The sequence below is a fragment of the Acinetobacter sp. NS-4 genome (assembly GCF_037402435.1).
Lineage (GTDB): Bacteria > Pseudomonadota > Gammaproteobacteria > Pseudomonadales > Moraxellaceae > Acinetobacter.
Genome location: NZ_JBBEUE010000003.1, coordinates 173,014 through 261,381 on the forward strand (window position 1 = coordinate 173,014; position 88,368 = coordinate 261,381).

General features: G+C 40.9%; 82 protein-coding genes and 5 pseudogenes (1 of these 87 only partly in view). 27 read left to right on the forward strand and 60 right to left on the reverse strand.

Annotated features, from left to right (window positions below):
* Window positions 1-393, forward strand: the 3' end of a protein-coding gene (locus tag WAE57_RS03680) for a benzoate/H(+) symporter BenE family transporter (RefSeq protein WP_337708341.1). The gene continues 789 nt to the left of window position 1, outside the view; the window shows 393 of its 1,182 coding nt (coding positions 790-1,182); its start codon lies beyond the left edge, outside the window; it ends in the stop codon at window positions 391-393.
* Window positions 394-497: 104 nt separating this feature from the next.
* Here WAE57_RS03680 and WAE57_RS03685 read toward each other — a convergent pair.
* Both WAE57_RS03685 and WAE57_RS03690 read right to left on the reverse strand, forming a co-directional pair.
* A pseudogene (locus WAE57_RS03685) lies at window positions 498-826 on the reverse strand (multidrug efflux SMR transporter).
* Between the two features lie 85 nt (window positions 827-911).
* Window positions 912-1,913, reverse strand: a complete 1,002-nt coding sequence (locus WAE57_RS03690) for an alpha/beta hydrolase (RefSeq protein ID WP_337708343.1) — start codon at window positions 1,911-1,913, stop codon at window positions 912-914.
* Window positions 1,914-2,181: 268 nt separating this feature from the next.
* Between WAE57_RS03690 and WAE57_RS03695 the strand changes: the two genes are divergently transcribed.
* A complete protein-coding gene (locus tag WAE57_RS03695) occupies window positions 2,182-2,625 on the forward strand; it encodes a universal stress protein (protein WP_337708345.1) in 444 nt (147 codons plus the stop codon).
* Between the two features lie 135 nt (window positions 2,626-2,760).
* Window positions 2,761-3,204: a universal stress protein gene (locus WAE57_RS03700; RefSeq protein WP_086175008.1), complete on the forward strand. Its 444-nt coding sequence runs from the start codon at window positions 2,761-2,763 to the stop codon at window positions 3,202-3,204.
* Window positions 3,205-3,370: 166 nt separating this feature from the next.
* Here the strand turns inward: WAE57_RS03700 and WAE57_RS03705 are convergent, their stop codons facing one another.
* Entirely contained in the window at window positions 3,371-3,586 is a 216-nt protein-coding gene (locus WAE57_RS03705; RefSeq protein ID WP_337708348.1) for a hypothetical protein, read from the reverse strand.
* Between the two features lie 296 nt (window positions 3,587-3,882).
* Window positions 3,883-6,489, reverse strand: coding sequence for an aminopeptidase N (pepN, locus tag WAE57_RS03710; protein ID WP_337708350.1), 2,607 nt, complete (start codon window positions 6,487-6,489; stop codon window positions 3,883-3,885).
* A 421-nt stretch (window positions 6,490-6,910) separates the two neighbouring features.
* Between pepN and WAE57_RS03715 the strand changes: the two genes are divergently transcribed.
* From WAE57_RS03715 to thiM, 3 genes are all read left to right on the forward strand, one after another.
* Window positions 6,911-7,174: a hypothetical protein gene (locus WAE57_RS03715; protein ID WP_067726101.1), complete on the forward strand. Its 264-nt coding sequence runs from the start codon at window positions 6,911-6,913 to the stop codon at window positions 7,172-7,174.
* 232 nt (window positions 7,175-7,406) lie between these two features.
* Window positions 7,407-8,570: a hypothetical protein gene (locus WAE57_RS03720; RefSeq protein WP_337708357.1), complete on the forward strand. Its 1,164-nt coding sequence runs from the start codon at window positions 7,407-7,409 to the stop codon at window positions 8,568-8,570.
* A 75-nt stretch (window positions 8,571-8,645) separates the two neighbouring features.
* The gene (gene thiM, locus WAE57_RS03725; protein ID WP_337708359.1) at window positions 8,646-9,467 is read left to right on the forward strand and encodes a hydroxyethylthiazole kinase; all 822 of its coding nucleotides are present in this window, start codon (window positions 8,646-8,648) and stop codon (window positions 9,465-9,467) included.
* Window positions 9,468-9,593: 126 nt separating this feature from the next.
* Here thiM and WAE57_RS03730 read toward each other — a convergent pair whose 3' ends face one another.
* Together WAE57_RS03730 and WAE57_RS03735 are read right to left on the reverse strand one after the other, a co-directional pair.
* On the reverse strand, window positions 9,594-10,322 hold the full coding sequence (locus WAE57_RS03730; protein WP_337708361.1) for a hypothetical protein: 729 nt from the start codon (window positions 10,320-10,322) through the stop codon (window positions 9,594-9,596).
* Between the two features lie 224 nt (window positions 10,323-10,546).
* Complete coding sequence (locus WAE57_RS03735; protein WP_337708363.1) at window positions 10,547-12,073, reverse strand: transporter associated domain-containing protein; 1,527 nt, start codon at window positions 12,071-12,073, stop codon at window positions 10,547-10,549.
* 1,019 nt (window positions 12,074-13,092) lie between these two features.
* Between WAE57_RS03735 and WAE57_RS03740 the strand changes: the two genes are divergently transcribed.
* From WAE57_RS03740 to WAE57_RS03750, 3 genes are all read left to right on the forward strand, one after another.
* Complete coding sequence (locus WAE57_RS03740; protein WP_237787205.1) at window positions 13,093-13,560, forward strand: MarR family winged helix-turn-helix transcriptional regulator; 468 nt, start codon at window positions 13,093-13,095, stop codon at window positions 13,558-13,560.
* Window positions 13,561-13,710: 150 nt separating this feature from the next.
* Window positions 13,711-14,175 (forward strand): MarR family winged helix-turn-helix transcriptional regulator, encoded by a 465-nt coding sequence (locus WAE57_RS03745; RefSeq protein ID WP_086175001.1) that lies wholly within the window; start codon window positions 13,711-13,713, stop codon window positions 14,173-14,175.
* 147 nt (window positions 14,176-14,322) lie between these two features.
* Window positions 14,323-14,787 carry a MarR family winged helix-turn-helix transcriptional regulator gene (locus WAE57_RS03750; RefSeq protein WP_237787204.1) on the forward strand — a complete coding sequence of 155 codons (465 nt, stop codon included), beginning with the start codon at window positions 14,323-14,325 and terminating at the stop codon, window positions 14,785-14,787.
* Between the two features lie 10 nt (window positions 14,788-14,797).
* On the opposite strand, the gene WAE57_RS03755 is transcribed toward WAE57_RS03750, so the two are convergent.
* The 5 genes from WAE57_RS03755 to WAE57_RS03775 form a co-directional block, all read right to left on the reverse strand.
* A complete protein-coding gene (locus tag WAE57_RS03755; protein ID WP_337708368.1) occupies window positions 14,798-15,457 on the reverse strand; it encodes an SOS response-associated peptidase family protein in 660 nt (219 codons plus the stop codon).
* A 53-nt stretch (window positions 15,458-15,510) separates the two neighbouring features.
* Entirely contained in the window at window positions 15,511-16,965 is a 1,455-nt protein-coding gene (locus tag WAE57_RS03760; protein WP_337708370.1) for an aldehyde dehydrogenase family protein, read from the reverse strand.
* 330 nt (window positions 16,966-17,295) lie between these two features.
* Window positions 17,296-19,458, reverse strand: a complete 2,163-nt coding sequence (locus WAE57_RS03765; protein WP_337708372.1) for a malate synthase G — start codon at window positions 19,456-19,458, stop codon at window positions 17,296-17,298.
* A 361-nt stretch (window positions 19,459-19,819) separates the two neighbouring features.
* Window positions 19,820-20,968, reverse strand: coding sequence for a cell division protein ZapE (gene zapE, locus WAE57_RS03770; RefSeq protein WP_337708374.1), 1,149 nt, complete (start codon window positions 20,966-20,968; stop codon window positions 19,820-19,822).
* Window positions 20,969-21,063: 95 nt separating this feature from the next.
* The gene (locus WAE57_RS03775; protein ID WP_337708377.1) at window positions 21,064-22,071 is read right to left on the reverse strand and encodes an AraC family transcriptional regulator ligand-binding domain-containing protein; all 1,008 of its coding nucleotides are present in this window, start codon (window positions 22,069-22,071) and stop codon (window positions 21,064-21,066) included.
* A gap of 158 nt (window positions 22,072-22,229) precedes the next feature.
* On the opposite strand from WAE57_RS03775, the gene WAE57_RS03780 reads away from it, so the two are divergent.
* Both WAE57_RS03780 and WAE57_RS03785 read left to right on the forward strand, forming a co-directional pair.
* Window positions 22,230-23,741: an NAD(P)/FAD-dependent oxidoreductase gene (locus WAE57_RS03780; protein WP_337708379.1), complete on the forward strand. Its 1,512-nt coding sequence runs from the start codon at window positions 22,230-22,232 to the stop codon at window positions 23,739-23,741.
* Window positions 23,742-23,790: 49 nt separating this feature from the next.
* Complete coding sequence (locus tag WAE57_RS03785; protein WP_337708381.1) at window positions 23,791-24,699, forward strand: lysine exporter LysO family protein; 909 nt, start codon at window positions 23,791-23,793, stop codon at window positions 24,697-24,699.
* A gap of 116 nt (window positions 24,700-24,815) precedes the next feature.
* Here the strand turns inward: WAE57_RS03785 and pyrF are convergent, their stop codons facing one another.
* The 28 genes from pyrF to WAE57_RS03925 all read right to left on the reverse strand — a co-directional run bounded on the left by pyrF (window position 24,816) and on the right by WAE57_RS03925 (window position 46,918).
* Complete coding sequence (gene pyrF / locus WAE57_RS03790) at window positions 24,816-25,511, reverse strand: orotidine-5'-phosphate decarboxylase (protein WP_171263990.1); 696 nt, start codon at window positions 25,509-25,511, stop codon at window positions 24,816-24,818.
* 229 nt (window positions 25,512-25,740) lie between these two features.
* Complete coding sequence (locus WAE57_RS03795; protein ID WP_086199980.1) at window positions 25,741-26,106, reverse strand: lipopolysaccharide assembly protein LapA domain-containing protein; 366 nt, start codon at window positions 26,104-26,106, stop codon at window positions 25,741-25,743.
* Window positions 26,107-26,127: 21 nt separating this feature from the next.
* The gene (locus WAE57_RS03800) at window positions 26,128-26,430 is read right to left on the reverse strand and encodes an integration host factor subunit beta (RefSeq protein WP_086174991.1); all 303 of its coding nucleotides are present in this window, start codon (window positions 26,428-26,430) and stop codon (window positions 26,128-26,130) included.
* A 160-nt stretch (window positions 26,431-26,590) separates the two neighbouring features.
* A complete protein-coding gene (rpsA, locus tag WAE57_RS03805; RefSeq protein WP_086174990.1) occupies window positions 26,591-28,267 on the reverse strand; it encodes a 30S ribosomal protein S1 in 1,677 nt (558 codons plus the stop codon).
* Window positions 28,268-28,374: 107 nt separating this feature from the next.
* Window positions 28,375-29,058 carry a (d)CMP kinase gene (cmk, locus tag WAE57_RS03810; protein ID WP_337708391.1) on the reverse strand — a complete coding sequence of 228 codons (684 nt, stop codon included), beginning with the start codon at window positions 29,056-29,058 and terminating at the stop codon, window positions 28,375-28,377.
* A gap of 17 nt (window positions 29,059-29,075) precedes the next feature.
* Complete coding sequence (locus tag WAE57_RS03815; protein ID WP_237787194.1) at window positions 29,076-29,507, reverse strand: SRPBCC family protein; 432 nt, start codon at window positions 29,505-29,507, stop codon at window positions 29,076-29,078.
* A gap of 59 nt (window positions 29,508-29,566) precedes the next feature.
* A complete protein-coding gene (tadA, locus tag WAE57_RS03820; protein WP_237787193.1) occupies window positions 29,567-30,088 on the reverse strand; it encodes a tRNA adenosine(34) deaminase TadA in 522 nt (173 codons plus the stop codon).
* A 4-nt stretch (window positions 30,089-30,092) separates the two neighbouring features.
* Entirely contained in the window at window positions 30,093-31,217 is a 1,125-nt protein-coding gene (locus tag WAE57_RS03825; protein ID WP_237787192.1) for an enoyl-CoA hydratase/isomerase family protein, read from the reverse strand.
* On the reverse strand, window positions 31,214-31,927 hold the full coding sequence (ung, locus tag WAE57_RS03830) for a uracil-DNA glycosylase (RefSeq protein WP_237787191.1): 714 nt from the start codon (window positions 31,925-31,927) through the stop codon (window positions 31,214-31,216). The genes WAE57_RS03825 and ung overlap by 4 nt, the downstream gene beginning before the upstream one ends.
* Window positions 31,928-31,975: 48 nt before the next feature.
* The gene (locus WAE57_RS03835; RefSeq protein WP_237787190.1) at window positions 31,976-32,572 is read right to left on the reverse strand and encodes a 6-carboxytetrahydropterin synthase; all 597 of its coding nucleotides are present in this window, start codon (window positions 32,570-32,572) and stop codon (window positions 31,976-31,978) included.
* Window positions 32,573-32,747: 175 nt separating this feature from the next.
* A complete protein-coding gene (gspK, locus tag WAE57_RS03840) occupies window positions 32,748-33,695 on the reverse strand; it encodes a type II secretion system minor pseudopilin GspK (protein WP_337708396.1) in 948 nt (315 codons plus the stop codon).
* An 18-nt stretch (window positions 33,696-33,713) separates the two neighbouring features.
* The gene (gene gspJ / locus WAE57_RS03845; protein WP_337708398.1) at window positions 33,714-34,385 is read right to left on the reverse strand and encodes a type II secretion system minor pseudopilin GspJ; all 672 of its coding nucleotides are present in this window, start codon (window positions 34,383-34,385) and stop codon (window positions 33,714-33,716) included.
* Window positions 34,382-34,804: a type II secretion system minor pseudopilin GspI gene (gene gspI / locus WAE57_RS03850; protein ID WP_337708487.1), complete on the reverse strand. Its 423-nt coding sequence runs from the start codon at window positions 34,802-34,804 to the stop codon at window positions 34,382-34,384. Before gspI ends, gspJ begins: the two co-directional genes overlap by 4 nt.
* A gap of 7 nt (window positions 34,805-34,811) precedes the next feature.
* The gene (locus tag WAE57_RS03855) at window positions 34,812-35,372 is read right to left on the reverse strand and encodes a type II secretion system protein (protein ID WP_337708400.1); all 561 of its coding nucleotides are present in this window, start codon (window positions 35,370-35,372) and stop codon (window positions 34,812-34,814) included.
* A gap of 9 nt (window positions 35,373-35,381) precedes the next feature.
* Entirely contained in the window at window positions 35,382-35,996 is a 615-nt protein-coding gene (locus WAE57_RS03860; protein WP_086174979.1) for a TetR/AcrR family transcriptional regulator, read from the reverse strand.
* A 45-nt stretch (window positions 35,997-36,041) separates the two neighbouring features.
* Complete coding sequence (locus WAE57_RS03865; protein WP_337708402.1) at window positions 36,042-36,815, reverse strand: TatD family hydrolase; 774 nt, start codon at window positions 36,813-36,815, stop codon at window positions 36,042-36,044.
* Between the two features lie 26 nt (window positions 36,816-36,841).
* The gene (locus WAE57_RS03870; protein WP_086174977.1) at window positions 36,842-37,183 is read right to left on the reverse strand and encodes a PilZ domain-containing protein; all 342 of its coding nucleotides are present in this window, start codon (window positions 37,181-37,183) and stop codon (window positions 36,842-36,844) included.
* 20 nt (window positions 37,184-37,203) lie between these two features.
* Window positions 37,204-38,187 (reverse strand): DNA polymerase III subunit delta', encoded by a 984-nt coding sequence (locus tag WAE57_RS03875; RefSeq protein ID WP_337708405.1) that lies wholly within the window; start codon window positions 38,185-38,187, stop codon window positions 37,204-37,206.
* Between the two features lie 13 nt (window positions 38,188-38,200).
* Complete coding sequence (gene kdsB, locus WAE57_RS03880; protein ID WP_337708406.1) at window positions 38,201-38,962, reverse strand: 3-deoxy-manno-octulosonate cytidylyltransferase; 762 nt, start codon at window positions 38,960-38,962, stop codon at window positions 38,201-38,203.
* Window positions 38,963-38,974: 12 nt separating this feature from the next.
* A complete protein-coding gene (gene lpxK / locus WAE57_RS03885) occupies window positions 38,975-39,979 on the reverse strand; it encodes a tetraacyldisaccharide 4'-kinase (RefSeq protein WP_337708408.1) in 1,005 nt (334 codons plus the stop codon).
* A gap of 3 nt (window positions 39,980-39,982) precedes the next feature.
* Window positions 39,983-41,710, reverse strand: coding sequence for a lipid A export permease/ATP-binding protein MsbA (msbA, locus tag WAE57_RS03890; RefSeq protein WP_337708410.1), 1,728 nt, complete (start codon window positions 41,708-41,710; stop codon window positions 39,983-39,985).
* On the reverse strand, window positions 41,707-42,132 hold the full coding sequence (locus tag WAE57_RS03895) for a biopolymer transporter ExbD (RefSeq protein WP_337708412.1): 426 nt from the start codon (window positions 42,130-42,132) through the stop codon (window positions 41,707-41,709). Before WAE57_RS03895 ends, msbA begins: the two co-directional genes overlap by 4 nt.
* A gap of 8 nt (window positions 42,133-42,140) precedes the next feature.
* Window positions 42,141-42,779 carry a MotA/TolQ/ExbB proton channel family protein gene (locus WAE57_RS03900; RefSeq protein WP_237787181.1) on the reverse strand — a complete coding sequence of 213 codons (639 nt, stop codon included), beginning with the start codon at window positions 42,777-42,779 and terminating at the stop codon, window positions 42,141-42,143.
* Between the two features lie 27 nt (window positions 42,780-42,806).
* Window positions 42,807-43,694, reverse strand: a complete 888-nt coding sequence (locus WAE57_RS03905) for a ParB/RepB/Spo0J family partition protein (protein ID WP_237787180.1) — start codon at window positions 43,692-43,694, stop codon at window positions 42,807-42,809.
* Entirely contained in the window at window positions 43,691-44,473 is a 783-nt protein-coding gene (locus WAE57_RS03910) for a ParA family protein (protein ID WP_086174970.1), read from the reverse strand. The genes WAE57_RS03905 and WAE57_RS03910 overlap by 4 nt, the downstream gene beginning before the upstream one ends.
* A 24-nt stretch (window positions 44,474-44,497) precedes the next feature.
* The gene (gene rsmG, locus WAE57_RS03915) at window positions 44,498-45,130 is read right to left on the reverse strand and encodes a 16S rRNA (guanine(527)-N(7))-methyltransferase RsmG (RefSeq protein ID WP_337708415.1); all 633 of its coding nucleotides are present in this window, start codon (window positions 45,128-45,130) and stop codon (window positions 44,498-44,500) included.
* Window positions 45,131-45,214: 84 nt separating this feature from the next.
* Window positions 45,215-45,904: an N-acetylmuramate alpha-1-phosphate uridylyltransferase MurU gene (gene murU / locus WAE57_RS03920; protein WP_337708417.1), complete on the reverse strand. Its 690-nt coding sequence runs from the start codon at window positions 45,902-45,904 to the stop codon at window positions 45,215-45,217.
* Window positions 45,905-46,918: a phosphotransferase gene (locus WAE57_RS03925; protein WP_337708419.1), complete on the reverse strand. Its 1,014-nt coding sequence runs from the start codon at window positions 46,916-46,918 to the stop codon at window positions 45,905-45,907.
* Between the two features lie 119 nt (window positions 46,919-47,037).
* On the opposite strand from WAE57_RS03925, the gene lptD reads away from it, so the two are divergent.
* Both lptD and WAE57_RS03935 read left to right on the forward strand, forming a co-directional pair.
* Window positions 47,038-49,485: an LPS assembly protein LptD gene (gene lptD / locus WAE57_RS03930; protein ID WP_337708421.1), complete on the forward strand. Its 2,448-nt coding sequence runs from the start codon at window positions 47,038-47,040 to the stop codon at window positions 49,483-49,485.
* Window positions 49,485-50,789, forward strand: coding sequence for a peptidylprolyl isomerase (locus WAE57_RS03935; RefSeq protein ID WP_337708423.1), 1,305 nt, complete (start codon window positions 49,485-49,487; stop codon window positions 50,787-50,789). Before lptD ends, WAE57_RS03935 begins: the two co-directional genes overlap by 1 nt.
* A gap of 203 nt (window positions 50,790-50,992) precedes the next feature.
* Here WAE57_RS03935 and hfq read toward each other — a convergent pair whose 3' ends face one another.
* The 4 genes from hfq to tsaE form a co-directional block, all read right to left on the reverse strand.
* Window positions 50,993-51,511 carry an RNA chaperone Hfq gene (gene hfq, locus WAE57_RS03940; protein ID WP_337708425.1) on the reverse strand — a complete coding sequence of 173 codons (519 nt, stop codon included), beginning with the start codon at window positions 51,509-51,511 and terminating at the stop codon, window positions 50,993-50,995.
* A gap of 91 nt (window positions 51,512-51,602) precedes the next feature.
* On the reverse strand, window positions 51,603-52,547 hold the full coding sequence (gene miaA, locus WAE57_RS03945) for a tRNA (adenosine(37)-N6)-dimethylallyltransferase MiaA (RefSeq protein WP_337708426.1): 945 nt from the start codon (window positions 52,545-52,547) through the stop codon (window positions 51,603-51,605).
* 6 nt (window positions 52,548-52,553) lie between these two features.
* Entirely contained in the window at window positions 52,554-54,524 is a 1,971-nt protein-coding gene (gene mutL / locus WAE57_RS03950) for a DNA mismatch repair endonuclease MutL (RefSeq protein ID WP_337708428.1), read from the reverse strand.
* Window positions 54,517-54,993, reverse strand: coding sequence for a tRNA (adenosine(37)-N6)-threonylcarbamoyltransferase complex ATPase subunit type 1 TsaE (tsaE, locus tag WAE57_RS03955; protein ID WP_337708490.1), 477 nt, complete (start codon window positions 54,991-54,993; stop codon window positions 54,517-54,519). The genes mutL and tsaE overlap by 8 nt, the downstream gene beginning before the upstream one ends.
* A 151-nt stretch (window positions 54,994-55,144) precedes the next feature.
* On the opposite strand from tsaE, the gene WAE57_RS03960 reads away from it, so the two are divergent.
* The 3 genes from WAE57_RS03960 to WAE57_RS03970 all read left to right on the forward strand — a co-directional run bounded on the left by WAE57_RS03960 (window position 55,145) and on the right by WAE57_RS03970 (window position 57,037).
* Window positions 55,145-56,050, forward strand: a complete 906-nt coding sequence (locus tag WAE57_RS03960) for a pseudouridine synthase (protein ID WP_337708430.1) — start codon at window positions 55,145-55,147, stop codon at window positions 56,048-56,050.
* Window positions 56,051-56,165: 115 nt separating this feature from the next.
* The gene (locus tag WAE57_RS03965) at window positions 56,166-56,501 is read left to right on the forward strand and encodes a type II toxin-antitoxin system RelB/DinJ family antitoxin (protein ID WP_337708433.1); all 336 of its coding nucleotides are present in this window, start codon (window positions 56,166-56,168) and stop codon (window positions 56,499-56,501) included.
* Between the two features lie 92 nt (window positions 56,502-56,593).
* A complete protein-coding gene (locus WAE57_RS03970; protein WP_237787169.1) occupies window positions 56,594-57,037 on the forward strand; it encodes a GNAT family N-acetyltransferase in 444 nt (147 codons plus the stop codon).
* 3 nt (window positions 57,038-57,040) lie between these two features.
* On the opposite strand, the gene WAE57_RS03975 is transcribed toward WAE57_RS03970, so the two are convergent.
* Window positions 57,041-57,751 carry a 16S rRNA pseudouridine(516) synthase gene (locus WAE57_RS03975; protein WP_337708436.1) on the reverse strand — a complete coding sequence of 237 codons (711 nt, stop codon included), beginning with the start codon at window positions 57,749-57,751 and terminating at the stop codon, window positions 57,041-57,043.
* 136 nt (window positions 57,752-57,887) lie between these two features.
* Here WAE57_RS03975 and WAE57_RS03980 point away from each other — a divergent pair, with 136 nt between their 5' ends.
* The gene (locus WAE57_RS03980) at window positions 57,888-58,343 is read left to right on the forward strand and encodes a DUF441 domain-containing protein (protein WP_337708493.1); all 456 of its coding nucleotides are present in this window, start codon (window positions 57,888-57,890) and stop codon (window positions 58,341-58,343) included.
* A gap of 53 nt (window positions 58,344-58,396) precedes the next feature.
* Here WAE57_RS03980 and WAE57_RS03985 read toward each other — a convergent pair whose 3' ends face one another.
* The 10 genes and pseudogenes from WAE57_RS03985 to hrpA form a co-directional block, all read right to left on the reverse strand.
* A complete protein-coding gene (locus tag WAE57_RS03985; protein ID WP_337708438.1) occupies window positions 58,397-59,572 on the reverse strand; it encodes an MFS transporter in 1,176 nt (391 codons plus the stop codon).
* Between the two features lie 166 nt (window positions 59,573-59,738).
* Window positions 59,739-60,659, reverse strand: coding sequence for a LysR family transcriptional regulator (locus WAE57_RS03990; protein ID WP_237787166.1), 921 nt, complete (start codon window positions 60,657-60,659; stop codon window positions 59,739-59,741).
* Window positions 60,660-61,804: 1,145 nt separating this feature from the next.
* Window positions 61,805-62,167 (reverse strand): hypothetical protein, encoded by a 363-nt coding sequence (locus WAE57_RS03995; RefSeq protein ID WP_337708442.1) that lies wholly within the window; start codon window positions 62,165-62,167, stop codon window positions 61,805-61,807.
* Between the two features lie 399 nt (window positions 62,168-62,566).
* Window positions 62,567-62,713 carry a hypothetical protein gene (locus WAE57_RS04000; protein ID WP_337708444.1) on the reverse strand — a complete coding sequence of 49 codons (147 nt, stop codon included), beginning with the start codon at window positions 62,711-62,713 and terminating at the stop codon, window positions 62,567-62,569.
* A 110-nt stretch (window positions 62,714-62,823) separates the two neighbouring features.
* On the reverse strand, window positions 62,824-63,807 hold the full coding sequence (locus WAE57_RS04005) for an ion transporter (protein ID WP_337708446.1): 984 nt from the start codon (window positions 63,805-63,807) through the stop codon (window positions 62,824-62,826).
* Window positions 63,808-63,929: 122 nt separating this feature from the next.
* Window positions 63,930-65,645 (reverse strand): AAA family ATPase, encoded by a 1,716-nt coding sequence (locus tag WAE57_RS04010; RefSeq protein WP_337708448.1) that lies wholly within the window; start codon window positions 65,643-65,645, stop codon window positions 63,930-63,932.
* 88 nt (window positions 65,646-65,733) lie between these two features.
* Window positions 65,734-67,740, reverse strand: coding sequence for a hypothetical protein (locus WAE57_RS04015; RefSeq protein WP_337708450.1), 2,007 nt, complete (start codon window positions 67,738-67,740; stop codon window positions 65,734-65,736).
* A gap of 501 nt (window positions 67,741-68,241) precedes the next feature.
* Window positions 68,242-69,003: pseudogene (locus tag WAE57_RS04020) on the reverse strand (lysophospholipid acyltransferase family protein).
* 11 nt (window positions 69,004-69,014) lie between these two features.
* The gene (locus WAE57_RS04025) at window positions 69,015-70,124 is read right to left on the reverse strand and encodes a beta-ketoacyl-ACP synthase III (protein WP_237787161.1); all 1,110 of its coding nucleotides are present in this window, start codon (window positions 70,122-70,124) and stop codon (window positions 69,015-69,017) included.
* 28 nt (window positions 70,125-70,152) lie between these two features.
* The gene (gene hrpA, locus WAE57_RS04030) at window positions 70,153-74,082 is read right to left on the reverse strand and encodes an ATP-dependent RNA helicase HrpA (protein ID WP_337708494.1); all 3,930 of its coding nucleotides are present in this window, start codon (window positions 74,080-74,082) and stop codon (window positions 70,153-70,155) included.
* A 493-nt stretch (window positions 74,083-74,575) separates the two neighbouring features.
* Between hrpA and ahpC the strand changes: the two genes are divergently transcribed.
* Both ahpC and WAE57_RS04040 read left to right on the forward strand, forming a co-directional pair.
* A complete protein-coding gene (gene ahpC / locus WAE57_RS04035) occupies window positions 74,576-75,139 on the forward strand; it encodes an alkyl hydroperoxide reductase subunit C (protein ID WP_086175987.1) in 564 nt (187 codons plus the stop codon).
* Between the two features lie 400 nt (window positions 75,140-75,539).
* Window positions 75,540-75,746 (forward strand): KTSC domain-containing protein, encoded by a 207-nt coding sequence (locus tag WAE57_RS04040; RefSeq protein WP_337708496.1) that lies wholly within the window; start codon window positions 75,540-75,542, stop codon window positions 75,744-75,746.
* Window positions 75,747-75,794: 48 nt separating this feature from the next.
* Here the strand turns inward: WAE57_RS04040 and WAE57_RS04045 are convergent, their stop codons facing one another.
* Window positions 75,795-76,385, reverse strand: coding sequence for a class I SAM-dependent methyltransferase (locus WAE57_RS04045; RefSeq protein ID WP_337708454.1), 591 nt, complete (start codon window positions 76,383-76,385; stop codon window positions 75,795-75,797).
* 62 nt (window positions 76,386-76,447) lie between these two features.
* Window positions 76,448-76,669, reverse strand: coding sequence for a DUF1653 domain-containing protein (locus WAE57_RS04050; RefSeq protein WP_337708457.1), 222 nt, complete (start codon window positions 76,667-76,669; stop codon window positions 76,448-76,450).
* A 264-nt stretch (window positions 76,670-76,933) separates the two neighbouring features.
* On the opposite strand from WAE57_RS04050, the gene ahpF reads away from it, so the two are divergent.
* The 4 genes and pseudogenes from ahpF (at window position 76,934) to WAE57_RS04070 (ending at window position 81,211) form a co-directional block, all read left to right on the forward strand.
* Window positions 76,934-78,496, forward strand: a complete 1,563-nt coding sequence (gene ahpF / locus WAE57_RS04055) for an alkyl hydroperoxide reductase subunit F (RefSeq protein WP_337708459.1) — start codon at window positions 76,934-76,936, stop codon at window positions 78,494-78,496.
* A 196-nt stretch (window positions 78,497-78,692) separates the two neighbouring features.
* Complete coding sequence (locus WAE57_RS04060) at window positions 78,693-79,037, forward strand: hypothetical protein (protein WP_337708461.1); 345 nt, start codon at window positions 78,693-78,695, stop codon at window positions 79,035-79,037.
* 184 nt (window positions 79,038-79,221) lie between these two features.
* Window positions 79,222-79,862, forward strand: a pseudogene (locus WAE57_RS04065) (VIT family protein).
* 137 nt (window positions 79,863-79,999) lie between these two features.
* Window positions 80,000-81,211, forward strand: a pseudogene (locus WAE57_RS04070) (YeeE/YedE family protein).
* Between the two features lie 67 nt (window positions 81,212-81,278).
* Here the strand turns inward: WAE57_RS04070 and WAE57_RS04075 are convergent.
* Entirely contained in the window at window positions 81,279-81,797 is a 519-nt protein-coding gene (locus tag WAE57_RS04075) for a hypothetical protein (RefSeq protein ID WP_337708463.1), read from the reverse strand.
* 56 nt (window positions 81,798-81,853) lie between these two features.
* Window positions 81,854-82,945: a putative DNA modification/repair radical SAM protein gene (locus tag WAE57_RS04080; RefSeq protein ID WP_337708465.1), complete on the reverse strand. Its 1,092-nt coding sequence runs from the start codon at window positions 82,943-82,945 to the stop codon at window positions 81,854-81,856.
* A gap of 200 nt (window positions 82,946-83,145) precedes the next feature.
* Here WAE57_RS04080 and WAE57_RS04085 point away from each other — a divergent pair, with 200 nt between their 5' ends.
* A complete protein-coding gene (locus WAE57_RS04085; RefSeq protein WP_337708467.1) occupies window positions 83,146-84,195 on the forward strand; it encodes a nitronate monooxygenase in 1,050 nt (349 codons plus the stop codon).
* A 62-nt stretch (window positions 84,196-84,257) separates the two neighbouring features.
* Here WAE57_RS04085 and WAE57_RS04090 read toward each other — a convergent pair whose 3' ends face one another.
* Window positions 84,258-84,839, reverse strand: a complete 582-nt coding sequence (locus tag WAE57_RS04090; RefSeq protein ID WP_337708469.1) for a hypothetical protein — start codon at window positions 84,837-84,839, stop codon at window positions 84,258-84,260.
* A 283-nt stretch (window positions 84,840-85,122) separates the two neighbouring features.
* Window positions 85,123-86,148 (reverse strand): tRNA dihydrouridine synthase DusB, encoded by a 1,026-nt coding sequence (gene dusB, locus WAE57_RS04095; protein ID WP_337708471.1) that lies wholly within the window; start codon window positions 86,146-86,148, stop codon window positions 85,123-85,125.
* An 82-nt stretch (window positions 86,149-86,230) separates the two neighbouring features.
* On the opposite strand from dusB, the gene WAE57_RS04100 reads away from it, so the two are divergent.
* From WAE57_RS04100 to WAE57_RS04110, 3 genes and pseudogenes are all read left to right on the forward strand, one after another.
* Window positions 86,231-87,439, forward strand: coding sequence for a DUF1615 family protein (locus WAE57_RS04100; RefSeq protein WP_337708473.1), 1,209 nt, complete (start codon window positions 86,231-86,233; stop codon window positions 87,437-87,439).
* Window positions 87,406-88,053 carry an HAD-IB family phosphatase gene (locus WAE57_RS04105; RefSeq protein WP_337708475.1) on the forward strand — a complete coding sequence of 216 codons (648 nt, stop codon included), beginning with the start codon at window positions 87,406-87,408 and terminating at the stop codon, window positions 88,051-88,053. The genes WAE57_RS04100 and WAE57_RS04105 overlap by 34 nt, the downstream gene beginning before the upstream one ends.
* Window positions 88,054-88,156: 103 nt before the next feature.
* Window positions 88,157-88,368, forward strand: a pseudogene (locus tag WAE57_RS04110) (IS982 family transposase); the annotation flags it as partial.

An 88,368-nucleotide genomic window follows, 5' to 3' on the forward strand; every position in this document is an offset into this window, starting at 1 on the left:
TGTTTTAGCGTAAATATTGCCGCCATCAGTGCTGCAATCAGCCTGGATGATCAGGCACATCCTGACAGTAAAAAGCGTTATATTGCCGGAATGAGCTGTGGATTTTTTTATATCCTGATGGGTTTATTTGCGGCAACGCTGACCAGTCTTTTGATGTCATTCCCTAGCGTGTTTATTACCGCACTCGCGGGCATTGCCTTGTTAGGTACCATTGGACACAACATCGCGCTTGCTTTTCATCAGTCTGCTGAACGTGAAGCAGCATTATTGACCTTTTTATTCAGTGCTTCTGGGGTACAGTTTTTCGGCATTGGTTCAGCCTTCTGGGGCTTAGTCTTTGGTTTTGCCGTATCCAGCATACTGAAATTTAAAACAACGCAATCCAGTAAATAAGCCCTCCCTGTTATTGGTATCCAGCCTGAAAATATGAATACTCAGGCTTATGCTATGTTCTTTATATGCAGCATGATTATGATTTTTTAAATCTATCGATTTTATTAATGTCCGATGGATTTAGAAAAGACATTCATAAGAATCACTCCCCCAATGATCATGGCAACTCCCAAGATAGCCGGAAAATCTAGACTTTGACGCAACAGGAAAAAACCAATCAAAGCCGTTAATATAATACCTACACCACTCCAGATCGCATAGGCGATGCCCAATGGAATGGTCTTAAGCACTTGCGATAATAAAAAAATGAAATCACATAAAATACAAATACCAGCAGACTCGACGCTAATTTGCTAAAATCTTCTGACTTGACCAGAAAAGTTGAACCTATCGCTTCTGAAATAATGGCCAAACCCAATAAGGTATAAGCCAGCACAATAGGATTCCTACCTTTAATGCTATCTCACCTAGATTAAGCGCCGCTCCATCTTTGAGATATTCACCGCTCTAAAATTAAACTACAAATTTGCATCACTATATTTTTGTATAAACTGAATGGTTTGCTTGAATGTTTGCTGGCTGGCTTTTTTACTCATCATAAATTGATATTCATGCACCAAAAACTCTTTGCTCTCTGGATAAAATGCACTGGTCACCGCTATTTTTTCACGCATCAGCGCATCAACAAACGGTATGGACTGGGTCTTGGTTAAAAAGTCTTTATTGCCTCCACTAATAAATACCGGCGGATAATTCGCAGTTAAATATTGAATGGGAGAAATCCCTGTTAAAAACTCGGCATCATCTTTTTTATTTCCTGTATAAGCCTGAACCAGATTAAATACGCCCCATTCAATGAGTTTCATTTCATCCGGAGCAGTATGAATAAAGGCATTCAGGTCATAAATACCACAATGCAGGATCAAACCTTTAATCTGTTCACGTTGGATTAATGGCGTAAAAGCAGACCGCTGGGCAAAATCAGGATTACTGAGTAAAGCGGCATAATGACTAACTAGATTGGCCCCTGCAGAGTCGCCCGCCAGATACATATGCTGGGGATTAATATGATAAGCATCAGCATGATCGCTAATGAATTTGAGCGCCTGATTAATTTGCAGCAGCTGCTCAGGATAAATCGTTTGCGGAGCAAATTGGTATTCGACTGAAACCACGTTATAGCCTTGATCAGCCAAACGTTTAAAGTAGCCACGAGCGTGCTCTTTAGAGCCTGAAATCCAGCCACCACCATGAATCCACACCACAGTCGGCCGCATTCCCAACGCTACAATATCAGAAGGTTGGTAAATATCCAGATGCAGCGCCGGATTTTGAAAATAGGCAATGTTGGTTTGAACTAACACTTCTGGAGCATGCCGATCTATAAACTTTTTTTGAATATTAGTCGAGGCATTAAATACGCCGGCAATAACCTTGCTGCTACTTTGCACATTCTGGCAACCACTACCAGACAGTGCGGCAATTAAACATAAGCTTAGACTAAAAGATTTTGAATACACATTTGACCTATTAACTTACTCTCCACAATTTTGAGAGGAATAATCATATTTTACGCATTTTAATCGCGGTTTAAACATTTAGAAATACTAGCTCGAATATTGAGTTTTACACTCAATTTTTCAATGCAAAATTGAATACACTTATATTTATGATTTGTATATAATTTAATGAATTTTAAAACAATTTCCACAGACTAAATTGATCAATTCAACACAATGTGCTATGTATAAACAATAGCTACACAATAAACGCTAAGGAATCATTCTTATGTCTTATCAAAATATTCTAGTCCCAGTTGACGGCTCAGAAATTTCTTTCTCTGCAGTTAAAAATGCAGCTCAAATTGCTAAGGCATTTTCTAGCCAATTAACATTGATCAGCCTGGTCACTGAAGACCCATTTTCTGAAGCAGATTTCTATTATCCATCTCCAATCATGAAAGAATATTTTGTTGAGGCTTATGCCAATGCCGAAAAGGCATTAGAAAAAGCCAAAACGATTGCTGCTGAGAATGGGGTCATTGCAACGCCTCAAATCATTAAAGGCAATATCTCCGAAGAAGGTATTATTGAAACTGCGGAAAAATTGAAAACCGACCTGATTGTGATGGGTTCCCATGGGCGTAAAGGTTTTCAAAAATTCTTACTGGGCAGCTTTGCTCAGGATGTTTTAAAAGGCACCAAGCTTCCTGTTTTAGTGGTAAAAGAATAAGTATTTCAAAAAATGAGCCTTTCAATCAATGCAAGGCTCATTTTATCGATTCCGGCGTTTCACCAGATGGTCATCATAACTGGCTATAAATCATCATAACTCTTATCCATTCAGCAATATTCATAAGGAAATTTCATGTCTTATAAACATATTTTGGTTCCAGTAGATGAATCCCCTATTTCTTATGCAGCTGTTGAACAAGCATTAGCCTTGGCCAAACCTTTAAATTGCCAAGTCACCATTACCAGTGTAATTGCTGTTGATCCCTTTGTCGGTGTAGATTTTTATAAGGTCGCACCTGCAATTACCGATTATTTTATTGAAGCTGAAAAAAATGCGCAGTTGCGCTTGGCGGAGATCAAACAATCTTTCATTCGCGATGGAATTGCCGTAGACACCAAAATTGTTCGCGGTGTATCACCTGCTGAAGGTATTATGCAAATAGCTGATGAAGTAGGCGCTGATTTAATTATTATGGGCTCTCATGGTCGTACCGGATTTAAAAAATTGATGTTAGGCAGTGTGGCACAAGAAGTCTTGACCCAGTCTCCAATTCCCGTATTGATTATGAAAGTCTAAGCAAAAAAAAGTCCCTGTAGTACAGGGACTTTTTTTTATATACAGATATCGGCCATCTGTTCATCATGCCAATCACGCACTTGATCCGAGGCACGAAAAATATCTCTTAGCCCTGCGAAGCCAAAACCATCCTGGCTGAACATTTTATCTTGGCCTGAACACCTGTTTATACTTTAGAAATATGCTGATGTAAGGTTTGCAGGAAAATTTCCGCTTCAAGTTTGCTGTTAAAAACTTTCTCATAGCTTCCCATGGATTGAATATTATGGGGCGTATATTCAATCGCCACAACAAAATTACCATCAGTGGCATTTTTCGAAACCCGAATTGCAATAATATGCTGAGTATTTAGGTAAAAACCATCTTCAATTTTAACTAACAAAACCAATCTCCAGTCTACTTAGTAAAATCACAGGCTAATTCAATCACAGTCTGTTAAATGACAAAAGCTCATCCTAAGATGAGCTTTTATATGCCTATATTACCCCTAAAATGTGATTAATTCGACACTTTTAAAGCGATTAATTCATAGGAATTAAGTCTTAACATGGCAGAATGAAGTGGAGTTCAACCAAACATAAGCATAATTTATAATCAGTAAAATGATTGAAATATAAAAAAAGCCTTTTCCTGGCTTTAGCAGAAAAAGGCTTTTGCGGCTTATTCAGTCTGTCTGAGTTAGACGTTCAACATACTGTTTAAAGTTTCGACCACATTTTTAGATTTCACTTGTGGTTTTAAAGCCTCAAGTGCAGTTTTTACTTCTGTACGTTGTGGCTCTGCCAAAGTGTACCAGCGCGAAAGTACTTGCAGTAAGCGTGAACCCACAATCGGGTTTTTCTCATCCAGATATTTAGCCAGATCGATATAGTGCTGAATACCAAAACTCCAGGTATTCACAGGATTGGCATTTAAACCACCACTCACCGAACGGATCCGGTTAGGATTACCCAAATCATAATCAGGATGAGAGGTTAAATATTTGATGGTTTCTGCATTTGCTTTTGGATGCGCTGCTTGAACCATAAACCATTGATCTAAAGACAAGGCTTCATCTTCAAAACGGCTATAGAAGTCCGCCAAAACTTCCTTGGCTTGTGGTGCATCATTCCAGACCAGAACTTTGAGCGCACCCAAACGTTCAGACATGTTACCTGTATGATACTGTTCATAAGCCAAATCAAAGGCAGATACATCACCTTGGCGTGCGATCATGCTGAGCATGATGTTTCTGAGTGCACGAACACCCATCGCTTGAGAAAATTCACTTTGCATATCTGGATCTAATTCCAGATAGGTCTCTTTACAGAATGAGCCAAATTCACGTGCCAGGGTATCTAGCAAGGCATTACGCTGTTCCTGAATTTTGGCAGGCTGATAATCTGTATCAATACGGCTACCCAAATAGCCTTCGGTCGGCACATCAAACAAACGTGAAGCCAAGAGTGGATCTTTTTCAATGACTTCTGGCAAAGTATTTTTCATGGCTTGAATATAAATATCAGCATCATGGCCATTTAATAAAATACGTTCCAGCAAGGTTTGAGTGGCTTGCCACTGGTTGAAACCATTGGTTTCATATTGCATCAAGAAAGCCAGTTCTTCATCGGAATAGTTGAATTCAAGATTGACTGGTGCAGAGAAATTACGCAGTAATGACACCACCGGTTTTGCCGTTACGCCGGTAAATTCAATGCTTGCCGTATCTGTATCAAACAGATACACGCCATCTTTAACAGCATTTTCAAATAGTGCTTCAGATTGCAAAGTATATTGCTCACCTGTTTCTGCATTAAACAGTGCCAAAGCCACAGGAATTGGAACAGCTTTTAGGTTTGGATATTTATGATGATCTTTTAACGATTGTTTAAAGCTTAAACGGTAGATTTGAGTCGCAACATCGTACTCGCCTTTGGCTTCCAGTTTTGGTGTACCCGGCTGGTTATACCAGATCAGGAATGCCGATAAATCGACACCAGAACCTGCAGTCAATGCTGAAACCCAATCTTCAACCGTTACTGCCTGACCATCATGACGGCGGAAGTATTCGTCCGTGCCTTGACGGAATTTTTCTCTACCGAGCAATGTTGCCATCATGCGGTTAATTTCCGCACCTTTTTCGTACACAGTCGCTGTATAGAAGTTATTAATTTCGACAAAGTGATCTGGACGTGGTGGATGTGATAACGGACCTGAATCTTCAGGGAACTGATGCGCTTTGAGTACCGCAACATCATCAATACGTTGTACCGCAGCCGACTGTAAATCTTCCGAGAAAGACTGATCACGGAATACCGTCAAACCTTCTTTTAAGCACAGTTGGAACCAGTCACGGCAAGTAATCCGGTTACCGGTCCAGTTATGGAAATATTCATGCGCAATCACCGACTGTACCCGCATGATGGCTGCGTCAGTAGTGAACTCTTCATCGGCAAGTACACATGAAGTGTTGAAGATATTCAGGCCCTTATTCTCCATGGCGCCCATGTTAAATGCACTGGTCGCCACAATCATGTAGTTATCCAAATCGTATGGACGACCATAATGCTCTTCATCCCATTGCATCGAATGTTTCAGTGCTTGCATGGCAATGTGACATTTTGGAATATCTTTTTCTTCGGCATAAATTTCAAGTGATACGTTACGGCCTTCAGAGGTAACATAAGAATCTTTCAGTACTGCCAAATCACCAATCACACAGGCAAACAAATAACTTGGTTTTTTGGTCGGATCTTGCCAGATCGTATAGTGACGACCTTCACCGGCCTCACCGGCTTCCATCAAGTTACCATTGGCTAAAAGCACAGGAAATTTTTTGTCTGCTTCCACACGCGTGGTAAAGACAGAAAGAACATCCGGGCGGTCTGGATAAAAAGTGATTTTGCGGAAACCCTCAGGTTCATTTTGAGTGACAAATAAATCGCTACCCGCCTGATATAAGCCTTCAAGCTGGGTATTACTTTCAGGATGAATCACCACTGCAGTCTCAAGAATGACTTCATTGGGTGCATTGGCAATCACCAGTTGTTCAGCATCCAGTGTGTAGTCTGCTTCGGTGAGTTGCTTACCGTTTAAAGTAATTGATTTTAATTCCAGGTCACGACCAAGCAGTACCAAATCGCCTGATGTCTGGCGCTTCATCACCAATGTTGCGTTTACATCAGTACGATCTGTATGAACTTGAATATCCAAGTTGATTGAATCAACCAAAAAAGAGGGTTTTTCGTAGTCTTTCAAATAAACAGTTTGGTCTGCTTCAACCACTGGGTTTGCCGCGATATTCATATAATGTCCTAATCCTGTAGTTCTTAAGCCAAGACTTTGTTTTTTGTGAGTGCTTCGATCATACGACAACTTTCACAATCTGTCTGTGCGATTGATTTGAGTTATATATGGGCACATTGCTCACAATTTTCAATTCGTTGTCCGAACATCAGTACAATTAATATTTTAGTTGCTTACTTATCATACGTGCAGTTAAAAATCATGCGCCATAACGCCAATACCTTTCAGTAATGTAAATAGAAAATAAGTGTCTTTTGATATCTCTTTATATTATTTGAGCAAGAATTAGCTGGCTTATAAACTGGCATAACTCAAAGTGACAGATATTTTCAAGATGAATACATTTTGAGCACGTTTCTTGCTTGTATATATTTGTGTAAAGCGCACTATAAAATCAGATCAAAATTAGAAGAGGTGTCCCATGTATTTAAAAGACCATATTGTCCGTGTGGAAAATATCAAGACTATGCAAACTCTCGACGCTGCCGGAATCGATCATAAAGTGATTGCCATGTTTATGAGCTGTGAAGGTATTCCAATGCAATCGCCCGATATTTGCGCAATTTTGAATAATTACGATTCATTAGGCAGCAAAAAAATTCCATCTAAAAAGGTTCAGGCTTTAATCAATGCAAAGCAATTAGGCGAGGAGGATGAGTCATTACCTTGCCCTGCTTCGTATTAATTTAAAGAATTTAAATGCCCCTGATAGTCCTTTCTTTTGTGGAGATGGTGGATTTACCTTTCCATCTCCACATAAATGGATAATAAATACTTAGGCTATTTTTTAGAGCAAAGTTCGCTTATATTTTCCTGCTTGCATTTATTGTTCATTCAGCGCTATTCAATCACGTTACAATAAAAGAGATGTGTATAATCGTTTGAATGATTAACCAGACTTGTGATTGATTCTTTCCATGCTCCTTCAGATTCTGCAAAAACAGTTAGATGAAAGTACATCATGCCCTTTGTGTCAGGCATCCATGTTCTGGATTGAAGCAGAACAGTACGATCAAGCACTTAATTTTCATGAATGTAGTCACTGCCAACATCGTGTCTTTCAAGATGAGCGCACCAACTGTCATTGTGAAAAATGTCTAGTCAATCGAAAAAAAATGCTCACCGAAACGCGTCTTCAAGAGCAACGCAAAATCAAATCGAAAAATAAAGATAATGTCGAATATCGACTGGATCAGATCAGCTTTCTGAATAAATTATTTTTACTGAGTATTCTGGATAATCAGGTTCAGGAACATACTACGCATCATGAATATATTGATTGGGAAAGCATTAAATATCATGCCATCACCCCCAATTATCTGTTTCAGAATTATTTGGTCAAACAATTGGTAAAAGAACAAATCCTGATGGCTAAAGATTTTGCCGTTGAGGCACATCATTACTATGTCAATGTGCGTTTAGACGGTTATTCTGAACCGAGTCTGTTTAGCATTACCCAGCAACTTCGTAACTGGTTTTATGAAAATTTAACCATGGGTGTGCCCTTTAAAAATGCAGATGAAGTAAAAAATGTACTTTATCTGGTTCTCTATCAGGAAATTATTCAGTTTGCCCAGTTTTATTGCCGCACTTGGGGCATTCAAATTGCGGGAAACAACAGTTTTCAAACTTTTTGCTATCGCCTGATGGATTCATTGGCGGTGGGGCAAATCTATTATCTGGTGCAAACTGCGCTGGAATATTTGCATCAGCAGAAAGCACTCCAGCCACGCAATGAAAACTTTATCAATACCAACTTGTTAAAGAAAACCTTACAGCAATACCGTGAACGTTCAGTGACGGAAAAATGGGAAACCTCCACCCTGCCTCGTCCGCACAACATTCCATTTAGCAAGATGAGTGAAATCCTGTTGTTCCGCTTTCTTGGCTATGATGAAGCTATTTTTTTCCAGCCGATTTGGCGCCTATGGAAAAAAATTGAACCCCGATTAAGTTTCTATTCACAAAAACGCTGTATGTATTGTGGTTCCAATGAACTTAGCGTGGATTATGATGCCGAAAATTATGTGACTTTATGCTGTCACACCTGCAAGCATCAAGACCACTATTTTACCCAATAGAATTTCACCCGTTAAATGGTGATCGATATGTTCAATTTTTCCGATTCCACCCTATATAATTTAAGGAATAACCCCATGGATCAAACTTCAGCACTGGTCGAGCAGATTGTTGAAGCATGGACACAGCTGCATAGCCAGCAGCCTTTGGTGCAATGCATTACCAATAGCGTGGCAGCCAACTATACAGCCAATGTTTTATTGGCTGCTGGTGCTTCACCAGCCATGATTGATAATCCATTTGAAGCTGAAAGTTTTACCCAGATTGCAGCGGCACTGAGCATTAACCTAGGTACACCCACACAGGAACAAATGCAGGCCATGCAAATTTCTGCACAAACGGCGCAGCGTAGCGATACCCCCTGGGTGCTTGACCCGGTAGGATATGGACCGATTTTAAAGTGGCGCTCAGACATGGTGGATAATTTATTGCAATATCATCCAACGGTGATTCGGGGCAATGCTTCTGAAATTAGCACGCTCGCAGGCAAGCAAACGCAATCTAAAGGTGTCGACAGCACGCTCGATAGCGCCGACGTTTACAGCCATGCTAAAGTCCTGCTCGAACATGCGGAATGTATTGCCATTTCAGGTGAGTCCGATTTTATTTTAAGCAAAGAATTGGATGCGGTCATTCAGGTGCATGGCGGTTCTTATTTACAACCCAAAGTAACGGCCACAGGCTGTGCATTGGGTGCCTTAATTGCTGCTTACTGCGCTGTAAGCAGCCCGACTATTGCAACGCTCGCTGCTCATACCCATTTTGCCATTGCCGGGAAATTGGCATTTGAGCAAGCGCCTATGCTCGGACAGTTTAATGTGGCCTTTATGGATCAGATTTACAGTTTAAATCCTGAACTCATACAGCAATATGCAGATATTAAAATTTTGACCCTTTGAATCTATCCTGCATTACTATTGCTGATGTATGGCAGATGTTCAGCTGGCTCAGACTGTAGAAATACAATCTGTACTTATCACTATGACAGCATCGCAATTAAAAAACCAATCCAAACTGGGTTTAAATTATACATGGCGATCTGTAGACAAATTCCAGATCGTTTCCAGTATGGTTTTTAAATCCAATTTACAGATACACAGCAAACCCATGCCATCAAAATAGTCAGGCACATGCTGCATAAAAAAATTGATGTGGGTGGTTGTTTTATTTCTTAAACGTTTGATCTGTGCAGGTGTGGTCAAGGGCATCACATAAGGATACACAAAAATATCTTCTCGACGCTTATGCACCTCAGCTTTACGCTGCTGCATCATCTGCAAAACTTTTAAATATTCAGCAGGTATCTTCCTTCCCACACGTGGAAAGAAGTCACGTGAACGCGAAGCCAAATAGGTATAGATTTTAGGCTGTATCACGGTAGGCACAAACCATAATGGAATGCTGGGATGACGAATCCGGTGATTAACTGCAACACGAATGGCCGTTTTCAGGGTTCGGTTTCCTCTACGATAAGCAGGTAAAATACCCGCCCGCGAGCTCACCACAAAAATCGGTTTCCCATTTAAATCAAGCTTAAGAATTGGAATAATATTTTGTCCAATCAGTTGTCCCTGATGATAATAGTGAACAACCTGAACTGAAACAGCATCTACATCATAAACAAAATCATAGACTTCTTTTTTGCTGGAATCTGGAAAAATTTGCTGATCAAATGCCAGCATGGTTTCAAAAAACTGCTGTTGATGATCAGAGGCCAGTTTTGAAAAATCGACTATCTTTTCAGTAATCCCCATCAGTTTGATCCGTCTCCTCCCATTTTTTATCCATTATTGATTATTATGCTGATTTAAAATATCCCTAGAAATAGGGATTTAATCACTGATTCATTTGAGTTTTTACCTTGCGATTTTACAATCAAAAGTATAAAAAAAGCCCAACAGCTTAAGACTGTTGAGCTTTTCCATGACTAAAAGAATTTATTCGAAGAACAAGTTCTTTATTACTGTAAAATCATGGTCTAATGATAAGTAATTAAAACCGTTTTAATACGGTTATCTTCCAGTTCTGTCACGTCAAAATGAATACCGTGATACTCCAGATGAGTACCTAAGCTCACTTCACCATGCGTTTTATCTAGAATTAGACCCGCAAGACTGATATAACCCGCATCTTCTTCGACTAAATCCATCATCCCCAACTCTAATTCCAGCTGGTACACATCCAGCATGCCTGATGCTTTCCAAGTGTGATCATCAATTTTCACTAAATCGAGCTGTTCATCCGCATCAGGGAATTCTCCGGCAATAGCTTCAAACACATCGAGTGGAGAGATCAAACCCTGTACACTTCCAAACTCATCACTGACCAAAACCAGTGAACCTTTTGAGGTACGCAAGGTATTAATGGCATCAATCACTTTCATTTTCTGGAAAATGTGAATAGGACGATGACGCTTGATTAAAGCTTTAAGTTGTCCGTCATCCTCCAGTACATCCAGCAGTTCTTTGGCACGAACCACGCTCAGAACCTTATCCAGGCTGCCACGACAAACTGGAAACAAGCTATGCGGCACAGACAGCACCTGTTCACGAATTTGTTCAGGCGTATCATCCAGATTGACCCAAGAAATCTGGCTACGTGGTGTCATGATCGAGGCAACAGATCTTTCTGCCAGGGTTAATACCCCGCCAATCATATAACGTTCTTCATCAGCAAAAGCTTCTTGAGCTTCAAAGTGTTGCGCACTGTCAGTGACCGTCTCCATTTTGCCACCCATCAATTTCAAGATGGAATCCGCAGTACGATGACGCAGTGGAATTTTAGATTCATGCTTGGCTACATTGCGCTGACCAAATTGGTTAAATGCTTCAATTGCAATGGCAACGCCAATACCTGAATAAATATAGCCTTTCGGAATATGGAAACCGAAACCTTCTGCAATCAAGCTAATTCCAATTAACAATAAGAAACTTAGACACAGAATCACAACGGTCGGATGTCGGTTTACAAAAGCAGTTAATGATTTGGAGGCCAGTAACATTACAGCCATGGCAACAATCATTGCTACCATCATCACATAGATATTGTCGACCATACCTACGGCAGTAATGACCGAATCTAAAGAGAATACAGCGTCTAAAACCACAATTTGTGCAACAACTGCAGCAAAACTTGCGTAAACAATATTGGTGGTAACCTTAACTTCAGGCTTGCCTTCAATCTTTTCATGTAGTTCAGTCACGGCTTTATAGACCAGGAATAAACCACCAAATAAAAGAATAAGATCTCGACCTGAGAATGTCCAATCAAAGACGGTAATAAGTGGTTTGGTCAAAGTGACTAACCAAGAGATGGCAAACAATAAGCCCAAGCGCATGAATAAAGCGAGGGAAAGACCTACTACACGTGCTTTATCACGTTGTTCTGGAGGAAGTTTTTCAGCCAAAATGGCAATAAAGACTAGGTTATCAATACCTAAAACAATTTCTAAAACAATAAGGGTAAGCAAACCAATCCAAATTCCCGGATCTAATAAAAACTCCATTAGTTTATATCTCCGGTTTTTTGAACTTGCTTAAAAACGAGTAAATTCAAAATAAAACTAGACCTGCACGGCGACGGATCCATAGATATTACCTGTTCAACAATAGATAACTGATTATGCACAATCTTGAAAATGAGTAACAAGTTTTTTGTATTTTTAGTTACCAAAACTTGACTAAACTTAGCGTTATCTCAAATCAGTATATTATTTAATCACGAAAAATCATGTTTTTAAGAAGCAACAGATTTAAAAATAATCCTCACTTAGTCACACCAGCATAGAGCCCAAAATAGCAAAATTCTCAGCACACAAGCTATTGTTTTATATAATTATTCAAATTAATAAATATATTAACAGTATGAAATAACTACCAAGATTTTTTTATATAAAAGATCAGTTCCTCAAGCCATTTTTTTCACTAGAATAAAATACAGCCAAGATTATTTCATTCAATAATCGATAGCTAACCTTAGATGCTCAAGTTTTTTTAATCCAATCAAAAAAAATTATAGGATTATTTACTCTGACGAATGAAAAAGCATTGACCTTCAGCAAAGAATCTAAAACGATTGCCAATACCAGTTATGAAGGTGCATATCTTAATTTAGACTCATCATTTGGTCAGCATCAAGTTAAGATTGTGGGCATGCATAATAAGCAAAAGTTTGAAATACTCCTGCCCGTCGTCTTACAACATGGTGTCCCTACAGCAACCTTACTTCAGAAACCTATCAAAATCCTGAAGCCCAACTAGAAGTGCTGAATTTTGCCCAATCCAAAGTATTGGGGAGATTTCATTGAGACCAATACAGCCCCACCATATCCCTTCTAAACGATCATGCGTAATTTGGATTTTTTGTAAGGAAACTTATCAGAAGATAAGTTTCCTTATTGCATTATAAAAAACTTGATATATATTAATAACCATAAAAAAAATGTGTATTGTTAAGCATAATTTGATTTAAATAAGACGCTTTTCAATAAATTAAAATTACAATTATCTTAGGGAGATCTTCTCCATGACTAAAAAATACAGCAAATTTCTACCTTCTGTTGCAGAAAATTTCACTTTAGAAAATTTTCCTTATTATTGGGTCACTCAAGTACATGCCCAATATGTCCAAAATGTAGATCACGCCTTGAAAAAATATGGTCTAGACAATTCACGCCGTCGCATTTTACTGTCACTAAGGTCCAAGCCTCATGCTAGCGTGTCAGATCTCTCTGAAATGGTCATTTCCAAAATGTCGACCACAACCAAAATTGTCTATCGTTTAAAAGATGAAGGACTGGTTGAAACTTATTCCTGTGAAGATGATGCCCGCATTACTCGAGTTGTCTTAACCGATAAAGGACAACAAATGACGCATAAGATTAATGACATTAGCAATGTGGTATTGGAACAATCTTTTGAAGGCCTCACTCCCTTACAAATTGAAAAAATGATGGAAAGTTTAAAATATATTTTTAAAAATTTAGCCCATTAGTTTGGGCTGAAGGAAAAAGTAACTAATGAATTATTTTTAAGTTTTACTTTAAAATGTAAGACAAATATATCTTTTTTTCACTTTAACTTTCTTAAAAAAAAGTTACAATAATAAAATATAATTACAACAATTATTGGGGAGAAAGTTCAGATGACAAAAAAATACAGTAAATTTTTACCTTCACCAGAAAATTTCAATTTAGAAAATTTTCCTTATTATTGGGTCACTCAAGTGCATGCTCAATACGTACAAAACGTTGATCATGCACTGAAAAAATACGGTCTGGACAATTCACGTCGCCGTATCCTACTCGCTTTAAAATCAAAACCTAATGCCAGTGTTTCAGATCTTTCTGAAATGATGGTTTCCAAAATGTCCACCACGACCAAAATTGTCTATCGATTAAAAGATGAAGGTCTAGTTGAAACTTATTCTTGTGAAGATGACGCACGAATCACTCGCGTAGTTTTAACCGATAAAGGCCAACAAATGACGCAAAAAATTAATGACCTGACCAATGTGGTTCTGGAGCAATCTTTTGAAGGACTAACTCCATTACAAATTGAAAAAATGATGGAAAGTCTCAAACATATTTTTAAAAATTTATCACGATAATTTAGGCTTAAATTTAAAAGTTCAGTAAATACTGAATTTTTTTCTTTTTGACTTTAGAGATAAATGCAAAATTTATGTATTTTTCTTACATGTTTTAACAAAAGCAAGAGATTCTAAATAAAACAATTAAATCGTGGAAAATAAATAATGACCAAGAAATACAGTAAATTTTTACTTCTATCCAGTGAAAATTTTGATTTAGAAGACTTTCCCTACTACTGGATTACTCAAGTTCACGCGCAAGGTGTAAAAAAACTAGACCATGCTCTGAAAAAATATGGTCTGGACAATTCACGTCGCCGTATTTTACTTTCTCTAAAATTCAAGCCTCATGCCAGCGTATCAGATCTCTCTGAAATGGTAGTTTCCAAAATGTCGACTACCACCAAAATCGTCTATCGTTTAAAAGATGAAGGTTTAGTTGAAACTTATTCTTGTGAAGATGATGCTCGTATTACTCGAGTTGTCTTAACCGATAAAGGACAACAAATGACCCTGAAGATTAAGGATCTGAGTAATATAATTCTGGAACAGTCTTACGAGGGTATAACTCCTTTACAAATTGAAAAAATGATGGAAACCCTTAAACATATTTTTAAGAATCTATCGTAATAGTCTATGCTTAATCGAAAAAATTAAGCTGGGGACTAATTTTTTCGATTTTTGCTTTTGGAACATATGAACACTCAAATTCTTCTACCGGGAATCCTTCTACAAAAGAACGGATATCTTGAGATTTCCAGCTCAGCCACTCATCTAGACGCTGGTGAGGAATCACAATCACTGAGCGTTTAACATTGCCTGGCTCATGAAAATCTTTCATCATCGGATGATCAATAGCATCCATGGTAATCATGGTGGCTGAACGAACAATTTCATCCCCTATCCGGGAAATTTCATATAACGCAGCAATATAACAGGCCTGACCATCCTTTCGGCGTACACCCCAGCGCTGTGGCTTGTTCTCAATGTATTTAGATTCATAAAATTCTGAAACTGGAATCACTCCAAATTTAAATTTTGAAACAGCATTCATAAAGGTCGGTTTTTGTAGCAAAGTTTCATTTCGAGCATTGTAGGTTTTTAGGGCAATAGTTTTATCTTCAGCCCATTTCGGTACCATCCCAAAACTAACCTTGCGCCACTCCAAACCTTGAGCTGATTTGAACAGCAAGGGCAACTCATAATTTGGATAGACCTCATCCGGATATTCAAAAGGAATATACGGAAGATTCAACTCACGGAGCTGCTTTAAAGTAAGCGGTTTAAAATTAGCGCACATACAATAAGATTTAAATTAAAACTTATTCCATTATAACTTTAATTACATCATTTCTACTTCACATGACTATTCGGAAGGGTTAACCAATGTGTACGGCTAAACTCATCCAATATCCACTGTCCATTAAAGCGCCCCAAGCCTGAGTTTTTTTCCCCACCAAAGGGTGCATTGGGTTGATCTGCCACGGTGATGGAATTGATATGGGTCATCCCAGCATCAATCTGCATCGCAAAACGCGTTCCGCGCTCAATATCGGCGGTACATACTGCACTGGATAATCCATAAGCTGTGTCATTGGCTAAACGTAAGGCATCCGATTCATTCTGAGCCTTAATCACCGGTAGAACTGGCCCAAAACTTTCTTCTTTAGCTAAGCTGGATTCTGGATCTACATCAATAAAAATATGGGGTGGAATGATATTGCCTTGAATCTTTCCTCGTAGGATGAGTTTAGTACCCTGTTGTAGTGCCTGATCAATGATGTATTTTATTTTTTCCACTTGTGAGCTATTAATAATCGGGCCAATGATGGTATCTACTTGATCTGGATCACCATAGATAATGTCTTGAGTCCGGATCAGCAGTTTTCCAACAAAAGCATCATAAATTTTAGCATCAACAATTACCCGATTGGTACTCATGCAGATTTGCCCTTGATGCAAAAAACGTCCCATTACAGCCAGTTCCACTGCCAAATCTAGATCAGCATCATCCAGAACGACCAAAGGGGCATTCCCTCCCAATTCCAGTGCAATCCGCTTCAGATGATTGCCACCAACAGCCAATTGCCCGACACGTTTTCCAACCAAAGTTGAACCGGTAAATGAAATCATTTTAGGCGTATCGTGCTCGACAAAGTAATCCCCAATTTCGCTGCCTAAACCCGCCACTACACTGAATACACCTTGAGGCACAGCTGCTTCCTCAAAAATTTTAGCCAGCAACAATCCGCCGGTAATAGGCGTATCACTTGCAGGCTTCAGCACCACGCAATTTCCAATCGCAATGGCTGTGACGACTGAGCGCATACTCAGGTGAAATGGAAAGTTCCAGGGGCTAATCACCGCAATGACACCCAATGGTTTTCGAATTGCATAACTTTTGCGGCTAGGATCTGTGGAGTGCAATTCCTGGGTTTCCACTCTTTCAGGAAATGTGACAGCCTCATTGATAATGCCCAATACTGCATCTACTTCAATATTGGCTTTGAAACGTGTACTACCAGATTCCTGAATGAGCCAGTCAATGATTTCTTCACGTCTTTTTTTGACCACTTCTAAAACCTGAAGGATGATACTTTTACGCTCGGATTGAGATGATTGCGACCAGGTGATAAAACTACGCTCTGCAGCCGAATAAGCGCTATCTACATCGACAATGCTAGCAGCCTGTAGTTTTAATATAAGTTCTTGATTATAAGGATTGAGATTATTCAGCGTATGGGTTGAAGTGCCTTTTAACCAGTGTCCTGCAATAAATTGCTGATCGGAAAATTGATAAGTTTGCATTCTTTCACCCATCGTTAGAATTATGTATTCCTTTACTCTAGGAGGTATTGAGCAGAAGTTCTAGCAAAATTACCAATTGTATCAATCTGCCAAAGTTGGGCTTTTTAAAAGAAAATCCAGAGTAAAGAATAAGGAATTTATTTTCTGAATTGCTTTATATATATACCAAAAACCAAAAAGGCATAAAGTAAATGAGTTGACTGGCTTTTAACACCACTTATTTTAATAATCCGAACTTCCCCAAGTTGTTTAGTATCTAAAGTTAAAAAAACCGATAAAATAAAACAAGCATAAAAAAGCCTCCGAAGAGGCTTTTTTCAGTACACAGAATTAGTCACCTGTATAACCTTTTAACTTCAAACGTGCTGCATGAAGTAGCGGCTCAGTATAACCAGAAGGTTGTTCACCACCTTTGAATACCAGGTCATAAGCAGCTTGATAAGCATAACCGTTGAATGCTGGTGCCATTGGCGTATAAAGCGGATCATTCGCATTTTGCTCATCCACGATTTTCGCCATACGCTGCATCACTTCTTCAACTTGCTCTTTAGTTACGATACCGTGACGTAACCAGTTTGCAACATGTTGAGAAGAAATACGTAATGTTGCACGGTCTTCCATCAAACCAACGTCGTTGATATCTAGAACTTTAGAACAACCTACACCCAGGTCAACCCAACGAACTACATAACCCAAGATCCCTTGAAGATTATTTTCGAGCTCTTTGGTTTTCTCTTCAGCAGTCCAGTTGGTATCGGTTGCTAAAGGAGGCGTTAACAAGTCATCTAGAGACAATGCTTCAGTTTTCAACAATTCTTGTTGACGCGCCGAAACGTTGCATTGATGGTAATGGATCGCGTGAATGACTGCACCAGATGGAGACGGAACCCATGCACAGCTCGCACCCGCTTCTGGATGTTCAATCTTGGTTTTGTACATGTCTAAAAGCATGTCTGGTTTTGGCCACATGCCTTTACCAATCTGTGCTTTGCCACGTAAGCCAGCTTGAAGACCGATCATTACATTACGGTTTTCATATGCTGGGAACCAGATTTGTGATTTCACTTCGCCTTTACGAACGAATGGGCCTGCTTCCATGAAGGTATGGATTTCATCACCAGTACGGTCCATGAAGCCTGTGTTAATGAAGATGGTACGGTCTTTCGCTGCTGCAATACAGTTCTTCAAGTTTACAGATGTACGGCGTTCTTCATCCATGATACCGATTTTCAAAGTTTTCGCAGCTAAGCCAAGCGCCTGTTCAGCACGTTCAAATAGCTCAACTGCAAATGCAACTTCTTCAGGACCATGCATTTTTGGCTTCACGATGTACATAGAACCTTTACGTGAGTTCTTGATCGTGTTTTCGCCTTTGATGTCTGCAAAAGTAAGCAATGGAGTGATTAACGCATCCATAATACCTTCGTAGATCTCTTGACCATCTACCAGGATCGCTGGGTTAGTCATCAAGTGACCAACGTTACGAAGAAGCATCAATGAACGACCGTGAAGTGTAGTCTCACCACCAATCAAGTTTTTGTGTGTACGGTCTTGATTCAGTGTACGAGTCACGGTTTTGCCGTTTTTCTCGATAGACTCTTCCAAAGTACCGCGCATTAAGCCTAACCAGTTACGGTAGCCTTCAACTTTCTCTTCAGCATCTACAGCTGCAATTGAGTCTTCCAAATCTTGAATCGTTGTTAAAGCAGATTCAAGCACAAGGTCTTTTACGCCAGCAGCATCAGTTTGACCAATCGGGCTGGTTGCATCAATTTCGATTACAACGTGTAGGCCATTGTTCAAAAGAACGATTTCAGTTGGTGCAGCTTCATCGCCATTAAAACCAACGAATTGTGCTTCTTTGGCTAATGTAGTCGTTGAACCGTCTTTTAGGGTTACAGCAAGTTTTTTGCCTTCTACCGCATATTTAGTTGCATCGGCGTGTGAGCCATTTGCCAACGGGAATGTTTCATTTAAGAAGTTTTTAGCAAATGCGATAACTTTATCACCACGAACCGGGTTATAGCCCTTGCCTTTTTCCGCGCCACCTTCTTCAGGAATAACGTCGAAACCGTAAAGCGCGTCGTATAATGAACCCCAACGTGCGTTCGCAGCATTCAAGCAGTAACGTGCATTACGCACAGGTACTACCAATTGCGCACCAGCCAATAATGCGATTTCTTCATCTACATTTTCTGTGCTGATTTGGAAATCTTCTACTTCTGGTAATAAGTAGCCAATTTCTGTAAGGAAAGCTTTGTAAGCTTCTAATTCAAATTTGTTGTTGCGGTGCCATTCATCAATTTTAGCCTGAATGTCGTCACGCTTAGCCAATAGTGCTTTGTTCTTTGGACTAAGATCGACAACGACTTGTTCAAAGTTTTTCCAGTATGTTTCACTGTCCAAACCAGAACCTGGTAATGCTTCATTTTCGATGAAATCGTAAAGTTCTTTAGCAATCGCTAACTTGCCTTTTTGAATACGTGCAGTCATTGTCTTTCCTGATATTGCTACTTTTTATAACAAGAGATTCTAGTATACCGATTTATACCTAGCTGAATAGTACTATCACATTCCTAAATAATGATCATTTTCTAATAAATGAATATATCCATCATCCAACAAAATGAAGATCACCAATGTAATATTATTATCTGCCTGAATACCTTTTTATAGTTTATAAAGTTTTTGAAATGTCGAAATTAGACTTAAGTGCAGAATTTTACTTTAAAACTACCCAAAAGCTTTATTTCTCACAGCTGTCGAGCAAAGATTAAGCCATGAATAGGGCAAAATGTCGATAAAACAATCAAAGAATTTGTATAAAAAAAGCGCCTGTTTAGGCGCTTGATATTTAGCTGACTTCTGAGGCTGAACCCTGTATTTGTCGGTGTTCAGAGTTCAGATAGTCATCAGACTGCATTTCCAGTAAACGTGAACGCGTGCGTTCAATTTCAAAGGCCAACTTATCACCCTGGTAAATATCAATAATACTGTCTTCCGAAGTCAGCAATAATTTGACTCCACGATCGTAAAATTCATCGACCAGATAAATAAAGCGACGTGTACCTTCAGACAGGTAATCGGTCAAATGCGGTACATTACTGACCAGTACCGTATTATAAATATTGGCAATTTCAATAAAGTCGGCTGGACTGCGCGGTTTTAAACACAGCTCTGAATATTCACACCACAATACATCTTCAGTATGGCCAACGGTTTCTACAATACGGTTATTGATGATAATCGGCTCTTGCGAAATAGTTTGCGTTTGTGTCAGCGCGGTAAAGCGCTGGGCAATCCAGAGTTTATGCTCATGCGTTAATGGATGTTTAAACAATTGTGCCTGTTTCAGCACACGCAAACGATAATCCACACCCGCATCAACATTCAAAATGACACAATGTTTTTTTACCATTTCAATGGTAGGAATAAAACGGTCACGATGGATTCCGTTTTTATACAAACCGTCCGGTGCAATATTTGAAGTCGCCACCAAGGTAATGCCACGAGTAAACAGTTTCTGGAATAACTCGCTCAGAATCATGGCATCTGTCACATTGGAGACAAAGAATTCATCAAAACAGATCACCACCGCTTGCTGGTAAATCTGGTCTGCTACCTGATCCAGCGGATTACGCTGTCCTGATAATTTGTTCAGTTCACGATGTACATGCTGCATAAAATGATGAAAATGCATGCGCATTTTACGGCGAAACGGAATCGACTCAAAAAACTGGTCCATCAACCAGGTTTTACCACGGCCTACCCCACCCCACATGTATACCCCTTGTGGTGAAGTTTGACGACGGAAACGACGAAACGCTTTTTTAGACGCCTTAAAGCGCTGAATCAATTCTTGCCAGACACGATCCAACTCATGTACAGCTTGCGCCTGTGCATCATCCGGCATGAACTGACCAGACGAGATGGCTTGTGCATAACGTTCCGCAGGTGACAAAGGGATAAAGGCTGTACTGTGCTTCGAATTTAAGTCTGACATAACATGGATACTATTTTAGGCTATTGAAAGTATAGCGAAGATTGAGATGAAATATATAACACTTTGGCATTAATATACTTAGGCTATTTACTAAACTATTTAAAGTACTGACGTGGACTGTGTCCAAACCAGCGTTTAAAGGCATGATTAAAGGCTGCAGGCTCCGAATATCCCAGTAATTCCGCAATCATTTCAATGGAATACTCTTTGTACTCGATCAACCTTAGAGCCTTGTCCTTAATCAATTGTTCACGTATCTGTTTATAACTGCTTTGCAATTGTTGCAGCTGATGCCGCAAGGTTCGCTCCGGAATTTGCAGGGCTTGTGCCGTTTCTGCCATGGTCGGCATAACCCCTTGTTGGAGCTCTAAATAATCTTGTACACGCTGCACCAAGGATGGCGCTAACTCATCCGCCTTTAAACGTTCTAATTCAGCGATACATTTGCTTTCATAGATCTTAAAGGTCATTTTATCCGCTGAAGGAATCTGTACATTTAATACGTCCGCGTCAAACCAGAATTTCGCATACTCGGCTGCGAACCGCAATTCGGCACCATAGTAATCATGATAGATATCTAAGGCCTGCAGATTTTCCGGCTGTGCAAATGGCAGTTCTATATGCATTTGCGGAACACTTAAGCCCATCATCTTATAAAGATCTTGAATAAATTTATAAGTTCCCGAAATTTCACATTGTGCCCGCAACAACCCCAGATCACTGTTTAAATCTTCAGGTGCATAACATAAAGCCACCTTTTGATCGGTATATTTTAGGCTTAAGACACCGGTTAAATGTGTTAATGCCTGATAGCGAATGCCCTGCTCTAAAGCAGTACGCACATTTTCACTGGTGACCAGCAACATCAGTAAGGGACCATAGCCTGCAAGTGCATAATGCTGCCCAATAAACAGCCCTTTTTCTGGTGCGACATCCTGACCAATGACTTTAAGCACATCCCATTCCAAACTGGGATGAATAATAGAGCTGGGATCCAAGGCATCCGCACGCAGTCCAATAGCTTGAAGTTTTTGATCAACTGCAACACCTGCTTTACGCATGCCTTGAATTAAATACATCAAGCCGAGAATTGATCGTTTCATAGCAGGGTCACATTAAAATAGCATCTCAATTTTTACTATAATTTTTCATACTTGCAAATTGCCGAATATATCAATTTTTCTGTCATGACTATCATGTTGGTTATTACACCATTGCTATACGCTATAAAAAATACGAAAAGTAATAAGGCCAATAAAAAATGCATAATCAAACACAAAGCCAGCCTATGCCAGCACAAACAAAAATTGCCATCATTGGTGCAGGTTTTGGTGGATTGGCAATGGCTATACGCCTATTACAAAGCAATATTGATGATTTTGTGATTTTGGAAAAAGCCAACGAGGTAGGCGGAACCTGGCGTGAAAATCAATATCCCGGTGCAGCCTGCGACGTACAGTCACATATGTATTCCCTCTCTTTCGCACCCAAAAGCGACTGGTCAAAACGTTATGCTGAAGCACCGGAAATTTTTAAATATATACAAGATTTAATCACAGACTATGATCTGGAAAAGTATTGCCAGTTTAATTGTGAAGTTCTGGCTGCCGAATACAATGAGCAAAGTTGTGACTGGAAACTTACCCTCAATAATGAGCAAACTCTGATTGCTCAATTTGTGGTTTTTGCATCCGGCCCCTTACATGTACCCCATATCCCTCATATCAAGGGCATTGAAAAGTTTCAAGGTAAAGTTTTTCATTCCTCACAATGGGATCATCAATACGACTTAACAGACAAAAATGTCGCATCCATTGGCACAGGTGGCAGTGCAATTCAATACATTCCAGAAATTGCAGCACAAGTCAAACAACTCTATGTGTTCCAGCGTACTGCGGCTTGGGTCATACCACGGGATGAACGCCACTATTTGAATGTTGAAAAGAAATTATTCAAAAAATTAGACTGGTTTAGAAAACTGCATCGGGCACGTTTATATTGGTCAAACGAATCCCGTGTGGTTCCCATTGTTCAACCTACAGTAATGAAATACACCCAAAAACTGGCGGAATTTTTTATCAAGTTTCAGGTCAAAGATAAAAAGCTGGCTCAAAAACTGACACCGGATTACATTATGGGATGCAAACGGATATTGGTGTCTAATAAGTACTATCCAACTTTTAACCGAAGCAATGTTGAACTAGTCACCGAGGCCATTCAGGAATTAACTGAAAACAGCATCATCACCCAAGATGGGCAAGAACGAGCCATTGATTGCCTCATTTACGGTACAGGTTTTATTACCGATCCACGCATCTATTTAAAATCCTTTCACTGTATTGGCGAACATGGGCAGGAACTTAAAGATGCCTGGAAAGATGGTGCTGAGAGTTACTATGGCATTAGTACCAAAAGCTTCCCTAATTTATTTCAGTTACTGGGGCCTAATACCGTTTTGGCGCACAACTCCGTGATCTTCATGATTGAAGCTCAGGTCAATTACATCTTGCAAATGATTCAACTGGTCAAACAAACTCATAGCGATGCCATTGTGGTGAAAGATCAGGCACAAGACCAGTTCAATCAGAAGGTACAAAAATTGCTGGATGGCACAGTCTGGCAATCTGGCTGTGTAAGCTGGTATCAACAGGATGGCGGCAAAAACTTTGCCCTGTGGCCTACTTATACCTGGAAATATTGGTTACAGACTAAAAAACTCAATCCTGCTGATTTCCGCCTACTGAGTCAACCCAAGAGAAATCGTGCAGCTTAATCTTATATTGTTCATAATAAGCAGGTATTTTTTACCTGCTTAATTCTTTATGCAATCCATCTGGTTAATCTTCCAACTTCTCTCTAGCCTCGCGATGGGCTTTCTGCTTGCCCGCAAACTGCCTACCCGGCTTGAAAATTTTGCTTTTCAAATTTTGCCCTATTTCACCTATATTTTACTGTTTACCATTGCAATTGAATTTTCTCAAACCCTACATAACATCTCAAGCCCGCATTTAATTTTGGGTTCTTCCCTGACGCTTGCATTATGTACCTCATTTGGCGCATTTATCTGTTGCTACCTGCTCTTTAAAAGCATTGGCTTTCAGCCCACCCAAGGTAAGGTTTCAGCGAGCCTGTTGTTTAAATCACTACTCAATATCAGCTATGCATTTTTTGCATTAGCAACAGGATATTTTGCTGCGGAAGCTGCCAGTTTTTCAGGTTATAGCCTGCACATCAGCACCTGGAATTTGTTACTGGTCTTCATGTTTCTTATTGGGCTTGATCTGGCCTATTCACCACTTGATCGCTCGTGGCTAAACTGGAAAATCATGCTCGTGCCAGCAGGCTGTATTATGGGTTCATTGCTCGGTGCCTTCATTAGCGTTTTATTTATAGAGCACATTTCACTCAAAGACCTGATCATGCTGTCACAAGGTTATGGCTTTTACTCCATGACCGGCATTGTGGTGACAGAACTTAAAAATGCTGAACTTGGCAGCATCGCCTTAATGAATGATCTGTTTCGGGAAATTATTTCAATTTTGATGATGTATGTGATTGGCTGGCGTTATCCACGCTCTGCCATTTCAGCAGCTGCTGCAACCGCTATGGACGTGACCTTGCCGATGGTGAAACAAGCCTGTGGTAATGATTTTATTCCATATGCCATGGTTAGCGGTTTTATTCTTTCTGTGCTTGCACCAATTATGGTGAGTGTTTTGGCTGTGGTTTAATTTTTCATATTTATCCCTCACCTAAATCCTCTCCCAGAGGAAGAGGACTTGTCCATTTTTACAATAATGGGACATTATCTCTCCCTTTGGGAGAGAGTTAGAGAGAGAGTGTAAAATTACAACGTTGCCAAAATATCTTTCAATGTCTGACGCGGATTTTCAGACTTAGTAATGGGACGACCAATGACTAAATGTGTAGAACCATCAAGCATGGCTTGTTTCGGTGTCACAATACGTTTTTGGTCATCTGCTGCCGAGCCTGCTGGACGAATCCCAGGAGTCACTAAAGCAAAGTCTTGACCCAAAGTTTCACGCAGCATTTTCGCTTCTTGCGCAGAACACACCACACCATCTAAACCACTGTCTTTCGTTAAAGCAGCCAGGCGTTTTACTTGCTCAAATGGTTCAATATCCAATCCGATATCTTTTAAATCTTCACGCCCCATTGAAGTCAGTACAGTCACAGCAATCAGTTGAGTTTTATAATTCCCTGTCTTTAAGCGTTCTACACAGGTTTCCATCATTTTACGGCCACCTGATGCATGTACATTCACCATCCAGACACCCAAGTCTGCTGCTGCACATACTGCTTGAGCTGTAGTATTCGGGATATCATGAAATTTCAAATCCAGGAAAACTTCAAAGCCTTGGTCATGCAATGCCTTAACCACGCTTGGGCCTTCATGAGTAAATAGCTCTTTACCAACTTTCACCCGACATAATGCAGGATCCAGCTGCTCTGCAATTGTTAACGCGTCATATTGGCTTTTAGCATCCAGTGCAACAATGATACTCAAGAGACTTACCTTCACTCAGACAAAAAAGAAAGTCTATTATAAGGGCTATTCCAGCTTAGACATAGTGTTAAAAAAATAAGTTAATTGAAGTCATTATTTTGAATTATTGTTCTCTGCTTCAGATTCAAAACATAAAAAAACACCCTGAAGTGATCTATTTTCAGAGTGTTTCAAAATTCAATTAAAATTTTTGAATCTCAGCCTTCTAACTGACTGAGCCAAACCTTATATACAACATACGACATTATAATGGAGTAGATGAACGATCTTCCGGATGAATATCGAGTACTGTCTTTTCATGTCTGGTATGAGCTGCCGCCTCAGCTGCTGCCAGCTGTGCCGCTTGTATTTGTTCTTTTCGTAGATGTTCAATGTCTTTACGTAGTCGCTTAATTTCCCAGTTAGTCTGAAATACCCGGAAAATTTGTACTCCCAACAGCAATCCTAGTACTACACCTAAAGCTAACGTCAATAACAACAACAGGCCTAAACGCATTGCCGGTACTTGAGTAAACAATAAATCAACCGTGAGTTCGGTACCATTTTGCAGTACGAGAGCCAATGAATAGCCAAAAAGTACTATTAGTAATGCGACTAAAACGTAACGCATAAACACCCCATAAAATTTCTATTACTGTGCAGATTCGTTTACTGCATCGCGTAATGCTTTACCAGGTTTAAAATGCGGAACTGCTTTTGCAGCCACTTCAACAGAACGACCTGTTTTAGGATTACGCCCCACGCGTGGATCACGGTGATGCAAAGCGAAACTACCAAAACCACGAATTTCAATACGATTATCAGATGACAATGCGGCTATCATTTGATCAATCATAATCTTAACAGCTTCTTCAACCAAAGGCTCTGCCAAGTGTGGATTTTTTAGGGAAATTCGCTCTATTAAGTCAGACTTATTCAGTGCTTCCGTAGTCATCTGCGACCTCTTTAATTATCAAGCTATTTTATAGATAATCAGATAATAACCTGTTTAAATACAAAACGGTAGCGTAATAAGTTAATACTACGCTACCGTTTACAGTATTTGTGTAAAAAGTATTAGTTAATTTACATTAACAATACATTTTAACGCCTACTTAGTTACCCATTTGAGCTTTGATCAAATCACCAATAGTCTTAGGACCATTGTCTTGACCAGCTGCAGCTGTTTTCAAGTTAGCAACTGCTTCTTTCTCTTCAGCTTCGTCTTTCGCTTTGATTGACAAGTTGATAGAGCGAGATTTACGGTCTACATTGATGATTTTAGCTTCAACTTCTTGACCAACTTCAAGGAACTTAGTTGCATCTTCAACGCGGTCGCGGTTGATTTCAGATGCTTTAAGAGTCGCTTCAACTTCGTCAGCTAACTTAACAGTAGCGCCACGAGCGTCAACTGCAGTTACAGTACCTTTAACAAGCGCACCGCGTTCGTTAGTAGCCAAGAAATCGTTGAACGGATCGCTGTTCATTTGTTTGATACCAAGGCTGATACGGTTGCCTTCAGCATCTACAGACAAGATAACCGCTTCAACAGTGTCACCTTTCTTGTAACGACGAATAGCTTCTTCGCCTTGTTCGTTCCAAGAGATGTCAGACAAGTGAACCAGACCATCGATACCGCCTGGTAAACCGATGAAGATACCGAAATCAGTGATTGATTTGATCGTACCTGAAACTTTTTCGCCTTTGTCGTGGTCTTTAGCAAACTCTTCCCATGGGTTAGCACGAGTTTGTTTGATACCAAGAGAAATACGACGACGTTCTTCGTCCACTTCAAGAACCATAACATCAACTTCGTCACCAATCTGAACAACTTTAGATGGGTGGATGTTTTTGTTAGTGTGGTCCATTTCTGAAACGTGTACTAAACCTTCAACGCCTTCAGCGATTTCAGCGAAACAACCGTAGTCAGTAAGGTTCGTTACGCGAGCTTTAACGATAGAACCTTTAGGGTAACGGTTCATGATCGCTAACCATGGATCTTCGCCTAATTGTTTAAGGCCTAAAGATACGCGGTTACGTTCGCGGTCGAATTTAAGTACTTTAACAGTAACTTCTTGTCCAACTTCAACAACTTCTGAAGGATGCTTGATACGTTTCCAAGCCATGTCAGTGATGTGAAGAAGACCGTCGATACCACCAAGGTCAACGAATGCGCCGTAATCAGTAAGGTTCTTGATAGTACCTGTAACTGTTTGACCTTCTTCAAGCTGAGCAAGAAGAGCTTCACGGTCAGCTGAAGATTCAGCTTCCATAACAGCACGACGAGATACAACAACGTTGTTACGTTTAGCATCAAGTTTGATTACTTTAAATTCTAACTCTTTACCTTCTAAGTGAGTAGTATCACGAATAGGACGAGTATCAACTAAAGAACCTGGAAGGAACGCACGTACTGGACCGATGTCAACAGTGAAACCGCCTTTAACTTTACCAGAGATAACACCAGTAACGATTTCGCCGTCTTCAAAGATTTTTTCAAGTTTAGTCCAAGTTTCAGCACGTTTAGCTTTTTCACGTGATAAAACTGTTTGACCCATACCGTTGTCAAGAGCTTCAACAACAACGTCAACAGTATCGCCAACTTGAACTTCAAGTTCACGTTGGTCGTTTAAGAATTCAGCGCGGTCAACAATACCTTCTGATTTAAGGCCAGTGTCAACTGTTACCCAGTCAGAGTCAATGCTTACTACAACGCCCTGGATGACAGCACCCTTTTCAACGTTGAGGTTTAATTCGCTTTCTTCAAAGAGGGCTGCAAAAGATTCGGTCATGATATACCTGATAAAGTCAGCGGTCTTGGATCAGACAAGGCCGGTTTAATAAAGCTTCCACATAGTCCGTAATAAACTGATCTAGCTATGCTTTGGCTGAAAATTCGTTAATTGGCTAATTGCTTGTCGACAAAGTTCGTCATCAAATTGAATACTTCATCGATGCCCAGTTCTGAACTATCGATGATATATGCATCTGCTGCTGGCTTGAGTGGTGCGACTGTGCGCTCCATATCACGTTTGTCTCGAGCTTGTATATTAGCTAAAATGTCGTTCATTTTAACATCTAGCCCCATACCCTGCAACTGCTTTACTCGTCGCTCCGCTCGGGATTCAGCCGATGCAGTCAGGTAAATCTTGGCTTGAGCTTCCGGAAAAATAGAAGTGGCCATATCTCGACCATCCGCAACCAAGCCTGGGGATTGTGCAAATGCGCGCTGACGTTCTAAAAGTGCAGTTCTAAGCTCAGGAATTGCCGCAACTTTTGAGGCAAATTCACCGACGCGTTCAGTACGGATGGTTTGGGTGACATCTTCACCGTCCAATTGAACCTGCGTACCCACCTGAGTTGTAACAAATTTTATGTCTAAATTTGTTGCAATTTTAATGCATGAATCAAGCGCCGAGTCTAAAGCATCCAGTAAATCCTGCTGATGTAATGACAACCCCAACAGACGATATAAAGCCCCAGAATCAAGCAAATGAAATTGATAATGTGTTGCCAGTTTAGCGGCAAGTGTGCCTTTTCCAGAACCACTTGGCCCATCTATGGTAATAATTTGAACTGTCATTAATGTTCCACTTTACGCTATACAGTTTTAGCTAATTTTGAAAAACCTAGTTTAATCGCAGATTTAAGCTGTGCAAGGATTAATTTACTGATAAAAGGAGCACGCGCCTGCAATTCAATGGTATAAGTCACCAAGGTTTTGCCAGCATCTTTTGCTTCAAACTCGATAATCCCCAAATGGTGTTTTACCAGAGGATTCTTCACAATCTGGTATTCGATACGCTGATTTGGCTCCAGCAAGGTAATTTGTTCCTGTAAAGGCTTGATGGGACCAAAACCCATGCGACGCACCGAACCTACCCCATCCGGACGCTCCGGATCATTTGAGTCTTTAATTCGCTCAACCTGAATCGGCGCAAAAGCGACATTGTAGGTGGCATGTTTTGATAACAAATCAAAAACCTGATCGATGGGTGCGTTAAATTCTTTTTTTACTTGAATAGAATTCATGACTTATCCTGATTTTTTATTGACAATAGATATTGTCATTATAGTTTACATGGTTTGAATTAATGATTCTCATCATTTAGGGACTTTTCTTGTAACTTCTGCAATCTTTTTTGCTCACGGCGCATCTTAAAAAAATCACTGAGTTGTTGAGAACACTGTTCATCTAGACATCCAGCGACAAAATCAAACTGATGGTTATAGTATCCGGTTTGCAATAATTTACGCGCACTGACCAGGGAACCTGCTTTCGGCTCGGTTGTTCCAAACACCACCCTGGATACCCGCGCATGAATCAAAGCTCCAACACACATGGTACAAGGTTCCAAAGTCACATATAGAACGGAATCATCAGGAAGACGGTAATTATTCAGATAAGCACAAGCCTGACGCAATGCTTGAACTTCAGCATGCGCAGTCGGATCATTCAATGAGATAGGTGCATTATAACCTGCACCAATAATCTGATTTTGACTGACGATCACTGCACCCACAGGAATCTCTTGTTTTGATGCTGCAATGGCAGCTTGCTCATAAGCAAACTGCATCCAGTACTCATCAGTCAGTTGTGTAGCATCAGTCATAAGCTTAGCTGATGACTCCATAATGCTTCAATAAATCATTCCAGCTTTGAATAGTGGTTATTGGTGGGTAATCAGATAAAATGGCTTTTAAAGAGAAATCACTGCCCTTTTTCCATTCTGGCGATAAATCTTTATCCACCAAACGTGCTCGCACACCTTCCACAAAATCCGGATGACGAATCTTCCAGTTGGAAATTTGTGTTTCCAGTTCAAAAACTTCATTCCAGGAATGAACTCGCTTACCCCATTGCCATAACAACCAGGTAATGGCAGCAGTCGCAGGCGAACCTTTTTGCAGATTTTCACTGGCTTGACGCAGCCAGTCACTGCGCGCATCACTGAGTCCTATAATAGATTCATAGTCATGTTCAAAGTTCACCCCACGGCAAACACTGTGAATCACATCCAGTGAATTTTGTAAGGGACCCGGTCCTACCGGACGATGCAAGCTATTTAAAGTATCATCAATGGCACGGAAATCTCCCGCCGGATAATGCCCCCAATCAATATTAAGCATTTTTTCCAGTACGTTATCACGCTGCGCATCACAAATATGGGTTGCCCAACCAATACCGTAAGCACCCGCTGAAGTCATGATTGATCCAGTCAGGCCGGTAAACAAACCAATGGCACCACGATCGGCCAGAAAACGTGTTGCGCCTACATCGGGATACAAACCGATATTAATTTCAGGCATCGCCAAACGTGAATAAGGCGTGACCAGGCGGAAAGGCGCCGCCATAAATAAACCTAAACCACCACCCATGACATAACCTTCACCCCAAACCAGCACAGGTTTAGCATAGTTATGCAGCAATAAATCCAGTGCATATTCCTGCTCAAAGAATTTATTTGCCGTTTCAACTTCATCATTGATCACCAACTGACGAAGTTTACGTACATCACCACCGGCACAGAATGCTTTTGGTGTAGTGGAATCCAGCCAAATTGCCTTTACCGCATCATCATAATGAAAATCTTGGAATACTTGCAAAAGTGCGGTAACGATAGATTCATCCAAGGCATGCAGAGATTTCGGACGGTTCAGGCGAACAATGCGCCAGCCATTCTTTGCTTCTTCTACAATAAGATCGGGATGATAATTTTTTAGTTCAGGAGATTGTGTCATGCGTCCAGCTGCCAATTGATCGGCTCAATGCCATTTTGTTTCAGATAATTATTTGCTTTAGAAAATACTTTACAACCAAAAAAACCACCGCGGTTTGCTGACAAAGGAGAAGGATGTGCAGCTTTCAATACCAGATGTTTATTTTGATCGATGCGTTGTCCTTTACGTTGCGCATAAGCGCCCCAAAGGATAAACACGATATGCTCACATTGCTCGTTTAAAACGTCAATAATGTGATCGGTGAAATCTTCCCAACCACGCTTCTGATGGGATGTCGGTTGTCCTGCCTCAACAGTCAAAACCGCATTGAGCAATAACACACCTTGTTCAGCCCAACGGGTTAAATCACCATGCTTGGGAGCAGGAATACCAAGATCAGTATTTAATTCATGAAAAATATTACGCAAAGATGGAGGTAACGCAACCCCTTTTTGCACTGAAAAACTTAAGCCATGTGCCTGATTGGGACCATGATAAGGATCCTGCCCCAGAATAACGACTTTAACATGGTTCAAGGGAGTTGTATTTAAGGCGTTAAAAATGAGTGGATTTGGTGGATAGATGACTTTATCCGCCTGTATTTCAGTCACTAGAAACTGTTTTAAATCATCCATTTTAGTGCTGAGCAAAAAATCGCTCAAGGCACTTTTCCAACTCGCATCTAACTGGATTTTGTCTAGTTTAGTTTGCTGTTGTTCCGTTAAAGACATATCTACTTCCTAAGTTTTTATTTACCAGACCCAACTTTTTCGCCATCTTCAAATTTGTACTTGAAGATCGACCGTTGGGTTTTGGAATTTAATACCTTGTTGTAATTTTTCATACATCATCGGATCAGCCCATTCCGCTTGAACCTGTTCAGAAAATACAATATGTTTCAGACTTAGCACACCCATTTGCTCATTTTCAATATCTTCAATAAAGCTTTGTGCATAGCCTGTATCGGTTTCATGCACAATCACTGAATAGACTTCTACATCACCTTCCCCGTTTTGGGTTTCAGTAGACACAAGTACCTGTTGTGCCAAGTAGAAGAAAATACGTGAAAATTGTTCTGCGGATGGAGAAACAGGTAAAGATACCCAGCGTGCACTAAATTTCTTGCAAGCGGCAATATATTCGGCATCATCATGCTGCCAAAAGCAAATGGCATGATCAAAACTGTCAAAAATATCTTTAATTACGCCTTTTAATAATCCGAAGTCATACACCATTTGCCCATGATCAAGCTTCGAAGCCTTAAGCAACAATTCAACTTTATAGCTATGGCCATGAATCGAACGCTTACAACGATCCGATGTGCAATTCCGCACAATATGAGCATTTTCAAACTTAAATAACTTACGAATTAACATGTGCCGTGATGCAATCAAAAATTTGTGAATTAATCTCAATTATAAAGCAAAAGTAAAAGTTATAAAGTAAAACTAAGAGGCGGTGCATGAATTTTACTGTTCAACACCATTAGTGAAATGGATGCAGCTCAATAGAAGTGAAAATATAATTTATAAAATGTCTTGTTTTATTTGATTAAAACGGCGCCATACTGCGAGATGCCACATAAACGTGCTTATCCTTGCGCACCAAAGCACTACTGAACTGGCGTTTACGCCCACTGAGCAGCACTTCAATTTTGGCGTTAAAATACGCAGATTTCACCCCCAACAGATTGCTGACTTCACTTCTTACATCAGCACTGACCTGGTTAAAAGGCTCAATTGACCAAAGATCATTCACACTGGAAAAATGTTCCAAATTGGCCTGGCGCTGTTGTAAAACCTGTTGCACTGCTTTGATATCCAGCTTGGGATCAAGACTTGCCAGTAGCATCACTGGTGCTGTATTGATATTCACCTTTGTATCCAAGTCTGGAACTATACTGACATAATCGGCAATTTGCAGATATTTTTTTCCTTCAAAGCCACGTACCAGTTTCAGTTCTTCTACACTATGGAATTTGCTGTTTGCCGGTAAATAACCTTGTGTCAATCCCTGATAATAGCTTGCTTCAGCACCCATTGAGCCAATGGTTTCATTATCGGCATCTTGCCAGTCTATGACAGCCTCACTCAACTTTTCCGGCAATCCAACACGCAGCAACAGTTTTTCAAACCAGGCTTTTGCCTGAGGATTTGGCGTACCATCTGCATTCAGCAAGCTGTTTAAATTAAATTTTCCCGACTGATCCTCTAAAGTACCTGCTACAAAACCATCCTCTACCGGGAAAGCCGGCATCGGTTTGGCCCAGTTTTCTTGTAAATGATCAATATCGCCAGCATTCTCTGCATCATCAATCAACAGTTCTGAAAAAAATGCTTCTGCACTTTTGGCATATAGTAGCGACTGGTTTTGACGCATCAAATATGCCGTGTTTTCCGCAGTATTGGCCTGTCTTTTGGCAATAGTCGCAGCAAGGATGGTCGCCAATGCCACCATGACCAAAATCGTGATTAAGGCAACGCCCTGTTGCGGCTTCATGTTCAATTGAGTCAAACCTTATGATGTAGAGTTATTTGTATTGCTATTTGCATTGTTATTTTGCTGTTTTAAATAATCGGTGTTTAATAAACTAAAAACCCACTCATAGGCCACATCTTTTACCGTCAGTTTGATTTTAATGCCTTTAGGTAAGATCTGTTTTTGCGTGACATCATTTAAATCTACCTGACCCTCTGGCCACGCATTGAGTTCACTCGGATTTAATACCACAATCTCAAACTGGTCGACATTATTTAACAGCACACTGGATTCCGGCTGATCACGTCCCGTACTGTTCAAGTTACGGTATTTTAAGCGATAGAGTTTTTTTTCATCGGCACGATACTGATATTCAACCCGCTCATCTGGAGATATCCCCTGATTCAAGGGATCCGTCACCCCCGTCTTACTAAAATTAAAACGTCCATTTTGCAAAACCAAAGCAGGCTGAAGATCATTGTTCATATTGGCATTCAAAGGAACAGCCTGTACGGTATCACGCAGAATTTGCTGATAAGCCTCTTGCAGCTGCCCCAAACTGATTTCGTGTTCAGCATTACGATCTTTGACTTTAACCATGTAATCAAATACTTTCCAGCCCAATGCCGAAAGCACACTAAAAATGGCAATTGCCACCAAAAGTTCAACCAAAGTGAAACCTTTTCTATTTTTCGCAGTCTGCTTTTTCATGCTTTGGCCTTCGGGTTAAAGAAAACCAAATGCGTCACTCCTGATTCAACCTTGCCAGTTTCTGTATTAAACAAACTGACCTGTACTTCTATGCGTTGCACATTTGGACTAATGGTCGATTGTGCAGATTTGCCAATTTGCCAGGTTTCACCTTGCTGGGTGACCTGTTTGGATTGGGTTCCCTGCAACCATTCCTGATTAATTTCCATCATTGCCACTTCGTTCAAGGCCACAAATTGCGCTTTGGTTCTTAAAATGGCATTCGAGGTTGCTTGGGTATATTGCATAGCCACCTTGGTGAAAGCAATTGCCGCAGTGGCGAAAATCGCCAAAGCCACCATGACTTCCAATAGCGTAAATCCTGAGCTGCGATGAGCAAGACACTGTTTTACTGCGAAGCAAGACAAAGATTTATGCATAGAATATCTAGCTTTCATTGATTTTACCCAGATGATCAATCTCGATTTCTTCACCAATCGGATGCTGTTCAAAATAAAATTGAATCCGTACCGGTTTTGCTTCACCATTGCCTAGCCACAGCAGTTGCGGTGCATTCGAGTTCAGCAAATTCTCATTATTGGCATTTTCATAGGCATGATCGAGTGATGTGATAGTAAACGAAACATGCTCCGGCAAAGTCCTGGCAGTAAATTCCGCATAATCTTGCCATTTTTTGTTTTCTTCAAGAACTTGAGGGCTTGTGGTTTGAATGGAAAGAGGTAGATATTCAAGCACCCCATAACGAAAGGGTGAGACATCCGTAGCACTTTGTACATTCAAGGCAAAAATGCGGGCTTGATCATTTGCTTCACGGTTAATTCTGCGTAAATCCATAATAAACACTTCTCGTGCCTGCATGGCTTTACGCTGGTCTACCCCGTTAATATTGGTCAGAATTAAAGAAGCCATGATTGCCATAATCACAATGACCACCATCAACTCGATCAGGGTAAAACCACGAATTGATAATGATCGGATTGGCTTCATGACATACCTTTAAGCAAACTGTTCCGCAGAACTGACCTGTTTTGGCATGGCCAGTGCCTGATCGATATACGCCACGCGCAATGTGTCACGTGACCCCAGATAACGCTGGTAAAAACTGGAATTCAGAATAGCTGCTGCGCCATGCGTTAAGGCCCAAATGGATGCCAGATAATCACGTGTCGACATGCCACTTTGAATACTTTCTAAATAGCTTTCAGTCATACGGATAATAATACGCAAACGCTGTTTTCTGACCTGATACAGTTCACTAAACAAAAGATTAATGCCGATCCCGGTTGTAGAAAGGCGTTCCTCTATTTGATGGAACAGCACCGTGCGCTCAGGATGATGCAAATGATGCAGCATAAAGAAAGCCAAATGCTCTGGAAAGGCTTTCTCCGCGTCCTTAATCATCTCGAGTAGCATGTTCTCATTACGAATAATGAGCAACATGTACAGTTCATCTTTACTTTGGAAATGTTTATATAGAGTTCCCTTCGCCAGATCGAGTTCTGCTGCCAACGCATCTAGCGTCATCCCTGATTCGCCATTTTCTAACAGCAGTTGCTCTGCAACCTGAAAAATTAACGCTTCTCTTGCTCGAAACTGAGCCTGACGATCCATCTTCACTCTGTAATTCTCTTCTGCGCTTATATCAATTTAAATTATTTACTTTAAATTAAGGAGGTTTTCAAAGTTCTGCATTGTAATGAAAGCAATTTCCTCAACTGACTTATCATATACATCACTCAAGGCTTTTGCTACATAAGGAACGTATTTTGGTTCATTAGATTTTCCTCTGTAAGGCATTGGTGCCAAATAAGGGCTATCGGTCTCAATCAGTACGCGGTCAAGTGGAACCTGCTTGGCCACATCCCGTAAATCCTGCGCATTTTTAAAAGAAACAATCCCGGAAAATGACACATAATAGCCACAATCCAGCACAGCCTTTGCAGTTTCCCAGTCTTCAGTAAAACAATGCAAAATACCATGGGTAGATTTTTCAGCCCGGATGATATCGACCGTATCATGCTTGGCAGCACGGGTATGTACCACCACCGGTTTTTTCACCGCCTGAGAGGCATGAATATGGCGAGCAAAACATTGTTTTTGTTCTGTAATACAATCGGTACTGTGAAAATAATCCAGTCCTGTTTCACCAATGGCCCAAACTTTTTCAGGCTGCGCCAGTTCAATCAGATAATCCGTGGTTGCACGCGCCATAGTCACAGGATCTTCACAGGGATGAACACCGACGCTGTATCCTACATCCGCATGGCGTGAGGCAATTTTAGCCAGCTCGATATGGTCATCCAGGTCAACCGAGATGCTCATAAATTTGGATACACCCGCTTCACGCGCCTGAGCTAATGCCAGATCCAGATTGCCATCATAAGGCGTTAAATCCAGCAAGGTTAAATGGCAGTGAGTATCTACAAACACGGTGAGATCCTAAATCGATTAAACAGCTACATAGTGTAACTAGTTCGACCTTCAGACTTAATACCTGTAAGTATCTTTTCGGCCTCTGATTTGTAATAAACACCCTTTTCTCCGGTCAACTGCATGCCAAAGCCTTGTAATTTGATGCCATTTTGCTTTTGCGATATCCAAATGACTTTACCGGTTAAAGGAATTTTTTGTGATTGTTCAGGCAATGTCGCCAACACAAATACTTCTTCACCCAGCGTGACCGGTTGCTTGGTCGGAATAAACAATCCCCCACCGACAACATAGGGCATATAACTGGCATATAACGTGTCTTTATCCGGGATATTGACTTGAATAATACCGCCCATACGTGGTTGCATTTGATTCCCCTTTTAAATGTTTAAATATTCATTAGTTTTATACACAATTGATCCAGCACTAAATTGCTTTGGACATTTTGCTCAAAATATTGTTTAGCTTGCTGTAAATCAGAATAAACCGTAAATAAAAATTCCAAAGTATATTGTTCTGATAATCCACTCAAATCCAGATCCGAGTTTTTAACTTGCTGATTTAGCTTGACACAAATTAAATCTGACAACAAGTATTCAAACATTTGTGTAAAGTCACTAAAACTCAGCGCTTTATTCCACTTGGTCGCAATTGCCATCGGCATATTTTTTTGTGTGACCAGTTTTTGCCAGTCCGTTAAAAATTCTTGCCGCTTGTTCAACCATTCCATTTCAGCCAGCTGCATGGCCTGCAATGGCATCTGATTGGATAAATTCATCAATAACTGTTTTTGGATTGGGTCCAAATCAGGCAAATGCTCGGATAGATAGCTATCCGCTTGAGCCACAGAAATACGGTCGAGTGCAAAATGCTGCAAACGGCTGCGAATCGTGGCAGGAAGTTTTAAATAGTGATCAGCCAATAAAATAATCACTATCCGATCGCCCGGCTCTTCCAGAGTCTTAAGCAGGGCATTGGCAGATGCGATATTTAAGGCTTCTGCCGGCTCAATTACGATCACACGCCAGCCATCCACAGTTTGCTGCACAAAGGGCAATAAATCACGGATTTTTTCAATCTTGATTTTGGCGTTTTGCTTTTTATTGTCTTCATCTGTGCTGATATAGACATAGTTGGGATGGGTATCTGACTTTAACCACAAACAGCTGCCACATTCACCACACGGCACATTGTTTAGATGCCGGTTAGCACACAATACCCAAGCCAAAAAATATTGTGCAAAAGCTTCCTTCCCACAGCCTTCTTTGCCATAGAAAAGCAGGCCATGACCCAGTTTCGGAAAGCGCCCTGTCAAGGTATCCCAAACCGTTTGCTGCCATGGGTAAACTTGTGCCACAACATTATTTTGCATGGAGGAATTCACCTTATTCGAAGCAAGCAACATCCATCTGATTCAGACGATCCAGATCCGCCTGCGTATCTACACCCGGTGGCAAGTTTGCTTCTGCAACCGCAATCGCAATACGATGCCCATTTTCCAGCACACGCAATTGCTCCAAACTTTCCAGCTTTTCCAATACCCCCATATTCCAAGACACATATTCCTGCAGCAAATTCACACGATAAGCATATAAGCCCAAATGGCGGTATGCCTGTTGATGCAATTGCTGAACTGCTTGCTTGGCACCATCACGATCATAAGGAATCGTGGCACGGCTAAAATACAAAGCCTGGTTATATTTGGACATCACCACCTTAACAATACTGTCGCGCTGGAACTCTTCCAGACTATGAATCGGTTCACATAATGTCGACATGGAAGATTCAGGTTGTGACTCTAAAAGCTGCGCCACCTGCTGCACCAACTGAGCAGGAAGCAAAGGTTCATCCCCTTGCACGTTGACAATAATATCTTCGCTGGCCCAGCCTTTAATGCGTGCAACTTCACTTAAACGGTCGGTGCCAGAGGGATGATCCGCACTGGTCAGCACTACATCTATGCCCTCAGCTCGACACACTTCTGCAATACGCTCATCATCCGTGGCTACACAGAGATCATCAAAACCAGCAACTTTCTTTGCCTGATCCACCACACGTAAAATCATGGCACGACCATGAATTTCCAATAACGGTTTACCCGGCAAACGTGAACTTGCAAAACGTGCTGGAATAACAATATGTTTCATAAACGATGAACCTTAAGAAATTTGAATACCGAATTGCTGTAATTGCTGACCTAATACATCATAGCACTGTGCTGAAAGCACCGCTTCAACCGGAACCACCCAGATTTCGCGATTAAAATCAGGATTTTGCTTTAATAATGGCAAAAGTTTAACCGCATCTTTTTCCGTGGTAATAATAGGATTTGCATCTTCAAATTGCAGATCAGTGATTTCATAATCATAGTGATCTGGAAATTCATGACACTGGAATTGATGAATACCCATAGACTCTAAAGTGCTATAAAAACGCTGTGGAAACCCAATACCGACCACGGCATAAAAATTATCATCCGGATTAAAGGGTTTGGCTTCCATTGCATTTAGCAAATAGGGATCTGTAACTTCAAGATGCATATTTAAAGCAGATGTCGGCTCAACTGCATGCTCAATGACAGTCGCTGTTGCTAATCGGCTTGGAGGTTCGCGTAAATATCCCTCAGGCAATAGCTTTTGATTGCCGAGACCACGATTTTGATCTAACACAATCCATTCAATTTGACGTGCCAAAGCCCAGTGTTGCAAACCATCATCACTGATAATTAAATCTAAATCATACTTTGACAATAAATATTCAATACTCTGTTGCCGATTCGAACCCACCACCATCGGCACACCGGTAGACTGCACAATCAGACAGGGTTCATCTCCAACAACTTCGGGTAGCGATTCCAGATCGACATAGTCTGGGAAAGGCCCCTTTCCACCATAACCACGACTAATCACACCCACGCGAACATCTTGAGTTTGCAGATAATTAACCAGCTGAATCAGCAATGGTGTTTTCCCGCTGCCCCCAACGGTAATATTGCCAATCACCATCACCGGAACGGGTGATTGATAGCTGGTTTTAATGCCCAGCTGGTAAAGTTTTTTATTCAGTAAAAAACCACCACGATAAATCCATGACAAAGGTCTAAGCACAATCAACCACTTGGCCTGTTTATTCCAAGCATCTTGAATCAATTGTGCTACTGACATAAATCAATGTTCCTCGAAATTACGCTGATGTAATTGATAATAAGCACCCTGCTTGGCAATCAATTCTGCATGATTGCCTTGCTCCACAATTCTACCTTTATCCATCACCACAATACGGTCAGCATTTTCAATGGTAGATAAACGATGTGCAATCACAATGGTGGTACGGTCTTGCATGGCTGCATCAAATGCCTTCTGGATAAAGTATTCCGATTCATTATCGAGGGCACTGGTGGCTTCATCCAGAATCAGGATTGGGGCATTTTTCAGAATAGCACGGGCAATGGCAATACGCTGGCGCTGTCCACCTGAAAGATTTAAACCTTGTGCGCCTAATTGCGTATCATAACCTTGTGGTAAAGCCATAATAAAGTCATGCGCATAGGCTGCTTTTGCTGCTGCAATGATTTCCGCTTCCGATGCATTCTCCAGTTGTCCATAAGCGATATTTTCACGCACAGTGCGGTTAAATAACACCACCTGCTGGTTCACCATGGCAATTTGGTTACGTAAAGTATTAATTTCCAGCTCTTGAATGGCATACTGATCTAAATAAATATTGCCTGAACTCAGTTCCTGAAAACGTACCAGCAAATTGACCAGAGAAGTCTTTCCCGCTCCTGAACGCCCCACCAAGGCAATGGTTTCACCCACCTTAACATCCAGGTTAAAATCATGAATTGCATGATGACCATCTGCATAAATTAAATTTGCGTTCTGGAATTGAATGTTACCTTTAAGTAGCGGAGTAACCGTGCCGGTATTTTGTTCTTCTGGTAAATCGAGCAATTCAAAAACTGAATGCGCAGCAGCCATACCGCGTTGTAATTTCTCATTCACATCGGTTAAAGCTTTAATCGGCTTGCTTAACATACCCGCTGCTGTAATGTAAGCAACAAACTCACCTGCACTGGTATCACGTAAAATTTCTGGTCGTAACGCAATCCAGATGATAATCCCCATAGCCAGCGACATAATGAATTGCACTACAGGGCTATTCAGCTGCTGCACCACAACCATTTTTAAACCACGTTTCAAGTTTTCCAGCGAATTGTTGCGAAAACGAGCCTGCTCGTATTCTTGTCCACCAAAACCCTTAACGATTAAATTGCCATTCACCGTTTCCTGCACCACATGGTTAACATCCCCCATAGTATCCTGAACCTGAATAGATAATTCACGCATACGTTTTGAGGCTTTACGAACCAGCAACCCCATTAACGGAGCAAAAATAAGGATAATAAGGGTAAGTCGCCAGTTGCTATACAATAAATACCCTAACAACCCAATGGTGATCAGACCTTGTTGAACAATGGTTTTCAGCGATTCAGATGAAGCAGCGGTTAATTGCTCCACGTTATACATGATTTTAGCGGTGATATGACCACTGGTATTATCCAGATAATATTGCGATGGAAGTTTAAGCAGTTTGCCAAAAACTTCCTGACGAATATTAAAGACTAAATTCCGGGAGATCACTGCGGTATAATAGCCCCCAATAAAGGAACCTAAACCGCGGAAAAACATCAATAAAATAACCAGGAAAGGAAATATAGAAGTAAAGCTCTGGTCTCTATGCTGAATTGCGGTAATGATTTTTTCCAGTAATTTCGCAATCGATACTTCAGTCGCAGCACTGATGGAAAAACCAACAAAAACCAGTATCGCTATACCCCAAAAAGGTTTCAGATATCCTAAAAGACGCAGGTAGACTTTAAAATCTTGCTTCACTCATAACCTCTAGACGGAACTTTGGTACTAATATTGATGTTAACAAAACCTAACTGTCCTGCCACATCCATTACACGAATCACATCCTGATGCGTTGCCTTGGCATCAGCAGCAATAACAAACATTAAATCACGACGATCATTGGAAATCTGTTTAATTGCAGTACTTAAATCTGCAATATCCTTGGTCGCAATCGATTGTCCATTAATAGAATAATGCCCTGAAGCATCAACTACCACTTCAATTTTATGATCATATTGTTTAGGTGGTACACCTTGCGCATCTGGCAGGGTTAAATTCATGCGGCTAAACTGGTTGAATGTGGTTGATAACAGTAAGAACACCAAGATAAACAGCAAGCAGTCGATCATGGGGGTCAGGTTAATGTGAATATCTTCAACTTGTGTGCGTTTGAATTTCATTTTTCACCTTAACCTGCTTTTCTAATATCTTGTTCTTGATCTGTAGAATTTTGATAGAAAAGTGCTGCATGAAATAAGGTCGATTGTTGCTCAAGTTCTGCAATATATTCTTGAACCAAACGCTGAAAATAGCGATAGGCAAACAATGCCGGAATAGCAATAAACATCCCTGCTGCAGTAGTGATCAAGGCTTTGGAAATACCTGGAATCATTAAAGTCGGATTGCTATTGGTACCCAAATCAATCACCAAGAAGGATTCGATAATCCCCAGCACCGTACCCAATAAACCCAATAATGGTGCTACAGCACTGAGTGTGCCCAGAAAGTTGATGTTTTTTTCCAGATAACCAATTTCTTGCGATGCAGTAGCTTCCATTTGTGCACGAGCAAATTGTTCATTGTGATTTTTACTTTGGTAACCCGCCATAAAAATGCGCCCCAAAGTCGTACTTTGTAGCACTTGATTCTGTTGCAACTGCTGCATGACCGCTTCGGCATTTTGCGCTGGATTTAACAACAATACCTTAGGCAAAATCATGGTTTTTTTTAACCGAATAAAGCGTTCAATCGTGATTGCAGCGGTAAAAATTGAACATAAAACCAGTGGCAGCATAAGCCATCCACCCGCCTTGACTAATTCCCACATGTTTTTCCCCAATAAAAAACAAAAATATTATTCTGCAAAACAGATATTTAATATCCCATCTAGCTCATCAAGCGAGTGATATTGAATAACCAGTTTACCCTTGCCTTGTTTATTATGATCAATTTTCACATCTGCACTAAAACGCTCAGCCAAACGCTGAGTCAATTGTTGAATATCTGGCGCAACTTCCGCTTTGGCTTTTTCTTGTTTTGGCGTATTTAACTCACGCACCAATTGTTCGGTTTGGCGTACAGATAAACTTTTTTCAATCACATGTTCTGCGACTTTAAGCTGGTCTTTGGCTTTTAAAGTTAAAATTGCACGGGCATGCCCCATATCCAGCAGACCTTGCTGCATAAAGTCTTTTACCGATTCAGCCAGAGTCAACAAACGCAATAAATTGCTGACTGTGGTACGGGCCTTGCCCACGGTATCGGCAATTTCCTGATGGCTTAAACCGAATTCTTCATGGAAACGCTGTAATGCCATGGCCTGGTCAATCGGATTCAAATCTTGACGCTGAATGTTTTCAATCAATGCCAGCGCAATCGCCACCTGATCGTTCAAGTCACGAACAATCGCAGGAACTTCGGTTAAACCCGCCAGTTGTGCAGCACGCCAACGGCGTTCACCGGCAATAATTTCATAGGGATATTTTTCATCATCGATCGGACGAATCACAATCGGCTGCATCACCCCGTGTTTTTCAATAGAAGCAGCAAGCTCCTGCAAATCCTGTTCATGAATAAAACGTCGCGGTTGATATTCACCGCGTTTTAATAAATGCACATCTATCTGTTTGAGCTGACCATGATCTAAAGCTTGAGCTTCCATTTGTAATTTTTCTTTCTGGATCGAGCCAAGCAAGGCATCCAAACCACGACCTTTAGCTAGTCCGCGTTTTTTTGTGGTCATGCGTTACTTCCTTTTTTTACTTTGCTTTTCTTTAACATTTCAGCAGCCAGATTTAAATAGGCAACCGCACCCTTCGAGCTTTTTTCAAAATAGATAATCGGCAAACCATGCGCCGGTGCTTCAGCCAAACGTACATTACGCGGAATGACCGTTTCATACAGTTTTTTACCAAAATATTGTTCCAGCTCTTCAGAAACATCACGGGTTAACGCATTACGCGCATCATACATGGTGCGTAACACACCCACGATTTGCAGATCCGGATTCAAAGCCTGCTGAATACGGTCAATGGTTTGGGTTAAATCAGCCAGACCTTCCAGGGCATAATATTCACATTGCATTGGAATCAGCACACTCTGCACAGCTGCCAAAGCATTGACCGTAATCAAACTCAAGCTGGGTGCACAGTCAACAATAATATAATCAAAAGAAGATTCAATTTCTTGTAATGCGTCACGCAAAATATATTCGCGGCCATCCTGTTCAGCAATAGCAAGTTCTACACCAGCCAAGTCACGGTTAGCACCTAAAACTCTATAACCCACTTCTGCTTTGGTAATTGCGGTTTCAATTGGAACTTCGCCCAATAACACATCAGTGACCGAATACAAAAGATCATTTTTCTGGATACCAGACCCCATCGTGGCATTGCCTTGTGAATCCATATCCACAAGTAAAACGCGCTTTTTCAAAACAGCTAACGATGCTGCCAAATTTACTGCGGTTGTGGTTTTACCTACGCCACCTTTTTGGTTCGCAATCGCAATAATTTGTGCCATGGTGACCCCAATCCTTCGAAAAAATTAAATATGTTTCAATAAAAGCAAGTGACGTTGTTCGTCTAAACGCGGAACTTTAAGTTCAATAATTTCGCAATTAAATTGATCTTTTAAAGCATCCACTTCATCTGCAGGAATTAAACCTTTCATTGATGCAATAATACTTTGCTCATGCATAAAGGGTTGAGATGCAGCCACAAAATCAGTTAAAGAGGCAAATGCCCGACTGGTGATGACATCGAACTGGCCCAGTTCCTGAATGCTTTCTTCATTTTCAACACGTGTTTGTACCGCAACCACATTTTTTAGTTTTAAATCAGCAATAAACTGTTTCAGGAAACGGATTTTTTTACCATTTGAATCCAGCAATACACATTGGCGTTCAGGTTGGCATAATGCAATGATCATGCCCGGCATACCGCCACCAGTCCCAATATCCAGCAAGCGACCTTGTGGTAAATCTTTCAAAATACTCAAGCTATCCAGTAAATGCTTCACCAGCATTTCTTTCGGATCACGAATCGCGGTCAAATTATATGCTTTATTCCACAGTACCAAAGCATCCTGGTATTTGAGTAATAAATTTAAAGCCTCATCGCTAAGCTCCAAACCCAAAGCCTGACTACCCTGCTTAAGTTCTTTAAAAAACTGATGCATATACAAATAACGTCTCGAAAAGTTAATGGAAGTATACCGATTTATACAACAAGTCACAGTAGCTTATGCTTAGTGAATATGCACTTAGTCGTACAAGCCTTGCTTAATTTGTTGATCCAGTACATTTAATCGTTCAGGAGTGCCAACATCTACCCAAACACCCTGCATTTTGGATGCAGAAATTTGTTGCTCAAGCATAGCTTGCTTTAACAAAGGTGCGAGTGGTCGCTTGCCGTTTTCTAGGCCTGCAAACATGCGGGGATGAATCACCGCAACGCCACTATAAGTCAGTGCTTCACCTTGCTGATCTTGATCAAAAGTATAACCACGACCATTGGCCAGGATAAAGTCACCCTGCGGATGTTGAGCCGGATTATCGACAAAAACCAGATGAGCGAGGTCATTTTCCAGTTTCACATCCAGTAAAGTTGAAAAATCCATGGTGGTCCATACATCACCATTGACCAGAATAAAAGGATCTTCACCCAAAAGCGGCAAGGCATTAATAATACCCCCCGCAGTTTCCAAGCCTTCACCTTCATGAGACCACAAGATATTGACGCCAAACTCTGAACCATCTCCCAATGTCTGGACAAGTTTTTCGCCCAACCAGGCAGTATTAATAAGGATTTCTGTAACGCCAATCTTTTGCAATTTTTCAATATGCCAAACAATTAATGGTTTGCCACCCACTTCCAGCAATGGTTTTGGTGTATGCAGAGTCAGTGGACGCATGCGGTTACCCAAGCCCGCAGCAAGAATCATGGCTTTCATTTATGCAGCAACCTCATAACGACCATATTTGGCTTCAAACTTCGGCATTACTTTAGCCTGAATAAACTGCATAAAGGGTTGCAGTTCTGCATAAGGCTGACTTTCTTCCAGTAAATACCACATCACGCGCGGTAAATCTTTGAGATAACCCGATTTGCCATCACGTTCAAACAGACGCACAAAAATACCCAAGATTTTGATATGACGCTGAATCGCCATCATATCGGCATCTTTTTTAAACTGCTCGAAATCACGGTCCTGCTTTGCTGATTCAGGCAACAAGTCATAGAAGGTTTTGAACCAGGTATAAACACGGCCTGCATTCCACTGTACATAGGCATCACGGGTAATTGAAATCAGGTCATAGGTATCCGCACCAATCACGGCATCCTGAAAATCAATTACGCCCAGATCAGTTTCGCCTTCAATTTTCATCAAGTTACGGCTATGAAAATCACGGTGTACAATCACTTGAGGTTGTGCCAAAGCAGCATTGGCTAAAATGGCAAAACTGCGTTTAATTAAAGCACTTTCTTCTGCTGTAGGCTGAATTTGCAATGAAGGCAACATCCAGTCAGTCAGCAATTCCATTTCAGAAATCAGTTTTTCATAGGAATAATTCGGAAAATGATTTGTTCCATCAATTACTTGTAATTGAATCAATTGTTTAAAGCTTTGCGCATAATAAGCATCTACAGTTTGCTCATTCAGCAAGGTAGAGAGCAAAACATCGCCAAAATCTTCCAGCAATAAGAAGCCTAGTTCTAAGTCTTTAGCAATAATATGTGGTACACGCACACCATTCTTATCAAAAAATTCATCGATCGTCACAAAAGGCCCACAATCTTCTTTTTCTGGTGGTGCATCCATAAGCATAAATGTTTTATTATTCAATTTGATTCGTGCATAACGACGGAAGCTTGCATCGCCTGCCAAAAAATGAGTTTCAAATTGATCTGAACCAAGTACAGATGTAATCCATGTTTGTATCAATTGTTCACGTTGTGTATTCATTTGCGATAAATTCTAATACAGGCTGAGTTTTTAAAGTGCTAAGTGTAGCCACTTATCAACTTTTTCTCTATGATGCGAGGATAATTAATTGCGATTAAGCATACTTGGTTAATGAACAAATGAAGCATCAGTTTAAATTTAATCCTTTAGCGACTGCTATCTTTACCCTTTTATGTGGCAGCTCGATTTCAAGCTATGCTGAATCCACAATTCCAGCTTCGACTGTCGACAACCAAAAAATGAAAGACAGTATTCAGGAATCATATCCTGGACAACAATTTTTTGAACAATATTATGTAGACAAATCCTCTCCTGAAGCCCAGCAACGCCGAGGACAACAGTTAAGTTCTGCTTATTGTCAAGGAGCCTGGATTACCCCGATTAGTCCTGAAACCCAGCCTGCAGACCCGGAAAACACAACCTCCACTGTAACAGCCGATTATGGTCATTATGATCCAAATGGTGATTCGGTATTGGAAGGCAATGTGCTGATTGATCAGCAAGGTCGTCAAATTCGTGCTGATAAAATCACCATTGATCAAACCCAAACTTATGCCAATGCCCAAGGTCGTGTACAAATGGCACAGGGCGGTTTACTCGCACAGAGTGACCAGATCAATTACAACTTAAAAACCCAGCAAGGCGACCTGAATAACAGCTTCTACATTTCTGAAGAGCAGCATGCGCATGGCCATGCGGGAAAAATTGCCCGCACCTCAGAAAACGTGGTGGTGATGAACAATGCGACCTATAGCACATGTCCACCAGATGAAACGCCAACCTGGAAAATTCAGGCCAATAAAATTACTTTAAATAAAGAAACCGGACGTGGTGAAACACGTGGAACTAAACTTTATGTAAAAGATGTTCCTGTTTTAGCAGTACCCTACTTCAACTTCCCGATTGATGACCGCCGTACCACAGGTATTTTGACCCCAAGTTTCGGATTTTCTAATGATGGCGGTGTAGAGCTTGGAGTTCCGGTTTATTTAAACCTGGCACCGAATTACGATGCGACTGTCACTCCACGATATATTGCCAATCGTGGCGCCATGCTTGAAGGTGAATTCCGTTATTTAACGGAAAATTTTGGCTCGGGTATGGTTTGGGGTGGTTATCTAGCTTCGGATAGTAAATATAACGACCAAGACCGTAAAGATTTACATTTTTTACATAACTGGCAAATCAACGACCAGTTTTCTACCAATCTCGAATATAACTATGCATCAGATAAAGACTATTTTTCTGATTTAAATAACAATCCCAACTCCAAGACCGACTTAAACTTACGCCGTGCCTGGGAACTGAATTATAAAAATGGCATTCCGGGATTAAAGGCCCAGCTCAAGGTGGAAGATTTCCAGACACTGGACAAGACTGTTCCATCTGAAGACCGTCCTTATGCTCGTCTACCACAGTTTCTATTGAATTATAAAAATGGCAATCCATTAGGCTTGCAATATGAATTCAATAATGACACCGCTTACTTCAAAAAAGACATCTCCGATTTCAACAGTGTAACTACCGAGCCAAGCGGCACACGTATTTATAATGATTTTGCAGTCCGTTACAACTACCGTAATCCATGGTCATTTGTCATTCCGGAAATATCACTGCGTAATATCAATACTTTCTATGATCAAAACACGATTGCAGCTCAAAACATTCGCTCATCGGATGAAACAAAGTCTGTCACTGTACCGCAATTTACTTTAGATACAGGCTTAACCTTTGAAAAAGAAGGTAAATATCTACAAACGATTACCCCTCGCGCTTTTTATGCCTATTCTCCGTATAAAAACCAGGATACTTATCCAAACTTTGACTCTACCACCGCTTCTATCAATTATGATCAGTTGTTCAGCCCACGCCGTTTCTATGGTCATGACCGACTTGAAGACAACAATTTCTTATCTTTAGGTCTAAGTTATAGCCTGTTTGATGAAATTGGTCTGGAACGCTTAAAAACCAGTGTAGGCCAAAGCTTTTACTTTGAAGACCGTCGTGTCAGTCTAAATAATGAATCTGACCAGTTTGATACTGAACGTCATACCGGACCAGTCTTAAGCGTTTCCAGCCAACTATCACAAAATTTCACTATTGGCGCAAATTCAGCCTGGATGTCAAATGGTGACAATGCTCAGCGTGACTTGCAACTGTATTATACCGGCAATCAAGGCAACCTTTATAACCTAGGCTATTTCTATCGCAAAGATATTCCAAACCGACAAAAGCAATATGACCAAGTGGTTGCATCTTTCATTCAACCTGTAGCAAATAACTGGCGGATTTTAGGTCATGCTCAATATGATCTGGACAATAACGTCGCTCGCGAGTATTTATTAGGTGTAAATTATGAGTCATGTTGCTGGGGCATTTCGGTTTATGGACGCTCTTATTATAATGACCTAGATGATGTAAATGCAGATGGCGTAAATGCAAAACACGCGATTATGGCTGAAGTCAGCCTCAAAGGTTTAGGTGGTTTCAACAAAAAGCTTTCATCATTACTAGAAAACCGTATTCTAGGTTTTAATAAAATTAATCAATCTTGGACACAACGTTAATGAAGACAATACAGTTAAAACATTTTTTTAAAGCGACTGCTCTTGCTTTAGCTTTATCTTCATCAATGACTACATTCGCGCAACCCTCAGATGAAGTGGTAGCCCTGGTAGATAATAGTGTCATTTTAAAAAGTGATTTAGAACAAGGTATCGCCGAACTCAAACATCAGCTTGAAGCGCAAAAAAAACAGCTCCCGCCTGAACAGTATTTACAGCAACAGGCACTTGACCAACTGATTATTCGTCAAGCGCAACTCGAGCAAGTTAAACGCTACAATATCAAACCGAACGAAAAAGAACTGAATGAAGCTGTGCTTAAGGTCGCGGGCCAATCGGGTAGCAAGAGTTTAGAAGCATTCCAACAAAAGCTCGACGGTATTGCACCAGGGACTTATGAGTCTTTGCGTAATCGTATCGCAGAAGATTTAGCAATTAACCGCTTGCGTCAACAGGTGGTGATGTCACGCATTAAAATTAGTGATCAGGATGTAGAAAATTTCTTAAAAACTCCGCAAGGTCAAGCTGCTTTAGGCAATCAGGTTCATGTATTGCATATCCGCATTTCTGGTGAAAACAACATAGAGAAAGTGGCCAAACAAGTTCAAGCTGCTCTCAAAGAGAGTAATGATATTCAGGCCCTTGATAAAAAATTCACTGCAAATGGCATAAAAGTTGAAAGTGCCGATATGGGTTTTCGTAATCTATCCGACATCCCAGGTGAACTGGCTGCACGTGTAAGCCCGCTACAAGTTGGACAAACCACAGACCTGATTCCTGTTCGTGATGGTATCCATGTATTAAAACTGGTGGATCGTAAAGGTGCAGATCAGAAAGCGATTGTACCTCAATATAAGGCACGCCATATTTTGATTCAGCCTTCTGAAGTGGTGAGTCCGGAAAATGCCAAACAGCAAATTGACAGTATCTATAACCGCTTAAAAGCAGGTGAAGATTTTGCCGTATTGGCCTCTACTTTTTCCACTGATCCGGGTTCTGCACGCGATGGCGGTAGCTTAGGCTGGGTTAGCCCAGGTGTGATGGTGCCTGAATTCGACGCTCAAATGAAGAATACCCCTGCAGGTCAAATCAGTGCACCCTTCCAGACTCAATTTGGCTGGCATATTCTTCAGGTGACTGATACACGCCAGCAAGATATGACGGGTGAATATCAGCAACGTATGGCACGTCAAATTCTAGGTGAACGGCAATTTGATGCCGAATTGGATAGCTGGTTACGCGAAATTCGCAACAATGCCTTTGTAGAAATTAAAGATCCTAGTCTTGACCGGAAGAAAAATAAATAATTTCAGATGATTTAAATTAGCCCGAAGCCAGTTGTGTGAACAGCTGGCTTTTATATTTTCCATGATATAAAAACCCACATTCACCTCTATTTAAAATCCCAGCAAATAATTTTTAAAAACCTATCCAATGCCCATTCATTTTATTTTCTAATTTTTACGCAAAAAAAACCTCTCACAAGGAGAGGTTTTCTAAAAATTAACAATTAACGGTTATTTTCGTCGTCTTGAGAATCTTCAAATTTTGTTTCGCCTTCAAAACCTGGGTTTGCTTGACCACCGAAGCCACCTTGAGCACCAAAACCACCTTGTTGACCACCGAAGCCACCTTGACCACCGAAGCCACCAGTTTGACCGCCAAAGCCACCTTGACTACCAAAGCCACCTTGACCACCGAAGCCACCTTGACCACCGAAGCCACCTTGACCACCGAAGCCACCTTGACCACCGAAGCCACCTTGAGGCTGACCACCACCAAAGCCACCAGCGCCTTGAGCACCGGCAGGAGCACCAGCAGGACGTGGGTTACGTGCAGGAACAACTGTAGAAATGGCATGTTTATAAACCATTTGACTTACAGTATTTTTCAACAAAACTACATATTGGTCAAATGATTCAATATGGCCTTGCAATTTAATACCATTCACCAGGAAGATAGAAACAGGAATACGTTCCTTACGGAGAGAATTTAAGAACGGATCTTGTAAAGTTTGACCTTTAGACATGTTATAACTCCAAAAAATTTAAAAATCAGCGCAAAAAACTATCTTTATTTCTCAATAAAAATTATAAAAAAGATAGTTACTAAATTTTGCTTTATCCGTAACACTTTCGCAAGTCCTCTTGAGCCTGCGTGACCGTCAAATATGTTTTAAATTTATGCGATTCTTGCAAAGATCTTAACCAGGTATATTGACGTTTTGCCAGTTGTCGTGTTGCAAATAAAGACTTATCCTCCATTTCTCGTTGTTTTTCGTTACTTCTGTCACTTTTTTGTATAAATTCTAGAGCTTGTCGATAACCAACTGAGCGCATGGATGGTAAATTATCATTTAAATCGTATTTTTCAATCAGCCTTTCCACTTCATGTAAAAATCCGATATCCCACATAGTTTTTAGGCGTTGTTCGATACGCTTATGTAATTCTACACGATCAGGCAATAAAGCATGATTATGAAAAGTGTAACGATAGGGTATATTTTTGGGTTGCTCGGCTTGTAGTTTTGTAATTGGCTGTCCGGTCAGCTTAAATACTTCCAGGGCGCGGATGATGCGTTGTTTATCAGTGACTTTAAATTTCTGACCCGCTAAAACATCAACTTCACATAATTCCTGGTAAACAGCTTCCCAGCCTTCACGCTCTGCTTTAGCCTCAATTTCAGCACGTACCGCATAATCTGAACTGGGCAAATTACTCGACAATCCTTCCAATAAAGCCTTGAAATACAGCATGGTACCTCCGACTAAAATCGGAGTTTTACCGCGCGCATGGATATCATCAATCAACTCACAGGCATCTTCTACAAACTGGGCAGCCGAATACACTTCCAAGGGCGTAATTATGTCGATCAGATGATGTGGATAGCGCGCCTGTTCCTCTTTAGTCGGTTTGGCGGTACCAATGTCCATGTCCTGATAGACCAGCGCAGAATCGACAGAGATCAGCTCAAAATGACCTTGCTCATAAAGTTCACATGCCAAAGCGGTTTTACCACTTGCAGTTGGTCCCATTAAATTGATGACCGGCAATTGATTCGACATGTACAACTACTCTCCTCGAGCAAAAAGTTTATCTAATTGTGAAAGTGGAAATGCACGCCAGGTTGGACGTCCATGATTACACTGACTGGCAAATTCAGTTTGTTCCATTTGACGCAGTAAAGCATTCATTTCCGAAAGACTTAAGATACGGTGTGCACGTACAGCACCATGACAAGCCATACCTGCTAAAATTTGATCGCGCTTTTGCAGCAATCCCTGTACTTCGTCATTGGGATCGAGATCATTAAGTAATTCAGGCACTAAAGCCGCAAAATCGGCCTTGTGCAAAATAGCGGGTACTCCGCGTACAATCACCTGCTCATCACCATACTGGTCAATTTCCAGACCCAGACGTGCCAACTGTTCTTTCAGATCATCGACCCGCATGGCCTGCATACGGCTGATGCTAATCACTTTAGGAATCAGCAATTGCTGTGATGTCCAGAACTCGGGTTTATCCCATGCCGCTTTCATTTGCTGCAATACTATGCGTTCATGTGCAGCATGCATATCGACAATAATCAGGCCTTCAGTATTCTGTGCCAGAATATAAATACCATGCAACTGTGCAATGGCAATACCGAGTGGATGCTCATCGACATAAGTTGATTGTTGTTTTTCTATACTACCTAGGCTATTTGTTATAGAAGATTGAACATCCGTTTCTTCGCGTAATGGTGCAAGATAGCTTTTTAAGGCATTATTCAGCTGCTGTGAGCTTGCATAGCTATGTGCTGCTGTCGATGATGACGCATAATGCACCGTTTGCGGACTGCTGGAATTAAAATCACTGAGCAAATCCGTGGAAATTTGTGCTTCTGGTTGTGGCGTATAGGCATCTACCGCCTTATGCAGTTGAAATTGTTCCTGATAACGCGGCTGAGGTTGTAGCGAAGCCATCTGGTCTGCTTCATCTTTTTTCATTGCTAAAGCCAGCTCAGCTGTGGCCGTTTGAAATTGAGACAACTTTTCTTTAGCAAAATGCCTTACAAATTCATGAACTTCACGCTGATTTAAAAACCGGATTTCGTGTTTAGTAGGATGTACATTGACATCAATATTTTCAGGATCGACTTCTAAAAATAGCAAATAAGCAGCATGTTGATGACCATGCAGAATGCCGTCATAAGCCATACGCAAGGCATGCGAGATGGTTTTATCTTTGACAATCCGTCCATTCACATAGACATATTGTAAATCTGCTTGTGCTCTTGCATCTGATGGATGTCCTAGCCAGCCAGATAGGCGCATATTAATACTGTCGGCATCGATCCAGTAAGCATTCTCGGTAAATTGTCGGCCCAATAATTGCTGTACACGCTGGAAGCGCAGTTCACCACTATCTGCAACCGGCAAATTCAAACGAATAGTGTTGTTATGTTCTAAAACAAAACGGATATCAAAATGGGTTAGGGCCAGACGACGGACAATCTCTTCAATATGACCAAATTCAGTGCCCTGTTTTTTTAAGAACTTGCGACGTGCCGGCACATTAAAAAACAAATCCTGTACCCGAATATGGGTGCCTTTTTGCGTTGCGACCGCTTGAATTTCCTGATGATCAAAAGCCGTACCATTGACTTCAACCTGATAGCCCACTCCTTCATCGTCTTGACTGCTGCATAGGGTTAGCCGCGAGACTGCGGCAATAGAGGCCAAGGCTTCACCACGAAAGCCCAAACTGACAATGGCATGCAAATCATCTGCCGTTTGAATTTTACTGGTGGCATGACGCATTACCGCCAGAGCCAAGTCTTCAGGATGAATGCCACGGCCATTGTCAATAATTTCAATTAAGGTGCTGCCACCTTGCTCAACCCGAATAACAAGCTCCGTCGCACCCGCATCAATCGAGTTTTCCAGTAATTCTTTGACTACAGACGCGGGACGTTCAATCACCTCACCCGCAGCAATCTGGTTCGCCAGTGCAGGATTAAGGGTATGAATACGACGCAAGCTTATTACATCATCATGCATTGTTAAATTGACTCGCTAAGGCTTGTTGTAATGCTTCAGATGAGAAACTTAAAGTTGCGCTACGTGTTAGCTCATCTTCAGACTTTTCAATATTGATGATCAGATCCGGCTCTGGTATTTCATCACCACCTTTGGATGGCCATTCAAATAAAAATAGCGCATTCGGTGTTTCCAAATAGTCACGAATGCCCATCAACTCAAGTTCATAAGGATCATTTAAACGGTATAAATCGAAATGGAAGATGTCTTTTCCATGAATATTATACGGTTCTACCAAGGTATAGGTCGGGCTTTTTACTGCCCCTTTGTGCCCCAAACTTTGCAAGAAATAGCGGGTAAGCGTGGTCTTGCCTGCACCCAAATCACCAATTAAGTAAATCACGCCCGCGGTAAAATGCTGTGCCAAAACCTGTGCTAAATTTTGGGTATCGTCTTCATTGTTTAAGGCCAGTTTAAATGAATACTGCATATTACTCACGACATGATTTCAAATACCAATTATGATAGCATCGCACCGCTTTATTGCCCATGCTCGCACTTGCAAATGTGTAACTTTTCCTACATTTCCTTGTAAATATTATTCATTTTGATTAACGACAGATTGATCCAAGACAAATCACATGACCAGCACTGAATTTATTCCCCCCATGCTAGATGGCGTAAGCGCAAGCAAAGTCTTTCTCCCTAAGATTACCCCAGCACCGAACAGTGTCTTTCAATATCTATGTCAGCAGTTTCCACATATTGCCCAGAATGAATGGCTGCAACGTTTTGCCGATGGTTTAATTTATAATGCCTGCGGTCAGCTACTAAACTGTGATGCGCCTTATACCGAAAATAGTCATGTGTTTTATTACCGTTTTTTAACTCATGAAATACCTGTTCCTTTTGAACATGAAGTTTTATTTGAAAATGAACACTTGCTGGTGGTCGATAAACCACATTATTTAACCATCAGTCCGACCGGACAATATGTGCAAGAAACTTTGCTGGTGCGATTAAAAAAACAGACTGGCAATGAGTTTTTAACTCCGATTCATCGGCTAGACCGCGAAACTGCAGGTGTGGTTTTATTCTCCAAACAAGCCTCTACACGTGCAGTTTATCAGGAGATGTTCGCCAGACGTGAGGTGAAAAAAACCTATCATGCTATTGCACCGTTTCATGCCGATTTAGCATTTCCCTGTTATACACGTTATCGCATGGAAAAAGGCCAACCGTTCTACACCATGCAAGTGGTTGAAGGAACAATAAACAGTGAAACAGAGATTGATTTAATCGAGCATGATGCAGCATGGGGAAAATATGAGCTAAGACCAACCACTGGAAAGCAGCACCAACTTCGCGTGCACTTAAACAGTTTGGGTATTGCCATTAAAAACGATCCCTTTTATCCGACCGTACAACACAAAAGGGAAGATGATTTTTCTGCTCCACTTCAGCTTTTAGCCCAGCATATTGCTTTTTTTGATCCTCTTTCCCAGCAGGAGATGGCTTTTTCATCTCATTTTGATCTGACATTGTAATATGCTTGTCATTACAAATTATTTTGGTAAATATGGTGTATGAATATTGAAATTACATTAGATTTGATTAAAATAAATGCTGAAAAGTTAAGTAATTAGACGTATTTAAAAAATCATGAGAAAAACCGAAGTTTATCAAATACGACTTGATTCCCAAGAAAAAAAACATGCTTTTGCGGTGTTTAAACAATTGGGCATTACGCCAGCACAAGCAGTACGACTATTTTTCAGACAAGTCGTATTAACAAAATCCATTCCTTTTTCTATTGAAAATCAAAATATTAATCTTGATCAACTGAATAGAATCCGCAAATTAAAGCAACAGCAAACAGAATTAAATCTGCCCGTTGATCAAGGCAGGGATATAGATCAGGAATTTGATCTGGATGATGATCATTTAGACTTGTTTGAAGAGCTGAATGCGATTTTGGGCGAAAGTGACAAAACTTAACAGTGTCGCATTTACAAACAAAATTTAGAAAAAATCTTATATAAACTTAGGTATGCTTCATGCAAAGACAATAAAAAAGCATGGAGTATCGCATGATCGTAAGACGCGCAACTTTAGAAGATTTACATCCCCTTGCTGTTTTATTCGATGAATATCGCCAATTTTACGGTGCTTCTTCCAATCTTGATTTATCTTATCAATACTTAAAACAACGTTTTAAAAACCAGGAAAGTATTATTTTTATTCACGTGAAAGATGATGTCTTTACCGGTTTTATTTTACTGTATTTGGGTTTTTCTTCAGTATCGTGTTCCATTTATTATATTCTGGATGATGTTTACGTCACCCCAACTTATCGTCGTCAGGGTTCCGCTAAACAACTGATTGATACTGCTATTTTATTTGCCCGTCATGAAAATGCGATTCGTATTAGCCTGGAAACACAAAAAACCAATTATAAATCACACCAGCTGTATGAAAAAATGGGTTTTGTCAAAGATAATGAATTTCAAATTTATCATTGTTTCCTTAAATAACGATTAAACCGTCATTCGTGTCTTGGCCAGTTCCACCTGTGCGGCGCTGAGATAGATCCACTGCCCTTCTTCCAGATCAGTCAATTCCAATGCACCAATTTGTTGACGATGTAATTGCTCAACTTTATTGCCTACCGCCGCCAGCATTCGTTTCACCTGATGATAAACGCCCTGATGAACGGTAAACTGCAATTCATTTTCTGCAAGTTGCACAAGCTCCGTTGCAGCAAAAATACCTGATTCGTTGCGTAGTTCCACGCCCTGCTCCAGTTGCTGGATTTGTTGTGCTGTCACAGGATCAGCCGTATGCATGCGGTAAACTTTCGCGACATGTTTTTTCGGATGGGTTAAGGCTTGTAAAAATTGTCCATCATCGGTAAGTAATAACAGTCCACTAGTATCCTGATCCAGACGTCCTACACATTGCAAGCCACGATTCATCAACACATCATCAAACAAATCGAATACGCTAAAATGATGGGTGGCCTGATGTGAACACTCATAACCTTGCGGCTTATTTAAAGCAATATAAACCTTTTCCCGATAATCAAACGTTTCGCCATAGACGCTAAAAGCTAAATCTTTTAAATCCAGTTTATGTTTTGGATTGCTGATGACTTCACCGTGAATGGCAATCGCTCCGTTTTTAATGAGCTGCTGGCAATGTTTACGCGAACCAAAACCCTGGGATTGCAACATCTTTTCCAACAACATAGACCTGACCTTTTACTCTCACGGAATGCGCATTCTATACTGAAATGAGGGCTATTTTTATTGTTCCTGCTTTTTCCGGCAAATCTTCCATCAAAACCTTATACAATAGCGATGATTTATAAATTTCTCCCTTTAAATAATGTCCCATCTAGATTTAAACCTGATTGTTCTACTGGTGTTATTGGCCTGTGGTATCTTTAGCCATAATAGTGCCGTGACCATTGCTGCAGGTGTGCTGATTGTTTTTCGCATTACCCCGCTGAATGAATATTTTCCTTATCTGCAACAACATGGGTTAAATATTGGCATTATTATTTTAACCATTGGTGTGCTTACGCCGATTGCCAGTGGCAAAATTCCCGGCGATGCCATTTTAAAATCCTTCTTAAGCTTTAAATCATTGCTTGCCATCGCCATTGGCGTACTGGTCGCATGGTTGGGTGGACGTGGAGTGAAACTGATGACCAATCAACCCGATGTGGTTGCAGGTTTACTCATCGGAACAGTTGCAGGCGTTGCAGTATTACGTGGTGTTCCGGTAGGTCCTTTAATTGCCGCCGGGATACTAACCCTGTTTATTGGACATTCTTAGATTCTCAAATCTTAAGCCTGCAAATCAGCACTTATAGGTCTTCACCTCAAGAACTAGGCAGCTTTTCGAAATAAAATGCTGGTTAAAATCATGCCAATCAGAGACAGTGTTGCCATTAAAATTCCCACCCAAAACCACGAGCCTGTGGCCAGTACAATTGAGGCAATTAGAGGCGGCAACAGAAATTGCGATGTGGCGGAAAATTGCAAGACCAACCCGATTGTGGTGGTAATGGCAATTGGCTTTGCGGAAAAATTTAACACTTGAGAAAACACAACCGCTGCTACCAAACCGCCAAATAATGAAAAGCTCAAAACCAATATAAATTGCAGAATAAAGGGCAAGAATTCGCGTAATAGATAAAAACTCAGGGCACATACCATTAAGTTAGCAAAACCGGTTTGGACTAAAGTTTGAGGCCGAAAACCACGCTGTAACAGTAAGCCACAGGTAAAGGTACCAATGGCATTGGCAATTGCCACCATAGCAGTTAAGGCACCTGCCATTGCTAAAGAAATTTGATATTGCTGATAAATACTGGGTAAAAAACCGACCAAACCAAACCATTGCCCAGCATATACACCAAAAATAATGGCCAGAATCCACGCGGGAGGATGTTTTAAAGTCATTTGAATTAAATCGAAAATCGCAACTGACTGGGTATGAGTTTGCGCTGTGGGAATAATCACGTAAATCACACAGGCCAAGGCGAGCGATAATAAGCCAAAACAAATCCAGACCCCTTGCCATCCGATGCTATTGAGCAGAAAGGGAGTACATAACAAGCCTATTCCCATCCCGCCTCCCATATAGGCGCTCCACAGCCCCATCTTGGCTTGCAACTGCTCAACAGGAACCAATTGGCGGACAAAAGCAGGACCACTTAAAGTAATCAGTAAAAATCCAAAACCTTCTACCACACGCAGTGCCAGCAACGCCGAGAATTCCTGCACAAAACCACCTGTGAAACTGGCGAATGCGAGTAAACTCAAGCCCAATAGTACACAGCATTTTAAGCCAATTTTAGCGGTATAACTGCCCAGCACGAGTGCCATGCACATACCAGCAACTTGCACCAAGGACAATAAAAAACCGGCTTGCACCAAACTGATGCCTAACTCGGTTTGTAGTACAGGAACCGCAGGTGGCAATTTCCCGACATGCATAGCAGCGACAAATCCTGCTGCAATAATCCATAAATCTTTGCTCAGCCAATGCACGGAACTCACAACCCTCTCCTTCAGCGATTCCAGCGCCAGACTAGCAAGAATAAAAACGATTTTTTATCGTTGATTTATATCCACTTAGAACTTAGAACAATCAGTCTGGTATTGACTCATTCCATTAGAAATTTCATCTGGAGTTTTGAACCTGTGCAAAATTCAGCACACCCTTTTAAACAGAATAATACTGATTACGCTTTTGCGAGAATTTAGCCAGTTGCTTTAAGAAACCTTCAAAATAACTTTTCTCTTTCTCTTCAGTTCTATAGCCCGCATACAAAGTACGGCGCAAACCTGTAGAAGATACACAGTCTAAACGGCGTGAAGTCACCCAGCCTTTTTGCTCATATTCATTTACCACCCAGTCTGGAAGTGCCGCAATACCGCGACCACTGGCCACTAGTTGAATTAACATCTGAGTTAAATCCGTGGTTCGGACCTGTTTCGGCTGAATATTCGCAGGAATAAACAGTTTCGCCATGATGTCTAAACGGTGTTTATCGACCGGATAAGTAATTAGGGTTTCATCAGCCAATTCTTGTACGGTGATGCGTTCGGCACGAACTAAAGGATGGGTATTGGATAAGACTAACCGCGATTCATATTCAAAAATCGGGAAATATTCAATACCTTTTAAAGCAATCGGATCTGCGGTAATCAGCAGATCAAATTCTGCATTTTGCAGCAGTTCATGCGGATTGGCTTCAAAACCTGAAGCAAAATCCAGGTCTACATCCGGATATAAATGACGATATTGATTGAGTAATGGCATCAACCAGTCAAAACAGCTATGACATTCCGAAGAGAAAATAATTCGCCCTGTTTGCCCATGTACAATGCGGGTAATGTCGGTTTGGGTAATCTGGATTTGCGGCAATACATCATCTGCCAATTTGAGTAATCGCTGCCCCACATTCGAAAAAGTCACCGGACGGCTACGACGATTCACCACTTCTACCCCATACCAATGGTCCAGTTCTTTCAGTTGATGGGAAATTGCAGATGGCGTTAAACACAGGTCATTGGCAGCAGCCACCAGTGAACCATGCTCACGTAAGGCAGTTAAAGTTTTTAAATGGCGAATTTCTAGCATGAGCAAGGGTCCAGCAAAACATCGTTTTGCCCTTGCGCAAGACTTACAGCTAGGCTGGAAGTGCGAAGGACAATAAAAAACAGCTTTGCCTGAGCGCAAGACGAGAAGCTATGCTTCGAGTGGCAAGAACCAGGCAAAACTTAAAATAAATGAAAACCATGAATTTGACTGTATTTTTTTCTATTTATCTGAAAACGAATACTCAAATTCAGCAACTCATAAATGAATATAATTCACTATACCATGGAATTCATTAGCCTGTTTCATGTTTGATTTTATCCGATGATGTTTTCAACAAAAGTGATCTGTCTTTAAAAACATCATGGCCACTGCTGTCCCATAGTTGAAGTCCATGTGTTAAATTCGCGAGTGTGGCAGGGATGCCACACATTCCCCATTCCTTGCGCTGCGTTTTAAAGCAGTGCTTAAAACTGGCTCAGGATGTTGTGTATGGGGAATAAAGACTTTTCTTGCGAACTTCAAAATATATTTTGAGTTCTCATTTTGGTCTGTCAAAAGTAGGGTTTTAGCCTACACAAAGCCATTTAAATTTCTAAAGAAAAGACAAGGCTGTGAAAAATATAAATATCAGATACTTAAAGATAAAAAATCATTATGCTGATTCAATACTAAAATAAAATTCAAATTATGGAACAGCAATAGCATCATGGCTCTTATTTTTCATATTTTGGGCTATGCCCGTATTGGGGCAAAACGCGAACTTAAATTTGCTGAGCAAAGCTACTGAAAAGGCAAAACCACACCAGCGAATTTTTTGGCTACAGTACAAGCAGTTTTTAGCGTCAAATTGGCAGTCTCAAATCGGAAACTGATCTACCTTAATCGCTGTGGGTAAATTTTTTATCACCGTATTGTGACGCATGCGGTACGTTTAAAAATATGCTTGTGAATGTTGTTCAGATGATGCTGACATCGATGTATATAAAACCACTTTAAAATTCGTGGATGGGCAGAAACTAAAACAGCGCGGGCAACTTTGGTTGAAATGGCGAAAGAAGTTCGTAAAGAACTGGAAGCTGAAGCAGCATAATCTATAGAGAAGAGCCATAGATTTTCAAAAAAGAGAGTAAAGTAAAGATAGCTCCTTTATAGGGACTATTTTTTATCATCAAATTCATGATGAGCTAGCTAAATTTATAATATTGTCCGGTACTAAAATCATACAGTCTGATGGTCGAGCCTGAAATGGTGATTTCATAATAACTTGAGTTGCCATAATGATAACCTTCGTATTTTTTTATGCCTTTCTTTTTTAAACTGATAAATTCGCTATGACCATAATCGTAGAGGTTAAATTCCCGACCAGTGTTTCGTCCCTCAAAAACCGCTGACCGCTGGTAATCATACAGTTTTGCTTCTTGTGCATTTACATTACCGCTGATTTGAGGATATGCACTTTCATTATAATCATAAATATTTGATTTATGATTGCCAAATTCCAGCTTGGCCACCACTAAGGCAAGCGCTGCTCTTTGATACTGTTTCATATATTTTCCTTTGAGTTTTTATTATTTTAAGTCAGTGAAAAAATCATCCTGTTTTTTTCACTTTACAAACTGATCTAGATTGTTGTTATTCAGAAACAACATAACAAATTATTTTTCTGACTCAAAGTGATAATTGTTATGAGACTTTACATTTGCCCATATTCTTGCTTGTACTCGCAGCAACATAGACATTCAAATCTGTCATGGACACAGCCATTCAGTAACGAATTATTAGAAATAATTTATCCTTAAACACAAGCTTGATCAGCAATTTCATGGAAGAGTTTAAGCATTAGATCTCTTTCATAAATCAAAAAATGTTCAATATTAGATTTTTTTTAAATCATCACGGCCTCAGTTGATTGATTTAGTTTTTTTACCTTTTCGTAGGCAATCTCTCTACTTTTGAAAGGTCAAAATGAGGATCTCAAAATATATTTTGAGTCCGCAAGAAAAACCTTTTATTTCCCATACACGACATCCTGAGCCAGTTTTAAGCCCTGCTTTAAAATGCAGCGCAAGGGATGGGAAACGTGTGGCATCCATGCCACACTCATGAATCTAATATCGACTAAAATCTATTTTCAATTTTGGCTTTACGAACAAGTTTTAGTTTCTAAAATGATTTATGAAAGAAGTCTATTATTAGCTATTTTTTAATCCGGTAATTTTTTCCCACAATGTGGGCAATAGGCATATTGCTCGCGTTCTTGCTTCAATGCTTCTTCTCGTTGCTCGCGCAGCAACTGGAAAATAATATTGCGCGTTTGCTCTGAAGTGAGTCCCACCTCTTTACGCATACTTTCTATTTTTTCCTGATCATTGAATAGATCAATTTCAGAACTTTGCAATAACTCTCTAAATTTTAATTCCAGATTCTGCTTACGCTGTTCCAGTTCATAGGTCAGGCCGGTTGCCAAGATACCTGCCGGTAAAGCGGCCAGCCCCACGCCTAAAATGGTAATCAGTGCGCCCAGAAAACGACCTAATGGCGTGATAGGCGTAACATCTCCATAACCCACAGTGGTCAGGGTCACCACTGCCCACCACATTGAGGCAGGAATTGAAGTAAACACATCAGGCTGAGCTTTACTTTCTACCACGTAAATACAGGCGGCAGCCATCACAATCATGATGCTTAAAATAAAGAGGACCGCCTGAAAAGACCCTTTTTCACGTTCAATCACGCGTAATAGAATTTGTAGGGAGACAAAATAACGTGTCAATTTTAACAGTCGCATGAGCCGTAAAATTCTCAAGAAGCGTAAATCAATAGGCACCCAGAAATTAATATAAGCCGGCAAGATGGCAAATAAATCGATGATTGCTGCACCACTTTTGACCCAGTTCAGGCGATTCTTCCAAGCACTATAAAAGGGATTTTCTTCGGCAACTGACCAGAAACGGAGTAAATATTCAAACGAAAAAATGAAGATAGAAAAGTATTCGAAAAAATCGAAAAATGCTGCATAGGATTGATACACGTCATTTACCGACTCCAATAATACAGCTGCCGCATTACCCAGGATCAGTAGAATTAAAAAATAGTTGATCGTCCGACTAAACCTGGTTTCGTAGTCTTCATTATGTAAATTGTTATAAACGAATTTTCTTAGTGTATACCACGTGCTAAATGCCATAGCCGTACATATTGTAATTTAAAGGCTGTAGTTTAACCCAAGTTTGCAAAGATGTAATGAGTGAAAAATCATAGTGTATTTGTCACTCACTAATTTAGCATTACTTTAATTTATTCAAAAAATTATTCAACAAAAAGTAGCGCCAGACGAACCTGGTCATAACCCATACGCGGACTGGTCGCCTCAACAATCGGACGCAGCTTAATTACCCCATCTTCACTGAAATGTTCCGGACTTTGACGCTTCATTAAGCGTTTATAAATTTTTCGTACTTGCTCTACAACTTCTTCACCTGGATGAGCCACCGAAATATCTAACCCTTGTTCTTTATGCAGTTTCGCCAGATGATTAATAATGGTCGCTGGTGTTAAACCACGCTCTACGGCAATATCCTGAATTTCATAGCCTTCTTCAAAAAGTTCCCGTGTTTCATCCAGTGTAGCCGTGGCATAATTGGTTTTACCGCCACTCTTGGCAATTTTCTTTTCATTACGCTGAATTTCAGTTTCATTCAGGGTACCGCCACAATGACGGATAAAGGCCTTATGCTGCGGGCTTAAATCGATCAGTGCAAAATGATTTTCCGCTTCTTCTGACAATTCCTGAAAACGGCGATCGGCCTTAATAGCCAAACTATCCAGTTCCAGCGCCTGAGTATTCATACCTAAAAGTTTCAAGCCATTTAAAGCTTTTAAACGTGATAAAGCCACATAGCCCTGACCTTTCTCAAAGGTATGCGCCAGGTTGATTTCAGCCGCTTCCAGAGTCATGCCTTGTGACTTATGAATGGTAATGGCCCAAGCCAGACGTAATGGAATTTGCTGAAAGCTGGCAATGGTTTTACCGGCATCATTATCGACCGACCAGGTTTCAGGCTCAACCACCAGTACCGTACCATCGGTCAATTTTACTTTTGGCAAAATGCCGTGTTCATCATCTTCTTCAAAGCCAATCACTTCGCCCAAACTGCCGTTGATATAGCCCATATCAAAGTTGTTTTTCACAAACATCACTTTGGCATTTTTCTTTAAGGTGAGATTTTCAGGCGCACGAACTGAAGATTTCAAAGTTTCGATCAGCTTGTCATTGCCATCACACACCGCATCAAATTGACGTCCATCTGCATCAATGGCATTCAAATGCTTAAAGTTGATGCTATCCACATCCATATTGTGGGTATATAAACGGGTAAAGGTTTCGCCAATATCCTGATGACGGGTTTGTTCCAAGGCCTGAAGATGCTCGGTGCTAATGCTCTGACTACGAATGGCATTCAAGATGTCATTTAAATAGTCATTGCCCTGACGGTGTTGCTCGGTCAGATAACAGACCCGAAATTTCGCCTCAACCCAGGCATCCGACATAAAGCAAAATTTGTCACGGTTGCGTTCGTCATTTTTACCTACCGGCGGTAACTGGAAAAAGTCACCTGCGACAATCACCTGAATCCCGCCAAAAGCTTCATCACTTTCTTTAAAATATTTTAGAACCTGATTGACCAGATTCAGCTGCTTGGCATGCAGCATGGAAATTTCATCAATAATCAGTACCTGGGCATTTTCCAAATGCTCTTTTAGGTATTTGCGTTCCTTCATGTTTTTCAGGTCGGCATCTGCCAGAAAATCCTTGATGCCAATTCCGGCCCAGGTATGAATGGTCATGCCATTCATATGCGTTGCCGCAATGCCTGTGGATGCGGTAATGGCAACCGGCACTTTACGCGCTTTCAAATAATTGATGTACTGATTGAGTGTATAGGTTTTCCCTGCACCAGCCGAACCTGTTAAAAAGACATTTTCGCCTGCTTTTAAAAGCTTGAGTGCAGTTTCTTGTTTCATAAGACCTATAACCATAAATTAACGGCTATAGCCTACCGATTTTTTCCCTAAAAGTTAAGCCCAGAAAAAAGTTTAGCGACAGCCACTGTCACTTAAATGGCGCAAATTGCAGGTTTAACCAGGAGATAAATTGCAGCGCGATATTCACAAAAAGGTATTCAGTTTTTTTATTGTGCGGATATTCCAGCTGGTCATAGATCAATTGACCATCCCGCAGGTAACAGCCTAAAGTCATATGCAGCTTGCCGGTTTGCGAGACCATATGAAAAGCCACATACTCTCTTTCAATAATGCGCTGTGCATAGCTTGCCGCCAGACAATTCTGACATCTATGCGACTCTTCAATAAGACGGTCCAGATCTGTCAATTCTTCAAAGCTCCAGCTGGAAAAGTGCATGACTTTTTCTGGCATCACCGGTTGCCATACCACGAGTGCATAATTTTTCTTGAGCTGGCTGATAATTTCCTGCTTTTGAATGTAACTATGCCAATCCGTTGCCTGATGATAAAACCCGATCCAGCTGGTACTTTTTGGTACAGACTGGTTATCCTTAAAAAATTCGACCAGATAATCCCGCACATAGGAATCAAACACAGACACCCGGATGTGCCGACTACGCAAATAAAACACCTGCCGGAACTCATCCAGCTGCATTTTGTAGCGCTGCAAAACCGTATAAAACTCACGATTTTGATGGGTTTCCGGCCGGATATACGCCATTAAATCATGACTAAAATCTTGGGTGATTTTATACAGATGCAGCATATAGGCTTGCATCACCCGACTTAGGCGCAAATAGATTTTTTTAACGGTTTGTTCATTGCCTTTGCTGACATTACGCATGAGTTCCATCCATTCATCCAGATATAAAATGGAAGGGCTAATGGCAATGCGATGATCATCCAGCGCTTGATCTTGCCCTTTCAGCACCACACTATAATTATATTCATGCTCAAACCAGGCTTCCTGCATGGCAAAATAGTGGCAGCTATGAATAAACATGCGGGCTGAACAATGCTGAAAGTACTGCAAGGTGGCCAGAATGACTTGCGAATGAACCTGACTGCTATCGACAAAACTTAGGGCCGTGACTGCTACCCGCACACTGCTCTGTTGAATATTGCGGCTCAACCAGTCCAGAACCTCCGTAGACTGTTTAAACAGCCAGTTTGCCGCACGCGGATAATCAAATAACGGTAATTTTGCTACTTTCTTTTGCCAGACCACGGTCGAAGCATCGAGGAAATTCTGCTTAGAAAGTAAATCATCACGCTGCCAAAGTTCACGCCGCATTAATCGCACAAAACCAAGTAAGGCAGGTTGCTCCTGGGCATGCCGATAGAGCAACTGGATATCATCCTGATGCTCCATTAACTCATGCAAGTTAAAGCGCTCTTCAAATGAAAGCGCCATAATGCGATACATGGCCGCAGGTAAAAACTGCGCAGCACTAAAACAAAACTCATCCAGTGCTTCGATTAAGGACTGGATGGGTAAAAATTCATCGCCATAAACCCTTTGCACGGAACAGATCTCTTGCAACAGCTGGATCACCGCTTCAGGCAATGCCTTTTTATTCACTACAGAATCAGTCAATACAGCAAAAGAATAAATATTGGCTTTCATCATTAGCTGATCAATAATTTCAGCTTCCGGCAATGAAAGATTTTTCAAATAAGAGCTCACTCGCTCTGCTCCATGCACCCACAGGTACACTTGATCCAGCAATAGCTGTCGCAGCTGTTGGGATTTTTGTCGCAAATAGAGTGAATGTTGCGGCTTTAAATCATTGGTTAGAAAGTACAGGTCATGCAGAATAAATTCTTCTAATAATTCAGCTTTCTGCCCCAAGTAGGTAAAATCACAGTGCAAAATGCTTTTCAGGCCCGACTCTGGTGCATGAAATTGCAGTTGAAATAGACCATTAGCGACTTGTACAACATGGCGCTCCTGATCGATCCGAAACATATTTTGCGCATTCAGATGTCCCACCAAATGCAGCTGATCTTGAAAAATATCATTTAAACTTTTAGAAATTCTGAGTAACTGTTTCGCAATCTCTTGATATTGCGGTACTAAACTTTCCTGTTCCATACTCGCCCCAAATTAAACTTATCAGTCTGGATAAATTATCGCCTCATCCAGATAATGTATGCTGACTTTAGAATTTAATCAAACTTGCTCGATAATCATCCTAGTTTGATTGTTTAATAATTCATTAGACTTCATAAATCATTTTTCAAATACTTCAAGCCACTGTTAAATCTAAAATTTAAATAGGTTTTTAGCAGGTATTAGAGCCATGACTGTGGCATGGATGCCACACGTTTCCCATCCCTTGCGCTGCATTTTAAAGCAGTGCTTAAAACTGACTCAGGATGTCGTGTATGGGAAACAAAAGGTTTTTCTCGCGGACTCAAAATATATTTTGAGTTCCTCATTTTGACCTGGCAAAAGTAGAGGCAATGCCTACACAAAGGCATAAAAAATGAATCAATCAAATGAGGCCGTGCTGATTTTAAAAAATCAAATATTAAATATTTGTAAATTATCCATTATAAAAAACTATAGAAATAAAAGATTCACCGAGCCTACTCAAACTCTCTCAACTTCACGCTGTTGTTTTAAATGAGCCAATCAATCCTGCATAGATTTGCTGCTGGATTTGGTCACGAAAATCCTGTAATTGCTGCATATCTTCAATATGCGCTAAATTTTGTCGTGGCATAAACTGAAAATAAAAAGCTAAGCGTTTTGGAATCATATTTTTAGGCAATGATGGAATCACATCACCATGCCTCAGCAGTTTATCCAGCTGTGGAACCTTGAGCAGTTTCTGGAACCAGTGACTCTCCACAATAAGATTGGCATCAAAACCCAGTTCAAAGATTTCATCTCCGCCTAGCGCTGCAAACGGAACAATATCATAGTTAAATTCTTGCGCCAGTTTTAGGAAACCGTAACGCTGTTTCCAGATCAACTGATAAGCCTCACCTTTTCTTTTCAATACCTCGCGCCCACCACCAGGAAAGACCAGAATAGAATAGCCCTGTCGCATCGCTGCACGGATATACTCCTTTTCACCGTCCACCGCACCAAATTTCTTAAACAGGGTGCGCCAACCCGGCAAATAAAAATGGCCATGATCAGCAATACTGACCACAGCCACTTTATGATGATTATATAAATAATCAATCAGCATCGGTGAATCAAACACCCCTATAGAGTGTGATTCCCGACATACATTGCAGGTTGAGAAGCATATATATGTTCAGCACCAACAAAGGTTGGCGTGAAATACAGTCTGGACAAGGTACTTAGACGCTTGATCCATCTTGCATCATGCTCAACCTGCAATATATTGTTCCTTATTCAACAACGTGTTTTTGCACAAGAACCGAACCTACAGAATAACCTGCACCAAATGAGCAAAGTACACCGTACTCGCCATCATTCACTTCATGTGCAGTACGGTGCAATGCAATGATCACACCTGCAGAAGAGGTATTGGCAAATTCATCCAGAATAATTGGCACGAGGGAACGGTCCGCATCTTTACCTACCACATATTTTAAAATGAGGTCATTCATGCTGGCATTGGCTTGGTGCAACCAGAAACGTTTAACGTTAGTGGGCGCAATTTCATTTTTCTCAAGTTGCTTGGTAATGATTTTAGCAACCAGTGGACACACTTCTTTAAACACTTTACGACCGTCTTGACGGAACAATTTGTCGTCCACCACCGCATCTTCACTACGGTTTAAATAACCGAAGTTGTTACGGATGTTGTTTGAGAATTGGGTAAACAAATGCGTATCTACAATATCAAAACCAGTTTTAATGGTCGTATCTTCAATAATCGATGCGGTAGCCACATCACCAAAAATGAAGTGACAGTCACGTGAACGGAAATCCGTATGACCAGAAGTAATTTCCACATTCACCAACAATACACGGCGCGCACCGCTTCTGATTGCATCCGCAGCCTGTTTTAAACCGAAGGTTGCAGCAGAACAGGCAACGTTCATGTCATAGGCATAGCCTTGAATGCCCAAAGCAGTTTGAATTTCAATCGCTACAGCAGGATAAGCACGCTGGATGTTTGAACATGAAAGAATGACCACATCGATATCTTCAGCGGTAACACCGGCATTTTCCATCGCCTGTTTAGCGGCAGTTACGCCCCATTCCGCTTGAATAGAAAGTTCGTCATCGCTGCGTTCACGTAAACGTGGATAAAGACGCTTAGGATCGAGCACACCTGATTTTTCAGCAACATAACGGCTTTTAACACCGGATGCTTTTTCAATAAATTCTGCATCTGAACCGCGACGCGCTTCAATCTCACCCGCTGCAATTTTGTCCGCGTTGTCGTGGTTAAACTGTTCCACATAAGCATTTAAACTTGCAACCAATTCATCATTGCTAATGGATTCTTCTGGATGATAAAGACCGGTACCGGTAATACGAATGCCCATGTAAAACTCCCGTTAATTTTGCGCTCTGTTAATTAATGCCCAATTGATTCCATACTTTTTGCAGGCGGGTTGGAGAAACCGGCATTTTTGTTTTCATTGGTTGTGAGAACAGGGAAATACGAAATTCTTCGACCATAAAGTACAGATCTTTCAGGCGAGCGTCATTTTTAAACTTAAACAATTTTTCCATCCATGGGTCAACTTGCTCAATGGCAGAATTATCCCTTTGCAGGTTATTGGGCAAGCGTTCTAGACGCAAGACCAAAGCCTTTAAATAGCGTGGAAATTCTTGCCATATATCGGAAGATTTGACATACACACAGTTGGAAAGACTCATTAAATCAAGCTGATCTTCAAGATCATCAATATTTTTTCCAAAGATAGAATCGTCTAAAACCAACAATTTCCGACGAATATCCTGCCACTGGATATAAATATCGCTCAGTATAGATAATGCCACTTGACCATGAGTTAGGAAAGATTTTTTTACATTTAAAATCAAGTTTTGAAACTCTTCAGCATTGACAGGAAGATCATTTATTGTCATCTGAAGTGTGGCATAAACTAACATCTGCTCCAGTTGGGCCTTATCACCCAGAGGCGAATAAGCCAAAGCCAGCGGTTTGGAAATCTGTTTTTTCAGTTGTCGAACCAAATCACCCAACTGCATATAAACCAGTCGAATCACCCCTTCACGATGCTGTTTAATGGCTTCAGCCTGATCATTAAAGGTTTGAATCACCACGCCAGATTCATCTTTGGCATCAAGTGCTGCAAATGTTTTGGTCGGTACCAAAGCCTGATATTGCTTCACTACCACACCAGTGATTTTCTGTGAGGCCTCAAAAGTAAAATTGTCGGGGAAAGTTTTAAACTCACCTTTCAGCTGTTTGACCGGACTATGAGTTTCTGTACGGCAACGCGCCTTAAGTTCCGCCAGATCACGGCCTTTTTCAATTACTCGGCCTTTTTCATCAATCACTTTAATGAACGGCAATAAATACTTGTCAATCCGCTCAAAGGAAAAATCTTTTTCACTGACCTGATCACCACGTAGCTGAAAAGCCAAGAAGCTGAAAATATGCTGGCGTAAATTTACCGCATCTATTGCTTTCATCAGCTTACGTGCTGTGTCCGGAATCGGTACCAGATTACGGCGCTTGTCTTTAGGCAATGATTTTAATAGTGCTTCAATCAAATCTTCACGCCAGCCCGGAATGCCCCATGACCAGATGTTTTCATCGACCTGTGGCAATGCCTGTACTGGAATTTTAACCGTTGCCCCATCTTCATCATGGCTCGGATCAAAACGGTAGCTCGTTGCCAGACGCAAAGCGCCATTATGCAAATAATCCGGAAATTGCTGGGTGGTTGGTTGGTCATTTATCCACAGCGCATCATCTTCCACAAATAAATAGCGTGGATATTGCGGCTCGACCGTGGCACGCCAGTCTTCAAAACTACTGCGGCTGGCGACTTCTTGCGGCACTTTCGAAGCATAGAACTGATAGATGGTTTCTTCATCCACCACTAGGTCACGACGACGCAGCTTATCTTCAACCCGTTCGACTTCTTCCAGCTTGAGTAAATTATGTTTTAAGAATGGTGGCGTAATGCCCAGATTGCCTGTGGTTAAAGCATCGCGCAGGAAAATTTCATGTGCCGCAGCCTGATCAACTTTTTCATAATTCATCAAACGTTTCGGTTCGATAATTAAACCAAACAAGGAAATCTGGTCATAAGCGTTGACAATCCCGGCTTTCTTCGACCAGTGCGGCTCGAAATAGTGATGCTTGAGCAAGTCACGCGCAGCCAGCAAAATCCATTCCGGTTCAATTTTGGCCAAAGTTCGCAGATAAACCTGTGAGGTTTCCACCATTTCAAAAGCCATCACCCACGGCGTATTGGTCTTATGCAAGGTTGATGCCGGGAAAATCCGTGCTTTTTGTTGGCGTACTGCCATGAATACATTACGTTCATCGGTCTTGTTGGCAATAAAGGAAAGCAAACCGGTCAGTAAAGCGCGGTGCAGATTCTCATAGCTGGCTTTTTTATCATTGAAAGATAGTTTTAATCCCTGCGCCAGCTCAGATAATTGCTCATGGGTCTTTTTCCATTCACGTAAGCGTAACCAGCTTAAGAAATGCTGCCGTGCAAAATTACGACGTTTGTTTTCATTCATCGATGCCCGGTTATTTTGCAAGGTTTCCCATAACTTGATGTAGAACAGGAAATCAGAATCCCCTTCCTTAAATAAGGCATGTTTCTGATCGGCTTGCATCTGTTTATCGGCCGGACGTTCACGTGGATCCTGCACAGCCAAAGCTGCGACAATAATCAGTACTTCATTCAGCACACCAAAATGTGCGCCACCCAAAATCATGCGTGCCAGACGTGGGTCAATCGGCATCTTCGCCATTTGTTGACCGATTTTGGTTAAGAAACCTTCCCCTTTAGAAAGTCTCCCTTTCTCAAAGGGAGATTTAGAGGGATTTTCTTTTTCTTCTTCAACTTTAGGAGAATTTTTCTCATTCATCGCCCCAAGTTCAATCAGCAGCTTGCGACCATCATTGACCAAACGATGATCAGGTGGCTCAATAAAATCGAAACTTTCCAAATCTCCCAGATTCAGACTTTGCATCTGCAAAATTACCGAAGCCAGGTTGGTTCGTTTAATCTCGGGTTCGGTAAATTCAGGACGGCTTTGGAAATCTTCCTCACTATACAGCCGGATACAGACACCCGGTGCAATACGACCACAGCGACCTTTACGCTGGTTGGCCGCCGCTTGAGAGACGGCTTCAATTGGCAAACGCTGTACCCGTGAACGATAGCTATAACGTGAAATACGTGCAAAACCGCTATCAATCACATAGCGGATATTCGGCACAGTCAGCGCCGTTTCAGCCACGTTGGTGGCAATAATAATCCGTCGACCACCACCACCAGTACTGAAAATCTTTTGCTGCTCTGCTATGGCTAAACGTGCATATAAAGGTAAAATTTCGGTATGTCGTGGACCATGCTTTTGCAAGATTTCTTGCAGTTCACGAATCTCCTGTTCGGTACTGGCAAAAATCAGGATATCAGCATGTTCGGGATGGCCTTTTTGCTGGGCATCGGCAAAGCATTCTTCTACCGCTTGCACCACTGCACGCGGCAGGTTTTCTTCAAAGTCGTCAAACTCATCATCATCACTACCGCCAATGCTCATTTCCGAAACAGGACGATAACGCACTTCTACAGGAAAACTACGACCTTCGACTTCAAAGATCGGCGCATCAAAGAAGTAATTACTAAAGCGGTTTACGTCCAGCGTTGCTGAAGTAATGATGACTTTTAAATCACGACGCTTAGGTAAGAGCTGTTTGAGATAGCCCATGATGAAGTCGATATTCAGCGAACGCTCATGTGCTTCATCAATAATAATGGTGTCGTATTTGGTTAAGTAGCGGTCATTGGCCAGTTCTGCCAACAAAATACCATCCGTCATTAAGCGGACAATGGAATCCTGCGAACCCTGTTCATTAAAACGGATTTTAAAACCGATCGACTCACCCAGCTTTTCCCCGACTTCTTCGGCAATACGCTGTGATACGCTACGCGCAGCCAGTCGTCGTGGTTGGGTATGACCAATCATGCCGGTTAAACCCCGGCCTGCCAACATGGCAATTTGCGGCAGCTGAGTGGTTTTACCGGAACCAGTTTCCCCAGCCACAATAATCACCTGATGCTGTTGAATTGCTTCAATCAACTTATCTTTATATTGAGTAACAGGCAGGTCTTGATTCAGTTTGATATTCGGAACACGTGACAAACGTTCACGAACTTTATGATTCGATTTTTCTAATAATTCCTGATATTGCTTTTCATTGGCATCTTTACCTTTGCGAAGTCGATTTAAACGATGACGGTCACGTGCCATGACCCATTGATCTACATTTAAATGACTGACCACAGATAACTTATCCCAAAACAAAAAAATTGAACTGAGTATTTTACGCTGTAACGTCGCAGAGAGAAAGCCAGCAAGATATTTATTCATGCTGTTTTAAATACAAGAATATTTTAAATCCTCTAGCTTTGAGCATAATTCAAGCGATCAAGTAGCACTTGATCACCAAGTGTCGCCTAAGCCAGGATGATGAGAAATCAGTAAAATTGATTCATCCTAAAAACAAATTTAATTTTTAAAAAATTTACCCTTGAATTTTAGTGCATGAACCTTCATGTTGTTAGACAAGCTGAAGAACTGCGCTTTTGTCATTCAATCATCATGCTTAGATGATTGAATAGATAGATAGAAGAATCAGATTTGGTGGAATTGTAGGCTTTATATTAGTTAATTCGGTTTTTCCGATTTCAATAATATAAAAATACTGTTTCAGCAATAACAAAAATTTCGCTATCCTTTTGGAAATCAAATACAAACCTCAATCATGGAGACAATGATGAGCTTAATTAATACAGAAGTTAAACCATTTAAAGCAACTGCATTCCAAAATGGTCAATTCATCGAAGTAACTGAAGCTGATCTTAAAGGCAAATGGTCTGTAGTATTCTTCTACCCAGCTGACTTTACTTTTGTTTGCCCAACTGAATTGGGTGACCTTGCAGACAACTATGCTGAATTCCAAAAATTAGGCGTTGAAATCTATTCAGTTTCTACTGACACTCATTTCACTCACAAAGCTTGGCACGATTCTTCAGAAGAAATCAAAAAAATCCAATACGTAATGGTTGGTGATGCGAACTGGACTCTTGCTAAAAACTTCGACGTATTAATCGAAGCTGCCGGTCTTGCTGACCGTGGTACTTTCGTTATCGATCCAGAAGGTAAAATCCAGATCGTTGAAATCAACGCTGGTGGTGTTGGCCGTGATGCTCAAGAACTTCTTCGTAAAGTTAAAGCAGCTCAATATGTTCACGCTCACCCAGGTGAAGTTTGCCCAGCTAAATGGAAAGAAGGCGATGCTACTTTAGCTCCTTCAATCGACCTAGTTGGTAAAATCTAATCTGTATTAGATTGAACTGATTCAAAAACCACGCTTTTTAGCGTGGTTTTTTTTTGCTATTAGTTTTTTGGCTATTGATTTGTTCTTAAATTAATCTGCATTTGCATTTCAGACTTTATAAATACACATTTATGCGTATTTAGTAGACTATGAATCGTCCGATCAAAAGACATCTACCACATGCTAAACATCATCATCGTGAAGTTTAAAGGTGTGCTTTGACAGTATAGATTTTAATCGGTCTAGTTTGTGTTGTATTTGAAAATAACAGGACACTAAATCTTAATTCCAAGCTACCTTTCGGCAATTATTTCTGTTATACATCAATGATGACCTTATCAGTATGGTCATGCTCAGTAAGACATCAAATGGCTTTGGTCATATAAAAAATGAGGTGCTTATGGGAACACAAATTGCTGTAACTTTTTGGAAATACAGTCCGTCATCACGTTATCTTAAAATTTTTTATAATAATGGTTCAGCTGAACTCTATCACCCTGTTCCGGAATTCATTTATAATAACCTGCTTCGCTGCACTGATAAGGCAGCATTTGTCCATAAATATCTCGAATATGATTTGCACTTTACCCGGGTTTCGATTGATTAAAAAAATCAGGGTTTATCCCTGATTTTTAAACACCATGAATTAATTTTTTTATTTATAACAAATCATAAATAAGCCAGCACCAATAGACAGGGTCATGCTCATAAAACGTTCATCACCTTTTACCAATTCAATAAACTGTTTAACTTCTGCTGCATGCGATATCACATTATCGACAAACATGACTCCATTTTTGGGATGCAGCATATGCTGCAAATACTGCCAGTAATCAACATAGGTATCCCGTTCCGCATCCAACAAGATAAAGTCATATTGCTGTTCGGCATTTTCAAGAAAACTTTGCGCATCCCCCACCCAAAAATCAATCACTTCACTTAATTGCAGTTCCTGGGCATATTGCTGAGCTTGCCGGGTACGTGCCGGATCAATTTCAAGAGTCTTGACATGACCGTGTGAAATCTGCGCTGCATTGGCCAGCCATAAAGTCGAATAACCGGTTGAAGTGCCAATCTCCAAAATAGCCTTGGATTGCTGCAGGCGTACCTGCATGGCTAAAAATAAAGCAGAGTCTGGCTCGATATTTCGATAACGCTGGATACGATCTTTTTGTAAGGCATCAAATTTAATAAATCCTTGATACAACTCATGCATTCGTTTTTGGAATGTCGCACTCATACTCATCGTAGATATCTCTATTTTATTATTCTGTTGAGTCTAGCGTTTATCGATGTCTTTAATCCAGCTTATGTCGTTTCTTGAATTAATTTAAATCTTGGCACAACTTCACCATTCTCGAGGGTGACCGTTTCTTGAAACATGGTTAAAGGACGTACCCACATTGAATAATCGCCATATAAACATTGATAAACCACAAGTTTCTCAGCCGTTTCGCTATGGGTGGCAACATGGAAGACCTGATATAACTTGCCTTTATAGTGTTGATAAATTCCAGATTTTAGTTGCATTTTTATAACCTTGTTAGAGCATGATGCCATCATAATCAAAATTGCTCTGAAGTATGCAATCATTTATAAAAAATGCTTTAATTTTGATTAAATACTTGAATATTCACATTAAACCATCATCTATTTGATAGAACATCATTCGTAAATAAATTACCAATCTATTAAAGCGATTGTTTTTATATAAATGAATTGTTTTACCTATTTATAATTTTAGCCTACTATGGCTTTATTAAATAAGCATTTACTCCCTTGGAGACGTTAGCCATGTTAGATCAAAATACTTCAGCCCAACTTAAAACCTTACTGCAACGTCTGGAAAGCCCGATTGAACTGGTCACGACTTTGGACGGTTCGGACAAGTCTGACAAAATCAAGGAACTTGTAGAAGAAATTGCGGCACTGTCTGATCAGGTGACTGCACGCTTCGATGGCACGAACAGCCGTGCACCAAGCTTTGGTGTGGCCAAAGCCGGTGAACAGCCGCGCGTCAACTTTGCCGGTTTGCCGATGGGGCATGAATTTACTTCCCTGATCCTGGCATTGCTGCAAGTCTCCGGGTATGCCCCAAAAGTCTCGGATGAAGTGTTGGCGCAAATCAAGGGTCTGAACCTGACTGCTGACTTTGAAGTGTTTGTCTCTTTAAGCTGCCATAACTGTCCGGACGTGGTGCAGGCCCTGAACCTGATTGCGATCAATAACCCGGGCACAACGGCTACCATGATTGATGGAGCGTTCTTCCAGGACGAAGTGGAACAGCGCAAGATCATGGCGGTTCCGATGCTGTTCCAAAACGGCAACCATATCGGTCAGGGCCGCATGACTTTGGAAGAGATCATTGCCAAACTGGATACTAATTCAGCAGCCAAAGATGCCGAGAAGCTGAATGCCAAAGACGCGTTTGATGTGCTGGTGATTGGTGGCGGCCCGGCTGGTAACACCGCAGCGATCTATGCAGCCCGTAAAGGCATCAATACCGGGATCGTGGCGGAACGCTTTGGCGGTCAGGTGATGGATACCATGGACATTGAAAACTTCACTTCGGTGAAGAAAACCCAGGGTCCTAAATTTGCGTCTGAAATGGAAGCGCATGTGCGTGAATATGGTGTGGACATCATGAACCTGCAACGTGTTTCTAATATTAAAGGTGCCGATGAAACCGCCAACGGTCTGGTGGAAGTGACTTTAGAGAATGGTGCGAAGCTAGAGTCGAAAACCATCATCCTGTCTACCGGTGCACGCTGGAGAGAGATGAACGTTCCGGGTGAGCAGGAATACAAGACCCGTGGGGTAGCCTACTGCCCGCACTGTGATGGCCCACTGTTTAAAGGCAAACGCGTTGCGGTGATTGGTGGCGGGAACTCGGGTGTGGAAGCTGCGATTGACCTGGCCGGGATTGTCGAGCATGTAACTTTGGTGGAATTTGATACCAAATTGCGTGCCGATCAGGTCTTACAAGACAAGCTTAACAGCTTGCCAAATACCACCGTGATCAAGAATGCCTTGTCGACTGAAGTGGTGGGTGACGGTTCACAGGTGACGGCACTGAAATACAAGGACCGTGCCACTGATGAAGAGCATACAGTTGAGCTTGCAGGGATCTTTGTACAGATCGGCTTGTTGCCAAACACCGATTTCCTGAAAGCATCAAAAGTTGCTCTGTCAAACCGTGGCGAGATCGTGATTAACGAGCGCAACGAAACCAACGTGAAGGGTGTGTTTGCTGCCGGTGACTGTACTACGGTTCCGTACAAGCAGATCATTATTGCCACCGGTGAAGGTGCCAAGGCATCGCTATCTGCTTTTGATTACATTATTCGTAACGCGTAATTATCACAAGTAACAGCAAAGTTGTTCTATCAGGCTTGTATCATTGCTTTAGTGGTATAAGCCTTTTTTTTCACTCATTTTTTCATAAAAAATAATTACATTTAATTAACAATTTTAGCTCATTATTTGTGCATTTTTTTCGTTATATTCAAAATACCCCTATTTAGGTGGGTGCCACAATTAGAAGGAAATGAAAATGAATAAAGTGCTTATTGCTTTAGGTCTTGCTGCTAGCGTTGCCTTGGTTGGTTGTAATAAACAAAAAGAGCCTGAGACCGGTGCAACCACTGGTGAACATCTTGAAAATGCAGCTAATCAAGCCAGTCATGATATTTCTGATGCAACAAAGGAAGCAGAAGCTAAAACTCAAGCGGCCACTGATGAAGCAACCGCTAAAATTGAGGCAGCAGGTAATGAAGCTGCAGCTAAAACTGAAGCTGCAGCGAAGGATGTTAAAAATGCAGCGAAAGAAGCTACTGCAAATACTGCCGGTGCTGTAGAGCAAGGTGCTTCTAATGTTCGAGAAAGAACTCAACAATAATTTAAAATCATTAAAATAAAAAAGCTCCTTAAAAAGGAGCTTTTTTATTGATTAATCTTGCTTTTTTATTCATATTTCTTTTATGGCAATCCTAATAACCAATAATTAAGTGCATCTCTATATGGCACATTTTTATCATCTGGAAAAACATTATATTCAAAGAACAGACTGATTACGTGCCGCAATGCTTGATGCCAATGATGGAATCGTTTCCGTCACCCACCTCATTATGGGGATGGCTGCCAGTGGTGCATCTTCCCATACCTTGTTAATTACCTGCATTGCCGGCCTCATTTCAAGTGCCAGTTCCATGGCAGCCGGTGAATATATTTCTGTCAAATCTCAAGTCGATATTGAAAAGGCAGATCTAGACATGGAAGCACGTGAGCTGTAACGTAATCCTCAACATGAATTGAAAGAACTCACACAAGTTTATATTAAGCGTGGTTTAACAGCTGAATTAGCACATGATGTGCCGTTCAGCTTACTGCCAAAAATACCCTGGAAGCTCATGTACGCGATGAAATTGGCATTCATGAAAATACCGCAGCACCCCCCCCCTTACAGGTAGCAGGCTCCTCTGCCCTTACGTTTTCTGTCGATGCTTTATTTCCCATGATTTCTATTTTAGTCAGCCCCGAGCAATACGTTTCTGTGTTGGTCATTATTGTGGGCATTTTATCATTGGCGGGATTAGGTGCTATGTCCGGTTATTTTGCAGGTATATCTAAAATTAAGGGCAGTTTGCATGTCGCAATTTGGGGAATTATTGCCATGGGCTTTGCGACCTGGATCGGCTCATTATTTAATGTCAGCCCGATTTAATTTTAGTTATTATTTTTGTAAATATATTTAATCAAATATTATTAATTATAAATTTAATAATCTATTAATTTAAATAATATTATGCGTGAATAATACATTAAAATATCCCGATTAATTTAATCTATTTTTATTCTCCCATGTCTATTATTGCTGCAAAATCCAACCGGTCTAATCTGTCGGTTTGAGTTGCTCTTTTTCTTTTGCTGGTCGGCACGCTAGGTGCCTATCAAATTGTAGGGCTGAATCAAGCCTTATTGTTTTTGGTTGGGGGTGCTTTGGGCATGACCTTGTATCATGCATCCTTTGGTTTTACCTCAAGCTGGCATGTTTTTATTAAGGAACGTCGTGGTCGTGGCTTACGTGCCCAAATGATCATGCTTGGTCTTGCGGTATTATTGTTCTTCCTAGCCTTAGGCGCAGGTGAGCTGTTTGGCAATCCGGTGAAAGGCAATGTCAGTCCTGTTTCCATGTCTGTGATGATTGGTACTTTTATCTTTGGTATCGACATGCAATTAGGAGGCAGTTATGCTTCGGGTACGCTTTATACCGTCGGTGGCGGTAGTGCCCGCATGATTGTGACTCTTATTTTCTTCCGCTTAGGCTCTTTAATTACCACCACACATTTGGACTGGTGGTTTAACCTGCCACATCATTGCACCCATTTCCATTGTTTCAAGCTTAGGCGTTATTCCTGCACTCATCGTCAGCTTTGTTCTGTTTGCAGCAATTGCATTTGCTACCATCTTTTTTGAGAAAAAACGTCATGGTTCACTTGAAGTAGAACCTATTGCCGAAACTCAAGGTTTTAAACGTTTCTTACATGATCCATGGCCGCTAATTTGGGGAGGCATCATCTCACCCTGTTCAATTTTGCAACTTTAGCTTTAGCTGGTCGTCCTTGGGGCGTGACTTCTGCACTTGCAGTATGGGCAGCAAAATCTGCGAGTTTAATAGGTGTAGATGTCGCTTCTTGGGTCTATTGGCAACAGCCCGCAAATGCCAAAGCTTTATCGGAGTCATTATGGTTCGATATTACTTCTATAATGAACTTTGGCATTATGCTGGGGGCATTACTGGCTGCCAGTCTTGCAGGTAAATTCGCGCCCAACTTCAACATTCCAAAGCGTTCACTGATTGCTGCTATTGTTGGCGGTTTACTATTAGGCTACGGTGCTCGTTTGGCCTATGGCTGTAACATCGGGGCTTATTTCAGCAGGATTGCATCAGGCAGTTTGCATGGCTGGTTATGGCTGATCTTTGCTTTCATCGGCAACAGCCTTGGGGTGAAACTTCGTCCATTTTTCTTTCCCGGTGAACGCCCACAACCTGAAAAACTAACCGATTGTTAATTCTAAAATACTGAAATTAAAAAGCCCATCTCTTGATGGACTTTTTTATATATTCTCTTTTTATAATTTAGTTTAAAGCTGCTTTCAAATTACAACCAAAGCCCATAATTTCTTGTGCCTGACGGTATGTGGTATAACGATTTAAAATAAAGTCATAAAATTGATCAGCATCTGCAAAACTTTTGCTTAAATCTTCATCCTGTGCATGCGGTAATTTTACCTGCCCAATCAACTTCGGGTTTTGATAACCTAAATGATACATCTCGGCAAAATAACCATTCATCATTTCACAATAGGCCTGTTTCACCGGCTTTAATGAAGTACTACTCACTGCATGCAGGTTTAAAGTCTGCAATTGATTCACATCCAGTACCGACTGATCTGAAAAAGCAATATTATTGGTTTTTTTAAATGCCTGATAATCTTTAGATAACTGTTGATTTAAAGTCTCAAAGCGCTGTTGCAAACTTGCAGCATTTTGAACTTTATATTTTTGCACATCAATCTGTGTTTTAGGCTGTTCAGAGCTTGAACATGCTGAAACTAATATACTTGAGATCAAAATCGTAAAAATTAACGGCTTCATCATCACTCGCCCAATAGTCGCATAATACAACACCACATTATGCCTGAAATATCAGGCTAAATTGACTTTTCATTCATATAACGCCAATAGCGTTTCGGCACATATTGAATGTGCAATTTCATGTTTTGTCGTGCTTGAATGTTTACGCTATGAAAATAATTTTTCCATAGCTGATCATATTGCTCCGGATGACGCAGTGCCCAACTCAGCTTGGGATCAACATCAAAATCCAGATTCGGATGTTTTTCATCGACCAGTTCAGTCGCATCAAAACCATAAAAACGCATCAGCCAGTCACTTTGGTATAACCGGTTTTCTCGAAGTAAAGGCGGTGCAGAACCAACCGCCGGTAAAGATTTTTCCTGCTCATTGATGGGAATATAAACGGAGTAATACACCCGTTTCAGTTTAAATTCCTTGTAATGCCGGTCCGCCATTAAAATAATGTCTTGATCGGTTTCACTATGCGCGCCCACGACCATTTGGGTGGTTTGCCCTGCGGGAACAAATTTAGGAACGGAACGAATCAGCTTGCGTTCATCTTTAAACTGAATTAAACGGTCGCGCACAATGCCTAAATCTTTTTGCACTTCTGCATGAGTTTTTTCAGGCGCAAATTTTTGCAAGCCTGCTTCAGTAGGCATTTCTAAATTAATACTCATGCGGTCTACATATAAGCCAGCTTCGGCAATGATGTCCGGTGATGCACCGGGTATGGTTTTTAGATGAATATAGCCATTAAAATTTTCTTCCAGACGTAATTTTTTCACCACTTGCAGCATACGTTCCATGGTGTAATCTGCCGATTTAAATATTCCCGAACTTAAAAACAAGCCTTCAATATAATTACGGCGATAAAAGTTCATGGTCAAATCAACCACTTCCTGCACGGTAAATGCCGCCCGTTTCACATCATTGGAGCGCCGCGAGACACAATAAGAACAGTCAAAAATACAGACATTGGAAAACAGAATTTTGAGTAAGGATACACAGCGCCCATCTTCAGTATAGCTGTGACAAATCCCGGAACCGGTATTGCCCAGACCTTTGTCCTTGTTTTTACGATTACTGCCACTTGAAGAACACGACACGTCATACTTGGCGGCACCGGCTAAAATTTGCAATTTTTCACGGATACGTTCAGACATGAGTAAGCAGCACTCGAAAATAAAAATCCATTATAAAATTTTAATTTTCAGAGAGGTCTTCACTGATCTTAAGCACGACAGAGACTGACGTGTTGTTTGTTATTTAAATAAAATAAAAGTCTTTTTATTTCGCAAGGAAATAACGAATATTATTTGCTTAATTTTCAAGGCTTGGGCAAAGTGATACAGATGAGGAGGAGATGAATATGACTTTATTAAAACAACTTGAGATTAAACATCCTATTTTTCTTGCCCCGATGGCAGGTGTTTCCACCCCAAAACTGGCTGCTGAAGTTTCTAATCAAGGCGGTTTAGGTTCGCTTGGTTTAGGTGCCAGTACTGTTGAAGCTGCCCGTCAGCAAATCTTAGAGACTCAAGCACTCACTCACTATCCTTTTCAGGTAAATTTCTTTTGTCATCAAAGTTCAGAATTAGATTCCCAAGTTGCAGAACAATGGATTCACTATTTGGCACCACAATTTGAGAAGTATCAGGCTGTGCCACCCAAAGAATTAAACTGTATTTATCCCAGCTTTCTCGATAACGACGATTATTTAAATCTGGTTCTAGAAACGCGTCCCCAAGCAGTCAGTTTTCACTTTGGTATTCCACATCCTCATCAAATTCAGGCCTTAAAACAGGCTGGCATTATGACCATGGTGTCAGCCACCAATCTGGCGGAAGCCCTTGAAATTGAAGCTGCAGGTATTGATGTGATTATTGCACAAGGCATTGAGGCAGGTGGGCATCGCGGTATTTTTAACGAAACATTTGACAGTGCTGTTAAAACCTCAGATTTGGTGCAATTGCTAAAACAGTATTGCACTTTACCTATTGTTGCTGCGGGTGGCATTATGAATGGGCAACAAGCCCAGTTATTAATGAAATTGGGGGCAGCAGCCGTTCAACTTGGGACTGCTTTTGTACAATGTAAAAGTTCCAATGCAAATGCTGCTTATCGAAAAGCACTATTTAGCAAACCGATTACTCAAATTAGCACAAGTATTTCTGGCCGTCCTGCACGTGGTTTAATTAATCACTGGCATACCCAAGTCGATCGGCCTGAACGACCGCAAGTCGCCACTTATCCTTATTGCTATGATCTGGGTAAACAACTCAATGCCGTGGCAACAGCACAAGGCGACGATGGGTTTGGTGCATTTTGGGCGGGTACCAATGTAGCTCAAATTCGAGAAATGGAAGCTGCGGATTTGATTAATCAACTGGTTCTGGAAATGAGTCAAGCCTAATTATCCAGGTCAGATAAGCCATAAAAAACCTCTCACTTGAGAGGTTTTTTTATCGGGTATAACTAACGTGTAGCACGATGCCAAGCATCTTTAGCTGCATATTTGGCTTCTTCCCAGTTGAGACGAGACTGATCCTTGGTACTTTCCCACTTGCTTCTTAATTCCGGTTCAACATGCTCAAACTCAGTATCACGGTCATATTGAACCCTATTACCATAACCTACTTGATAAGCATTCCGGTAATCCCGGTCGTAGTCTAAATCACTATAGGTATTTCGGGTTTCATTGAAATAAGGCGTCTTATGATGCTGTTCTCTCCAATACGCATCTTCTTCGGCTGGATTTAGCGCTTCCGCAAGTTCATTACCTGCTACACCGCCAATAATTCCTCCGACTAGACCACCAACTACAGCACCTACAGGGCCAGCTGTAGAGCCAACTGCGGCACCTGCTGCTATAGATCCGAGAGCCGCACCTCCTGCTACACTGCCTATTGCACCAACACTTGTTCCCACAGGATGATCGCCTGCTTCAGTCATATCAGGAACAGAATTACTTTCTGTATCGGTTGTTCTTTGTTGTTCTGGTCGATTATTTGGATTGGTAAGATCAGATTCCGTAACAGGACGATTTGTATTGACCATTTTCTTTCTCCTTCTATCATATCAATATATTCGAGATATGTAGATAAACAGCTTGATGAGCTTCAGAAGAATTTAGCATAGGGCAATTTTAGGTAAGCTCTGTCTTATAAGTGTCCTGATTGGGTGATGTGATGTTGTAGCCTGTAATTCTTTGAGTATTGTTATACAAGTTATGCAAAAAATATTGATAAAGAAAAAAATCACTGCTCTTTATTTTGATGAAACCTTTTCAATAAAGAGCAGTGACCTATGTTGAGCATGATAATAAAAAACCAACAAAAGCCTATTTGGTTTCAAGCAGGTTCACCTGCTCGACCTGTACATCACTCATAATTTCGCCTTGAGCAAGTAGCTGATTAAAATAGTCTTCCACTACATTAAACTGTTCAGCTGTACTTTCGACCTTGTACATATTTTGGCGGAATTCATTGCTTGAACGTAAACCCTTGGTATACCAGGCAATATGTTTACGCGAAATACGGCAACCTGAATATTCACCGTAAAAATCATACAGTTCTGATAAATGTCCTAATAGTACATCTTTCACTTCAGCAATACTTGGTGCTGCAAGCTGTTCCCCAGTTTTCAAATAATGGGCAATTTCACGAAAAATCCAGGGACGACCTTGTGCCGCACGGCCAATCATCACAGCATCTGCACCGGTATAATCCAGCACATACTTGGCTTTTTCAGGACTGTCGATATCGCCATTGGCAATGACTGGAATATTCAACATTTCTTTAACTTCTTTAATTAAAGAATAACGTGCCGTATTCAAGTACATATCTTCACGGGTACGTCCATGCAAAGCCAAGGCTGCAATGCCTGCTTGTTCAGCACGTTTTGCTACACGCAGAATATTTTCATGACCATTTAAATACCCTAAACGGGTTTTTAATGTGACTGGAACATCTACTGCAGCCACCACGGTATCTAAAATTCGCGCGACCAGATCTTCATCTTTTAATAAGGCGGAACCGGCTAATTTATTGCAGACTTTTTTCGCCGGACAGCCCATATTGATGTCAACAATCTGTGCGCCATTTGCTACCTGATAACGCGCCGCTTCCGCTAACTCATTCGGTTCTGAACCGGCAATCTGTGCGGATATCGGTGCCAGTTCACCATCAAAGTTGGCACGGTAAAGACTTTTCTTACTCATGCGTAAGGTCTGGTCTGAAGTCATCATTTCACTGACCGCATGCCCTGCACCAAAATATTTACACAACGTCCGGAATGGGCGATCCGTAACACCTGCCATGGGAGCAACAATTAAATTATTTGACAGTTGATATGGACCAATATACATATAAATTCATCACTTTTTCGACTGGCATAGTATACTTCATCTGCTGTACTGGCTCACCCTTTTGGAATATGTTTTCATTATTATGGAAAAAACTCTTTTTATTTCATCTCGTGTTAAATCTTTGAGTATTCTAGCTTTGTCACTTAGCCTGGCGGCATGTGGCGATAACTCATGGTGGTCGAAAAATCATGAACCAACACTAGAAGAAGATCAAATCAAGCGCCTTATTCCATCACGTGTCCATCAGCGTGCCTCATGGGCTAAAGATATTTACAGTATTACCGATCAGCTGGATATCCCTCAAACCAAAGAAAATATTTGCACTATCGTGGCTGTAGTGGATCAGGAATCCAACTTCATTGCAGATCCGCACGTTTCAGGCTTGGGTGAAAAAGCGGTGAAGGAAGTTCAAGACCGTCTGGATGAAAAATTTAAAAGCAAATTGGGTGATACCCTGGGTGGAACGGTTGCAGGCTATTTTGAAGAAGTTTTAAAAAACCAGCCGAGTCCTGACAATAACTATTTAAGCCAGATGCGTAAGGTGCAAACCGAACGCGAACTGGATGAGTTATATCGTGAAATTTTTAGCTATATGTCAAAGCATTATCATGTCAGTACGCTCACAGGTGCAGCAAAACTGGTCGGACAAGACATTGGTGAAAACTTAAATCCCGTGACCACATTGGGTTCAATGCAAGTCCATATCGGTTATGCCAAAGCACACAAACGTCAAGGTGGCAGCAGTGCCGAATTGCGTACCGATTTATATACTCAATATGGTGGTTTGTATTACGGCATTCATCGCCTGATGATGTATCCTGCCGATTATGACAAGCCCATTTACCGTTTTGCAGACTACAACTCCGGTATGTACTCAAGTCGCAATGCGGCTTTCCAGAGCATGCTGAATGACTTGACTGCAGATGAGCTAGAACTGGATGGTGATCTGCTGCTGTATACCAAAGAGGGTTCTATTCGCTCTATAAGCAGCCAGTCCGAGCGTGATCTGATTAGTGTTTTTGCTGCCAATAATATTTTGGTTACTCCTCGCCAAATTCGTGCAGACTTGAAAAAGGAAAAACAGAAAGATTTTGAAGATACAGCAACCTATCGAGCTGTATCAAAGCTTTACCAAGAGAAAACCGGCAAAAAACCGATTTATGCTATCATGCCTAAAGTGGTCATTTCTGGTCCAAAATTAAGCCGCGATTATAATACCAACTGGTATGCAACCCGCGTCAATGGAAGATACCAATCATGTATGCAACGAGCAAAAAGAATAAAAATCTAGCGCTCTTCGACTTTGATGGAACCCTGTGTACCAAGGACAGTTTCACAGGGTTTATCTTCTATGCACTCTCTAAACGTCATATTGTTAAACAGGGCATAAAAATTCTGCCTTGGATTCAGGCCTACTATTTAAATGCCTATCCTGCACATGCCATGCGTTCTAAATTATTTCGTGCTATGTTTAGTAATGCCAATGCTCCGAAACTGCAACAGTCAGCACAGGAATATGCGGCAAGCCTTATGAATCAATTAAACCACCTTCTGCTGAAACAACTTAAACAGCATCAAGCCTTGGGTGATGATGTGGTTTTAGTTTCGGCATCGGTCGATGTTTATCTCAAGCATGTCTGTACGCTATTAAATATTGACTTAATTTGTACCCAGACTGAACAGGTCAATGAGGTTTATACGGGACAATACACCACACCCGATTGTAGTTCGGAACAAAAAAGACAACGAATTTTAGAAAAATATCATTTAGATGATTATGCGGTGATTTATGCCTATGGCAATAGTCGTGAAGATGATGAAATGCTCGCAATGGCCAATCATACTTTTATGGTGGGGACAGATCAGCAATTACCCGAAATTATCAGTTATAAAAAGTTGGCTTAGTTTTATTAATTAACCCGAATCGCGGATAAGAAATTGACTTGAAAAACTGAAGGACTAGAGCCATCAGTTGAGTTACCACACAAAACTCACAACTCTAGTCCTTATGTTCAATAGTACCGAATTATTCTGTGTAATTGATGATTTCTTTCTTAAATTTGAAGCAACTTATTGGAAATTTCTCAAGCAAAGCAATCACTGCTTAAGAATCCGAAAAGCACAACTGAGTATCTCTGAAATCATCTTTATCACCATTTGGTATAAGTGTTCTCACTTCAATAATTTCAAAGCATTTTTTTCATGGTTGAAACAGGATAG

Excerpts from the sequence above, each read along its gene's own strand:
- WAE57_RS03695 (WP_337708345.1), top strand. The coding sequence starts at position 2,182 with ATGTCTTATCAAAATATTCTAGTCCCAGTTGACGGCTCAGAAATTTCT.
- WAE57_RS03700 (WP_086175008.1), top strand. The coding sequence starts at position 2,761 with ATGTCTTATAAACATATTTTGGTTCCAGTAGATGAATCCCCTATTTCT.
- pepN (WP_337708350.1), bottom strand. The coding sequence starts at position 6,489 with ATGAATATCGCGGCAAACCCAGTGGTTGAAGCAGACCAAACTGTTTAT.
- WAE57_RS03715 (WP_067726101.1), top strand. The coding sequence starts at position 6,911 with ATGTATTTAAAAGACCATATTGTCCGTGTGGAAAATATCAAGACTATG.
- WAE57_RS03720 (WP_337708357.1), top strand. The coding sequence starts at position 7,407 with ATGCTCCTTCAGATTCTGCAAAAACAGTTAGATGAAAGTACATCATGC.
- thiM (WP_337708359.1), top strand. The coding sequence starts at position 8,646 with ATGGATCAAACTTCAGCACTGGTCGAGCAGATTGTTGAAGCATGGACA.
- WAE57_RS03730 (WP_337708361.1), bottom strand. The coding sequence starts at position 10,322 with ATGGGGATTACTGAAAAGATAGTCGATTTTTCAAAACTGGCCTCTGAT.
- WAE57_RS03735 (WP_337708363.1), bottom strand. The coding sequence starts at position 12,073 with ATGGAGTTTTTATTAGATCCGGGAATTTGGATTGGTTTGCTTACCCTT.
- WAE57_RS03740 (WP_237787205.1), top strand. The coding sequence starts at position 13,093 with ATGACTAAAAAATACAGCAAATTTCTACCTTCTGTTGCAGAAAATTTC.
- WAE57_RS03745 (WP_086175001.1), top strand. The coding sequence starts at position 13,711 with ATGACAAAAAAATACAGTAAATTTTTACCTTCACCAGAAAATTTCAAT.
- WAE57_RS03750 (WP_237787204.1), top strand. The coding sequence starts at position 14,323 with ATGACCAAGAAATACAGTAAATTTTTACTTCTATCCAGTGAAAATTTT.
- WAE57_RS03755 (WP_337708368.1), bottom strand. The coding sequence starts at position 15,457 with ATGTGCGCTAATTTTAAACCGCTTACTTTAAAGCAGCTCCGTGAGTTG.
- WAE57_RS03760 (WP_337708370.1), bottom strand. The coding sequence starts at position 16,965 with ATGCAAACTTATCAATTTTCCGATCAGCAATTTATTGCAGGACACTGG.
- WAE57_RS03765 (WP_337708372.1), bottom strand. The coding sequence starts at position 19,458 with ATGACTGCACGTATTCAAAAAGGCAAGTTAGCGATTGCTAAAGAACTT.
- zapE (WP_337708374.1), bottom strand. The coding sequence starts at position 20,968 with ATGTCAGACTTAAATTCGAAGCACAGTACAGCCTTTATCCCTTTGTCA.
- WAE57_RS03775 (WP_337708377.1), bottom strand. The coding sequence starts at position 22,071 with ATGAAACGATCAATTCTCGGCTTGATGTATTTAATTCAAGGCATGCGT.
- WAE57_RS03780 (WP_337708379.1), top strand. The coding sequence starts at position 22,230 with ATGCATAATCAAACACAAAGCCAGCCTATGCCAGCACAAACAAAAATT.
- WAE57_RS03785 (WP_337708381.1), top strand. The coding sequence starts at position 23,791 with ATGCAATCCATCTGGTTAATCTTCCAACTTCTCTCTAGCCTCGCGATG.
- WAE57_RS03795 (WP_086199980.1), bottom strand. The coding sequence starts at position 26,106 with ATGCGTTACGTTTTAGTCGCATTACTAATAGTACTTTTTGGCTATTCA.
- WAE57_RS03800 (WP_086174991.1), bottom strand. The coding sequence starts at position 26,430 with ATGACTACGGAAGCACTGAATAAGTCTGACTTAATAGAGCGAATTTCC.
- rpsA (WP_086174990.1), bottom strand. The coding sequence starts at position 28,267 with ATGACCGAATCTTTTGCAGCCCTCTTTGAAGAAAGCGAATTAAACCTC.
- cmk (WP_337708391.1), bottom strand. The coding sequence starts at position 29,058 with ATGACAGTTCAAATTATTACCATAGATGGGCCAAGTGGTTCTGGAAAA.
- WAE57_RS03815 (WP_237787194.1), bottom strand. The coding sequence starts at position 29,507 with ATGAATTCTATTCAAGTAAAAAAAGAATTTAACGCACCCATCGATCAG.
- tadA (WP_237787193.1), bottom strand. The coding sequence starts at position 30,088 with ATGACTGATGCTACACAACTGACTGATGAGTACTGGATGCAGTTTGCT.
- WAE57_RS03825 (WP_237787192.1), bottom strand. The coding sequence starts at position 31,217 with ATGACACAATCTCCTGAACTAAAAAATTATCATCCCGATCTTATTGTA.
- ung (WP_237787191.1), bottom strand. The coding sequence starts at position 31,927 with ATGTCTTTAACGGAACAACAGCAAACTAAACTAGACAAAATCCAGTTA.
- WAE57_RS03835 (WP_237787190.1), bottom strand. The coding sequence starts at position 32,572 with ATGTTAATTCGTAAGTTATTTAAGTTTGAAAATGCTCATATTGTGCGG.
- gspK (WP_337708396.1), bottom strand. The coding sequence starts at position 33,695 with ATGAAGCCGCAACAGGGCGTTGCCTTAATCACGATTTTGGTCATGGTG.
- gspJ (WP_337708398.1), bottom strand. The coding sequence starts at position 34,385 with ATGAAAAAGCAGACTGCGAAAAATAGAAAAGGTTTCACTTTGGTTGAA.
- gspI (WP_337708487.1), bottom strand. The coding sequence starts at position 34,804 with ATGCATAAATCTTTGTCTTGCTTCGCAGTAAAACAGTGTCTTGCTCAT.
- WAE57_RS03855 (WP_337708400.1), bottom strand. The coding sequence starts at position 35,372 with ATGAAGCCAATCCGATCATTATCAATTCGTGGTTTTACCCTGATCGAG.
- WAE57_RS03860 (WP_086174979.1), bottom strand. The coding sequence starts at position 35,996 with ATGGATCGTCAGGCTCAGTTTCGAGCAAGAGAAGCGTTAATTTTTCAG.
- WAE57_RS03870 (WP_086174977.1), bottom strand. The coding sequence starts at position 37,183 with ATGCAACCACGTATGGGCGGTATTATTCAAGTCAATATCCCGGATAAA.
- WAE57_RS03875 (WP_337708405.1), bottom strand. The coding sequence starts at position 38,187 with ATGCAAAATAATGTTGTGGCACAAGTTTACCCATGGCAGCAAACGGTT.
- kdsB (WP_337708406.1), bottom strand. The coding sequence starts at position 38,962 with ATGAAACATATTGTTATTCCAGCACGTTTTGCAAGTTCACGTTTGCCG.
- lpxK (WP_337708408.1), bottom strand. The coding sequence starts at position 39,979 with ATGTCAGTAGCACAATTGATTCAAGATGCTTGGAATAAACAGGCCAAG.
- WAE57_RS03895 (WP_337708412.1), bottom strand. The coding sequence starts at position 42,132 with ATGAAATTCAAACGCACACAAGTTGAAGATATTCACATTAACCTGACC.
- WAE57_RS03900 (WP_237787181.1), bottom strand. The coding sequence starts at position 42,779 with ATGTGGGAATTAGTCAAGGCGGGTGGATGGCTTATGCTGCCACTGGTT.
- WAE57_RS03905 (WP_237787180.1), bottom strand. The coding sequence starts at position 43,694 with ATGACCACAAAAAAACGCGGACTAGCTAAAGGTCGTGGTTTGGATGCC.
- WAE57_RS03910 (WP_086174970.1), bottom strand. The coding sequence starts at position 44,473 with ATGGCACAAATTATTGCGATTGCGAACCAAAAAGGTGGCGTAGGTAAA.
- rsmG (WP_337708415.1), bottom strand. The coding sequence starts at position 45,130 with ATGCATCAGTTTTTTAAAGAACTTAAGCAGGGTAGTCAGGCTTTGGGT.
- murU (WP_337708417.1), bottom strand. The coding sequence starts at position 45,904 with ATGAAAGCCATGATTCTTGCTGCGGGCTTGGGTAACCGCATGCGTCCA.
- WAE57_RS03925 (WP_337708419.1), bottom strand. The coding sequence starts at position 46,918 with ATGAATACACAACGTGAACAATTGATACAAACATGGATTACATCTGTA.
- lptD (WP_337708421.1), top strand. The coding sequence starts at position 47,038 with ATGAAGCATCAGTTTAAATTTAATCCTTTAGCGACTGCTATCTTTACC.
- WAE57_RS03935 (WP_337708423.1), top strand. The coding sequence starts at position 49,485 with ATGAAGACAATACAGTTAAAACATTTTTTTAAAGCGACTGCTCTTGCT.
- hfq (WP_337708425.1), bottom strand. The coding sequence starts at position 51,511 with ATGTCTAAAGGTCAAACTTTACAAGATCCGTTCTTAAATTCTCTCCGT.
- miaA (WP_337708426.1), bottom strand. The coding sequence starts at position 52,547 with ATGTCGAATCAATTGCCGGTCATCAATTTAATGGGACCAACTGCAAGT.
- mutL (WP_337708428.1), bottom strand. The coding sequence starts at position 54,524 with ATGCATGATGATGTAATAAGCTTGCGTCGTATTCATACCCTTAATCCT.
- tsaE (WP_337708490.1), bottom strand. The coding sequence starts at position 54,993 with ATGCAGTATTCATTTAAACTGGCCTTAAACAATGAAGACGATACCCAA.
- WAE57_RS03960 (WP_337708430.1), top strand. The coding sequence starts at position 55,145 with ATGACCAGCACTGAATTTATTCCCCCCATGCTAGATGGCGTAAGCGCA.
- WAE57_RS03965 (WP_337708433.1), top strand. The coding sequence starts at position 56,166 with ATGAGAAAAACCGAAGTTTATCAAATACGACTTGATTCCCAAGAAAAA.
- WAE57_RS03970 (WP_237787169.1), top strand. The coding sequence starts at position 56,594 with ATGATCGTAAGACGCGCAACTTTAGAAGATTTACATCCCCTTGCTGTT.
- WAE57_RS03975 (WP_337708436.1), bottom strand. The coding sequence starts at position 57,751 with ATGTTGTTGGAAAAGATGTTGCAATCCCAGGGTTTTGGTTCGCGTAAA.
- WAE57_RS03990 (WP_237787166.1), bottom strand. The coding sequence starts at position 60,659 with ATGCTAGAAATTCGCCATTTAAAAACTTTAACTGCCTTACGTGAGCAT.
- WAE57_RS03995 (WP_337708442.1), bottom strand. The coding sequence starts at position 62,167 with ATGAAACAGTATCAAAGAGCAGCGCTTGCCTTAGTGGTGGCCAAGCTG.
- WAE57_RS04000 (WP_337708444.1), bottom strand. The coding sequence starts at position 62,713 with ATGGATGCCACACGTTTCCCATCCCTTGCGCTGCATTTTAAAGCAGGG.
- WAE57_RS04005 (WP_337708446.1), bottom strand. The coding sequence starts at position 63,807 with ATGGCATTTAGCACGTGGTATACACTAAGAAAATTCGTTTATAACAAT.
- WAE57_RS04010 (WP_337708448.1), bottom strand. The coding sequence starts at position 65,645 with ATGAAACAAGAAACTGCACTCAAGCTTTTAAAAGCAGGCGAAAATGTC.
- WAE57_RS04015 (WP_337708450.1), bottom strand. The coding sequence starts at position 67,740 with ATGGAACAGGAAAGTTTAGTACCGCAATATCAAGAGATTGCGAAACAG.
- WAE57_RS04025 (WP_237787161.1), bottom strand. The coding sequence starts at position 70,124 with ATGGGCATTCGTATTACCGGTACCGGTCTTTATCATCCAGAAGAATCC.
- ahpC (WP_086175987.1), top strand. The coding sequence starts at position 74,576 with ATGAGCTTAATTAATACAGAAGTTAAACCATTTAAAGCAACTGCATTC.
- WAE57_RS04040 (WP_337708496.1), top strand. The coding sequence starts at position 75,540 with ATGGGAACACAAATTGCTGTAACTTTTTGGAAATACAGTCCGTCATCA.
- WAE57_RS04045 (WP_337708454.1), bottom strand. The coding sequence starts at position 76,385 with ATGAGTATGAGTGCGACATTCCAAAAACGAATGCATGAGTTGTATCAA.
- WAE57_RS04050 (WP_337708457.1), bottom strand. The coding sequence starts at position 76,669 with ATGCAACTAAAATCTGGAATTTATCAACACTATAAAGGCAAGTTATAT.
- ahpF (WP_337708459.1), top strand. The coding sequence starts at position 76,934 with ATGTTAGATCAAAATACTTCAGCCCAACTTAAAACCTTACTGCAACGT.
- WAE57_RS04060 (WP_337708461.1), top strand. The coding sequence starts at position 78,693 with ATGAATAAAGTGCTTATTGCTTTAGGTCTTGCTGCTAGCGTTGCCTTG.
- WAE57_RS04075 (WP_337708463.1), bottom strand. The coding sequence starts at position 81,797 with ATGAAGCCGTTAATTTTTACGATTTTGATCTCAAGTATATTAGTTTCA.
- WAE57_RS04080 (WP_337708465.1), bottom strand. The coding sequence starts at position 82,945 with ATGTCTGAACGTATCCGTGAAAAATTGCAAATTTTAGCCGGTGCCGCC.
- WAE57_RS04085 (WP_337708467.1), top strand. The coding sequence starts at position 83,146 with ATGAATATGACTTTATTAAAACAACTTGAGATTAAACATCCTATTTTT.
- WAE57_RS04090 (WP_337708469.1), bottom strand. The coding sequence starts at position 84,839 with ATGGTCAATACAAATCGTCCTGTTACGGAATCTGATCTTACCAATCCA.
- dusB (WP_337708471.1), bottom strand. The coding sequence starts at position 86,148 with ATGTATATTGGTCCATATCAACTGTCAAATAATTTAATTGTTGCTCCC.
- WAE57_RS04100 (WP_337708473.1), top strand. The coding sequence starts at position 86,231 with ATGGAAAAAACTCTTTTTATTTCATCTCGTGTTAAATCTTTGAGTATT.
- WAE57_RS04105 (WP_337708475.1), top strand. The coding sequence starts at position 87,406 with ATGTATGCAACGAGCAAAAAGAATAAAAATCTAGCGCTCTTCGACTTT.